Annotated in this window: 127 protein-coding genes (1 of these 127 only partly in view); 89 read left to right on the top strand and 38 right to left on the bottom strand. The window is 51.1% G+C overall.

All coding sequences use genetic code 11. The annotated features are described in order from the left end of the window. Together glpG and K0335_RS06970 are read left to right on the top strand one after the other, a co-directional pair. A protein-coding gene (glpG, locus tag K0335_RS06975; RefSeq protein WP_000928723.1) for a rhomboid family intramembrane serine protease GlpG crosses the window boundary here: on the top strand, nt 1–575 show its 3' portion. The gene continues 256 nt to the left of window position 1, outside the view; the window shows 575 of its 831 coding nt (coding positions 257–831); its start codon lies beyond the left edge, outside the window; the stop codon is at nt 573–575. A gap of 16 nt (nt 576–591) precedes the next feature. Next, complete coding sequence (locus tag K0335_RS06970) at nt 592–1,350, top strand: DeoR/GlpR family transcriptional regulator (protein WP_000815099.1); 759 nt, start codon at nt 592–594, stop codon at nt 1,348–1,350. On the opposite strand, the gene rtcR is transcribed toward K0335_RS06970, so the two are convergent. Then, entirely contained in the window at nt 1,332–2,930 is a 1,599-nt protein-coding gene (gene rtcR / locus K0335_RS06965) for a DNA-binding transcriptional regulator RtcR (protein WP_104920154.1), read from the bottom strand. The genes K0335_RS06970 and rtcR overlap by 19 nt on opposite strands. Before the next feature lie 188 nt (nt 2,931–3,118). Between rtcR and rtcB the strand changes: the two genes are divergently transcribed. Both rtcB and rtcA read left to right on the top strand, forming a co-directional pair. Next, nucleotides 3,119–4,345, top strand: a complete 1,227-nt coding sequence (gene rtcB, locus K0335_RS06960) for an RNA-splicing ligase RtcB (protein WP_104920153.1) — start codon at nt 3,119–3,121, stop codon at nt 4,343–4,345. A 3-nt stretch (nt 4,346–4,348) separates the two neighbouring features. Beyond that, the gene (gene rtcA / locus K0335_RS06955) at nt 4,349–5,365 is read left to right on the top strand and encodes an RNA 3'-terminal phosphate cyclase (RefSeq protein WP_104920152.1); all 1,017 of its coding nucleotides are present in this window, start codon (nt 4,349–4,351) and stop codon (nt 5,363–5,365) included. Nucleotides 5,366–5,407: 42 nt separating this feature from the next. Here the strand turns inward: rtcA and malT are convergent, their stop codons facing one another. Then, nucleotides 5,408–8,113, bottom strand: a complete 2,706-nt coding sequence (gene malT, locus K0335_RS06950; protein ID WP_000907019.1) for an HTH-type transcriptional regulator MalT — start codon at nt 8,111–8,113, stop codon at nt 5,408–5,410. A 610-nt stretch (nt 8,114–8,723) separates the two neighbouring features. Here malT and malP point away from each other — a divergent pair. Together malP and malQ are read left to right on the top strand one after the other, a co-directional pair. Next, nucleotides 8,724–11,117, top strand: coding sequence for a maltodextrin phosphorylase (malP, locus tag K0335_RS06945; protein WP_000082271.1), 2,394 nt, complete (start codon nt 8,724–8,726; stop codon nt 11,115–11,117). Between the two features lie 9 nt (nt 11,118–11,126). Continuing rightward, nucleotides 11,127–13,211, top strand: coding sequence for a 4-alpha-glucanotransferase (gene malQ, locus K0335_RS06940; protein ID WP_104920150.1), 2,085 nt, complete (start codon nt 11,127–11,129; stop codon nt 13,209–13,211). 44 nt (nt 13,212–13,255) lie between these two features. On the opposite strand, the gene gntT is transcribed toward malQ, so the two are convergent. The 3 genes from gntT to gntX all read right to left on the bottom strand — a co-directional run bounded on the left by gntT (nt 13,256) and on the right by gntX (nt 16,208). Then, entirely contained in the window at nt 13,256–14,572 is a 1,317-nt protein-coding gene (gene gntT / locus K0335_RS06935) for a gluconate transporter (protein WP_001131758.1), read from the bottom strand. 317 nt (nt 14,573–14,889) lie between these two features. Further along, the gene (gene nfuA, locus K0335_RS06930) at nt 14,890–15,465 is read right to left on the bottom strand and encodes a Fe-S biogenesis protein NfuA (RefSeq protein WP_000619389.1); all 576 of its coding nucleotides are present in this window, start codon (nt 15,463–15,465) and stop codon (nt 14,890–14,892) included. Nucleotides 15,466–15,524: 59 nt separating this feature from the next. Next, nucleotides 15,525–16,208: a DNA utilization protein GntX gene (gene gntX / locus K0335_RS06925; protein WP_000958727.1), complete on the bottom strand. Its 684-nt coding sequence runs from the start codon at nt 16,206–16,208 to the stop codon at nt 15,525–15,527. Between the two features lie 37 nt (nt 16,209–16,245). Between gntX and bioH the strand changes: the two genes are divergently transcribed. Then, nucleotides 16,246–17,016, top strand: a complete 771-nt coding sequence (bioH, locus tag K0335_RS06920; protein WP_001060105.1) for a pimeloyl-ACP methyl ester esterase BioH — start codon at nt 16,246–16,248, stop codon at nt 17,014–17,016. Nucleotides 17,017–17,234: 218 nt separating this feature from the next. Here bioH and rpnA read toward each other — a convergent pair whose 3' ends face one another. From rpnA to greB, 6 genes are all read right to left on the bottom strand, one after another. Beyond that, nucleotides 17,235–18,128, bottom strand: a complete 894-nt coding sequence (gene rpnA / locus K0335_RS06915) for a recombination-promoting nuclease RpnA (protein ID WP_000039065.1) — start codon at nt 18,126–18,128, stop codon at nt 17,235–17,237. A gap of 201 nt (nt 18,129–18,329) precedes the next feature. After that, nucleotides 18,330–18,566: a [Fe-S]-dependent transcriptional repressor FeoC gene (feoC, locus tag K0335_RS06910; protein WP_000157586.1), complete on the bottom strand. Its 237-nt coding sequence runs from the start codon at nt 18,564–18,566 to the stop codon at nt 18,330–18,332. Beyond that, nucleotides 18,566–20,887, bottom strand: coding sequence for a Fe(2+) transporter permease subunit FeoB (feoB, locus tag K0335_RS06905; protein ID WP_104920401.1), 2,322 nt, complete (start codon nt 20,885–20,887; stop codon nt 18,566–18,568). Before feoB ends, feoC begins: the two co-directional genes overlap by 1 nt. A 16-nt stretch (nt 20,888–20,903) precedes the next feature. Beyond that, nucleotides 20,904–21,131: a ferrous iron transporter A gene (feoA, locus tag K0335_RS06900; protein ID WP_001200457.1), complete on the bottom strand. Its 228-nt coding sequence runs from the start codon at nt 21,129–21,131 to the stop codon at nt 20,904–20,906. A gap of 436 nt (nt 21,132–21,567) precedes the next feature. Next, the gene (locus K0335_RS06895) at nt 21,568–23,889 is read right to left on the bottom strand and encodes a Tex family protein (RefSeq protein ID WP_104920400.1); all 2,322 of its coding nucleotides are present in this window, start codon (nt 23,887–23,889) and stop codon (nt 21,568–21,570) included. 96 nt (nt 23,890–23,985) lie between these two features. Next, nucleotides 23,986–24,462 (bottom strand): transcription elongation factor GreB, encoded by a 477-nt coding sequence (greB, locus tag K0335_RS06890; RefSeq protein WP_000856744.1) that lies wholly within the window; start codon nt 24,460–24,462, stop codon nt 23,986–23,988. Nucleotides 24,463–24,689: 227 nt separating this feature from the next. Here greB and ompR point away from each other — a divergent pair, with 227 nt between their 5' ends. Together ompR and envZ are read left to right on the top strand one after the other, a co-directional pair. Beyond that, on the top strand, nt 24,690–25,409 hold the full coding sequence (ompR, locus tag K0335_RS06885; RefSeq protein WP_001157751.1) for a two-component system response regulator OmpR: 720 nt from the start codon (nt 24,690–24,692) through the stop codon (nt 25,407–25,409). Further along, a complete protein-coding gene (envZ, locus tag K0335_RS06880) occupies nt 25,406–26,758 on the top strand; it encodes a two-component system sensor histidine kinase EnvZ (protein WP_001253706.1) in 1,353 nt (450 codons plus the stop codon). The genes ompR and envZ overlap by 4 nt, the downstream gene beginning before the upstream one ends. A gap of 31 nt (nt 26,759–26,789) precedes the next feature. Here envZ and nadS read toward each other — a convergent pair whose 3' ends face one another. From nadS to pckA, 3 genes are all read right to left on the bottom strand, one after another. Continuing rightward, entirely contained in the window at nt 26,790–27,086 is a 297-nt protein-coding gene (gene nadS, locus K0335_RS06875) for a NadS family protein (RefSeq protein ID WP_000650976.1), read from the bottom strand. 57 nt (nt 27,087–27,143) lie between these two features. Beyond that, a complete protein-coding gene (locus K0335_RS06870) occupies nt 27,144–27,461 on the bottom strand; it encodes a type II toxin-antitoxin system RelE/ParE family toxin (protein WP_000493754.1) in 318 nt (105 codons plus the stop codon). 115 nt (nt 27,462–27,576) lie between these two features. After that, nucleotides 27,577–29,199 carry a phosphoenolpyruvate carboxykinase (ATP) gene (gene pckA / locus K0335_RS06865; protein ID WP_001265634.1) on the bottom strand — a complete coding sequence of 541 codons (1,623 nt, stop codon included), beginning with the start codon at nt 29,197–29,199 and terminating at the stop codon, nt 27,577–27,579. 376 nt (nt 29,200–29,575) lie between these two features. Between pckA and K0335_RS06860 the strand changes: the two genes are divergently transcribed. Continuing rightward, on the top strand, nt 29,576–31,297 hold the full coding sequence (locus tag K0335_RS06860; RefSeq protein ID WP_176912995.1) for a DUF4153 domain-containing protein: 1,722 nt from the start codon (nt 29,576–29,578) through the stop codon (nt 31,295–31,297). A 39-nt stretch (nt 31,298–31,336) separates the two neighbouring features. Here K0335_RS06860 and hslO read toward each other — a convergent pair whose 3' ends face one another. From hslO to igaA, 4 genes are all read right to left on the bottom strand, one after another. Then, nucleotides 31,337–32,215: an Hsp33 family molecular chaperone HslO gene (gene hslO / locus K0335_RS06855; RefSeq protein WP_015953784.1), complete on the bottom strand. Its 879-nt coding sequence runs from the start codon at nt 32,213–32,215 to the stop codon at nt 31,337–31,339. Between the two features lie 24 nt (nt 32,216–32,239). Next, on the bottom strand, nt 32,240–32,641 hold the full coding sequence (hslR, locus tag K0335_RS06850) for a ribosome-associated heat shock protein Hsp15 (protein WP_000660487.1): 402 nt from the start codon (nt 32,639–32,641) through the stop codon (nt 32,240–32,242). Between the two features lie 10 nt (nt 32,642–32,651). Further along, nucleotides 32,652–33,320, bottom strand: coding sequence for a GMP/IMP nucleotidase (gene yrfG, locus K0335_RS06845; RefSeq protein WP_002431764.1), 669 nt, complete (start codon nt 33,318–33,320; stop codon nt 32,652–32,654). Nucleotides 33,321–33,384: 64 nt separating this feature from the next. Then, nucleotides 33,385–35,520: an intracellular growth attenuator protein IgaA gene (gene igaA, locus K0335_RS06840; protein WP_000104107.1), complete on the bottom strand. Its 2,136-nt coding sequence runs from the start codon at nt 35,518–35,520 to the stop codon at nt 33,385–33,387. A gap of 322 nt (nt 35,521–35,842) precedes the next feature. Between igaA and nudE the strand changes: the two genes are divergently transcribed. Next, nucleotides 35,843–36,403 (top strand): ADP compounds hydrolase NudE, encoded by a 561-nt coding sequence (gene nudE / locus K0335_RS06835; protein WP_000045733.1) that lies wholly within the window; start codon nt 35,843–35,845, stop codon nt 36,401–36,403. A gap of 132 nt (nt 36,404–36,535) precedes the next feature. On the opposite strand, the gene mrcA is transcribed toward nudE, so the two are convergent. Next, the gene (mrcA, locus tag K0335_RS06830; RefSeq protein ID WP_104920397.1) at nt 36,536–39,088 is read right to left on the bottom strand and encodes a peptidoglycan glycosyltransferase/peptidoglycan DD-transpeptidase MrcA; all 2,553 of its coding nucleotides are present in this window, start codon (nt 39,086–39,088) and stop codon (nt 36,536–36,538) included. Between the two features lie 120 nt (nt 39,089–39,208). Here mrcA and K0335_RS06825 point away from each other — a divergent pair, with 120 nt between their 5' ends. From K0335_RS06825 to K0335_RS06730, 20 genes are all read left to right on the top strand, one after another. Continuing rightward, nucleotides 39,209–39,988, top strand: a complete 780-nt coding sequence (locus K0335_RS06825) for a DNA utilization protein HofM (RefSeq protein ID WP_104920396.1) — start codon at nt 39,209–39,211, stop codon at nt 39,986–39,988. Beyond that, a complete protein-coding gene (locus tag K0335_RS06820; RefSeq protein ID WP_104920395.1) occupies nt 39,988–40,527 on the top strand; it encodes a PilN domain-containing protein in 540 nt (179 codons plus the stop codon). The genes K0335_RS06825 and K0335_RS06820 overlap by 1 nt, the downstream gene beginning before the upstream one ends. After that, nucleotides 40,511–40,969 (top strand): hypothetical protein, encoded by a 459-nt coding sequence (locus K0335_RS06815; RefSeq protein WP_104920394.1) that lies wholly within the window; start codon nt 40,511–40,513, stop codon nt 40,967–40,969. The genes K0335_RS06820 and K0335_RS06815 overlap by 17 nt, the downstream gene beginning before the upstream one ends. Beyond that, the gene (locus tag K0335_RS06810) at nt 40,959–41,363 is read left to right on the top strand and encodes a HofP DNA utilization family protein (RefSeq protein ID WP_000989490.1); all 405 of its coding nucleotides are present in this window, start codon (nt 40,959–40,961) and stop codon (nt 41,361–41,363) included. The genes K0335_RS06815 and K0335_RS06810 overlap by 11 nt, the downstream gene beginning before the upstream one ends. After that, complete coding sequence (gene hofQ / locus K0335_RS06805; RefSeq protein ID WP_104920393.1) at nt 41,275–42,513, top strand: DNA uptake porin HofQ; 1,239 nt, start codon at nt 41,275–41,277, stop codon at nt 42,511–42,513. The genes K0335_RS06810 and hofQ overlap by 89 nt, the downstream gene beginning before the upstream one ends. A gap of 467 nt (nt 42,514–42,980) precedes the next feature. After that, a complete protein-coding gene (gene aroK, locus K0335_RS06800) occupies nt 42,981–43,502 on the top strand; it encodes a shikimate kinase AroK (protein WP_000818617.1) in 522 nt (173 codons plus the stop codon). Nucleotides 43,503–43,559: 57 nt separating this feature from the next. Beyond that, on the top strand, nt 43,560–44,648 hold the full coding sequence (aroB, locus tag K0335_RS06795; RefSeq protein ID WP_000439830.1) for a 3-dehydroquinate synthase: 1,089 nt from the start codon (nt 43,560–43,562) through the stop codon (nt 44,646–44,648). 91 nt (nt 44,649–44,739) lie between these two features. Then, a complete protein-coding gene (gene damX / locus K0335_RS06790) occupies nt 44,740–46,020 on the top strand; it encodes a cell division protein DamX (protein ID WP_000343162.1) in 1,281 nt (426 codons plus the stop codon). Nucleotides 46,021–46,136: 116 nt separating this feature from the next. After that, nucleotides 46,137–46,973 carry an adenine-specific DNA-methyltransferase gene (gene dam / locus K0335_RS06785; RefSeq protein WP_000742161.1) on the top strand — a complete coding sequence of 279 codons (837 nt, stop codon included), beginning with the start codon at nt 46,137–46,139 and terminating at the stop codon, nt 46,971–46,973. 17 nt (nt 46,974–46,990) lie between these two features. After that, nucleotides 46,991–47,668, top strand: a complete 678-nt coding sequence (gene rpe / locus K0335_RS06780; protein ID WP_000816279.1) for a ribulose-phosphate 3-epimerase — start codon at nt 46,991–46,993, stop codon at nt 47,666–47,668. Further along, nucleotides 47,661–48,419, top strand: coding sequence for a phosphoglycolate phosphatase (gph, locus tag K0335_RS06775; protein ID WP_001031720.1), 759 nt, complete (start codon nt 47,661–47,663; stop codon nt 48,417–48,419). Before rpe ends, gph begins: the two co-directional genes overlap by 8 nt. Beyond that, nucleotides 48,412–49,416 (top strand): tryptophan--tRNA ligase, encoded by a 1,005-nt coding sequence (trpS, locus tag K0335_RS06770; RefSeq protein ID WP_000165543.1) that lies wholly within the window; start codon nt 48,412–48,414, stop codon nt 49,414–49,416. Before gph ends, trpS begins: the two co-directional genes overlap by 8 nt. A gap of 160 nt (nt 49,417–49,576) precedes the next feature. After that, on the top strand, nt 49,577–50,482 hold the full coding sequence (gene yhfZ, locus K0335_RS06765) for a GntR family transcriptional regulator YhfZ (protein WP_104920392.1): 906 nt from the start codon (nt 49,577–49,579) through the stop codon (nt 50,480–50,482). 16 nt (nt 50,483–50,498) lie between these two features. Beyond that, complete coding sequence (locus K0335_RS06760; protein ID WP_002431760.1) at nt 50,499–50,861, top strand: hypothetical protein; 363 nt, start codon at nt 50,499–50,501, stop codon at nt 50,859–50,861. A gap of 83 nt (nt 50,862–50,944) precedes the next feature. Continuing rightward, complete coding sequence (locus K0335_RS06755; RefSeq protein WP_160193736.1) at nt 50,945–52,108, top strand: YhfX family PLP-dependent enzyme; 1,164 nt, start codon at nt 50,945–50,947, stop codon at nt 52,106–52,108. After that, nucleotides 52,108–53,334 carry a phosphopentomutase gene (locus tag K0335_RS06750; RefSeq protein WP_000090640.1) on the top strand — a complete coding sequence of 409 codons (1,227 nt, stop codon included), beginning with the start codon at nt 52,108–52,110 and terminating at the stop codon, nt 53,332–53,334. Before K0335_RS06755 ends, K0335_RS06750 begins: the two co-directional genes overlap by 1 nt. Further along, on the top strand, nt 53,331–54,209 hold the full coding sequence (locus tag K0335_RS06745; protein ID WP_000006976.1) for a phosphotriesterase-related protein: 879 nt from the start codon (nt 53,331–53,333) through the stop codon (nt 54,207–54,209). Before K0335_RS06750 ends, K0335_RS06745 begins: the two co-directional genes overlap by 4 nt. Before the next feature lie 10 nt (nt 54,210–54,219). Beyond that, a complete protein-coding gene (locus K0335_RS06740; protein ID WP_097765074.1) occupies nt 54,220–54,573 on the top strand; it encodes a DUF2620 domain-containing protein in 354 nt (117 codons plus the stop codon). 11 nt (nt 54,574–54,584) lie between these two features. After that, the gene (locus K0335_RS06735; protein ID WP_000366879.1) at nt 54,585–55,889 is read left to right on the top strand and encodes a YhfT family protein; all 1,305 of its coding nucleotides are present in this window, start codon (nt 54,585–54,587) and stop codon (nt 55,887–55,889) included. Between the two features lie 11 nt (nt 55,890–55,900). After that, nucleotides 55,901–56,986 carry an aminotransferase class I/II-fold pyridoxal phosphate-dependent enzyme gene (locus K0335_RS06730; protein ID WP_000847203.1) on the top strand — a complete coding sequence of 362 codons (1,086 nt, stop codon included), beginning with the start codon at nt 55,901–55,903 and terminating at the stop codon, nt 56,984–56,986. A gap of 106 nt (nt 56,987–57,092) precedes the next feature. On the opposite strand, the gene K0335_RS06725 is transcribed toward K0335_RS06730, so the two are convergent. The 5 genes from K0335_RS06725 to nirB form a co-directional block, all read right to left on the bottom strand. Then, nucleotides 57,093–57,260: a YhfL family protein gene (locus K0335_RS06725; RefSeq protein ID WP_001058671.1), complete on the bottom strand. Its 168-nt coding sequence runs from the start codon at nt 57,258–57,260 to the stop codon at nt 57,093–57,095. A 249-nt stretch (nt 57,261–57,509) separates the two neighbouring features. Then, a complete protein-coding gene (cysG, locus tag K0335_RS06720) occupies nt 57,510–58,883 on the bottom strand; it encodes a siroheme synthase CysG (protein ID WP_000349871.1) in 1,374 nt (457 codons plus the stop codon). 18 nt (nt 58,884–58,901) lie between these two features. After that, nucleotides 58,902–59,708: a nitrite transporter NirC gene (gene nirC / locus K0335_RS06715; protein WP_104920388.1), complete on the bottom strand. Its 807-nt coding sequence runs from the start codon at nt 59,706–59,708 to the stop codon at nt 58,902–58,904. Between the two features lie 126 nt (nt 59,709–59,834). Next, complete coding sequence (gene nirD, locus K0335_RS06710; RefSeq protein WP_000084764.1) at nt 59,835–60,161, bottom strand: nitrite reductase small subunit NirD; 327 nt, start codon at nt 60,159–60,161, stop codon at nt 59,835–59,837. Next, nucleotides 60,158–62,701 carry an NADPH-nitrite reductase large subunit gene (nirB, locus tag K0335_RS06705; RefSeq protein WP_104920387.1) on the bottom strand — a complete coding sequence of 848 codons (2,544 nt, stop codon included), beginning with the start codon at nt 62,699–62,701 and terminating at the stop codon, nt 60,158–60,160. Before nirB ends, nirD begins: the two co-directional genes overlap by 4 nt. Before the next feature lie 388 nt (nt 62,702–63,089). On the opposite strand from nirB, the gene ppiA reads away from it, so the two are divergent. The 5 genes from ppiA (at nt 63,090) to argD (ending at nt 66,427) form a co-directional block, all read left to right on the top strand. Continuing rightward, a complete protein-coding gene (gene ppiA, locus K0335_RS06700; RefSeq protein ID WP_000920477.1) occupies nt 63,090–63,662 on the top strand; it encodes a peptidylprolyl isomerase A in 573 nt (190 codons plus the stop codon). Between the two features lie 104 nt (nt 63,663–63,766). Further along, nucleotides 63,767–63,934, top strand: coding sequence for a YhfG family protein (locus K0335_RS06695; protein ID WP_000736860.1), 168 nt, complete (start codon nt 63,767–63,769; stop codon nt 63,932–63,934). Beyond that, the gene (locus K0335_RS06690) at nt 63,924–64,526 is read left to right on the top strand and encodes a putative adenosine monophosphate-protein transferase Fic (RefSeq protein WP_001280648.1); all 603 of its coding nucleotides are present in this window, start codon (nt 63,924–63,926) and stop codon (nt 64,524–64,526) included. Before K0335_RS06695 ends, K0335_RS06690 begins: the two co-directional genes overlap by 11 nt. Before the next feature lie 31 nt (nt 64,527–64,557). Then, on the top strand, nt 64,558–65,121 hold the full coding sequence (gene pabA, locus K0335_RS06685) for an aminodeoxychorismate synthase component 2 (protein WP_000601834.1): 564 nt from the start codon (nt 64,558–64,560) through the stop codon (nt 65,119–65,121). 85 nt (nt 65,122–65,206) lie between these two features. Beyond that, nucleotides 65,207–66,427 (top strand): bifunctional acetylornithine/succinyldiaminopimelate transaminase, encoded by a 1,221-nt coding sequence (gene argD, locus K0335_RS06680; RefSeq protein WP_104920386.1) that lies wholly within the window; start codon nt 65,207–65,209, stop codon nt 66,425–66,427. Nucleotides 66,428–66,504: 77 nt separating this feature from the next. Here argD and K0335_RS06675 read toward each other — a convergent pair whose 3' ends face one another. Further along, entirely contained in the window at nt 66,505–68,595 is a 2,091-nt protein-coding gene (locus K0335_RS06675) for a YccS/YhfK family putative transporter (RefSeq protein WP_002431759.1), read from the bottom strand. Between the two features lie 50 nt (nt 68,596–68,645). Beyond that, nucleotides 68,646–69,278: a cAMP-activated global transcriptional regulator CRP gene (crp, locus tag K0335_RS06670; RefSeq protein ID WP_000242755.1), complete on the bottom strand. Its 633-nt coding sequence runs from the start codon at nt 69,276–69,278 to the stop codon at nt 68,646–68,648. A gap of 304 nt (nt 69,279–69,582) precedes the next feature. On the opposite strand from crp, the gene K0335_RS06665 reads away from it, so the two are divergent. Further along, nucleotides 69,583–69,987, top strand: a complete 405-nt coding sequence (locus K0335_RS06665; RefSeq protein WP_001148908.1) for an OsmC family protein — start codon at nt 69,583–69,585, stop codon at nt 69,985–69,987. A gap of 54 nt (nt 69,988–70,041) precedes the next feature. On the opposite strand, the gene K0335_RS06660 is transcribed toward K0335_RS06665, so the two are convergent. Genes K0335_RS06660 through K0335_RS06645 form a run of 4 tightly spaced genes read right to left on the bottom strand, consistent with a single transcriptional unit; the run spans nt 70,042 to nt 74,112 of the window. Continuing rightward, a complete protein-coding gene (locus tag K0335_RS06660) occupies nt 70,042–70,911 on the bottom strand; it encodes a phosphoribulokinase (RefSeq protein WP_001274672.1) in 870 nt (289 codons plus the stop codon). Nucleotides 70,912–70,964: 53 nt separating this feature from the next. Beyond that, nucleotides 70,965–71,183, bottom strand: a complete 219-nt coding sequence (locus tag K0335_RS06655; protein ID WP_000907081.1) for a YheU family protein — start codon at nt 71,181–71,183, stop codon at nt 70,965–70,967. Continuing rightward, nucleotides 71,177–72,199 (bottom strand): hydrolase, encoded by a 1,023-nt coding sequence (locus K0335_RS06650; RefSeq protein WP_046077034.1) that lies wholly within the window; start codon nt 72,197–72,199, stop codon nt 71,177–71,179. Before K0335_RS06650 ends, K0335_RS06655 begins: the two co-directional genes overlap by 7 nt. Further along, nucleotides 72,199–74,112: an ABC transporter ATP-binding protein gene (locus tag K0335_RS06645; protein ID WP_000634793.1), complete on the bottom strand. Its 1,914-nt coding sequence runs from the start codon at nt 74,110–74,112 to the stop codon at nt 72,199–72,201. Before K0335_RS06645 ends, K0335_RS06650 begins: the two co-directional genes overlap by 1 nt. 130 nt (nt 74,113–74,242) lie before the next feature. Between K0335_RS06645 and kefG the strand changes: the two genes are divergently transcribed. The 4 genes from kefG (at nt 74,243) to slyD (ending at nt 77,494) form a co-directional block, all read left to right on the top strand. Further along, nucleotides 74,243–74,794 carry a glutathione-regulated potassium-efflux system ancillary protein KefG gene (gene kefG / locus K0335_RS06640; RefSeq protein WP_001297514.1) on the top strand — a complete coding sequence of 184 codons (552 nt, stop codon included), beginning with the start codon at nt 74,243–74,245 and terminating at the stop codon, nt 74,792–74,794. Continuing rightward, nucleotides 74,794–76,599: a glutathione-regulated potassium-efflux system protein KefB gene (kefB, locus tag K0335_RS06635; protein ID WP_000399122.1), complete on the top strand. Its 1,806-nt coding sequence runs from the start codon at nt 74,794–74,796 to the stop codon at nt 76,597–76,599. The genes kefG and kefB overlap by 1 nt, the downstream gene beginning before the upstream one ends. Before the next feature lie 9 nt (nt 76,600–76,608). Next, a complete protein-coding gene (locus K0335_RS06630) occupies nt 76,609–76,809 on the top strand; it encodes a YheV family putative zinc ribbon protein (RefSeq protein ID WP_001007734.1) in 201 nt (66 codons plus the stop codon). Between the two features lie 94 nt (nt 76,810–76,903). Next, nucleotides 76,904–77,494: a peptidylprolyl isomerase gene (gene slyD, locus K0335_RS06625; RefSeq protein ID WP_000861348.1), complete on the top strand. Its 591-nt coding sequence runs from the start codon at nt 76,904–76,906 to the stop codon at nt 77,492–77,494. Between the two features lie 48 nt (nt 77,495–77,542). Here the strand turns inward: slyD and K0335_RS06620 are convergent, their stop codons facing one another. After that, entirely contained in the window at nt 77,543–77,761 is a 219-nt protein-coding gene (locus K0335_RS06620; protein WP_001153620.1) for a protein SlyX, read from the bottom strand. A 219-nt stretch (nt 77,762–77,980) separates the two neighbouring features. On the opposite strand from K0335_RS06620, the gene fkpA reads away from it, so the two are divergent. The 11 genes from fkpA to bfr all read left to right on the top strand — a co-directional run bounded on the left by fkpA (nt 77,981) and on the right by bfr (nt 86,180). Continuing rightward, nucleotides 77,981–78,793, top strand: coding sequence for an FKBP-type peptidyl-prolyl cis-trans isomerase (fkpA, locus tag K0335_RS06615; protein WP_000838249.1), 813 nt, complete (start codon nt 77,981–77,983; stop codon nt 78,791–78,793). Nucleotides 78,794–78,959: 166 nt separating this feature from the next. Further along, on the top strand, nt 78,960–79,682 hold the full coding sequence (locus tag K0335_RS06610) for a transcriptional regulator (RefSeq protein WP_000091461.1): 723 nt from the start codon (nt 78,960–78,962) through the stop codon (nt 79,680–79,682). After that, entirely contained in the window at nt 79,682–80,068 is a 387-nt protein-coding gene (gene tusD / locus K0335_RS06605) for a sulfurtransferase complex subunit TusD (RefSeq protein WP_001209698.1), read from the top strand. Before K0335_RS06610 ends, tusD begins: the two co-directional genes overlap by 1 nt. Beyond that, nucleotides 80,068–80,427, top strand: a complete 360-nt coding sequence (gene tusC, locus K0335_RS06600) for a sulfurtransferase complex subunit TusC (RefSeq protein WP_000820733.1) — start codon at nt 80,068–80,070, stop codon at nt 80,425–80,427. The genes tusD and tusC overlap by 1 nt, the downstream gene beginning before the upstream one ends. Nucleotides 80,428–80,434: 7 nt before the next feature. Next, a complete protein-coding gene (gene tusB, locus K0335_RS06595; RefSeq protein WP_000903378.1) occupies nt 80,435–80,722 on the top strand; it encodes a sulfurtransferase complex subunit TusB in 288 nt (95 codons plus the stop codon). A 125-nt stretch (nt 80,723–80,847) separates the two neighbouring features. Beyond that, nucleotides 80,848–81,222, top strand: coding sequence for a 30S ribosomal protein S12 (gene rpsL, locus K0335_RS06590; RefSeq protein WP_000246815.1), 375 nt, complete (start codon nt 80,848–80,850; stop codon nt 81,220–81,222). Between the two features lie 96 nt (nt 81,223–81,318). After that, a complete protein-coding gene (gene rpsG, locus K0335_RS06585; protein WP_001138043.1) occupies nt 81,319–81,789 on the top strand; it encodes a 30S ribosomal protein S7 in 471 nt (156 codons plus the stop codon). 96 nt (nt 81,790–81,885) lie between these two features. Beyond that, nucleotides 81,886–84,000 (top strand): elongation factor G, encoded by a 2,115-nt coding sequence (fusA, locus tag K0335_RS06580; protein WP_000124700.1) that lies wholly within the window; start codon nt 81,886–81,888, stop codon nt 83,998–84,000. A gap of 70 nt (nt 84,001–84,070) precedes the next feature. Next, nucleotides 84,071–85,255, top strand: a complete 1,185-nt coding sequence (gene tuf / locus K0335_RS06575; protein ID WP_000031783.1) for an elongation factor Tu — start codon at nt 84,071–84,073, stop codon at nt 85,253–85,255. A 181-nt stretch (nt 85,256–85,436) separates the two neighbouring features. Continuing rightward, nucleotides 85,437–85,631: a bacterioferritin-associated ferredoxin gene (bfd, locus tag K0335_RS06570; RefSeq protein ID WP_000289090.1), complete on the top strand. Its 195-nt coding sequence runs from the start codon at nt 85,437–85,439 to the stop codon at nt 85,629–85,631. A gap of 72 nt (nt 85,632–85,703) precedes the next feature. Continuing rightward, nucleotides 85,704–86,180, top strand: a complete 477-nt coding sequence (bfr, locus tag K0335_RS06565; RefSeq protein WP_000675512.1) for a bacterioferritin — start codon at nt 85,704–85,706, stop codon at nt 86,178–86,180. Here bfr and K0335_RS06560 read toward each other — a convergent pair. Beyond that, nucleotides 86,170–86,643 carry an A24 family peptidase gene (locus K0335_RS06560; RefSeq protein ID WP_000340172.1) on the bottom strand — a complete coding sequence of 158 codons (474 nt, stop codon included), beginning with the start codon at nt 86,641–86,643 and terminating at the stop codon, nt 86,170–86,172. The genes bfr and K0335_RS06560 overlap by 11 nt on opposite strands. A gap of 378 nt (nt 86,644–87,021) precedes the next feature. On the opposite strand from K0335_RS06560, the gene rpsJ reads away from it, so the two are divergent. From rpsJ to arfA, 31 genes are all read left to right on the top strand, one after another. Further along, the gene (rpsJ, locus tag K0335_RS06555; protein WP_001181005.1) at nt 87,022–87,333 is read left to right on the top strand and encodes a 30S ribosomal protein S10; all 312 of its coding nucleotides are present in this window, start codon (nt 87,022–87,024) and stop codon (nt 87,331–87,333) included. Nucleotides 87,334–87,365: 32 nt separating this feature from the next. Then, nucleotides 87,366–87,995: a 50S ribosomal protein L3 gene (gene rplC, locus K0335_RS06550; RefSeq protein ID WP_000579833.1), complete on the top strand. Its 630-nt coding sequence runs from the start codon at nt 87,366–87,368 to the stop codon at nt 87,993–87,995. 10 nt (nt 87,996–88,005) lie between these two features. After that, nucleotides 88,006–88,611 (top strand): 50S ribosomal protein L4, encoded by a 606-nt coding sequence (gene rplD, locus K0335_RS06545; RefSeq protein ID WP_000424395.1) that lies wholly within the window; start codon nt 88,006–88,008, stop codon nt 88,609–88,611. After that, complete coding sequence (gene rplW / locus K0335_RS06540) at nt 88,608–88,910, top strand: 50S ribosomal protein L23 (protein WP_000617544.1); 303 nt, start codon at nt 88,608–88,610, stop codon at nt 88,908–88,910. The genes rplD and rplW overlap by 4 nt, the downstream gene beginning before the upstream one ends. A gap of 17 nt (nt 88,911–88,927) precedes the next feature. Beyond that, complete coding sequence (gene rplB, locus K0335_RS06535) at nt 88,928–89,749, top strand: 50S ribosomal protein L2 (RefSeq protein ID WP_000301864.1); 822 nt, start codon at nt 88,928–88,930, stop codon at nt 89,747–89,749. Nucleotides 89,750–89,765: 16 nt separating this feature from the next. Beyond that, nucleotides 89,766–90,044: a 30S ribosomal protein S19 gene (gene rpsS / locus K0335_RS06530; protein WP_001138117.1), complete on the top strand. Its 279-nt coding sequence runs from the start codon at nt 89,766–89,768 to the stop codon at nt 90,042–90,044. 14 nt (nt 90,045–90,058) lie between these two features. Further along, complete coding sequence (gene rplV / locus K0335_RS06525; RefSeq protein ID WP_000447529.1) at nt 90,059–90,391, top strand: 50S ribosomal protein L22; 333 nt, start codon at nt 90,059–90,061, stop codon at nt 90,389–90,391. 17 nt (nt 90,392–90,408) lie between these two features. After that, nucleotides 90,409–91,110: a 30S ribosomal protein S3 gene (gene rpsC, locus K0335_RS06520; protein ID WP_000529945.1), complete on the top strand. Its 702-nt coding sequence runs from the start codon at nt 90,409–90,411 to the stop codon at nt 91,108–91,110. Nucleotides 91,111–91,122: 12 nt separating this feature from the next. Further along, complete coding sequence (gene rplP / locus K0335_RS06515) at nt 91,123–91,533, top strand: 50S ribosomal protein L16 (protein ID WP_000941212.1); 411 nt, start codon at nt 91,123–91,125, stop codon at nt 91,531–91,533. Then, complete coding sequence (rpmC, locus tag K0335_RS06510) at nt 91,533–91,724, top strand: 50S ribosomal protein L29 (RefSeq protein WP_000644741.1); 192 nt, start codon at nt 91,533–91,535, stop codon at nt 91,722–91,724. Before rplP ends, rpmC begins: the two co-directional genes overlap by 1 nt. Then, entirely contained in the window at nt 91,724–91,978 is a 255-nt protein-coding gene (gene rpsQ, locus K0335_RS06505; RefSeq protein WP_000130100.1) for a 30S ribosomal protein S17, read from the top strand. Before rpmC ends, rpsQ begins: the two co-directional genes overlap by 1 nt. A gap of 164 nt (nt 91,979–92,142) precedes the next feature. Further along, a complete protein-coding gene (gene rplN / locus K0335_RS06500; RefSeq protein WP_000613955.1) occupies nt 92,143–92,514 on the top strand; it encodes a 50S ribosomal protein L14 in 372 nt (123 codons plus the stop codon). Nucleotides 92,515–92,524: 10 nt separating this feature from the next. Next, nucleotides 92,525–92,839: a 50S ribosomal protein L24 gene (gene rplX, locus K0335_RS06495; RefSeq protein WP_000729185.1), complete on the top strand. Its 315-nt coding sequence runs from the start codon at nt 92,525–92,527 to the stop codon at nt 92,837–92,839. A 14-nt stretch (nt 92,840–92,853) separates the two neighbouring features. Then, on the top strand, nt 92,854–93,393 hold the full coding sequence (rplE, locus tag K0335_RS06490; protein WP_001096200.1) for a 50S ribosomal protein L5: 540 nt from the start codon (nt 92,854–92,856) through the stop codon (nt 93,391–93,393). A 14-nt stretch (nt 93,394–93,407) separates the two neighbouring features. Further along, nucleotides 93,408–93,713 carry a 30S ribosomal protein S14 gene (gene rpsN / locus K0335_RS06485; protein WP_001118930.1) on the top strand — a complete coding sequence of 102 codons (306 nt, stop codon included), beginning with the start codon at nt 93,408–93,410 and terminating at the stop codon, nt 93,711–93,713. 33 nt (nt 93,714–93,746) lie between these two features. After that, nucleotides 93,747–94,139: a 30S ribosomal protein S8 gene (rpsH, locus tag K0335_RS06480; RefSeq protein ID WP_000062611.1), complete on the top strand. Its 393-nt coding sequence runs from the start codon at nt 93,747–93,749 to the stop codon at nt 94,137–94,139. Between the two features lie 12 nt (nt 94,140–94,151). Then, a complete protein-coding gene (gene rplF / locus K0335_RS06475) occupies nt 94,152–94,685 on the top strand; it encodes a 50S ribosomal protein L6 (protein WP_000091947.1) in 534 nt (177 codons plus the stop codon). 9 nt (nt 94,686–94,694) lie between these two features. After that, a complete protein-coding gene (gene rplR, locus K0335_RS06470; protein ID WP_000358960.1) occupies nt 94,695–95,048 on the top strand; it encodes a 50S ribosomal protein L18 in 354 nt (117 codons plus the stop codon). Nucleotides 95,049–95,062: 14 nt separating this feature from the next. Next, nucleotides 95,063–95,566, top strand: coding sequence for a 30S ribosomal protein S5 (gene rpsE, locus K0335_RS06465; RefSeq protein WP_000940121.1), 504 nt, complete (start codon nt 95,063–95,065; stop codon nt 95,564–95,566). A 3-nt stretch (nt 95,567–95,569) separates the two neighbouring features. Then, complete coding sequence (gene rpmD, locus K0335_RS06460; protein ID WP_001140433.1) at nt 95,570–95,749, top strand: 50S ribosomal protein L30; 180 nt, start codon at nt 95,570–95,572, stop codon at nt 95,747–95,749. Between the two features lie 3 nt (nt 95,750–95,752). Further along, the gene (gene rplO / locus K0335_RS06455) at nt 95,753–96,187 is read left to right on the top strand and encodes a 50S ribosomal protein L15 (RefSeq protein WP_001238917.1); all 435 of its coding nucleotides are present in this window, start codon (nt 95,753–95,755) and stop codon (nt 96,185–96,187) included. Between the two features lie 7 nt (nt 96,188–96,194). Then, nucleotides 96,195–97,526 (top strand): preprotein translocase subunit SecY, encoded by a 1,332-nt coding sequence (secY, locus tag K0335_RS06450; RefSeq protein WP_001118861.1) that lies wholly within the window; start codon nt 96,195–96,197, stop codon nt 97,524–97,526. Between the two features lie 31 nt (nt 97,527–97,557). After that, nucleotides 97,558–97,674: a 50S ribosomal protein L36 gene (gene rpmJ, locus K0335_RS06445; protein ID WP_000868187.1), complete on the top strand. Its 117-nt coding sequence runs from the start codon at nt 97,558–97,560 to the stop codon at nt 97,672–97,674. Between the two features lie 146 nt (nt 97,675–97,820). Next, nucleotides 97,821–98,177: a 30S ribosomal protein S13 gene (gene rpsM / locus K0335_RS06440; protein WP_000090775.1), complete on the top strand. Its 357-nt coding sequence runs from the start codon at nt 97,821–97,823 to the stop codon at nt 98,175–98,177. Nucleotides 98,178–98,193: 16 nt separating this feature from the next. Next, nucleotides 98,194–98,583, top strand: coding sequence for a 30S ribosomal protein S11 (gene rpsK / locus K0335_RS06435; RefSeq protein WP_001029684.1), 390 nt, complete (start codon nt 98,194–98,196; stop codon nt 98,581–98,583). Between the two features lie 33 nt (nt 98,584–98,616). Then, nucleotides 98,617–99,237, top strand: a complete 621-nt coding sequence (gene rpsD, locus K0335_RS06430) for a 30S ribosomal protein S4 (protein WP_000135224.1) — start codon at nt 98,617–98,619, stop codon at nt 99,235–99,237. Between the two features lie 25 nt (nt 99,238–99,262). After that, nucleotides 99,263–100,252, top strand: a complete 990-nt coding sequence (locus K0335_RS06425; protein ID WP_001162094.1) for a DNA-directed RNA polymerase subunit alpha — start codon at nt 99,263–99,265, stop codon at nt 100,250–100,252. Between the two features lie 40 nt (nt 100,253–100,292). Beyond that, complete coding sequence (rplQ, locus tag K0335_RS06420) at nt 100,293–100,676, top strand: 50S ribosomal protein L17 (protein ID WP_001216368.1); 384 nt, start codon at nt 100,293–100,295, stop codon at nt 100,674–100,676. 106 nt (nt 100,677–100,782) lie between these two features. Continuing rightward, nucleotides 100,783–101,151 carry a DUF1992 domain-containing protein gene (locus K0335_RS06415; protein ID WP_000266527.1) on the top strand — a complete coding sequence of 123 codons (369 nt, stop codon included), beginning with the start codon at nt 100,783–100,785 and terminating at the stop codon, nt 101,149–101,151. A 10-nt stretch (nt 101,152–101,161) separates the two neighbouring features. Then, nucleotides 101,162–101,587 (top strand): Zn(2+)-responsive transcriptional regulator, encoded by a 426-nt coding sequence (zntR, locus tag K0335_RS06410; RefSeq protein ID WP_000285607.1) that lies wholly within the window; start codon nt 101,162–101,164, stop codon nt 101,585–101,587. A gap of 55 nt (nt 101,588–101,642) precedes the next feature. After that, nucleotides 101,643–101,861, top strand: coding sequence for an alternative ribosome-rescue factor ArfA (arfA, locus tag K0335_RS06405; protein WP_000092708.1), 219 nt, complete (start codon nt 101,643–101,645; stop codon nt 101,859–101,861). Here arfA and mscL read toward each other — a convergent pair. From mscL to def, 5 genes are all read right to left on the bottom strand, one after another. Next, nucleotides 101,858–102,268, bottom strand: coding sequence for a large-conductance mechanosensitive channel protein MscL (mscL, locus tag K0335_RS06400; RefSeq protein WP_000022442.1), 411 nt, complete (start codon nt 102,266–102,268; stop codon nt 101,858–101,860). The two genes, arfA and mscL, sit on opposite strands and share 4 nt — an antisense overlap. Before the next feature lie 129 nt (nt 102,269–102,397). Further along, a complete protein-coding gene (trkA, locus tag K0335_RS06395) occupies nt 102,398–103,774 on the bottom strand; it encodes a Trk system potassium transporter TrkA (RefSeq protein ID WP_000691382.1) in 1,377 nt (458 codons plus the stop codon). 21 nt (nt 103,775–103,795) lie between these two features. Further along, entirely contained in the window at nt 103,796–105,085 is a 1,290-nt protein-coding gene (gene rsmB, locus K0335_RS06390; RefSeq protein ID WP_104920385.1) for a 16S rRNA (cytosine(967)-C(5))-methyltransferase RsmB, read from the bottom strand. Nucleotides 105,086–105,130: 45 nt separating this feature from the next. Then, nucleotides 105,131–106,078, bottom strand: coding sequence for a methionyl-tRNA formyltransferase (gene fmt, locus K0335_RS06385; protein WP_000004455.1), 948 nt, complete (start codon nt 106,076–106,078; stop codon nt 105,131–105,133). 14 nt (nt 106,079–106,092) lie between these two features. Next, complete coding sequence (gene def, locus K0335_RS06380) at nt 106,093–106,602, bottom strand: peptide deformylase (protein WP_000114984.1); 510 nt, start codon at nt 106,600–106,602, stop codon at nt 106,093–106,095. A gap of 129 nt (nt 106,603–106,731) precedes the next feature. On the opposite strand from def, the gene dprA reads away from it, so the two are divergent. The 6 genes from dprA to K0335_RS06350 are packed head-to-tail and all read left to right on the top strand — an operon-like array spanning nt 106,732 to nt 110,526. After that, nucleotides 106,732–107,856 (top strand): DNA-protecting protein DprA, encoded by a 1,125-nt coding sequence (gene dprA, locus K0335_RS06375; protein ID WP_000228564.1) that lies wholly within the window; start codon nt 106,732–106,734, stop codon nt 107,854–107,856. Next, nucleotides 107,828–108,301, top strand: a complete 474-nt coding sequence (gene smg, locus K0335_RS06370) for a DUF494 family protein Smg (RefSeq protein ID WP_000460668.1) — start codon at nt 107,828–107,830, stop codon at nt 108,299–108,301. The genes dprA and smg overlap by 29 nt, the downstream gene beginning before the upstream one ends. A 28-nt stretch (nt 108,302–108,329) precedes the next feature. Next, nucleotides 108,330–108,872 (top strand): type I DNA topoisomerase, encoded by a 543-nt coding sequence (locus tag K0335_RS06365; protein ID WP_001129717.1) that lies wholly within the window; start codon nt 108,330–108,332, stop codon nt 108,870–108,872. Nucleotides 108,873–108,876: 4 nt separating this feature from the next. Beyond that, nucleotides 108,877–109,449, top strand: coding sequence for an L-threonylcarbamoyladenylate synthase type 1 TsaC (tsaC, locus tag K0335_RS06360; RefSeq protein ID WP_001353637.1), 573 nt, complete (start codon nt 108,877–108,879; stop codon nt 109,447–109,449). A 4-nt stretch (nt 109,450–109,453) separates the two neighbouring features. Next, nucleotides 109,454–110,272, top strand: a complete 819-nt coding sequence (gene aroE, locus K0335_RS06355) for a shikimate dehydrogenase (protein ID WP_000432883.1) — start codon at nt 109,454–109,456, stop codon at nt 110,270–110,272. Beyond that, complete coding sequence (locus K0335_RS06350) at nt 110,269–110,526, top strand: DUF1488 domain-containing protein (RefSeq protein ID WP_001070582.1); 258 nt, start codon at nt 110,269–110,271, stop codon at nt 110,524–110,526. The genes aroE and K0335_RS06350 overlap by 4 nt, the downstream gene beginning before the upstream one ends. On the opposite strand, the gene K0335_RS06345 is transcribed toward K0335_RS06350, so the two are convergent. Further along, entirely contained in the window at nt 110,502–111,056 is a 555-nt protein-coding gene (locus tag K0335_RS06345; protein WP_001286209.1) for a gamma carbonic anhydrase family protein, read from the bottom strand. The two genes, K0335_RS06350 and K0335_RS06345, sit on opposite strands and share 25 nt — an antisense overlap. Between the last annotated feature and the right edge of the window lie 403 nt (nt 111,057–111,459).

The following is a 111,459-nucleotide window of genomic DNA, read 5'->3' as shown; positions in this document are numbered from 1 at the left end:
TTGCTGCCTTGCGTGAACGCGCAGGTCCGGTGACCTGGGTGATGATGATCGCCTGCGTGGTGGTGTTTATCGCCATGCAAATTCTCGGTGATCAGGAAGTGATGTTATGGCTGGCCTGGCCATTCGATCCGACACTGAAATTTGAGTTCTGGCGTTACTTCACTCATGCATTAATGCACTTCTCGCTGATGCATATCCTTTTTAACCTGCTCTGGTGGTGGTATCTCGGCGGCGCGGTGGAAAAACGTCTCGGTAGCGGTAAGCTAATTGTTATTACGCTGATTAGCGCCCTGTTAAGCGGCTATGTGCAGCAAAAATTCAGCGGGCCATGGTTTGGCGGGCTTTCTGGCGTGGTGTATGCACTGATGGGGTACGTCTGGCTACGCGGCGAACGCGATCCGCAAAGTGGCATTTACCTGCAACGTGGGTTAATCATCTTTGCACTGATCTGGATTGTCGCCGGATGGTTTGATTTGTTTGGGATGTCGATGGCGAACGGAGCACACATCGCCGGGTTAGCCGTGGGTTTAGCGATGGCTTTTGTTGATTCGCTTAATGCGCGAAAACGAAAATAATTCCAGGGACTTATAAATGAAACAAACACAACGTCACAACGGTATTATTGAACTGGTTAAACAGCAGGGTTATGTCAGCACCGAAGAACTGGTGGAACACTTCTCCGTCAGTCCGCAGACTATTCGTCGTGACCTCAACGAGCTGGCGGAGCAAAACCTGATCCTGCGTCACCATGGCGGCGCGGCGCTGCCTTCCAGTTCGGTTAACACGCCGTGGCACGATCGTAAAGCCACCCAGACCGAAGAAAAAGAGCGTATTGCCCGCAAAGTGGCGGAGCAAATTCCTAACGGCTCGACGCTGTTTATCGATATCGGCACCACGCCGGAAGCGGTGGCGCACGCGCTGCTCAATCACAGCAATTTGCGCATTGTGACTAACAATCTCAACGTTGCTAACACGCTGATGGTAAAAGAAGATTTTCGCATCATTCTCGCCGGTGGCGAATTACGCAGCCGCGATGGCGGGATCATTGGCGAAGCGACGCTCGATTTTATCTCCCAGTTCCGCCTTGATTTCGGGATTCTGGGGATCAGCGGCATCGATAGCGACGGCTCGCTGCTGGAGTTCGATTACCACGAAGTTCGCACCAAACGCGCCATTATTGAGAACTCGCGCCACGTTATGCTGGTTGTCGATCACTCAAAATTTGGCCGTAACGCGATGGTCAATATGGGTAGCATCAGCATGGTCGATGCCGTCTACACCGACGCCCCGCCGCCAGTAAGCGTGATGCAGGTGCTGACGGACCACCATATTCAACTGGAGCTGTGCTGATCCTGCACGGCTTCCCACGTCAGACCAAAACGCGCCAGGTATTTGCGTAGCCGATCCGCGTCGTTGACGCTGGCTTTGCCCTGGCGCGAAACATCAAAGAGTTCACGCCCGGCAGCGGAAAGCGACTTTGCCTGACGGCAAACGACGATAACGTTTTCCAGTTGCATGCGGTCAAAGAGGTCGATATTTTCCGCTTCAGCGCCCAGTAGCTGTGTAAGCACGGAAGGGCGGCTATCCTGCCAGTTGTAGCGTAGACGGTTTATCTCATCTTCTACGGTTTCAAGGGTGATACGCCCACTATCGGCAAACGTCGCCATGCGTGTGACGCTGGCAGAAAGCTCGCGAAAGTTACCGCGCCATGTTGCCTGGGGAGATGTTGCAAAGGCCAGCCAGGCGCGTCTCGCTTCGGTGTTAAAACGCACGCTGTCGCCGGTAAGTGAGGCGTGGCGCTCCACTTCATAATCCAGGTTCGGTTCAATATCTTCCTGGCGCTGGCGTAGCCCCGGCAGGGTGAAGGTCCAGAGATTGATCCGCGCGTACAGGTCTTCGCGAAATTTGCCTTCGGCAACCAGCTGGCGCAAATCGCGCACCGTTCCGGCGATCAGCTGAAAATCACTGCTCACCTGGCGATCGCTACCAAACGGGTAAAAGGTTTTCTCTTCAATGGCTTTTAGCAACATTGCCTGTTCGTCTGCGCCCAGTTCGCCAATCTCATCAAGAAACAACATGCCGCCGTTGGCGCTGCGTAATAACCCTTCACGAGATTCCCGCGCCCCGGTGAACGCGCCTTTCACATGACCAAACAGCGTCGACATGGCAGTATCGCCGCGCAGAGTGGCGCAGTTCACTTCCACAAACGTGCCGCTAAACTGATGCCGCGCCTGTTTTAACTCGAAGATGCGTCGTGCCAGAAACGACTTTCCCGCACCGGTTGGGCCGTTGAGCAGGATCGGCGCACGGGATCTAATCGCCACTTTTTCGATCTGCTCAATCATGCGGTTGAAATGGGAGTTACGCGTGGCAATGCCGGATTTGAGGAAATCGAGGGTTTGCTGGCGTTCCTCGGCAAAGCGGCTGGCAATAGCGTTATAACGGCTTAAATCGAGATCGATAATCGTCACCGCACCAGGGCTATTGGGCTGTTCTTTTTTACGCGGTGGCGAAGATTGTATTAACCTGGCGGGCAGGTAACGTGCTTCCGCCAGCAGAAACCAGCAAATCTGCGCGACGTGGGTACCGGTGGTGATGTGAATTAAATAGTCTTCTTTATCAGGTTCGAACGCGTAACCACGGGCGAAATCATGCAGGCAGGCGTAAACCTCCTCGAAATCCCACGGGTTATGCAGTTCAATCTCAACGCTCACCACTTCTGTTTCTGGCGAAACATTGGCGATATCGCGTTTAAGCGTTTCAAACAGCGAGCGCGAGCGGGCGTCGTGCAACAATTCCAGTCGATTGATGACTAACGATTCTTGCTGGCATAGACAGAGTGACGGACGCCATTTCGACCATCGCTGACTGCCGCGCCCGGCATAATCCAGTACGGTGCCGACAAAGCCAAAAGCCACTGTTTTACGCATCTTAGATATCCTTATAAAAGACGATATTTCATTATCGGCGAATTGGCTTTGCGGGAAATCTCCGTTTACGGACGTAAAGATTTTATCTATTTAAAAACAATGAATTAAAAAATTAATCTGCTTATTTAATTTTCTGGCACGACGGTTGCAATTATCTGGACAGTAAACAACGAAAAGAGAAAAACAAAATGAATTACGAATTACTGACCACTGAAAATGTCCCGGTAAAAATGTGGACCAAAGGCGTACCGGTAGAAGACGATGCGCGTCAGCAACTTATTAATACGGCGAAGATGCCGTTTATTTTCAAACATATTGCAGTAATGCCTGATGTACATCTGGGTAAAGGTTCCACCATTGGTAGCGTGATCCCGACCAAAGGGGCGATTATTCCGGCGGCAGTGGGCGTGGATATTGGCTGTGGAATGAACGCGCTGCGTACCGCGTTAACGGCGGCTGACCTGCCTGAAAACCTGGCGGAGCTGCGTCAGGCGATTGAAACTGCCGTGCCGCATGGGCGTACCACAGGCCGTTGTAAACGTGATAAAGGCGCATGGGAAAACCCGCCTGTTAACGTCGATGCGAAATGGGCTGAGCTTGAAGCCGGTTATCAGTGGTTAACGCAAAAATATCCGCGTTTCCTTAATACCAATAACTATAAACACCTGGGAACGCTGGGAACGGGTAACCACTTTATTGAAATTTTCCTTGATGAGTCGGATCAGGTGTGGATTATGCTGCACTCCGGTTCACGCGGAATTGGTAATGCCATCGGGACTTACTTTATCGATCTGGCGCAAAAAGAGTTGCAGGAAACGCTTGAAACGTTGCCATCGCGTGACCTGGCGTACTTTCTGGAAGGTACGGAATATTTTGACGATTACCTGAAAGCGGTGGCCTGGGCGCAGCTTTTTGCCAGCCTTAACCGCGATGCGATGATGGAAAACGTGGTAACGGCGTTGCAGAGCGTTACGCAGAAAACGGTAAGACAGCCACAAACGCTGGCGATGGAAGAGATCAACTGTCACCACAACTATGTGCAAAAAGAACAGCACTTTGGCGAAGAGATCTATGTGACGCGTAAAGGCGCGGTGTCTGCGCGTGCTGGTCAATATGGAATTATTCCCGGTTCGATGGGGGCGAAAAGCTTTATTGTCCGTGGGCTGGGAAATGAAGAGTCGTTCTGTTCGTGCAGCCACGGTGCCGGGCGGGTAATGAGCCGTACTAAAGCGAAAAAACTGTTCAGCGTGGAAGATCAAATTCGTGCCACCGCGCATGTGGAATGCCGTAAAGATGCCGAAGTGATCGACGAAATCCCGATGGCGTATAAAGATATCGACGCGGTGATGGCGGCACAAAGCGATCTGGTGGAAGTTATCTACACCCTGCGTCAGGTGGTGTGTGTAAAAGGATAAATGATGAAAAGGATGATTGCGCTGGATGGCGCACAGGGCGAAGGCGGCGGGCAGATCCTGCGCTCGGCGCTGAGTCTGTCGATGATAACCGGCCAGCCATTTACCATCACCGGCATTCGCGCCGGGCGGGCGAAACCGGGGCTGTTGCGCCAGCATCTGACGGCTGTAAAGGCAGCGACGGAAATTTGCGGAGCAACGGTGGAGGGCGCGGAGCTGGGGTCGCAGCGTCTGGTCTTCCGGCCCGGTACCGTGCGCGGTGGCGACTACCGCTTTGCTATTGGTAGCGCCGGAAGTTGCACGCTGGTACTACAAACGGTACTGCCCGCGCTGTGGTTTGCCGATGGTCCTTCTCGTGTTGAAGTGAGCGGAGGTACCGATAACCCGTCGGCCCCGCCTGCAGATTTTATCCGCCGGGTGCTGGAGCCGCTGCTGGCAAAAATAGGAATTCATCAGCAAACCACGCTGTTACGTCACGGTTTTTATCCTGCCGGAGGCGGCGTGGTGGCGACGGAAGTCTCGCCCGTGGCATCGTTTAACACCTTGCAACTTGGCGAGCGCGGGAACATTGTGCAGATGCGTGGAGAGGTGCTACTGGCTGGTGTGCCACGCCATGTCGCTGAGCGTGAAATCGCTACGCTGGCGGGTAGTTTTTCCCTGCATGAGCAGAATATTCATAACCTGCCGCGCGACCAGGGGCCGGGTAATACCGTCTCGCTTGAAGTCGAAAGTGAAAATATCACTGAACGCTTTTTTGTCGTCGGTGAAAAGCGCGTCAGTGCCGAGGTGGTGGCTGCGCAGTTAGTGCAAGAAGTTAAACGCTACCTTGCAAGCCCGGCGGCGGTGGGGGAATATCTCGCCGACCAGCTGGTACTGCCAATGGCGCTGGCGGGGGCGGGAGAATTTACGGTCGCCTATCCCTCATGTCATCTACTGACCAATATCGCGGTGGTGGAGCGTTTTTTGCCTGTGCGGTTTAGTCTGACTGAAGCAGACGGCGTAACGCGGGTGAGCATTGAATGATGCAGAGATGTAAGCCGGATCTGGCGCGTTATCCGGCTAAACTTACACTCCGTACCCCATCATCTTCAGCAATTGCTGGGCGTGTTGTACCGCATCCTGGCGATGGGCCACGCCGAGTTTCTGATACAGATTGCGGATATGCGTCTTGATGGTGGTCGCTGCCACCTCCAGTTCGCCTGCGATTTGCTCGTTGCTGTAACCGGAGTAAATCAGCCCCAGGACCTGCCATTCACGTTGCGTCAGCGGGCTGGTGCGGATCAGTTCTGGCACTTCTGGATGATTTAGCAGACGTTCAACGAAATTCTCATCGAAATGGGCGAATTTATGCCGATGATGTTGATTGATTTCTCGCAGAATACGCTGGGCGCGGTGCTGTTCCAGTTCCGGCAGCGTATTAAGCTGAATCAGCTGGCGCAGTTGTTGTGCCATCGCTTCGCCTTCGATGACAAAATGGCTGATAAATCCGGTGCGGTTTGCCAGTTGTAGTGCTTCCATAAGTACACGCTGGGCATCATTTTTGCGACCAGCCTGCCAATACAACTGGTTGAGTAACAATAAATTACGGTTGAGATCGCTCATCAGACGTAGCTGACGTGCATTTTCATTCAACTCTTCCAGCACAATTTCCGCGGGTTCAAACTCCCCTAACAGAATTTGCGCTCTGGCAATATTGCGCCACTGACCTTGCAGGAAGTGGTTATTGGCAAACTCCGGTTTTGGCGTTTGGCTCAGCCAGTTTGCAGCGGCTTTTTTATCGCCCGTCATCTGCCAGTAAATCACGCGGACCTTATCAGCATTGGAGATCCAGTCGCTATGATATTGTCCATTGCCAAGCAGGTTTTCCAGACGATTCAATAAGGTACGTGCATTGTCGAGATCACCTCGCGCCAGCGAACATTGCACCAACAGTGCCAGACATTGCAATTGTTGTTGTGGCTGAAAAGATGAAAGCACTTCTATACCGCTGCGCGCAGATGCTTCAGCTTCGTCCAGCCGCGACCATGCCCAAAGCAGTTGCGCACGAATACGTACCAGAAACTCATGCATCGGTAGCTGCTCAAGATGTTGTTCTTTGATCAACTGAAAGGCTTTATCCTGAGTTTCCCATGCTGCCTGTAAAAAGCCCTGAGCAAAATAGATCTCGCTCTGCTGAATCAGACTCCAGAGAGCGTAATGCCAGACGTCATGGTGTCGCGCCATCTGTTCAGTTTGCTGCATCAGTGCCAGCGAACGGGAGAGATCACCTTTACAATGCAGCACTTCGCCATGAACAGAAGTGGCAACAATTCGACTGTAGAACCAGGCGATAGGCAGCTCATCCAGTGCCAGCCTGGCCAGGCGTTCTGCTTCTTCGGGATTGCCCGCGTTAATCGCTACCTGAGCACGCAGGGCATTGAACTCTGCATGCAGTGTGCCGGTCATCTCGCCTTTGATCTCTTGCTCGGCACGAGCCAACAGCGTATTGACTTCACTGTAGCGATGCTGACTTTGCATCAGCCAGGCTTGCAGCAGCACCAGGCGGGGATTTTCCAGTAGACTTTCCCATGGAAGTGCTTTCAGGGATTCTTCCAGAAGCGCCAGTTCGCTGTGATTAAATAATCCCCAGGCATGATTCAATAAAATATCGCGTAGCATGCTGGCATCGCCCGCCGCTAATGCATGGTGAATAGCTTCGCTGGGAAAACCTTGCGCCATCCAGCTTTCAGCAGCAGCGAGGTGGATTTCAGGGAGTTCTGCCGCCAGCTCCCACTGACAGCGTTGGCGCAGAAAGTTACCGAACAGCGGGTGATAACTGAACCATTCGCCAGAGTCGTCCATTCGTTGCAGGAATAATCCCTGACGTTCGATCTCTTCAAGGCGCATTTGACCATTTTCTTCCCCGGTTACGCGGGTAATGAGAGCGTCATTCATTGAACGAAGAATGGCGCTTTTCAACAGAAAATGACGAGTGGCGAGATCGACATTGTTTAACACCTCATCCACCAGATAATCCGAAAGATGGCTGGCATTAATACCTGAGAGGCGCCTTGCTGACTGATGCGCCGAATGGCTATTTTGTCGGGCAGAAAGGGCGATAAGTTGCAGTGCCGTGGCCCAGCCAGAGACGTCGTCACACATACGGCTGCTTTCCGCAGCTTCGATAGGTGATGTCAGACGACGGTCGAAAAACTGCTTGGCTTCCTGGTGATTAAAAGCCAGTTGTTGGCTACCAATTTCCAGCAACTGATCGCGGACACGAAGATTGGCGATACCTAATTGCGGTAAATTACGCGACATCACTACCAGGGTCAGATTCTCGGGTTGATGGCGTAAAAAGAAGCGCATGGATTCGTGAATCACCGGATTCGTGATCAGATGATAATCGTCAATAACCAGGTAGAGCGGCTGATGCCACTCTGCCAGTTCGATAAACAATTGGGCAAAGAGTGAGGAGAGACTGGCGTATTGCCGCTTTTGCGCCATCACTTCACTGGCAGTGCAGTGCCCGTTGGTGGCCTGTTGGATTGCGGCAATCAGGTAGCTGGCAAACCGCTCTTGTTGGTTGTCGCCTTCATCGAGAGAGAACCAACCGAGTTCGCTTTTACCCGCCGCCCACTGTGAAACGAGCGTCGTTTTCCCATAGCCAGCCGGGCTGGTAATGAGTGCCAGTCTGAAATTGTTCGCGCCGGAAAGTTTAGCCAGCAGGCGCTCACGAACCACGGTATGGTCGAGTCGAACCGGACGACTGAGTTTAGACGGAATCAACATAGTTAAACACTTCACTGTGGGAATTTTAGAGAATTTTTATTTTTTTTGCGCTTCGTAATAATAGATATAAGGTCGGTCAGAAAGTGACTCATTGCAAGCTAAGCGACTTTTTTATGTGTCTGAATTTGCGCTCTGTCACATTTCCCAATGACTGTTACAAGAAATCGTAAAATTTCACTGAAGGTGCGTGAAATCTGGATTCTTGGGTAATTTGCCTTAAAAATTCCAGGCTCTATTAAGCTATCACTGGAACTGCTATTAAGGCTTATCTTAATAATTCTTCGCGTAGTAAATATTGACATACTCTGCGCAATTGATTTTCCCATCAGGTAACTATTTCACTGTTTACATATTTTGCATGAACTACTGAGTACGATTTGATATTGTCTCTTTTTTCTCTCCCCCAATTGTGAGCAATAAGCAAGGATGCCATGTGGCGAAGTGGGGCATTTATGGGTGATTGCGCTACCTTTAAGTGGCATTGATCACACTTTTATGCTCATCCCCGCAACTCCTCCCCGCCTAATCCCTGGCAGGAGGAGGAAGGTTAACAACGAGCCAGGCAAACTAGCGATAACGTTGTTTTATTAGCTAAGGACCCGGAATTCCTATGTCACAGCCAACCTTTAACAAAGATCAATTTCAGGCAGCCCTGACTCGTCAGTGGCAACGTTTCGGTTTGCAATCCGCCGAAGAAATGACCTCCCGTCAATGGTGGCAGGCAGTGAGCGGTGCCCTCGCGGAACTACTCAGTGCCCAGCCGGTGGCTAAACCCACTCAAAATCAGCGCCATGTGAACTACATCTCAATGGAGTTTCTGATTGGTCGTTTGACCGGGAACAACTTACTGAATCTCGGTTGGTATGACGGAGTCAGTGACGTACTGAAAGCCTATGACATTCACCTGACCGATTTGCTGGAAGAAGAGACTGACCCGGCGTTAGGTAACGGCGGTCTGGGCCGTCTGGCGGCATGTTTCCTCGACTCAATGGCGACTGTCGGACAATCCGCAACAGGCTATGGCCTGAACTATCAATATGGTTTGTTCCGTCAGTCATTTGTTGACGGCCAACAAATGGAAGCGCCAGATGACTGGCATCGTGGTAGTTATCCGTGGTTCCGCCATAACGAAGCATTAGATGTACAGGTCAGTATCGGTGGTAAAGTCACTAAAGATGGACGTTGGGAGCCAGGGTTTAAAATTATCGGCCAGGCGTGGGATTTGCCTGTGCTGGGCTACCGTAACGGCGTGGCGCAGCCGCTGCGTTTATGGCAAGCAACACATGCGCATCCGTTTAACCTCACCAAATTCAATGACGGCGATTTCCTGCGTGCTGAACAACAGGGCATCGACGCTGAGAAACTAACCAAAGTTCTCTATCCAAACGACAACCACACTGCGGGTAAAAAACTGCGTCTGATGCAACAATACTTCCAGTGTGCCTGTTCGGTGGCGGATATTCTGCGCCGTCATCATCTGGCTGGCCGTAAACTTCACGAGCTGGCAGATTACGAAGTTATTCAACTGAACGATACCCATCCGACTATTGCCATTCCAGAGCTGCTGCGCGTGCTGATTGATGAGCATCAGATGAGCTGGGATGAAGCCTGGGCGATCACCAGCAATACCTTTGCTTATACCAACCATACCCTGATGCCAGAAGCACTGGAGTGCTGGGATGAGAAACTGGTAAAAGCCCTGCTGCCACGCCATATGCAGATCATCAACGAAATCAACAACCGCTTTAAGAAGCTGGTGGAAAAAACCTGGCCGGGCGATAAAGCGGTATGGGCGAAGCTGGCGGTGGTACATGACAAACAAGTTCGCATGGCCAATATGTGCGTAGTAAGTGGTTTTGCGGTGAACGGTGTGGCAGCGCTGCACTCGGATCTGGTGGTGAAAGATTTGTTCCCGGAATATCACCAGTTATGGCCGAACAAATTTCATAACGTCACCAACGGTATTACGCCACGTCGCTGGATCAAGCAATGCAACCCGGCACTGGCGGCTCTGTTGGATAAATCACTGAAAAAAGAGTGGGCTAACGATCTCGATCAGCTGATCAATCTGGAAAAATTCGCTGATGACGCGAAATTCCGTCAGCAATATCGCGAGATCAAGCAGGCGAATAAAGTCCGTCTGGCGGAGTTTGTGAAAGTTCGTACCGGTATTGAAATCAATCCTCAGGCGATTTTCGATATTCAGATCAAACGCTTGCATGAGTACAAACGTCAGCACCTGAATCTGCTGCATATTCTGGCGTTGTACAAAGAGATTCGTGAAAACCCGCAGGCTGACCGCGTACCGCGCGTCTTCCTCTTCGGCGCGAAAGCGGCACCGGGCTACTACCTGGCGAAGAATATTATCTTTGCGATCAACAAAGTGGCAGATGTGATCAACAACGATCCGCAGGTGGGCGACAAGCTGAAGGTGGTGTTCCTGCCGGATTATTGTGTTTCGGCGGCGGAAATGCTGATCCCGGCGGCGGATATCTCCGAACAGATCTCCACCGCAGGAAAAGAGGCTTCTGGCACTGGCAATATGAAACTGGCGCTTAACGGCGCGCTCACTGTTGGTACGCTGGATGGCGCAAACGTCGAAATCGCTGAGAAAGTCGGTGAAGAGAATATCTTTATCTTTGGTCATACCGTGGAGCAGGTTAAAGCGCTGAAAGCTAAGGGCTATGATCCGGTGAAATGGCGGAAGAAAGATAAGGTGCTGGACGCAGTATTGAAAGAGCTGGAAAGCGGTAAATATAGCAATGGCGATAAACACGCGTTTGACCAGATGCTGCACAGTATCGGCAAACAGGGCGGCGATCCGTATCTGGTGATGGCGGATTTTGCGGCTTATGTCGAAGCGCAAAAACAAGTGGATGTGCTGTATCGCGATCAGGAGGCCTGGACTCGTGCGGCGATCCTCAATACCGCCCGCTGCGGTATGTTTAGCTCGGATCGCTCTATTCGCGATTATCAGGCTCGTATCTGGCAGGCAAAACGCTAAGGAAGCTCGATGGAAAGCAAACGTCTGGATAATGCCGCGCTGGCGGCGGGGATCAGCCCCAATTACATCAATGCCCACGGTAAACCGCAGTCGATTAGCGCCGAAACCAAACGGCGTTTGCTTGACGCGATGCATCAACGTACCGCCACGAAAGTGGCGGTAACGCCAGTCCCGAATGTCATGGTCTATACCAGCGGCAAAAAAATGCCGATGGCGGTGGAGGGCAGCGGCGAATATAGCTGGCTGCTGACCACCGAAGAAGGCACGCAGTTCAAAGGCCATGTAACGGGGGGCAAAGCGTTCAATTTACCGACGAAGTTGCCGGAAGGTTATCACACGTTGACACTCACCCAGGACGACCAGCGCGCGCATTGCCGGGTGATTGTCGCCCCGAAACGCTGTTACGAACCGCAGGCGTTGCTGAATAAACAAAAGCTGTGGGGCGCCTGCGTCCAGCTTTATACGCTGCGATCGGAAAAAAACTGGGGTATTGGGGATTTTGGCGATCTCAAAGCGATGCTGGTGGATGTGGCAAAACGTGGTGGGTCGTTCATCGGTCTGAACCCGATTCATGCGCTCTATCCGGCAAATCCGGAAAGTGCCAGCCCGTATAGCCCGTCTTCTCGTCGCTGGCTAAATGTGGTTTATATCGACGTTAACGCCGTCGAAGATTTCCATCTTAGCGAAGAGGCTCAGGCCTGGTGGCAGTTACCGACCACGCAACAGACGCTGCAACAGGCGCGGGATGCCGACTGGGTCGATTACTCCACCGTCACTGCGCTGAAAATGACAGCGCTGCGGATGGCGTGGAAAGGTTTTGCGCAACGTGATGATGAGCAGATGGCCGCGTTTCGCCAGTTTGTTGCAGAGCAGGGCGACAGCCTGTTCTGGCAGGCGGCGTTTGACGCGTTACATGCCCAGCAAGTGAAAGAAGACGAAATGCGCTGGGGCTGGCCAGCATGGCCGCAGGCGTATCAGAACGTGGATTCACCAGAAGTGCACCAGTTCTGCGAAGAACATCGTGATGACGTCGATTTTTATCTCTGGTTGCAGTGGCTGGCTTACAGCCAGTTTGCCGCCTGCTGGGAGATAAGCCAGGGCCATGAAATGCCGATTGGCTTGTATCGTGACCTGGCGGTTGGCGTAGCGGAAGGTGGGTCGGAAACCTGGTGCGACCGTGAACTGTATTGCCTGAAAGCGTCGGTTGGCGCACCGCCGGATATCCTCGGCCCGCTGGGGCAGAACTGGGGATTGCCGCCGATGGATCCGCATATCATCACCGCGCGTGCCTATGAACCGTTTATCGAGCTGTTGCGTGCCAATATGCAAAACTGCGGCGCGTTGCGAATTGACCATGTGATGTCGATGCTGCGTTTGTGGTGGATACCGTATGGCGAGACGGCAGATCAGGGCGCGTATGTTCACTATCCGGTAGATGATCTGCTCTCGATTCTGGCACTCGAAAGTAAGCGCCATCGCTGCATGGTGATTGGTGAAGATCTCGGCACTGTACCGGTAGAGATTGTCGGTAAACTGCGCAGCAGCGGTGTGTACTCCTACAAAGTGCTCTATTTCGAAAGCGACCACGAGAAGACATTCCGCGCGCCAAAAGCGTATCCGGAACAGTCGATGGCGGTTGCGGCAACACACGACCTGCCTACGCTTCGTGGCTACTGGGAGAGCGGGGATTTAACGCTCGGCAAAACGCTGGGGCTGTACCCGGATGAAGACGTGCTGCAAGGTTTGTATGAAGATCGCGAACTGGCGAAGCAAGGGCTGCTGGATGCGCTGCATAAATATGGCTGTCTGCCAAAACGTGCCGGGCATAAGGCATCGTTGATGTCGATGACGCCGACGCTGAATCGTGGTTTGCAACGTTATATCGCTGACAGCAACAGCGCCCTGTTAGGGCTACAGCCAGAAGACTGGCTGGATATGGCGGACCCGGTGAATATCCCCGGCACCAGTTACCAGTATAAAAACTGGCGACGTAAGCTTTCTGCAACGCTTGAGTCGATGTTTGCCGATTATGAGGTGAACAAGTTGATTAAGGATCTGGACAAGCGGCGCAGGGCGATAGGGAAGAAGAAATAGAGTGCGGTTGATGCCGGATGCGATGCATCCGGCAGTCAGTGTTATCAAATCACCATATTCAGCAGCAGACAGCCTACCAGACCGCACACCGAGATAATGGTTTCCAGCATCGACCAGGACTTGATGGTCTCGCCGATAGTCAGGTTAAAGTACTCTTTGAACAGCCAGAAGCCCGGATCGTTCACGTGAGAGAAAATCACACTACCGGAACCAACCGCAATAACCATCAGTTCCGGGCTAACACCCGTCGTTGCAATTAGTGGTGCCGCGATACCCCCCGCAGTGATTGCCGCAACAGTTGCAGAACCCAGCGCGATACGCAGTACGGCAGCAATCGACCAGGCCATCAGCAGCGGAGAAATATTGGTTTCGTGCATCATGGAAGCAATGTATTTGTCCACGCCGCTGTCTACCAGCACCTGCTTGAACGCACCGCCACCACCGATGATCAACAGCATCATCGCGATGATTTTGATGGAAGAAACCAGCGTGTCGTTAATCTGATCCATTGAACGACCACGGTTCAGACCAAAGGTGAACATCGCAATCAGCACGGCAATCAGCGTTGCCATTACCGGGTCACCGAGGAACTCCGCCACCGGCAGGAAAGCGTGACCTTTAGGCAGGATCATTTCAGCAATCGCACGCATCGCCATCAGCACAACCGGCACCAGAGAGGTCCAGACGCTGACGCCAAAGCTTGGCATCTCTTCTTCGCTAAAGGTTTTCGCGCTGTACAGACCTTCCGGAATTGGCTTATCGATACCTTTCAGCACGCGAGCATAAACCGGACCAGCAAGAATAACAGTCGGGATTGCCAGAATGGTGCCGTACAGCAGGGTCTTACCCATATCGGCATTGAAAATGGTGGCAATCGCAGTCGGACCCGGATGCGGTGGCAGGAAGCCGTGGGTCACAGAGAGTGCAGCCGCCATTGGTACACCAACATACAGCAGTGGAATATTCGCGGAAGCCGCGATGGTAAACACCAGCGGCAGCATTAGCACGAAGCCCACTTCATAGAACAGGGCAAAACCGACAGTAAAACCGGTTAACACTACCGCCCATTGGATGTGTTTTTTACCAAATTTGGCAATCAGCGTGGTGGCGATACGTTGTGCACCACCGCAGTCTGCCAGCATTTTGCCCAGCATCGCGCCAAAACCCATGATCAGGGCAAGGCTGCCGAGCGTACCACCGACACCAGCTTTGATGGAGCCAATAACTTTATCCAGTGGCATTCCCTGCATTAATCCAACAGCAAGCGCCACCAGGACGAGAGCGATGAAGCCGTTCATTTTGAAGCGGATCATCAGGAGTAATAACAAGATTACACCGATAGCAACAATGACTAATGGCATGATTTACCTGGCCTTTAATTTGTTATGGGTAACGTCAGGATTCTGACGATAAATTATGACTGCCCCAACTGGGAACAGAGATATAACGGCACCACGGCTGATGACTACTAAACCTAATTAGTGTAGTCAGATGTTATGAGTGTGTTTGGTGCCCATACGAATGATACGGGTAACATTGTGCGCTTGAGAATCACCAGAGCGGGGTAAATTTAAATTATGCGACCCAGGTCAAATTATCTCGGGGGGGGACGACAGGGATGGAGTAAGCCCGATAAGGCGCTTTAGCGTCGCATCGGGCAATCTACAAAAGGGGTGACTTAGTAGTAAGAGTGTTCGCCGCGCTGGTGTTCGGTGAGATCGCGTACACCTTTCAGTTCCGGGAACTCGTTCAGCAGCTGCTTCTCGATCCCTTCTTTCAGCGTCACATCGACCATTGAACAACCGTTACAGCCGCCGCCAAATTGCAGAATGGCGTAACCGTCTTCGGTGATTTCCATCAGCGAAACACGACCGCCGTGACCGGCAAGTTGCGGGTTGATCTGCGATTGCAGCATATACTCCACACGCTCCATCAGCGGCGCATCGTCTGCTACTTTACGCATTTTGGCGTTCGGGGCTTTCAGCGTCAGCTGAGAACCCAACTGGTCGGTAACAAAGTCGATCTCTGCATCTTCCAGGTAAGGAGCGCTTAATTCATCAACATACGCGGTCAGCAGGTCAAATTTCAGGGCAGTGTCGGTGGCTTCCACAGCGTCCGGCGGACAATAAGAAACACCACATTCAGCGTTAGGCGTGCCAGGGTTAATCACAAATACGCGGATTTGTGTCCCTTCTTCCTGATTTGCCAGCAGTTTGGCAAAGTGCGCTTGTGCAGCATCGGAAATACGGATCATAGTAAATGGCCTAATAGTTGACTATTTTAGTTGGTTATAATACGCCCATCATCGAGGCTCTACAAGGTTCGACAAAGGCACCAGACCTGGACTGTCGCCGCACCATTGCGTAAAAGCAGCTGCGCAATTTCTGCGACGGTACTTCCAGTGGTAACGACATCATCCACAATCACCATATGGCGACCTTGCACAGGCAATTCAAGGCGAAAGGCATTTTTCAGGTTGCGCTTGCGCAGCCGGGCGCTGAGAAAATGCTGGGTCGCGGTGGCCCGTGTACGCGTGACGGCTTCGCTATCCCATTGGCAGTGCAACCAGCGTGATAACGGTTGACACAGCAAATCGCTCTGATTAAATCCCCGACGCCAATGACGCCGCTGCCATAACGGAACGCTGATGATGCGATCAGGCAGTTGCAAGCCGGTGGTGCGACGGGCGTGTAAGACTTCCAATAGTAACAGACGTGACAGGGCGCTGGCGATTTCGCTGCGCCGGGAAAACTTAAGCTGGTGTATAAGCGGACTTAATGGCGGCGCATAGTCGGCAACCGTGACCAGTCTTTGCCAGGGTGGCGGTTTTTGCAGGCAGCGACCGCAGGGAAGATGGGAGTGTGTGGCAGGTAATCCACATTGTGGGCATAACGTTTTATCTGTACGGGTGGCGCGTGAGCAGACCGAACAAATCCCCCAATGACCTAACGCCAGGGGCATTCGGCATAGCCAGCATAATCCCGGTACTGTTAGCATATGTTCATCCTTGTAAGTAAAAAGAGAACAATAGCGGATGAATAACATCTGGTGGCAGACCAAAGGTCAGGGGAATGTTCATCTTGTGCTGCTGCACGGATGGGGACTGAATGCCGAAGTGTGGCGTTGCATTGATGAGGAACTTAGCTCGCATTTTACGCTGCACCTTGTTGATCTGCCCGGTTTCGGGCGCAGCCGGGGATTTGGTGCGATGTCGCTTGCTGATATGGCCGAAGTCGTGCTGCGACAGGCACCTGATAAAGCCATTTGGCTAGGCTGGAGTCTGGGCGGGCTGGTGGCAAGCCAGATTGCGTTAACCCATCCCGAGCGTGTTCAGGCGATAGTCACCGTTGCGTCATCACCGTGTTTTAGTGCTCGTGACGAGTGGCCGGGGATAAAACCGGACGTGCTGGCAGGTTTCCAGCAGCAACTCAGTGATGATTTTCAGCGTACAGTGGAGCGGTTCCTGGCGTTACAAACCATGGGTACTGAAACGGCACGCCAGGATGCGCGAGCGCTGAGGAAAACCGTTCTGGCGTTACCGATGCCGGAGGTCGACGTGCTTAATGGCGGGCTGGAAATTCTGAAAACGGTCGATCTCCGCCAGCCGCTGCAACACGTACCAATGCCATTTTTGCGATTGTATGGTTATCTCGACGGCCTGGTGCCGCGCAAAGTGGTGCCGATGCTGGATAAACTCTGGCCACACAGCGAGTCGTACATCTTCGCCAAAGCGGCCCATGCGCCGTTTATTTCGCATCCGGACGAGTTTTGTCACCTGCTGGTGGCGTTCAAGCAGAGGGTGTAGACAGCTTTTGAAATGGCGAGACAGAACTTTACTGGCTCGCCGCAGCCAACTCCTCTTCTGACACCCCGGTAAATCGCATGATGTCTGCAAGAGGGACTCCGGATTACAGCATTCTTTTGGCGATATCCAGGGCTTCCAGGCGTCGACCCAATAAATAACCAATCAGGTAACTAATAAGATATTCTCTTTCTGCATCTGTCATTAAACCATCCTTAACGTTATTGATGATTTATTTCAGCAAGGTCTTCAACCGTCAGGCTGGTAAATCGCAGAACGTCCTCAAGAGAGACTCCGGCATCCAGCATGGTTTTGGCAATATTTAGGGCGTTGGTACGTATACCTTTCTGAAACCCTTCTTGCCGCAATCTTTCCGCAATAGTCATTAAACTCTCCTTGTGTTTCGGTGAACGTTCGGCCACACCATCGATAAAATCGTTAAAACGTACTGCATCGCCAGTTTGCAGTATGTAATTAAACAGCCCTTTGATTTGTCTGTCATTAGCGTATCCACTACTTAATAAGCAGGCCATTTGCTCTACCAGCCCCATCAGGTCGCGTTGACGTATATGTTTTTGAATTAGCTCCAGCAGCGCCATGCGCCGGTGCTGCATGATTTCATCATCAGGCATGACAGTGACATCAATCAGCGGAAATGCAGAGGCATAAAGCTGTCTGGCCAGTTTGGGATCGGCGAAACAATCCAGCCAACACAGTGAATAGGGATATGGGCTTTCAATGCCGTGGTAAAACAACAATGGCACCACCATCGGCAACGTTTTGTATCCGGCATCCAGGTGATTTTGCATTGCGGCAATGGCGTAACGCATCATGCGAAATGCGATCAGTTTGTTTGAGGTGCTTTGATGTTCAATCAGACAATAGATATATCCCGGTCCTTGTTCCGTTTTCACCGACCACAGCACGTCGGAATAGCTTTCACGCAGATCGTCATCAATAAAGCTGCTCGACTCCAGCTTGAGGGTTTTCATATCACAGAGCGCGTGAATAGGTGCCGGTAAATGGAACGCAAGAAAATCGCGTGCCGTGTCCGGTTGGCGTAAAAAGAGTTTGAACAGCGCATCGTGTGGGGTGGAACTCTGCTTTTTGCTCATGGCGTTCCTTCACCTGTTGTTTGAATGCCGCGACTCTACGCGCCACTCCACACCTGTGCATTAGCGAGTTTTCATCCCTGCGAGACGCTTTCAGAGGAACTTACGTTGTACTGCAAGAGTTGCATTTTTATGGAAAGCCGCACGCAAAAAAGCCCGGTTGCAAACGCATACCGGGCTTTCAAAACAGGTAGTAAAACAAGGTTAACGTAACGCCCACCACTCACGCAGACAGGCTTTGCCTTCCGGGCAGCTTTTACAACTCCCGGAGAGGCAGCCGTCAGGTTCTTCCTGAATCCGCACGGCTTTGCCCATACTTTCCAGCTGTTGCAGCATGGCGTTAATCATGGGTTGCGGGGTGTTCAGTGTCTGGCTTATCTGGGCCGCTTCCATACGGCCCCGTAACGCCAGCAAATCACGCACCTGAATAAGTGAAGCCATTAGTGGCAATCGCCAGTGGTGCTGGCTGCACAGCAACTGCTTACCGATTTGCGTGTTGCCAGCAGTTCGATATCGACCCGGCTACGCGCGCGACGCAGCAAACCGATAACCACGATGTTAAACAGGATAACCGCCAGAATGCATACCAGGCTGTAGGTTGGATGCTGGCTGTAGCTGGCGACCTGGTAGAACAATGTTGCCAACGAGTAAGCGATATTTAGCCCCCACAGGATGGAGAAGCCCATCCAGCCACGGCTGGATTCACGCGCGATAGCGCCCATCACCGAGATACACGGTACATACAGCAGAACGAAAATCAGGTAGCTGTAAGCAGCTGCTGCGCTTCCAAATTTCTGATCCATCACGCCCATCGCTCCGGTACCCATTTCACCGTCGCCTTTGCTCGCTTCAATGGGGTTCATCAGTACGCTAAGACTGAAGGTGTCTTTCAGGCTCTGCCAGGTTTCATCTACCGCGCTGAATAGCTCTTCACCGAGGTTAAATTCCGCCGGATTGAACTCTTCGTCCTGAATATTTTCTGCGGTGTAGAGGGTGTTGAGCGTACCCACTACCACTTCTTTCGCCATTGCGCCCGTGAACAGGCCAACCGTTGCCTGCCAGTTATCTTCATGTACACCAATCGGCTTGAAAACTGGGGTGATCACCCGGCTGACAGAAGCCAGTGCCGAGTCGTTGATGTTATCGACGATTTTCCCGCTCAACGAGAAGCTGTTGAATGCGCTCAGGAAAATGCTGACGATAATAATCACTTTACCCGCACGCAGAACGAAGCCTTTCAGACGCTGCCAGGTCTGGATAAACAGACTTTTAACGTGCGGTACATGGTAGACCGGCAGCTCCATGACAAACGGCGTCGCTTCACCGCGCATGATGGTGTACTTGAGCATCAGGCCAGTCAGCACCGCCATCACAATACCGATGACATACAGCGAGAAGACCGCCAGTGCGCCATTCTGCCCGAAGAAGGCAGCCGCAAATACTGCGAAGATAGCCAGACGCGCGCCGCAGGACATAAACGGTGCCATCATAATGGTCATCAGACGCTCACGCGGTGCATCAAGCGTACGTGCGCCCATTACCGACGGTACGTTACAACCGAAACCAACGATCAGCGGTACAAAGGATTTCCCGGGCAAGCCCAGCGCCTGCATCAGACGGTCCATCACAAACGCCGCACGCGCCATATAGCCGGAGTCCTCGAGGAAGGAGAGGAACAGGTACATCATGCCGATCTGTGGCACCAGTGGCAGAACGGTGTTAATACCGCCACCCAAGCCCTGGGCGAGGAAGATAGTCAGCCAGTCCGGGAAGTGGAGCGTGTAGCCAATCCACTGAATACCATGCACAAATAGCGCCACGGAGCCGACGTCAAACAGCGGCTGTAACGCCCCGCCGATGTTGATAGCCAGCAGGAACATCAGGTACATCACAAAGAGGAAAATCGGCAGACCGAGGAAACGGTTGAGCACGATTTTATCTACCGCAGTGGTGAAACGGCTGGGTTCTGCCGTCAGGGTGTTGCTTACCACATCACAGATGGCAGCAATGCACTGGTAACGCGCATCGGCAATGTGCAGCGCCGGATCGTCCATCTCATTACGCAGACGGGCGAGGGCGGCATCAAGATGCTGCGACGCTTCACCGGCGTAGGCGCGGCTGTAGATATCGCCTTCCAGCATTTGCAGGCCCAGCCAGCGACGTTGTTTCAGCGGGATGTCGGAAGGCATCACTTTTGCCAGTGAATCTGCTTCGTTGAGCAGCGGCTGTGCGTAATGCACCAGTTCCACATTGTCGTTAGCTTTATAGCGGTCAATCGCCAGCTTGAGCGCTTCAATACCCCGACCACGGGTTGATACCAGCGGGATCACCGGGCAGCCAAGACGTGCCGACAGCGCATCAATTTCAATGCGAATATTTTGCTTCTCGGCAATGTCGAGCATATTCAGCGCCACGATGCTGGGAATGCCGAGTTCCAGCAGTTGCAGTGTCAGGTACAGGTTACGCTCAAGATTTGAAGCATCCACCACGTTAATCAGCAGATCGGCGTCACCACTCAAAATATAGTGGCAGGCGATTTGCTCATCGAGCGAGGTCTGCGATGAGATGGTGGTCAGAGAATAGGTGCCGGGCAGGTCCACCAGCGTGACCTGATGATCGGTGGTGGAGAATTGCCCTTCTTTACGTTCGACGGTAACGCCAGCCCAGTTACCTACACGCTGACGTGCACCAGTGAGCTGGTTAAATAACGTTGTCTTGCCAGAATTTGGATTACCAATTAAGCCAATGGTTAATTTTTTCATTGTTGTTCTCACTGTATTAACAGGAAACCGCTTCAACTTCTAATAAGGCCAGATCTTTTTTGCGTAATACCAGGCTTACACGACGGGTTTCGATATGAATGGGATCGCCGAGTGGAGCAACGCGCACCACATTAAAAGAAGAGCCTGGCAACATACCCAGAGAAAGCAGTTTTTGGCGATATGCCGGGCTGATTTCACGGGCAAAGCCGGTAATTTTCCACGTAGTATCTGGAGTGTATTGCATAGGTGCCTACTTGTTTCTCACAAACTGGATAACTACCTCATGGGGCGTTTGACAGCGACATGAGACCAGATGATTCGCCAACGAAGGAGAGATTAAATAATCAACATCACAATGATAATGAGAATGGTTTCTATCAGCAATACTTAAAATGTGTGCGAATGTTGGTTTAGATAATAATCTGCGTGAATGTTGATGTGGCTCAAGGTTATATCGGAGCAAAATATAATTTGGATGATGAATTATTAGGACAGGTTAATGTTTGATTAAAGTTTTAATTGTTAATGTGATGATAAATATTGCCGGAATATATTGTGAGTTTCGCTGTGGAATAAAAAGGCCGGAGATATTCTCCGGCACTTTTATGTCTCGTTAGGCGTTCGTTGCCAGATGCGGCGTGAACGCCTTATCGCGCAGGTTTAGGGGCTAATCAGGGCGTTTAACGTTTTTTGCCCATTGCCGCCGCCAGCGCATCCATCATCGCGCTGTTACCGGTAGGCTGCGCTTCACGACCGCGTGGTTTGGCTGCCGGGCGGTTGTTTTGCGGGCGTTCATTACCGCCCCCGCGACGGGCGTTGGTTTCGCCAGGTTGCTCGTCCAGACGCATAGTCAGGGCGATACGTTTACGCTGAAGATCCACTTCCAGCACTTTCACCTTCACAATGTCGCCCGCTTTCACCACGGTATGCGGATCTTCCACAAACTTGTTCGACAATGAAGAGATGTGAACCAGGCCGTCCTGATGTACGCCAATATCAACAAAAGCACCAAAATTGGTGACGTTGGTCACCGCACCTTCGAGGATCATCCCCGGTTGCAGGTCGTTCATTGTCTCGACGCCATCGGCAAACTGGGCGGTTTTAAATTCCGGACGCGGATCGCGACCCGGTTTTTCCAGCTCTTTGATGATGTCGGTTACCGTCGGCACACCGAATTTCTCATCAGTAAAGTCAGACGCTTTCAGGTTACGCAGTTCGCTGCTGTTACCCATCAGATCTTTCAGTGCCTGCTGCGTTGCTGCCAGAATGCGTTCCACCACCGGATAGGCTTCCGGGTGAACAGTAGAGGCATCCAGCGGGTTGTCACCGTGGTTAATGCGCAAGAAGCCTGCGCACTGCTCGAAGGCTTTTGGTCCCAGGCGGCTGACTTTTAACAGTTGCTGACGGTTCTGGAACTGGCCGTTCTCATCGCGCCAGGCCACAATGTTTTGCGCCATCATACGCGTCAGACCCGCCACGCGGGTTAACAGCGGAACGGAAGCGGTGTTGAGATCGACGCCAACGGCGTTTACGCAGTCTTCTACTACTGCGTCAAGCTTGCGGGCCAGCTGCGTCTGGCTGACGTCATGCTGATACTGACCTACGCCGATAGATTTCGGATCGATTTTCACCAACTCCGCCAGCGGATCCTGCAAACGACGGGCGATAGACACTGCGCCACGCAGCGAAACATCGAGATCCGGGAACTCCTGCGCCGCCAGTTCGGAAGCCGAGTAAACCGACGCGCCTGCTTCGCTGACGATCACTTTCTGTGCGGTCACTTTCGGAAACTGCTTCTGAACGTCGAGATAGAAACGCTCAGTTTCGCGGGAAGCCGTACCGTTACCGATTGCCACCAGTTCAACGTTATGTTTTTCACACAAGGCAGCAACGGTCATCGCTGCTTTTGCGGCTTGTCCGGTGTGCGGGTAAATGGTGTCGGTCGCCACCAGTTTACCCGTCGCATCGACTACCGCCACTTTTACCCCAGTACGCAGACCCGGATCGAGGCCCATCGTTGCACGCAGTCCGGCAGGGGCCGCCATCAGAAGATCGTGCAGGTTACGGGCAAAGACGTTGATTGCTTCATCTTCCGCGCGTTCACGCACTGTGCCCATCAGTTCGGTTTCCAGATGCATCAGCACCTTGATGCGCCAGGTCCAGCTCACCACGCCTTTGCGCCAGCTATCCGCCGGGGCATTGTTCAGGCGCAGACCGAGGTGATCCATGATGATTTGCTCGCAATAGCTCTCTTTTGGCGGCTCATCGAACTGCGGATCGGCATTCAGCGAAAGCTGGAGTACGCCTTCGTTACGCCCACGGAACATCGCCAGCGCGCGGTGAGAAGGCACCGTTGACAGCGGTTCGTGATGATCGAAATAGTCGCGGAATTTCGCCCCTTCTTCTTCTTTACCGTTCACCACCGTAGAAACCAAATGCGCGTTCTTCCATAAATAATCACGCACTTTCGCCAGCAGCGCGGCATCTTCGGCAAACCGTTCCATCAGGATATAGCGTGCGCCGTCCAGCGCGGCTTTGGTATCTGCTACGCCTTTATCGGCATCAACATATTGTGCAGCGGCGACTTCTGGCGTGTGCGACGGATCGTTCCACAGCAGGTCGGCCAACGGCTCAAGCCCTGCTTCAATAGCAATTTGCCCGCGGGTGCGGCGTTTAGGTTTGTAGGGCAGGTAGAGGTCTTCGAGTTCGGTTTTACTTAAGGTGGCGTTGATAGCATTCGCCAGCTCGTCGGTCAGTTTGCCTTGCTCGGAAATGGACTTGAGGATTGCCTGACGTCTCTCTTCCAGCTCGCGTAGATAGCTCAGACGCGTTTCCAGATTACGCAACTGCGTGTCATCCAGACCGCCGGTGATTTCCTTACGATAACGTGCGATAAACGGCACGGTATTCCCTTCGTCAAGCAGGCGAACGGCAGCGTCAACCTGTTCCGGGCGCGCCTGAATTTCACCCGCAATAATGCGGCAGAACGAATCATTCATCATGGTTTGAGTTCATCTTTTCGGATCAAAAATCAGGGGATAGTTATACGGACTGGCTGGCAAAAATGCCAGCCATCGGCAGGAGGTTAAGACTCTTCCTTACGGTTTCACGTACTCGATAGCATTAACATACCAGCTCGCTTCCCCGGCAGGGGTATTGACCACTGCCAGATCGCCCACTTCTTTTTTCAGCAATGCGCGGGCCATTGGGGAATCGATAGAGATGTAATCTTTACGGCCAAAAATTTCATCGTAGCCGACAATACGGAAACGGTGAGTCACGCCATCGTCGTTTTCAATCTCCACCCATGCGCCAAAAAAGACTTTGCCTTCCTGTTGCGGGGAGTAATCGACGATTTTGAGATTTTCCATGCATTTAGTGAGATAGCGCACGCGACGGTCGATTTCACGCAGACGCTTTTTATTATACTGATAGTCAGCATTTTCGCTGCGGTCGCCCAGACTTGCAGCCCAGGTCACTTTTTTTGTGACCTCCGGGCGCTCTTCACGCCAGAGATAATTTAGCTCTTGTTTGAGTTTTTCATACCCTTCCCGGGTAACCAGGGGCGTTTTCATCTCGTTGATTCCCTTTGTCTGTTTGATAATGCGCACATTGGGTATAACGTGATCATATCAACAGAATCAATAATGTTTCGCCGAATAAATTGTATACTTAAGCTGCTGTTTAATATGCTTTGTAACAATTTAGGCTGAAATTCATACCAGATTTAGCTGGTGACGAACGTAAGCTTTTTTAAGAATACACGCTTACAAATTGTTGCGAACCTTTGGGAGTACAAAGAATGCAAGAGAACTACAAGATTCTGGTGGTCGATGACGACATGCGCCTGCGTGCGCTGTTGGAACGTTATCTCACCGAACAAGGCTTCCAGGTTCGAAGCGTCGCTAATGCAGAACAGATGGATCGCCTGCTGACTCGTGAATCTTTCCATCTTATGGTACTGGATTTGATGTTACCTGGTGAAGATGGCTTGTCGATTTGCCGACGTCTTCGTAGCCAGAGCAACCCGATGCCGATCATTATGGTGACGGCGAAAGGGGAAGAAGTGGATCGTATCGTTGGCCTGGAGATTGGCGCTGACGACTACATTCCAAAACCGTTTAACCCGCGTGAACTGCTGGCCCGCATTCGTGCGGTGCTGCGTCGTCAGGCGAACGAACTGCCGGGTGCGCCGTCACAGGAAGAGGCGGTAATTGCTTTCGGTAAGTTCAAACTCAACCTCGGGACGCGTGAAATGTTCCGCGAAGATGAACCGATGCCGCTTACCAGCGGTGAATTTGCGGTACTGAAGGCGCTGGTCAGCCATCCACGTGAGCCGCTCTCCCGCGATAAGCTGATGAACCTTGCCCGTGGCCGTGAATATTCCGCAATGGAACGTTCCATCGACGTGCAGATCTCGCGTCTGCGCCGCATGGTGGAAGAAGATCCGGCGCATCCGCGTTACATTCAGACCGTTTGGGGTCTGGGCTACGTTTTCGTGCCGGACGGTTCTAAAGCATGAGGCGATTGCGCTTCTCGCCACGAAGTTCATTTGCCCGTACGTTATTGCTCATCGTCACCTTGCTGTTCGTCAGCCTGGTGACGACTTATCTGGTGGTGCTGAACTTCGCGATTTTGCCGAGCCTCCAGCAGTTTAATAAAGTCCTCGCGTACGAAGTGCGTATGTTGATGACCGACAAACTGCAACTGGAGGACGGCACGCAGTTGGTTGTGCCTCCCGCTTTCCGTCGGGAGATCTACCGTGAGCTGGGGATCTCTCTCTATTCCAACGAAGCTGCCGAAGAGGCCGGGCTGCGTTGGGCACAACACTATGAATTCTTAAGCCATCAGATGGCGCAGCAACTGGGCGGCCCGACGGAAGTGCGCGTTGAGGTTAACAAAAGCTCGCCTGTCGTCTGGCTGAAAACCTGGCTGTCGCCCAATATTTGGGTTCGCGTGCCGCTGACCGAAATTCATCAGGGCGATTTTTCTCCGCTGTTCCGGTATACGCTGGCGATTATGCTATTGGCGATAGGCGGGGCGTGGCTGTTTATCCGTATCCAGAACCGACCGTTGGTCGATCTCGAACACGCAGCCTTGCAGGTGGGTAAGGGGATTATTCCGCCGCCGCTGCGTGAGTATGGCGCTTCGGAGGTGCGTTCCGTTACCCGCGCCTTTAACCATATGGCGGCTGGTGTTAAGCAACTGGCGGATGATCGCACGCTGCTGATGGCAGGGGTAAGCCACGACTTGCGCACGCCGCTGACACGTATTCGTCTGGCGACCGAGATGATGAGCGAGCAGGATGGCTACCTGGCAGAATCGATCAATAAAGATATCGAAGAGTGCAATGCCATCATTGAACAGTTTATCGACTACCTGCGCACCGGGCAGGAGATGCCGATGGAAATGGCGGATCTCAACGCAGTGCTCGGTGAGGTGATTGCTGCCGAAAGTGGCTATGAGCGGGAAATTGAAACCGCGCTTTACCCCGGTAGCATTGAAGTGAAAATGCACCCGCTGTCGATCAAACGCGCGGTGGCGAATATGGTGGTGAACGCTGCTCGTTACGGCAATGGCTGGATCAAAGTCAGCAGCGGCACGGAGCCGAATCGCGCCTGGTTCCAGGTGGAAGACGACGGTCCGGGAATTGCGCCGGAACAGCGTAAGCACCTGTTCCAGCCGTTTGTCCGCGGCGACAGTGCGCGCACCATTAGCGGCACTGGGCTAGGCTTGGCGATTGTGCAGCGTATCGTGGATAACCATAACGGCATGCTGGAGCTTGGCACCAGCGAGCGGGGCGGGCTTTCCATTCGCGCCTGGCTGCCAGTGCTGGTAACGCGGGCGCAGGGCACGACAAAAGAAGGGTAAATAAAACGGGAGGCGAAGGTGCCTCCTGTTTTTAGATTGTTTTCAATTGATTGATAATGAAAGGGTTCGCTTGCAAAAGCAGGAGCAATTTTCGGGGTGCTCCGGTAGGTTGACGGCGTTTGGTTTCCCAGCTTTTGACCAGGTCATAACTTACCCCTACAGCGACAGCAAAATCTTGCTGACGTAAGCCCGTTGCTTCACGGATCGCTTTTACATCGATTTCGCTAAAAGTATGGACGTGCTCTGGTTCAGGCGTTTCTTCACCCTTTTCGATGCGTACCATTTCTTCTGCGCTGGCAAGAAGATCAGCAAATAATTCATCTTTCATCTGTTTTCAATGCCTCCGTTGGCATTTCACCATGGTGGAATTTGTGGAGCTTCAACATTAAAGCAGCTTCTCGGACAATAGTTTCAATGCCTTTTTTTGTTCTTCTGTTAAATCATCCTGTTCATTTTTAGGATAAATCAACGCCAGATAAATTCGGCCATTGCGTGTTACGTTGTAATAAATTATCCGAATGCCACCCCGTTTCCCCATTCCAGAACGGTTCCAGCGAATTTTTCTAAAACTGCCTGTGCCTGCGATAATGTCACCGGCAGTGGGATCTTGAATGAGTAGTTCCTGAAAAGCCCGGAACTCATCATCAGGCAACAATAACTGGCGGCGTTTGCTAAATCCTTGTAGTTCAATAAACGTGAACATTATGCATCCTGCGGTCTATTGGTAATTATAAGTGTACCTTGTACATATTGGTAGCTCATTAGATATAAAAAACCCCTTATCCGTTTGGATAAGGGGCCAGTTAGATATCAGCCGATTACAGTTTTGGACCAGCCGCTACCAGCGCGGCACCCGCAGGGGTGTCGGTGTATTTATCGAAATTGTCGATAAACAGTTTCGCCAGAGTTTCGGCTTTTTCCTGCCACTGTTCAGGAGAAGCGTAGGTGTTACGCGGATCGAGGATCTTCGTGTCTACGCCTGGCAGTTCGGTTGGGATTGCCAGGTTAAACATCGGCAAAGTGAAGGTTTCTGCGTTATCCAGCGAACCGTTGAGGATGGCGTCGATAATGGCGCGGGTATCTTTAATGGAGATACGTTTGCCAGTGCCGTTCCAGCCAGTGTTAACCAGATATGCCTGCGCACCCGCCGCTTGCATACGTTTCACCAGCACTTCTGCGTACTGAGTTGGGTGCAGCGACAGGAACGCCGCGCCGAAGCAAGCGGAGAAGGTTGGCGTCGGTTCGGTGATGCCGCGCTCTGTACCGGCCAGTTTGGCGGTGAAGCCAGAGAGGAAGTGGTACTGGGTTTGATCGGCAGTCAGACGAGAAACCGGTGGCAGTACGCCAAAGGCGTCTGCGGTCAGGAAGATAACTTTAGTTGCGTGGCCCGCTTTGGAAACCGGTTTAACGATGTTATCGATGTGATAGATCGGATAAGAAACGCGGGTGTTCTCGGTTTTTGAACCATCGTCAAAATCGATAGTACCATCTTCACGTACGGTGACGTTTTCCAGCAGCGCATCGCGGCGGATAGCGTTGTAGATTTCAGGTTCTGCTTCCTTCGACAATTTAATGGTTTTCGCGTAGCAGCCACCTTCGAAGTTAAACACGCCGTCGTCATCCCAGCCGTGCTCGTCATCGCCAATCAGGCGACGTTTCGGGTCGGTGGAAAGGGTGGTTTTACCGGTGCCGGAAAGGCCAAAGAACACCGCAACATCGCCTTTCTCGCCAACGTTGGCGGAGCAGTGCATAGAAGCGATGCCTTTCAGCGGCAGCAGGTAGTTCATCATTGAGAACATCCCTTTCTTCATTTCGCCGCCGTACCAGGTGCCGCCAATCAGCTGCATACGTTCAGTTAAGTTAAACGCCACGAAGTTTTCAGAGTTTAGACCCTGTTCTTTCCACTGTGGGTTAGTGCATTTTGCGCCGTTCATAACGATAAAGTCTGGCTCAAAATCTACCAGTTCTTCATCCGTTGGGCGGATAAACATGTTTTTGACGAAATGCGCCTGCCAGGCCACTTCGGTAATGAAACGTACGGAAAGACGGGTGTCAGCGTTTGCGCCGCAGAAGGCGTCAACGACGAAAAGACGTTTGCCAGAAAGTTGGTTGGTTACAAGGCCTTTCAGATGCTGCCAGGTTTCTGGAGAAAGTGGTTTGTTGTCGTTCTTGCCTTTACCTTTATCAGCCCACCAGAAAGTATCACGCGTGGTGTCATCGCGGACAATATACTTGTCTTTCGGTGAACGACCAGTAAAGACGCCAGTGTCGACAGCCACGGCACCCAAATTGGTCAACACACCGCGCTCGTATCCTTTCAGGTTCGGGTCCAGCTCTTCCTGAAATAAAAGGTCGTAGCTCGGGTTGTAAACGATATCCTGAACGTCGTTGATACCATAAGCCATGAGATCCTGCGGGGTTAAACTTTTGTTCACGCGCATTTCACTGCTCCTTAGCCAATATGTATTACCTGAAATATTAAGGGTATTTGAGGGGTGTTAACCGCGACAAGGCTCATAGATTTAAGTATCTCGACAAAATCACGTTCCATAAAACGCTGTGACTCCTGTCACGAAACGGCGCTTATTATGTCAGAAAACCTTTTTATGTTGAGGAAAATGTTCTTAAAAGGTTAAAAAATGGTGTTTTTGTCGGGAATAATGTGAGTGTAATCGCATTCACCAGAGTAATGTTGCAAACGATACATTTAAAGTATCGATTCACCTCGACAGGCGTTTTTCTGAAAAAAAATCTTTGAAATCTCTTAATTGCGCTTGAATGCGATAATTAATTTTTCTCCTGGTCATGGAACAGAACATGGATAGTACAGAGCTTTCACTTAAAACACTCTGGGGTATGGCGTTAACCGGTTTGATTCAGGGAGGCATATGCTACCTGTTGATGACTTATCTGGTGCCCATTCATGACAGTTGGTTGTTCTTTGGTTTGCCCGCAACGCTGGCTATTTCGCTAACGCTACTGCTTACAGTGGTTTCTTTTAAACAACGTGCATTGTGGGGTTGGCTGGCAGTAATCGCCTTTGTTGTTCTGGCGCTGTCATGGTGGCAGAAATACAACGCTGAAGGCATGGACAGGTGGCAACAGTATGAGATGCTGTTTTTATTTGGTTGCCGTTTATTATTTATGGCGTTGCTGGCACTTCCCTGGTTGCAGTACCGTCTGCATGAGGGTAAAGGCATACCTTCCTATTCTTATTTTTATAACCAGCTTTGGCATAACGCTCTGACTGTTTTTGTCTTTATTGTCCTGCAAGGTCTTGTGTGGCTGGTCTTACTGCTGTGGAGTTCATTGTTCAGGCTGGTTGGTATCTATTTTTTCAAAACACTTTTTTTTGATAGTGAGTGGTTTCTGTACATTACTACTGGTCTGATTACCGCGCTGGCGGTGATTCTTGCACGTACTCAACCACGTTTAATTACTGCCATTCAAAAGCTGCTGACACTTATCGCCACTGGGTTATTGCCGCTGGTTTCTGTTCTGGCATTGTTATTTATTGTTACCTTGCCCTTTACTGGGCTGGAGATGATCTCAGAACGTATTTCTGCGACTGCTTTACTCTCCATTCTGGCGCTAATCTTACTGTTACTAATGGCGATTGTGCGGGAACCGCAAAAAAGTTCGCTACCTTACCCCATTGCTTTGCGTTGTGTTATCAAAGCTTCTCTGCTAATCGCCCCCGTGTTTGTTCTTCTTGCAGGGTGGGCATTGTGGCTTCGTATTCATCCCTATAGCTGGACGCCAGAGCGGCTGTACGGTGCGCTGACGGTACTGGTATTACTCATCTGGTCGGTAGGATATGTAGCGAGCATTGTGCGTCGTGGGTGCAATCCACTTCTGCTGCAAGGCAAAGTGATCCTTGCACTTTCCTTGTTCATTTTTACCATTTTATTGCTACTCAGTTCTCCGGTGCTTGATGTTCAACGCATCAGTGTAAATAGTCATATGGCGCGTTATCAAAGTGGCAAAATCACCGCAGATCAGGTCAGCTTGTATATGCTGCAACGTAACGGCAGAGCAGGGCGTGAAGCGCTGGAAAAGCTGGCGAAAGATGACACGTTTACCAGTGACAATAAGCGAGCAGGACAACTCGCACGGATACTGAAAAACAGTGACGATGATACCTTTGTTGTCACAGCTGAATTATTAGCCAAAATGGTGACTATTGCTCCAGGTAGTCAGACGCCAGATAAAGAATTCTGGGAAGGCGTTATGGAGTACCGATATCGTGTCATATCTTGCAATAAACCAGATAGATGCGTCATTGTTAGTCAGGATCTCAATACTGATGGTAAGCCAGAGCAGGTGTTGTTTACATTCGGTGATCGTGAGCTGAGTAGTGATGTGCTGGTCTTCGGTTATGAAGAGCACAAGTGGAAGCTGATTGAAACGTTGATGGCGCCATCAGGTTTGACACGTGATCGACTATTAAAAGCAGTGGCTGAGAATAAAATTGGTGCCATACCGCAGGTCCGGCAGGATCTCACTGTGGATGGTAAACGACTGAAAAGGTCATATTAAGATTAGGTCCGGCAGAGTTATCTCTGCCGGATTTCATGATTAATGTACTTGCGGGTCTGCCGGAGACGCATTGTTGCGGATCTCGGCAATATCCATTGCATTGAACAGATAGTGGTTACCGCAGTAATCGCAATGCATGTCAATTTCGCCTTCTTCCGCCAGAATGCTATCCACTTCTTCATCCGGCAATGTTTTTAGCGCGTCGGCGCAACGTTCACGCGAGCAGGTGCATTTGAATTCAACATCCTGCGGATCGTAAACCGTCACCTCTTCTTCGTGATACAAACGCCACAACACTTCGTTTGCCGGTAAGGTCAGCAGTTCTTCGGTTTTGATGGTTTCGGTTAGCGTCGCCAGATGGTCGAAGTCGTCCTGCTGGGCATTTTGTGCAGGCATTATCTGCAACAACATACCGCCCGCAGCCGGTTTGCCGTCTACGTCGCCGGTGCGAATAAACAGGCGCGTCGGCAGCTGTTCAGAACGCATAAAGTAATCTTCCAGGCAGGCCGCCAGGGTATCACCTTCCAGACCAACCACGCCCTGATAGCGTTCGCCTTCGCTCGGGGTGATGGTGATCACCACGTAACCATTGCCGACCAGCGTTTTCAGGTCGGCATTTTCCGGAATTTCGCCCTGTACGCGCGCGACGCCACGCATCTGCTGTTTGTTGTTTCCGTTGATGACCGCCAGACTCATCGGGCCGTCGCCTTGCAGCTGTACGGTGATATCACCATCAAATTTTAGCGTAGCGGTTAACAGGCTGGTCGCAACCAGCAATTCTGCCAGCACGTTTTTAACGGGCTGCGGATAATCGTGATTCTCAAGGATCTGTTGCAGGGTTTCCGAAACGGTTACCAGTTCGCCGCGAACGGCAAAGTTTTCAAACAGATAGCGATGTAATTGGTCATGTTGCGGCATAATCATCTCTCTTGCAGGTGACAGTTATTCACTGTCGCCGTGTTTAAATCGTAACAGGTCGCGGCGCTCTTTTTTGTCCGGGCGTCGGTCCGGGTGCGGCATGGTTAAGGCATTAAGTTTACGTGCCAGCGCCATTTTTTCGCGTTTCTCTACACTTTCTGCAGTCTCTTCATACAGCAAGACTGCCTCGCTGGCGGGGCGACGCTGTTCAGTAATCGCCTTTACAATCACCGTGCGTTCGTCATTTCCCTGGCGCAGAGTGAGCGTGGCATTCAGCTCGACGATTTTGCTTGGCTTGCTGCGCTGCCCGTTGTAGTGCACCTTACCGCCTTCGATCATTTCGCGGGCCAGCGCGCGGGTTTTATAAAAACGGGCGGCCCATAGCCATTTATCCAGTCGAACCTCAACAGCAGGTTTTTCTTTCATGGCGTCTCCTTCACATTAGCGAGGGGATCAGGCGGCGGTAGTCATTCAGTGACGGATGGCGCTGATACTGTTTCTCGGCAATCCCGGAATCGGGGTTTGTGACACCGAGGCAGTAACGAATACCAAATTGTGCGGCAGCATCGAGAATCGCTTCGCTGTCATCAATAAACAGCGTTCTTTCAGCTTTCAGACCCGTAGCTTCGGCCACCGCATGCCATAACCGCTGATCCTCTTTCGGATAACCAAATGTGTGGGTGGAAAGTAATAAATCAAGGTGTGCGTCCAGACCGGTATGCTCAAGTTTTACCGCCAGGTTATGCGGATGAGCATTGGTGAGCAAAATTCGTTGCTTACCACTGGCTTTCAGTGCCTCAAGAAACGGAATGGTATCTTCACGCAGTACGGCACGCGGTCCCATCTCGGTGGTCATCGCACAGATATCCAGACCCAGTTGCTCACTCCAGTAATCAAGACAGTACCAGTTTAGCGTATGCTGCACGTCGTGATATTGCTGGCGCATATAGTCCATCGCTTCCTGTGGCGTGACCCCGTTTTTCGCCCCCCATGTTTCAGGCACCAGCTTTTGCCAGAAATAGTTATCGAAGGCGAGGTCGAGCAACGTGCCGTCCATATCCAGCAGAACGGTATCTACGTCCTGCCAGGCAATGTTGATATGCATGAGGGAAATCTCCAGAGTGAAGCAATTTGCGCGACAGGGTAGCATAACCTGCCGCGCAAACGTGTTATTCAATAAGGCTTTCTGAAGAGGTAATCAGTTGCGGATTCAGGCAGCTTTCATAATAGGCCTGAATCTCCATCATCCTGGTGCGATGACGTTGATAACGACGCCACGCCTGCACGCCATTATAGATGGCGCTACCCAGCATCGTCAGTAACAGCAATGTAGTACCGAGATAACGCCACAGGCCGGAACGGTCAGGAATTGGATGCAGACTAATATGTTTGGTGCCATTGGCGTCAGTAAAGATATTCGTGACAATGCCTTCTGCGTTAAACGGGGTGTGCATGAGCATTTGCGCCAGTTTCTGGAAAGCATTCCACTGTTCTTGCGGCGGATAGTCGTAAAGTGAAGCCGAAGGCCAGGGTTGATCGACAAAATCACTGCCCTCATCACTGACAATCAAAAAGCCTCCAGGGGCCGGGCTATTGAGTGATTGAGCTGCGCGCGCAGTTTCGCGGGTAATAAACGGTGCCGTTGACGTCGTCACCAGATTGTCCAGTGATTCGGCGCTTACCGGACGCAACAGTACGTTCACACCGTCGAGTTTTCCGGCGTTAGCGCGTTTCACCAATGCTTCCCAGTCTTTACTATTACCCAGGTTGACCAGGGCATTTTTTAATCGTACGCAATCATCCTTGGCTGCGCACAGATCTGCCGTCTTCAGTACAAGATCGCCAAAATCATCAAGCAGTACCATGCCGGATTTTTGAATTGCTGAGCGTAAAGTTGCGCTGACGCGAGATTCATCTTCCGATTTCGGATGCAGCTGTCGGTTAACAGCTTCGGTCAGCGCCATGGCCTTGTTAACTAACTCAGATTCTGGCAGTGGTAAAGAACGGGCGTCATTCCAGATAATTTGTGAGCAGTCAAACGGTATAAACGGTGAGTTAGCCTGTGCTGTCCAGGTTCCTGCCGTGCGTATGTTACACATACCTGTTCCGCGCAAATGGAGTGTATCTCCCACACGCACGCCTGAATCTGCAAGTTGCCTGACGCTGGTAGCCTCAATGGTCTGTGCACCTTTCATCCATGAAAGCGTAAATTTAAGAGGCATATCCAGTGGGATCCAGAACAACAGCATGACCAGCACAAGTAATGAACCGGCTGCAATAACTGTGCTACGCAGCCAGTGTTGAAGCGGGAAGTTTTTCACTTCGTCATGCAACGAAAGGAAACGCCCCTGCCGCACCACATGACGGTCGAGGTAGATGTCGATATCCGTCTGCTGCCCCAGATCCGGGGTAATATAAGGCTGCCAGTGAGTGGGGTAGATCAGGTCGATGATACCGAGTGAAATATTGTTGATCTGCTCCTGATCGTTTTCACCAAACAGGCCCCAACGACGCGGAGTGCCGCGCAGACAGTGGATCTCTCGCAGTGAAGATTTCGCTGGTGGTGCAAAAAGCCCCCATAACCCCGCACCCAACAGCAATATTGCGCCACCAGCCAGCCAGGGCACAAACACATCCGGGGTAATCAGACAGAAAAAAAACAGCAAGAACGACGCAACAACCAACAATGCCTCCCGCAGTCCACGTGGGCGGCTGAGCGCATACTCTTCATGTGTTTCTTTACGGATGTTAAGCAACTCGATCTGCTCACTCTCTTCCCCACGAATAGATGCCTGGGTAGAAGAAACCGGTTGTAACGCATAGCCGCGAGTTTCTTGCATATACTCTTGTAGCGTATGGCCGTTGAGGGAAATTACCAGTGGTAGCGAATCGGTATGAATCAATTCAACGTTATTTTCGTCGTTGATGTACTGCTCCCAGAAGGGCGGCAGATGCACTTCCACGGAATCGAGGTAGTAGCGCCATTTGTTGGGATCGTCGGTCGAGATACCGTAACGTGTGATGGAGTGCGTAAGAATAACCACGTTGTTGCTTTCGTCAGTCAGAGAAAGCGATACAGGCGCGGCACTGGCCCCCGTCGGGCCTGGCACCCGCTGAGTTTCACTCAGATTTTCGAGATAATTTTCGACCGCACTGCGTTCTTCAGTGCTAAGTTTACGTGTGTCCGCTTGTGGAAAGGCGTTTGCCCAGCTGACTGGCCCCCGTCGGGCTCGTAATCGCAGTAGCCACCCTGCAAGTAGTGAGCAGGCCAGCAAAGCAACGACAAAAATCAAAATGGTGCTCATGCGTTCCCCATCTTACTTAGTCTTTCAGGTGTGATTGGTCGCACCCAGCACATTATGCGTGATTCTGTGGTTGGCTATCGGCAAGCGTGGAGTTGAACTTGAGCATTTTTAAGCGCATCCCATTGAGTGCAAAGCATAGCAAAACCACCAAAGGCGGAATATCAGCAAATTCCTGGAGTTATTTCAACCTATTGACTTTTAATTTGATTTGAGAATTAACTTTTATCAGGTTACATAAATGTAAATAATCAGCGATTCACATTGCCGGAACCGTGCTCTGTATCGCACAATGACAACAGATTTCACTGAAAAGATTCCCACAATGAGCAAATCATTACAAAAACCCACCATCCTGAATGTTGAAACTGTGGCGCGATCCCGACTGTTTAATGTCGAGAGTGTGGATCTGGAGTTCAGCAATGGCGTGCGCCGTGTCTATGAACGGATGCGTCCTTCCAATCGGGAAGCGGTAATGATTGTACCTATTATTGACGATCATCTTATTCTGATCCGGGAATATGCGGTGGGAACGGAATCCTATGAACTGGGCTTTTCGAAAGGGCTGATTGATCCCGGCGAAAGCGTTTATGAAGCTGCTAACCGGGAGCTTAAAGAAGAAGTGGGATTTGGTGCCAATGATCTGACTTTTTTGAAGAAACTCAGCATGGCCCCGTCTTACTTTTCCAGCAAAATGAATATCGTGGTAGCGCAGGATCTCTACCCGGAATCGCTGGAAGGCGATGAGCCAGAACCTCTGCCGCAAGTTCGCTGGCCGCTGGCTCATATGATGGATTTGCTTGAAGATCCTGACTTCAATGAAGCGCGCAATGTCAGTGCGCTTTTCCTCGTGCGCGAGTGGTTGAAGGGGCAGGGGCGGTTGTAAATACGAGGAACTTACTTGATGCGCCAGGCTATTCATGTAATGCACTGAATTTAAATATTTTATAGACATGCGAAGGCGTTCGTGTTGTATCCGACTTTAGCATTAAAAAAGGCGCCGAGGCGCCTTTTTTAATTAGAACAATTCCTGAGCCTCGCCATTATCGATAATGGTCGTTCCCACCTCTTGCACCGCATGTTGTGTAGGCTGCGTGCCTTCGATGAAATACTCTTCTCGGCTATTGCCACCATTTGCCAGTTGCCCGGTGCTGCGATCAATATTCACTGTCACAATACCCGGTGGTGGTGTCAGCGGTTGTTCTGGCACACCTTCAAGCACGGCTTTCATGTAAGCGTCCCATGCTGGCTGGGCACTCTTCGCACCGCCTTCGTAACCAGAGATCTGATCTTTAATCGCACCGGAAGCCGTTGTATGACCAAGATTACGGCGGTGATCATCAAAGCCAATCCAAACCGAGGTCACGACGCCCGGACCGTAACCTGAGAACCATGCATCTTTCGAACTGTTAGTGGTACCTGTTTTTCCGCCGATATCACGCCGTTTAAGATCTCGTGCGGCACGCCAGCCAGTACCCTGCCAGCCAGGTTCACCAAAGATATTGGTGTTCAGGGCACTCTTGATCAGAAAGGCCAGCGGAGTATTGATCACATGTGGCGCGTATTCCTGTGCGCCTGTCGCGGCCACTAATGCCTGATTTGCCTGTTCCAGTTGCGGCATTGGCACTGTTGAATTTTGCTGCTCCCGGGAGATAGCAACATCCTCGACATTGCTGTTCTCCAGTACGTCCGACTTTGGCGTATCGCCATAAATCACCGGAATATCGCATTCAGGACAAGCAATTTTGGGTTTTGCTTCGAAAATGACACCAGCCTGATCGGTCTCAATTTTACTGATAAACCAGGGATCGACCAGGAAGCCGCCATTTGCCATTACTGCGTAACCACGAGCTACCTGCAGCGGCGTAAAGGAAGCGGAACCCAGTGCCAGTGATTCAGTATGAACAATGTTTTGCGCCGGGAAACCGAAGCGTTGTAAATACTCCGCCGCGTAATCCACGCCCATTGCCCGCATTGCCCGCACCATCACCACGTTTTTCGACTGCCCCAGCCCCTGACGTAAGCGGATTGGACCGGCATACTGCGGTGGAGAGTTTTTCGGTTGCCAGTCAGATCCGGCACCTGCATCCCAGCGTGAGATTGGGACGTCGTTCAACATACTTGCCAGCGTCAGGCCTTTATCCATTGCGGCGGTATAGAGGAACGGTTTGATATTAGAGCCGACCTGGCGAAGTGCCTGCGTTGCGCGGTTAAACTTGCTCTGGTTGAAGTCAAAACCACCCACCAGTGCCATCACTGCGCCATTCTGAGGATTAATGGAAACCAGTGCCGAGTTAACTTCCGGTACTTGTGCCAGCCACCAGGCATCGCCCATCTGACGGACCCAGATTTGCTGGCCCGCCTGCACTACGTCAGTCACTTTACGTGGTGTGGAGCCTTGTTGTGTATCGGAACGGTAAGGACGCGCCCAACGTACACCTTCCATTCCCAGCGTAACCGATGAGCCATCGGCCAGCATCACAGACGCTTCCTGGGCACTGGCACTGGTTACTACAGCGGGTAACAGCGGACCATAAGTCGGCAGTGCTTTTAGTGTATCGGTGATTTTTTGGCTATCCCATGCCGTTTCCCCCACTTTCCACAGCTCGTTTGCCGGGCCGCGATAACCATGACGCATATCGTAGTCCAGCACATTATTACGCACTGCCTGTTGTGCTGCTTGCTGCACTTTGCGGGTAATCGTGGTGTAAATGCGGTAACCGTCTTCATAAGCGCTTTCGCCATAACGGTTATACATCTCCTGACGTACCATCTCGGTCAGATAGGGTGCAGAGAACGCAATTTCTGGTGCGTGGTAGTTTGCATTAATCGTCTCTACCCGCGCCTGATCATATTGCTGCTGAGTGATATACCCTTCGCTTAACATACGCGACAGCACAACATTGCGACGTGCAAGCGCCCGATCCATAGAATAGAGAGGGTTAAAGGTTGAAGGCGCTTTCGGTAACCCGGCGATCATCGCCATTTCGCTTAACGTCAGCTGATCAACTGTCTTGCCGAAATAGACCTGCGCAGCAGCACCAACTCCGTATGCACGGTAGCCGAGATAAATCTTGTTGAGATAAAGCTCAAGGATTTCGTCTTTACTCAGCAGTTGCTCGATGCGAATGGCAAGAAAAACTTCTTTGATTTTGCGCATCAGCGTGCGTTCAGGACTGAGGAAGAAGTTTCTCGCCAGCTGCTGAGTAATGGTACTTGCCCCTTGGGAAGCGTGACCAGAAAACAGCGCAACGCTGGCGGCACGGAAGATCCCTACGGGGTCAACACCGTGATGCTCATAAAATCGGCTGTCTTCGGTCGCAATAAAGGCTTTGACCATTTCTGGTGGCATCTGATCCAGCGTCACCGGAATACGACGTTTCTCGCCATATTGCGCGATAAGCTCGCCATCAGCGCTGTAAACCTGCATTGGGATTTGCAGACGCACATCTTTCAGCGTCGCGACATCCGGCAGTTGTGGCTCGATATAGCGATATAGGCCATAAATCGAGCCTGCTCCCAGCAGAATGCAACAAACTGCAAGGATCAAAAAATACTTTACGAACTTCACTGGAGATTTCCCATTTAGTTTCATTTGGGCAGTTTATAAACAAAAGCGCCGTAGTATAAAGGCAAGCCTGACGCATTGATATACCCGTCAGTGCGACGGGTGATAAGGAGATCATCAACTATGGCTTTCAGATCCTGGCAAATTGGGCTTCATATTCAACAACGCGAGGTACTGGCTGTTGCCGTAATTCGCGGCGCTTCTGGTTGGTTTCTGCAACGCTGGTGGCGGATGCCACTGGCAGAAAACATTATCAAAGATGGGCATATCCGCCACCCCGAAATGCTCGCCCAGGCGCTCCAGGCATGGAGCCGTGAACTACCACATCGGCATCGTATCTGCCTTGCCTTTCCCGCCAGTAGAACACTACAAAAGGTATTTCCTCGCCCGGCGATGTCATTACGTGAACGTGAGCAGAGCGCATGGCTGGCAGGTTCAATGGCACGTGAGTTGGATATGGATCCGGACTCACTGCGCTTTGATTATAGCGAAGACACCTTAAATCCGGCTTTTAACGTGACTGCTGCGCAAAGTAAAGAAGTGGCAACACTCCTGACACTGGCACAAACGCTACGCATCCAGTTGGCAGCGATAACCCCGGATGCCTGCGCCTTACAACGATTCCTTCCCCGGTTAGCACCGCAGCAACAATGCCTGGCGTGGCGCGACGATGAACAATGGTTATGGGCAACGCGGTACGCCTGGGGGCGCAAATCGACAACAGAAGTCGCTTCTCTGGAACATCTGACTGCGTTATTGGCACTTCCTGTAGGCAGCATAGCGATTTGTGGCGAAGGGGGGATAAATCCCTGGGATAGTGTTGCTCTGCGTCAACCTTCAGCTCCTCCGGCAGGTGGTGATTTTGCCATCGCCCTTGGATTGGCTTTGGGAGAGATGCACTAATGGATATGCCCGTTAATTTTCTTCCCTGGAGACAAACGCGCAGAAAGGCCACTCTCCGCTTGTGGAGCATGATGTTCGGCGGAGCACTGATGCTGATCTCTGGCGTGACACTTAGCCGTTATGCCATTGGCAATATAGAAACGCGTGCTGAAGGCGTGTTACTGCTGGCAGAACAACAACTCGCCAGTGCTTTACAGGCGAGCAAACCACGGCTTTTACAACGACAACAGATTCATCAACAGGCAAAACGGCGGCAGCAGGAGCTTGCTGCAACCGACAACTGGCAGCCTGCGCTTTACGCTTTAGCGGAGCAACTACCCGAAAAAGCGTGGTTTACGAAAATGGCCTGGCAAAAAGATCGTCTTATGCTCAGTGGGCTGGCGGCAAATATTGCTTCGCTCACTGCACTGGAACAGATGCTGCGCAGTAACGCTTCATTTTTGCTTATCCATACCGGGGCAACACAACAGGATGCTAAGGGGCGATGGCAATTTGAGTACCAGTTACAGCGGAGAGACGACAATGAACACGTTCTTTGATTTCTGGTGTGCAACTTCGCCACGTCTGCGCCTGATTTGCTGGGGACTTTGGGTGATCGCTTTGTGTGGACTGTCACGTATAGCCCTATCTCCTCCTGTTGAAAATGGACGCGATGCACAAAGTCGTCTGCATCAGGCAAACCTGCTGCAATGGCGAACGCTTCATAAAATTGCCGGTTCTGCTGATGAGCAACGTTTGGTGAGTGACGACAACGCTTTACCTTTTTCACCTTTCGATTTTCAACAAGCGGAGATGCAACTCGTGTTGTGGCAGCCTTCTGCTGAGGGCGGTGAACTTGCGCTTAAGGGCCCCTGGTCAGCAATACCTCCTGTTTTCAGACAACTTGCGGAACGGCAGATGCGCATTACGCAGTTTACGCTCGACCCGGATGAGAATGGATTACGTATAACCCTGCTTCTGGAGCGACTGAATGATGGTTAAGCGCGGGATCATTATTGGGATGTCGCTACTGTTGCTGACTGGTATGCGGGATCCGTTCAGGCCACCGGAAGATCGCTGCCAAATAGCAGAACTTACCCAATGGCATTATCGCGGCATGGTAGGCCAGGGTGAGCGAGTCATCGCCATTATCAGCGACAGTCAGCATAAGTGGCAGCGCGTGGAACAGCGAGATGTGCTGGAAAACGGCTGGACGATTTTACAGATAACCCCTGAGTTTCTGACCCTTAATACCGGCAAAACATGTGAGCCGGACCAATGGCAGTGGCAAAGGCAAGGAGAAGAAAATGAAGCAATGGATAGCCGCAATACTGATGATGGCTCTTCCCGTCGCGCAGGCCGCGAAACCCGCAAAAGTGACGTTAGTGGTGGATGATGCACCTGTCGCACAGGTGTTACAGGCACTGGCAGAACAAGAGCGTCAGAATATCGTGGTTTCGCCGGATGTTAGTGGTCTCGTCTCTTTGCATTTGATCGATGTTCCCTGGAAGCAGGCGTTGCAGACAGTGGTAAAAAGTGCCGGGCTGGTTTTGCGCCAGGAAGGTAATATTTTGCATATACACTCTGCTGCCTGGCAAAACGAAAATGCAGCACGACAAGAAGCTGAACAGGCCCGGCGCCTGGCCAGTTTACCTGTAGAGCATCGCGCAATTGCTCTGCAATATGCGGATGCTGCTGAGCTGGCAAAAGCGGGCGGGAAACTATTGAGCGCCAAAGGCAGTATGACGGTTGATACTCGCACCAATCGCCTTTTATTGCGTGACAATAAAACCGCTTTAGCCGCTCTGGAACACTGGATCTCAGAAATGGATGTGCCCGTAGGGCAGGTTGAACTGGCTGCGCATATTGTGACTATCAATGAAAAAAGCCTGCGTGAGTTGGGCGTGAAATGGACGGCTGGCGAGGCACAACAAGCCGGTAAGGTGGGGCAGGTGACTACCCTGAGCAGCGATCTGGCAGTCGCAACCGCTACAACCCAGGTGGGCTTTAACATTGGACGCATAAATGGGCGTTTACTGGATCTTGAACTCTCTGCTCTGGAGCAGAAACAGCAACTGGATATTATTGCCAGTCCACGCTTACTTGCATCGCACTTACAACCAGCCAGTATTAAGCAGGGCAGCGAAATACCTTATCAGGTTTCCAGTGGTGAGAGTGGCGCGACATCAGTAGAGTTTAAAGAGGCGGTGTTAGGTATGGAAGTCACACCAACGGTATTACAACAAGGACGAATTCGTTTAAAGCTGCATATCAGCCAGAATGTGCCAGGGCAGGTGCTACAACAATCTGATGGCGAAGTGTTGACCATCGATAAACAAGAGATCGAAACGCAGGTAGAGGTCAAAAGCGGGGAGACCCTGGCTCTGGGCGGCATATTTTCGCGCAAAAATAAAACGGGTAAGGATAGCATTCCACTCTTAGGTGATATTCCGTGGCTTGGGCAATTATTCAGTCATGATGGAAAAGAAAATGAACGTCGTGAACTGGTCGTGTTTATCACGCCCAGACTGGTCTCCAGCGAGTAACTCGTGCATAAACACGAGATGTTTTTTGCGCTGAACACGTTTCAGGGATTTGACGCGCGAAGGTATTTAGCATACAAGGAGTACCGATTTGAGAGTCGGTCTCTTTCGTTGCTTACACATTTGTGAATATGCATTGCTTTGCAAAAGGTATGCATAAGGCTAATGATAAACGGCGAAAAGGCAGATGGCATAAACATATCAAGCAGCAGGCTGATGCAATTTTTTGAAATTATTTATGTTTTTTAGCCTGATTTGCAGTTTGCGCTATTATCTGTCCACGCTGACCGTGAGGTTTGGTCGCAATCTGGTTTGGTGATTTATTCAGTTGCCAAACCTGCTTGAGTATTGAGATAATTTTCAGTCTGACTCTCACTATATCCTTATGAGGTTTCAGTTCATGTCCTGCTGCGCTATGTGCATGCGAAGCGGGTTTATCATTAACGAATAGTCTTAGTAGTACCGAAAAAATGGCAGAGAAACGCAATATCTTTCTGGTTGGGCCTATGGGTGCCGGAAAAAGCACTATTGGGCGCCAGTTAGCTCAACAACTCAATATGGAATTTTACGATTCCGATCAAGAGATTGAGAAACGAACCGGAGCTGATGTGGGCTGGGTTTTCGATTTAGAAGGTGAAGACGGCTTCCGTGATCGCGAAGAAAAAGTCATCAACGAGTTGACGGAAAAACAGGGTATTGTGCTGGCAACTGGCGGCGGCTCTGTGAAATCTCGTGAAACGCGTAACCGTCTTTCCGCACGTGGCGTTGTGGTGTATCTGGAAACCACCATCGAAAAACAACTTGCCCGTACGCAACGCGATAAAAAACGCCCGCTACTGCAGGTTGAAGCTCCGCCTCGTGAAGTGCTGGAAGCGTTGGCCAATGAGCGCAATCCTCTGTATGAAGAGATTGCCGATGTGACCATTCGTACTGATGATCAGAGCGCTAAAGTCGTCGCAAACCAGATTATCCACATGCTGGAAAGCAACTAATTCTGGTTTCATAAACACTCGTCTGTGAGTACTTGTAACTAAGGTGGATGTCGCGTCGTGGAGAGGATTACCGTCACTCTGGGGGAACGTAGTTACCCTATTACCATCGCGGCTGGTTTGTTTAACGAACCGGCTTCATTCTTACCGTTGAAGTCAGGTGAGCAGGTTATGTTGGTAACCAACGAAACCCTCGCTCCCCTGTATCTCGATAAAGTTCGCGGCGTACTTGAACAGGCGGGTGTTATCGTTGACAGCGTTATCCTTCCTGATGGCGAGAAATACAAAAGCCTGACAGTGCTGGATACGGTCTTTACGGCACTGCTGCAAAAACCTCATGGTCGTGACACCACGCTGGTCGCTCTGGGCGGTGGCGTTATTGGTGATCTCACGGGCTTTGCGGCAGCCAGCTACCAACGAGGCGTTCGTTTTATTCAGGTTCCGACCACGCTACTCTCGCAGGTGGACTCCTCCGTTGGCGGAAAAACCGCTGTAAACCATCCCCTCGGCAAAAATATGATTGGTGCATTTTATCAGCCTGCATCTGTCGTGGTGGATCTCGACTGTCTGCAAACTCTTCCGGCACGCGAGCTGGCTTCAGGGCTGGCAGAAGTTATTAAATACGGCATTATTCTGGATGGTGAGTTCTTTACCTGGCTGGAGGAAAATCTGGACGCCTTATTACGTCTGGATGGCCCGGCGATGGCGTACTGTATTCGCCGTTGTTGTGAACTGAAAGCCGAAGTTGTTGCTGCAGACGAGCGCGAAACAGGGTTACGTGCTTTACTGAATCTGGGGCACACCTTTGGTCATGCCATTGAAGCTGAAATGGGTTATGGCAATTGGTTACACGGTGAAGCTGTTGCTGCGGGTATGGTGATGGCGGCGCGAACCTCAGAACGTTTAGAGCAGTTCAGTTCTGCAGATACGCAGCGTATTATTGCGTTGCTCGAGCGGGCGGGGTTGCCGGTAAACGGGCCGCGCGAAATGTCTGCGGAAGCTTATTTGCCGCATATGTTGCGAGATAAAAAAGTGTTAGCGGGTGAAATGCGCTTAGTTCTCCCGCTGGCATTAGGGAAGAGCGAAGTTCGCGGCGGAGTGCCGCACGATGTCGTTCTTAGCGCTATTGCTGATTGTCAGCAGGCGTAAAAACAAGAAAGGTCAGACCGCCGTATCCGGGGGTCTTTTTGCTTCGGGATTAATGCACGTAGTGAGCATTAACCTTTTAGTGGGGTGTTAAATGGATGAATTCAAACCAGAAGACGAGCTGAAACCCGATCCCAGCGATCGTCGTACTGGTCGTTCTCGTCAATCTTCCGAACGTTCTGAACGTGGTGAGCCACAGATCAATTTTGATGATATTGATTTGGATGCTGAAGACACCCGCCCAACTCGTGCGCAAAAAGAGCGTAACGAGGCGCCGGAAGTCGAAGAAGATTACGAATCTGAAGATGAAGCCGTGGATGAAGAACGCGTAGAGCGTCGTCCGCGTAAGCGTAAGAAGCCTGCAGCTAAACCTGCATCCCGTCAATATATGATGATGGGTGTTGGTGTGCTGGTGTTGCTGCTGCTCATCATCGGTATTGGTTCGGCACTAAAAGCACCTTCAACTTCATCAACCAGTGAGCAAACAGCTTCAGGCGAGAAGAGTATTAATCTTTCTGGTGATGCAGCCGATCAGGCAAATGGGGCGCAACCTGCTCCGGGAACGACTTCTGCTGAACAAACCGCAGGTAATGCACCTCAGGATGTTACTCTGCCACCTATCTCATCTACGCCTACTCAGGGGCAAACTTCAGTAGCAACTGAAGGACAGCAGCGCGTTGAAGTTCAGGGCGATTTGAACAATGCTCTTACTCAACCGCAGAATCAGCAGCAGATGAATGATGTGGCAGTAAATTCAACACTGCCAACTGAACCAGCAACGGTTGCTCCGGTGCGTAATGGTGCCGCACCAGCACAAACAGCGACTACGCAAACTACCACGCGCCCAGAACGTAAACAGGCCGTGATTGAGCCGAAAAAACCGCAAGCAACGGTGAAAACAGAGCCGAAACCAGTAACGCAACCGAAACGTCCTGAACCGACAGCACCGGTAGCGACTACCAAGGCACCTGCAACGACATCTACGCCAGCACCTGCCCCAGCGCCGAAAGCGACAGCCAGTGCCGAACCTGTGCAAACGGCATCGCCAGCGCAATCAACTGCAAAGGCATCTACTGGTGGTAAGAGCACGGGTAACGTAGGTTCGCTGAAATCGGCACCTTCCAGCCACTATACGTTACAGCTCAGCAGTTCTTCGAACTACGACAACCTGAACGGTTGGGCGAAGAAAGAGAACCTGAAAAATTATGTTGTCTATGAGACAACACGTAACGGTCAACCGTGGTATGTACTGGTTTCTGGCGTTTACTCTTCGAAAGAAGAAGCGAAAAAAGCCGTGTCTACGTTGCCAGCCGATGTGCAGGCGAAAAATCCGTGGGCAAAACCACTGCATCAGGTGCAGGCCGATCTGAAGTGATCCAGGCTATGCCCTGCAATTTTTTGATGTTTCGCCCGATTGCGGGGCAAGACTACAGCGCAGGATGCTGTCGGAGCTTTCTCCACAGCCGGAGAAGGTGTAATTAGTAAGTCAGCATGAAAAAAAATCGCGCTTTTTTGAAGTGGGCAGGGGGGAAATACCCCCTGCTTGAAGATATAAAACGGCATTTGCCACAAGGTGAATGCCTGATTGAACCCTTTGTGGGTGCCGGGTCGGTGTTTCTTAACACCGACTTTTCTCGTTATATCCTTGCCGATATCAACAGTGATCTCATCAGCCTTTACAACATTGTAAAAACACGTACCGATGAGTATGTGCGGGCTTCTCGTGAGCTTTTCGCGCCAGAGACCAATCTGGCTGAGGTTTACTACCAGTTTCGTAAAGAGTTCAACGAAAGCCGGGATCCGTTTCGGCGTGCGGTGTTGTTCTTGTACCTGAACCGGTATGGATACAACGGTTTGTGTCGTTACAATCTGCGCGGAGAATTTAACGTACCGTTTGGTCGTTACAAGAAACCCTATTTCCCGGAAGCAGAGTTGTATCACTTTGCTGAAAAAGCGCAGAATGCTTTTTTCTTTTGTGAATCTTATGCCGCCAGTATGGCTCGAGCGGATCAATCCTCGGTGGTGTATTGCGATCCACCTTACGCACCGCTTTCTGCAACCGCTAACTTTACGGCATACCATACGGACAGTTTTAGCCTGGAACAGCAGGCTCATCTGGCGGAGATCGCCGAAGATCTGGTTAACAGGCAGATTCCGGTGTTGATCTCTAACCATGATACGGCGTTAACGCGCGAGTGGTATCAGCGCGCAAAATTGCATGTCGTCAAAGTTCGACGCAGTATAAGCAGCAACGGCGGCACACGTAAAAAGGTGGACGAACTGCTGGCTCTGTACAAACCAGGAGTCGTTTCACCCGCGAAAAAATAGTTCTCAAGGAGAAGCGGATGAAACAGTATTTGATTGCCCCCTCAATTCTGTCGGCGGATTTTGCCCGCCTGGGTGAAGATACCGCAAAAGCCCTGGCGGCGGGTGCAGATGTCGTGCATTTTGACGTCATGGATAACCACTATGTTCCCAATCTGACGATTGGACCGATGGTGCTGAAATCTCTGCGTAATTATGGCATTACTGCCCCTATTGATGTGCATCTGATGGTGAAACCGGTCGATCGCATTGTGCCAGATTTCGCTGCCGCTGGTGCCAGCATCATTACCTTTCATCCAGAAGCCTCCGAGCATGTTGACCGCACGCTACAACTGATTAAAGAAAATGGCTGTAAAGCGGGGCTGGTATTTAACCCGGCGACACCGCTGAGCTATCTGGATTACGTGATGGATAAGCTGGATGTGATCCTGCTGATGTCCGTCAACCCTGGTTTCGGCGGTCAGTCTTTCATTCCTCAAACACTGGATAAACTGCGCGAAGTACGTCGTCGTATCGACGAGTCTGGCTTCGACATTCGACTGGAAGTGGACGGCGGCGTGAAGGTGAACAACATTGGCGAAATCGCTGCGGCAGGTGCCGATATGTTCGTCGCTGGTTCGGCCATTTTCGATCAGCCAGACTACAAAAAGGTCATTGATGATATGCGCAGTGAACTGGCAAAGGTAAGTCATGAATAAGTTTGAAGATATTCGCGGCGTCGCTTTTGATCTCGATGGTACGCTGGTCGACAGTGCTCCTGGTCTGGCTGCTGCGGTAGATATGGCGCTGTATGCGCTGGAGTTGCCCGTCGCAGGTGAAGAGCGTGTTATTACCTGGATTGGTAATGGCGCAGATGTTCTGATGGAGCGTGCATTGACCTGGGCGCGTCAGGAACGTGCGACTCTGCGTAAAACAATGGGTAAACCGCCCGTTGATGACGATATTCCGGCAGAAGAACAGGTACGTATTCTGCGTAAACTGTTCGATCGCTACTATGGCGAGGTTGCCGAAGAGGGGACGTTTTTGTTCCCGCACGTTGCCGATACGCTGGGCGCATTGCAGGCTAAAGGCCTGCCGCTAGGTCTGGTTACCAACAAACCGACGCCGTTTGTTGCGCCGCTGCTCGAAGCCTTAGATATCGCCAAATATTTCAGCGTGGTGATCGGTGGCGATGATGTGCAAAACAAAAAGCCGCACCCGGACCCGCTATTACTGGTGGCTGAACGAATGGGCATTGCCCCACAACAGATGCTGTTTGTTGGCGACTCACGCAATGATATTCAGGCAGCAAAAGCAGCTGGTTGCCCTTCTGTTGGTTTAACCTATGGATATAACTACGGCGAGGCTATCGATCTTAGCCAGCCTGATGTAATTTATCAGTCTATCAATGACCTTCTGCCCGCATTAGGGCTTCCGCATAGCGAAAATCAGGAATCGAAAAATGACTAAGCCCATCGTTTTTAGTGGCGCACAGCCCTCAGGTGAATTGACCATTGGTAACTACATGGGTGCGCTGCGTCAGTGGGTAAACATGCAGGATGACTACCATTGCATTTACTGTATCGTTGACCAACACGCGATCACCGTGCGCCAGGATGCACAGAAGCTGCGTAAAGCGACGCTGGATACGCTGGCCTTGTATCTGGCTTGTGGTATCGATCCTGAGAAAAGCACCATTTTTGTTCAGTCCCACGTGCCGGAACATGCGCAGTTAGGCTGGGCACTGAACTGCTATACCTACTTCGGCGAACTGAGCCGCATGACGCAGTTTAAAGATAAATCTGCGCGTTATGCCGAGAACATCAACGCGGGTCTGTTTGACTATCCGGTGCTGATGGCGGCGGATATCCTACTGTATCAAACCAACCTGGTGCCGGTGGGTGAAGACCAGAAACAGCACCTGGAACTGAGCCGCGATATCGCCCAGCGTTTCAACGCGCTGTATGGCGATATTTTTAAAGTACCGGAGCCGTTTATTCCGAAATCTGGCGCGCGCGTAATGTCGCTGCTGGAGCCGACCAAGAAGATGTCCAAGTCTGACGATAACCGCAATAACGTTATCGGCCTGCTGGAAGATCCGAAATCGGTAGTGAAGAAAATCAAACGCGCGGTCACTGACTCCGACGAGCCGCCGGTAGTTCGCTACGATGTGCAGAATAAAGCGGGCGTTTCCAACCTGCTGGATATTCTTTCTGCGGTAACTGGCCAGAGTATCCCGGAACTGGAAAAACAGTTCGAAGGCAAGATGTATGGTCATCTGAAAGGCGAAGTGGCTGATGCCGTTTCCGGTATGCTGACTGAATTGCAGGAACGCTATCACCGTTTCCGCAATGACGAAGCCTTCCTGCAACAGGTGATGAAAGATGGCGCAGAAAAAGCCAGCGCACACGCTTCCCGTACGCTAAAAGCGGTGTACGAAGCGATTGGATTCGTGGCGAAGCCGTAATTTAACATTAATGCCAAAAACCGGGGAAACCCGGTTTTTTTATCCTCTTTTTGCAATAATCCGCAAAAATGTGAAGCGCCTCGCCGTTTCCATATCTCATAGTTGCCACTTATCTTCAATTTAATGAAGATATAAATATTCACTTTATTGAAAATTTACTATGCGTCGAACGTTTATCAAAAAAGAAGGCGTCGTCATCACGACTCTGGCTCGTTATCTGTTAGGTGAAAAGTGCGGTAATCGACTGAAAACCATAGATGAACTGGCAACTGAATGCCATTCATCGGTTGGTCTGACACAGGCCGCGTTGAAAACGCTGGAATCAAGCGGAGCGATACGGATAGAACGCCGTGGGCGTAATGGCAGTTATCTGGTGGAAATGGATAACAAAGCGCTGCTGAGTCATGTGGATATCAACAATGTGGTGTGCGCGATGCCCTTGCCCTATACCCGTTTGTACGAAGGCCTGGCGAGCGGATTGAAAGCCCAGTTTGATAGTATTCCTTTTTACTATGCGCATATGCGTGGCGCGGATATTCGCGTGGAGTGTCTGCTTAATGGCGTGTATGACATGGCGGTGGTTTCCCGACTGGCGGCGGAAAGTTATCTCACACAAAAAGGGCTATGCCTCGCGCTGGAGTTGGGGCCGCATACCTACGTTGGCGAGCACCAGTTGATTTGCCGTAAAGGCGAGTCCGCAAACGTGAAGCGCGTGGGGCTGGATAACCGTTCGGCGGATCAGAAAATTATGACCGATGTCTTTTTTGGCGATAGTGATGTGGAACGAGTCGATCTCTCTTATCACGAGAGTTTACAACGCATTGTTAAAGGCGATGTTGATGCTGTTATCTGGAACGTGGTGGCAGAAAACGAACTGACCATGCTGGGATTAGAAGCGACGCCGCTCACAGACGATCCGCGATTTTTACAGGCCACCGAAGCCGTGGTTTTGACGCGAGTCGATGATTACCCGATGCAACAACTGCTGCGTGCAGTTGTTGATAAACATGCCCTGCTTGCTCATCAACAGCGAGTAGTCAGTGGGGAACAGGAACCCAGTTATTAAACGAAAGGCATCTGAAATGGAAACCAGACTCAACCTGCTTTGTGAGGCAGGCGTTATTGATAAGGACATCTGCAAAGGCATGTTGCAGGTCGTCAACGTACTGGAAACAGAGTGCCATCTACCGGTGCGCAGCGAGCAAGGAATGATGGCGATGACACATATGGCGAGCGCACTGATGCGCAGTCGCCGTGGTGAAGAAATAGAGCCGCTGGATAACGAATTGCTGGCAGAGCTGGCGCAATCCAGCCACTGGTCAGCCATTTTACAATTGCATCAGGTGTTGTTGAAGGAATTCGCACTGGAAGTTAACCCGTGTGAAGAAGGCTATTTGCTGGCCAACCTTTATGGATTATGGATGGCCGCTAACGAAGAGGTCTGAATCTCCCGGCAAATCCACGTCGCGTATCTTAAATATTCAAAAAAATGAATATTTAATTCAAGGAACAGAAACGAGGCAACAAGATGTTTGTAGAAGCATTGAAACGCCAGAACCCGGCACTGATTTCCGCCGCACTCAGTTTGTGGCAACAGGGCAAGATCGCCCCGGACAGTTGGGTAATCGACGTCGATCAGGTACTGGAAAACGGTAAGCGGCTGATTGAGACGGCAGGGCTTTACGGTATTGAACTGTATCTGATGACCAAACAGTTCGGTCGTAATCCGTGGCTGGCAGAAAAACTGCTGGCGCTGGGCTACAGCGGCATTGTGGCGGTGGATTACAAAGAGGCACGAATCATGCGCCGCACAGGTTTACCGGTGGCGCATCAGGGGCATCTGGTACAAATCCCTTGTCATCAGGTTGCTGACGCCGTTGAACAGGGCACCGACGTCATCACCGTGTTTACACTCGACAAAGCGCGGGAAGTTTCTGCGGCAGCGGTGACGGCCGGGCGGGTCCAGCCTGTGCTGCTCAAAGTTTATAGCGACGATGATTTTCTTTATCCGGGGCAGGAGAGCGGTTTTGCACAGCATTCGCTGCATGAGGTGGTTGCTGAAATCCAGAAACTACCGGGGTTACATTTAGCCGGATTAACCCATTTCCCTTGCCTGCTATGGGATGAGGCTGCCGGGAAAGTTTTGCCAACACCGAACCTCCAGACGCTGGTCAATGCTCGTAACCAACTTCTGAAGTCTGGAGTTGTACTTGAGCAATTAAACGCGCCTTCAGCGACCAGCTGCACTTCGCTGCCATTACTGGCGGAATACGGTGTGACTCATGCCGAACCCGGCCATGCACTGACGGGGACGATTCCGGCAAACCAGCAGGGCGACCAACCTGAACGTATCGCCATGCTTTGGCTAAGTGAAATCTCCCACCATTTCCGTGGCGACAGCTACTGCTACGGCGGCGGTTATTACCGTCGTGGTCACGCGCAACATGCGCTGGTGTTTACGCCAGAAAATCAAAAGATTACTGAAACCAATATCAAAACTGTGGATGACAGCAGTATCGACTACACCCTGCCGCTGGCAGGCGAGTATCCGGTGAGCAGTGCAGTGGTGCTCTGTTTTCGCACGCAGATTTTTGTCACCCGTAGCGATGTGGTGCTGGTGTCCGGTATTCACCGTGGCGAACCGGAAATCGTTGGTCGTTATGACAGTCTTGGAAACTCTCTGGGGGCGTAATGGCGCGATTTGTGGTGTTAGTGATTGATAGCTTTGGCGTAGGGGCAATGAAAGATGTCACGTTGGTGCGTCCGCAGGATGCCGGGGCGAATACCTGTGGTCACATCCTGAGCCAGTTGCCGCATTTGCAGCTACCAACGCTGGAGAAAATGGGGCTAATCAACGCATTAGGTTATGCGCCTGGCGATATGCAGCCGTCAGACTCCGCAACCTGGGGTGTGGCAGAGCTGCAACATGAAGGTGGCGATACCTTTATGGGGCATCAGGAAATTTTAGGCACGCGCCCGTTACCGCCGCTGCGGATGCCCTTTCGCGATGTGATTGACCGTGTTGAGCAGGCATTAGTCACCGCTGGCTGGCGGGTTGAGCGCCGTGGCGAAGAGTTGCAATTTCTGTGGGTCAATCAGGCGGTTGCGATTGGCGATAATCTCGAGGCGGATTTAGGCCAGGTCTATAACATTACCGCCAATCTCTCTGTGATCTCTTTTGACGACGCAATCAAAATTGGTCGTATCGTGCGTGAGCAGGTCCAGGTCGGTCGGGTCATTACATTTGGCGGCCTGTTAACCGACAGCCAGCGCATTCTCGATGCGGCTGAAAGTAAAGAAGGGCGCTTTATTGGCATCAATGCGCCGCGTTCTGGCGCTTATGACAATGGCTTTCAGGTCGTACATATGGGCTATGGCGTCGATGAAAAAGTGCAGGTGCCGCACCAACTGCATCAAGTGGGCGTGCCCACGGTGCTGGTGGGTAAGGTGGCAGATATCGTCAGCAATCCTTATGGCGTGAGCTGGCAAAACTTGGTGGATAGCCAGCGGATTATGGATGTCACCCTCGACGAATTTAACACGCATCCGACGGCGTTTATTTGCACCAATATCCAGGAAACCGACCTCGCTGGTCACGCAGAAGACGTCGCACGTTATGCCGAACGTTTGCAGGTCGTTGACCGTAACCTTGCCCGGCTTGTTGAGGCGATGCAGCCAGATGATTACCTGGTCGTGATGGCGGATCACGGTAACGATCCGACAATCGGTCACAGCCACCATACCCGCGAAGTGGTGCCGGTGCTGGTTTATCAGCAAGGGCTGGTCGCCACGCAGCTCGGTGTGCGCCCCACGCTTTCTGATGTGGGGGCTACCGTGTGTGAATTTTTCCGTGCGCCACCGCCACAAAATGGTCGCTCTTTTCTTTCCTTCCTCCGGTTTGCAGGAGACACCCTATGAGTTTTGATCCAACGGGCTACACCCTGGCCCATGAGCATCTGCATATTGATCTCTCCGGCTTTAAAAACAACGTGGACTGCCGCCTTGATCAGTATGCGTTCATTTGCCAGGAGATGAACGACCTGATGGCCCAGGGCGTTCGTAATGTGATTGAGATGACCAACCGCTACATGGGGCGCAATGCGCAATTTATGCTCGATGTAATGCGCGAAACCGGGATCAACGTGGTGGCCTGTACCGGTTATTACCAGGACGCGTTTTTCCCCGAACATGTGGCGACCCGCAGCGTGCAGGAACTGGCGCAAGAGATGGTCGATGAAATTGAGCAGGGTATCGATGGCACGGCATTGAAAGCCGGGATTATCGCGGAGATCGGCTCCAGCGAAGGAAAGATTACGCCGCTGGAAGAAAAGGTGTTTATTGCCGCCGCGCTGGCACATAACCAGACCGGATGCCCCATCTCCACACATACCTCTTTTAGCACTATGGGGCTGGAACAACTGGCGCTACTGCAAGCCCACGGAGTTGATCTTTCGCGTGTCACCGTCGGGCACTGCGATCTGAAAGACAACCTCAACAACATTTTGAAGATGATCGATCTGGGCGCGTATGTGCAGTTCGACACCATCGGCAAGAACAGTTACTACCCTGACGAAAAGCGCATTGCGATGCTCCGCACGCTACGTGACCGTGGATTGCTGAACCGCGTCATGCTGTCGATGGATATTACGCGCCGCTCCCATTTAAAAGCCAACGGTGGTTATGGCTATGACTTTTTATTAACCACCTTTATTCCGCAATTGCGCCAGTCAGGATTCAGTCAGGCCGATGTGGATGTGATGTTACGTGAAAATCCCTCTCAATTTTTCCAATAAGGACAGACTAATGAAAAAGATTGGCGTTGCAGGCTTACAGCGTGAGCAGATTAAAAAAACCATTGAAGCGACGGCTCCTGGCTGTTTTGAAGTTTTCATTCATAACGACATGGAAGCGGCAATGAAAGTGAAATCCGGGCAACTGGATTATTACATCGGTGCGTGTAATACCGGTGCGGGCGCGGCATTGTCGATTGCCATCGCGGTGATTGACTATAACAAAAGTTGCACCATTGCCAAGCCGGGCATTAAAGCGAAAGACGAGCATATCGCCAAAATGATCGCCGAAGGGAAAGTGGCGTTTGGGCTTTCCGTTGAGCACGTCGAACACGCGATTCCGATGCTGATTAACCATCTGAAATAAAAGGCACGACTATGGATCTGTATATTCAGATTATCGTGGTGGCGTGCCTGACGGGTATGACATCGCTTCTGGCGCATCGCTCGGCGGCTGTTTTTCATGACGGCATCCGCCCGATCCTGCCGCAACTGATTGAAGGCTATATGAACCGTCGCGAGGCGGGGAGTATCGCTTTTGGTCTGAGCATTGGTTTTGTGGCCTCGGTGGGGATCTCTTTTACCCTGAAAACCGGGTTGCTCAACGCATGGTTACTCTTTCTTCCTACCGATATCCTCGGTGTCCTGGCGATAAACAGCCTGATGGCGTTTGGCCTTGGTGCACTCTGGGGCGTACTGATCCTCACCTGCCTGCTGCCGGTAAACCAGCTGCTGACCGCGCTGCCGGTGGATGTATTAGGTAGCCTGGGAGAATTAAGCTCGCCGGTGGTTTCAGCTTTTGCACTGTTCCCTCTGGTGGCGATTTTCTACCAGTTTGGCTGGAAGCAAAGTCTGATCGCCGCCGTGGTAGTGTTGATGACCCGTGTGGTGGTGGTACGCTTTTTCCCGCATCTTAACCCGGAATCCATCGAAATCTTTATTGGCATGGTGATGCTGCTGGGGATCGCGATTACTCACGACCTGCGTCATCGTGATGAAAATGATATCGATGCCAGCGGTATGTCGGTGTTTGAAGAACGCACGTCCAGGATTATTAAAAACTTACCGTATATCGCCATCGTAGGGGCGCTGATTGCCGCCGTTGCCAGCATGAAGATTTTTGCTGGTAGTGAAGTGTCGATCTTCACCCTGGAAAAAGCGTACTCCGCAGGTGTAACGCCGGAACAATCACAAACGCTGATCAACCAGGCGGCGCTGGCGGAATTTATGCGCGGGCTGGGTTTTGTGCCGTTGATTGCCACCACCGCGTTAGCAACAGGTGTGTATGCAGTTGCGGGCTTTACCTTTGTTTATGCGGTGGGCTATCTCTCGCCGAATCCGATGATTGCAGCGGTATTAGGTGCAGTGGTTATTTCGGCGGAAGTCCTGTTACTTCGTTCGATCGGCAAATGGCTGGGACGCTACCCATCGGTGCGTAATGCGTCGGATAACATCCGTAACGCCATGAATATGCTGATGGAAGTGGCGTTGCTGGTCGGTTCGATTTTCGCAGCAATTAAAATGGCGGGTTATACCGGATTCTCTATCGCGGTTGCCATTTATTTCCTCAACGAATCTCTGGGCCGTCCGGTACAGAAAATGGCGGCACCGGTCGTAGCAGTAATGATCACTGGCATCCTGCTGAATGTTCTTTACTGGCTTGGTCTGTTCGTTCCGGCTTAAAGAAGGCACCTATGAAGACGTTTCCTTTGCAAAGCCTGACGCTTATTGAAGCGCAGCAAAAGCAGTTTGCGTTGGTGGATACGATTTGCCGTCATTTTCCCGGCAGCGAGTTTCTTACCAGCGGTGATTTGGGGTTAACCCCAGGGCTGAATCAACCGCGTATTACCCAACGGGTGGAGCAGGTGCTGGCTGATGCGTTTCATGCGCAAGCGGCTGCGCTGGTGCAGGGGGCGGGTACTGGCGCGATCCGTGCGGCGCTGGCAGCTTTGCTCAAACCGGGGCAGCGTCTTCTGGTGCATGACGCGCCTGTTTACCCGACGACTCAGGTCATTATTGAGCAGATGGGGCTGACGCTTATTACTGCTGATTTCAACAACCTGTCGGCGCTTAAACAGGCCATTGAAGAGCAACAACCAGATGCCGCGCTGGTGCAGCATACGCGCCAGCAGCCGCAGGACAGCTATGTACTGGCAGATGTGCTGGCAACGCTGCGCGCTGCAGGTGTTCCAGCCTTAACCGATGACAACTATGCGGTGATGAAGGTGGCGCGAATTGGCTGCGAATGCGGGGCAAATGTCTCGACATTTTCCTGCTTCAAGCTGTTTGGGCCAGAGGGTGTTGGCGCGGTGGTAGGCGATGCCGATGTTATCAACCGTATTCGCGCTACGCTTTACTCTGGCGGCAGCCAGATTCAGGGCGCGCAGGCGTTGGAAGTATTGCGAGGTCTGGTGTTTGCGCCAGTGATGCACGCGGTGCAGGCGGGGGTGTCTGAACGGTTGCTGGCTTTACTTAACGGTGGAGCGGTGGCGGAAGTTAAAAGCGCCGTTATTGCTAATGCGCAGTCGAAGGTGTTGATTGTGGAGTTTCATCAGCCGATTGCCGCCAGAGTGCTTGAAGAGGCGCAAAAGCGCGGCGCGTTGCCTTACCCGGTCGGCGCAGAGTCGAAATATGAAATCCCGCCACTTTTTTATCGACTTTCCGGGACGTTTCGGCAGGCGAATCCACAACTCGAACATTGCGCGATTCGCATTAATCCGAATCGCAGCGGTGAAGAGACGGTATTGCGGATTTTGCGTGAGAGTATTGCCAGTATTTAATCTTGAGAACGATGTTTTCGAAAAGAACTCAGAAACAAATACGCCCTCGGGTAATCCCGAGGGCGTCAGGCAATTAAATCGACATTAACCTATTTCTGTCAATGAATTACTGTGCAGTAGGACCGCAACCGCCAATGATTTTAGAAATAGAAATTGCCGGATGTAGCAGGTAGTCGTAAGAGCAGTTCTTATCACGGTTTTCAATATGACCAGTACATGCAGTTAACGTAGCCAGTACTGCACCTACCAGTGTAACTTTAATAAAATTGTTCATTAACATTCCCTATGTATTATATAGATTAATATTCATTGATTATATGAATATAACAGACTGCTCATTAAGAACGATACAGGATTATTTAATTGGCGCCAGTTACTGAATGACTTAATTTTGTAAGTCGCTGTAACGATAAATATAGCGGGTCAAAAACAAATGATATTTGTTAATTAGTTGTTTTTTATTTGCTGAATGTATAAAGAAAGTTGTAAACGAAAAGGCCAGAATTCTCTGGCCCTGGTTAAATTAATGGTTAGAGAACCAGTTCAATTTATCGCGCAGGCCAACGACCCGACCAATAATAATTAATGAGGGGCTGTTCATTTGCTGCGCCAGCTCGCCCAGTTGCGTGAGCGTACCGTCAATCACGCGTTGCGTTACTGCCGTACCGTTTTCGACAATCGCCACCGGCATTTCGCCAGGCATACCGTGTTCAATCAGCTTTTGCTGAATAGTCGAGGCCTGATTCAACCCCATATAGAACACCAATGTCTGCTTTTCTGCCGCCAGATTTTCCCAGTCCAGCTCGCCACCGGTTTTTAAGTGTCCGGTAATTAAGCGCACGCTCTGGGCATAATCGCGATGCGTGAGGGGAATGCCCGAATAGGCAGAGCAACCAGACGCTGCGGTAATACCCGGAACCACTGAGAACGGAATACCCGCATTGCACAGTATTTCCAGCTCTTCGCCACCACGGCCAAAAATAAACGGATCGCCGCCTTTCAGACGCACCACGCGTTTACCTTTTTGCGCTTCCCGCAGCAGGATCTGGTTAATCTCTTCCTGCGGTACGCAGTGATATCCCGCGCGTTTACCGACGAAGACACGATCCGCATCGCGGCGTACCAGATTCATAATATCGTCAGAAACCAGACGGTCGTAGACCACCACATCAGCCTGCTGAATTTGTTGCAGACCTTTCAGCGTCAGCAGACCGGCATCGCCAGGACCTGCGCCAACCAGCACCACTTCACCGCGATGATCGAGCGGTTCATTGATTAACTGTTCGGTCGTTTCGGTAATGGCTTTCTGATCGTTGTTCGCCAGCGACTGCGCCAGGCGATCATTAACGAACAGTTTTTCCCAGAAACGGCGACGTTCACCCATCGTGGCGAATTGTTGTTTGACCCGACCGCGTAACTGCCCCGCATATTTTGCCACCTGGCCGAGATGCAGCGGCAGCAGTGATTCAAGTTTTTCGCGTAACAGTCGCGCCAGGACCGGAGAGGTACCGCCAGAGGAGACCGCTACCATGAGCGGTGAGCGGTCGATAATCGACGGCATAATGAAGCTGGCGGCTTTCGGCGCATCGACCACGTTACAGAAGATACGACGAGATTCGGCGGCTTCGCTGACGCGCTGATTAAGCGCGTCATCATCCGTCGCCGCAATTGCCAGCCAGCAGGTGTCGAGAAGGCTTTCATCAAATGGCCCTTCGACGAGGGTTAACATGCCTGCATCTGCCCATGCGGTGAACTGTGGAATAAACGCTAATGCATTCACCGTTAAGCGAGCACCTGCGTCTAACAGCAACCTTGCTTTGCGTTCCGCGACATCACCACCGCCGACAATCAAACAGTCGCGGTCGCGTAATTGGCAAAATATAGGCAAATGATCCACGTAAAAACCCCTTAATAATTAACCGGCAGCCGTTTCAGTTTGATTAAATTTGTCCGCAACCGGACGATTAGCTTTCGGCGTAGCATACCAATAACCCAATCCCATGAATACGGCACCCGATAAAGTATTACCCAGCGTCACCCACAGCAGGTTATGACCAATACCCGCCAGCGTGTAGGCTTCGCTGTGGTTGCCGAACCATGAGAGCGCGAACAGCGTCATGTTAGCGATGGAGTGCTCGTAACCGGACGCAATAAACGCCAGCAGACACCACCAGATTGCGATAAATTTCGCCGCGCCTTCAGTACGCAGTGCCATCCAGATTGCCAGACAAACCAGCCAGTTACACAATGCGCCTTTGAAGAACAGTACCATTGCCGGTGCGGTGGTTTTAGCCAGCGCGACGGAGTGAACAATACTGGTATCTACTGGCAAAAGGCTACCACCGCCCCAGCAATAAAGCATGGCAACAAAGACGGAACCGACCAGGTTACCCAGCCAGGTTTGCGGCAGGATTGCCCACATTTGCCCGTGGCTAATGGTGCCCGCTTTCACCCCAAAGGTGAGGAACATGGTGTGTCCGGTGAACAGTTCAGAACCGGCGATAATGACCAGTGTTAAGGCGATACCAAAGGTCGCGCCCATCACCAGAGGACGTACGGACGGATCGAGCAAATTACCGAGCGTGAAAATCAGGATGATCCCCAGCCCCACATACGCGCCCGCCATCGCGGAGCTTACCCAGAAGCCGAGCGGGTTATTTGCCGACAGGCGTGCAATGCGCGCAGCGTTAGCCGCACACTTATTAATAGTGTCTGTAAACATTTGATTATCCTTTAAAAAATAAAAACAAAAAATAAAACAAAAAGTTTAAAAAATGTCCTGCAATATACTTAAGGTCATTACAGGACAATGCAAAAAGGGGAGGCATTGCGCCTCCCGTTAAAACAATTAACCGCGTAGCTGTACCACGCCGTCTTTCACTCGTGCCTCGTAATGCTTGACGGAAAACTGTTCATCTTCCATGCATAAACCGTCGCTTAAGCGAAAACGCTGTTTTTTCAGCGGACTGGCGACCCACAGCTCGCCCTGGTGTTCCGCAATCAGCCCGCGTGACAGCACGCTGGATTCGAAGAACGGATCGATGTTGCTGATCGCAAACACCTGGTCGCTGTGATACGGGCGGAAAATCGCTACCTGCTCGTCACCTAACAGCGCGCAGACGCCGGTTTCAGGCAGGATGTCATCAATTTTGCAGATGTCTTTCCACTGGCTCATGCGTTGTCCTCCACCAGAGTTACCGGGATACGTTCATACGGCGTTGCCGGACGGTGCTGTTCGCGCTCTGGCACCATCTGCACGTTCGGGTCACGCTTATCGCTGTTGATGAAGTGTTTGAAGCGAGTCTGCGCAGACGGCGTATTGACCGTTTCAGTCCACTCACACACTACCGCTTCACGCAGGCGCGCCATCTCTTCTTCCAGATGTGCGTTCAGCCCCAGTTTGTCGTCAATGATCACCGCTTTCAGGTAATCAATGCCGCCTTCGAGGTTTTCTAACCACGGTGCGGTACGCGTCAGCTTTTCGGCAGTACGGATGTAGAACATCATGAAGCGGTCAAGATATTTGATCAGTGTTTCGCGATCGATATCCGCTGCCAGCAGATCCGCATGACGCGGTTTCATGCCGCCGTTACCGCAAACGTACAGGTTCCAGCCTTTTTCAGTGGCGATAATACCCACATCTTTACCTTGCGCTTCTGAACATTCACGGGTACAGCCGGAGACACCGAACTTCATTTTGTGCGGCGTACGGATGCCTTTGTAGCGGTTTTCCAGTTCCACGCCGAGGCCGACGCTGTCGCCAACGCCGTAGCGGCACCAGGTGCTACCCACGCAGGTTTTCGCCATACGCAGTGCTTTCGCATAGGCATGACCGGTTTCGAAACCTGCTTCAATCAGCTGACGCCAGATCTCCGGCAGATCGTCTTTCTGTGCGCCAAACATCGCCAGACGCTGGGAGCCGGTGATTTTGGTGTAGAGATTAAATTCACGCGCGATACGACCCACTGCCATCAGCCCTTCTGGTGTGATTTCACCACCCGGAGAACGCGGGATCACCGAGTAGGTGCCGTCTTTCTGGATGTTCGCGAGGAAGTTGTCGTTAGAATCCTGTAGCGGAGTATGTTCCGGCTTCAGAATGTATTCGTTCCAGCAGGAGGCCAGCAGTGAACCGACGGTTGGTTTACAAACCTCACAACCGTAGCCTTTACCGTGTTTCGCCAGCAGTTCTTCGAAGGTTTTAATGCCTTCAACGCGGATCAAATGGAACAGTTCCTGACGCGAATAAGCAAAGTGTTCGCACAGGTTATTGTTAACCTCGATACCCTGTTTTGCCAGTTCCGCGTTCAATACCTGAGTGACCAGCGGGATACAGCCACCGCAGCCAGTACCCGCTTTAGTTTCGGCTTTCAGCGCCGCAACGGTGTGGCAGCCTTTGTTGATGGCAGCAATCAGATCGCCTTTGGTGACGTCGAAGCAGGAGCAGATTTGCGCGCTGTCCGGCAGTTTATCAACACCGATAGACGGCTTGCCGCTACCTGAGTGCGCCGGCAGGATCAGGGAATCCGGGTTTTCCGGCAGTTCGATTGCGTTCAGCACCAGTTGCAGCAGGTTACCGTAGTCGCTGGTATCACCCACCAGTACTGCACCGAGCAGGGTTTTGTTGTCTTCGCTGACAATCAGGCGTTTGTAGATCTCTTTACTTTCGTCGAGGTAAACGTAGCTACGTGCGCCAGGCGTGCGACCGTGAGCATCGCCAATACCGCCTACGTCTACGCCCAGCAGTTTCAGCTTGGCGCTAAGGTCAGCACCTTCAAAGGCGTTTTCGCTACCGAGAATATGGTCAACGGCGACCTGCGCCATTTTGTAGCCAGGTGCTACCAGACCAAATACACGGTTGTTCCAGCTTGCGCATTCACCGATGGCGTAGATATCTGGATCGGAAGTCTGGCAGGAATCATTAATGACGATACCCCCACGAGGAGCAACGTCCAGACCACACTGGGTTGCCAGCTTATCGCGAGGACGGATACCGGTAGAGAAGACGATAAAGTCGACTTCCAGTTCGCTGCCGTCGGCAAAACGCATGGTTTTACGCGCTTCAACACCTTCCTGCACAATCTCAAGGGTGTTTTTGCTGGTGTGAACGCGCACGCCCATACTTTCGATTTTGCGACGCAGCTGCTCGCCGCCCATCTGATCAAGCTGTTCCGCCATCAGCATAGGGGCAAATTCGATAACGTGGGTTTCAATGCCTAAGTTTTTCAGCGCGCCAGCGGCTTCAAGACCTAACAGGCCGCCGCCAACAACGGCACCGCGCTTACTGCGACGGGCGCAGGATTCAATGGCGTTGAGGTCTTCAATGGTGCGATAGACAAAGCAGTCCTGAGTATCAGAACCTTTGATTGGCGGGATCCACGGGTAGGAACCGGTCGCCATGATTAGCTTGTCATAAAAAACGGTACGCCCGGCGCTGGAGTGAATCACCTTCTCCTGACGGTTGATGGTGATAGCGCGTTCGCCGACCAGAACTTTGATGCCGTGTTTCTCGTAGAAGCCTTCGCGCACCAGCGACAGCTCTTCGGCGGTGTGGTGAGAGAAGTAAGACGAGAGGTGTACGCGGTCATAAGCGATGCGCGGTTCTTCACAGAAAACGGTAATATCAAAGTTGGCCGCATCAGATTTATCAAGAAGATCTTCGATAAAGCGATGGCCGACCATACCGTTACCGATAATTGCGAGTCTGACTTTGCTCATTTTTGCCTCGATTTCTTTTTTATTACTGCCTACCTTAACGATTCAGCAACCCCACTTATTGATGTAAATCAAATTCACCTTTATATACTCCTTAAGGGGTATATTGCTGATTTGTATAAATTTTCTTAAGTCGTGGAATTGTCTGACATTTCGCCTGTGTATAAAAAACAGGCAGAACAGAGAGTTTCCTGTTTTGCTATCAAAACTTCGTAGAATGGGGATTTCTTCATCATTGAACAGCATAAAGTGATGCAGATCACATAAAGCACGCCTGCCAGCGTTACATTTGTTTCAGATACGTAAAATTAGGTAAAGGGATGGCCTTGTACTTGAAGGCTATTTAGAATCACTTCACTTGCTTTATTTCTGCTCTAGTTAAGGAAATCTCATGCTTAAATCGACCCTGGCGGCTGTTGCAGCTGTTTTCGCTCTTTCTGCTCTCTCACCCGCAGCATTGGCAGCGAAAGGAGATCCGCACGTTTTATTAACGACCTCCGCCGGTGACATTGAACTGGAGCTTAATAGCCAGAAAGCGCCAGTGTCAGTGCAAAACTTTGTCGATTATGTGAACAGTGGTTTTTATAACAACACCACCTTTCACCGCGTCATTCCTGGCTTTATGATTCAGGGCGGCGGTTTCACCGAGCAGATGCAGCAGAAAAAACCAAACCCGCCAATCAAAAATGAAGCCGATAACGGCCTGCGCAACACGCGTGGCACCATCGCGATGGCGCGTACCGCTGACAAAGACAGCGCCACCAGCCAGTTCTTTATCAACGTTGCCGATAACGCCTTCCTTGACCATGGTCAGCGTGATTTCGGTTACGCGGTATTTGGTAAAGTGGTGAAAGGCATGGACGTTGCCGATAAGATTTCCCAGGTGCCGACTCATGATGTTGGTCCGTACCAGAATGTGCCGTCAAAACCGGTAGTTATCCTTTCCGCTAAAGTCCTGCCGTAATGATTTCTCGCGCGGGCAATCTTGCCCGCGCTTCTGCTCTCCCGGCGTAACCCGGATTTGCCGCTTATACTTGTGGCAAATGGACACGTTCAGGGAGGCATCAAGTGAAGAAACTCACCGATAAGCAAAAGTCCCGTCTCTGGGAGCTTCAGCGTAATCGTAATTTCCAGGCCAGTCGCCGTCTTGAAGGCGTCGAGATGCCTTTAGTTACTCTTACTGCCGCAGAGGCTTTAGCGCGCCTTGAAGAGCTGAGGAGGCACTATGAGCGATAAATTCGGCGAAGGGCGCGATCCGTATCTTTATCCTGGCCTTGATATCATGCGTAACCGGCTGAATATCCGCCAGCAGCAGCGGCTGGAACAGGCCGCTTACGAAATGACGGCGTTGCGTGCTGCGACCATTGAGCTTGGTCCGCTGGTGCGCGGTTTACCGCATTTGCGCACTATCCATCGCCAGCTGTATCAGGATATTTTCGACTGGGCGGGGCAATTGCGTGAAGTTGATATTTATCAGGGTGATACGCCGTTCTGCCACTTTGCTTATATCGAAAAAGAGGGCAATGCCCTGATGCAGGATCTGGAGGAAGAAGGGTATCTGGTTGGCCTGGAGAAAACGAAGTTCGTCGAGCGGCTGGCACACTACTATTGTGAAATCAACGTCCTGCATCCCTTCCGGGCGGGAAGTGGTCTGGCACAGCGGATCTTCTTCGAGCAACTGGCGATTCATGCTGGTTATCAACTGAGCTGGCAGGGTATTGAAAAAGAGGCCTGGAATCAGGCAAATCAGAGTGGGGCAATGGGGGATCTCACCGCGCTGCAGATGATATTTAGCAAAGTGGTAAGCGAAGCCGGGGAATCTGAGTAAAATAGCGCGGTTCTTTCGTACCGGAGCCGCCATGATCCTGCTTATTGATAACTACGATTCTTTTACCTGGAACCTTTACCAGTACTTTTGTGAACTGGGGGCGGATGTGTTGGTTAAGCGCAACGATGCGTTGACGTTGGCGGATATCGACGCCCTTAAACCACAAAAAATTGTCATCTCACCCGGCCCCTGTACGCCAGATGAAGCCGGGATCTCCCTTGACGTTATTTGTCACTATGCCGGGCGCTTGCCGATTCTTGGCGTCTGCCTCGGTCATCAGGCAATGGCGCAGGCATTTGGCGGCAAAGTTGTGCGCGCCGCAAAGGTGATGCACGGCAAAACCTCGCCGATCACACATAACGGTGAGGGCGTATTTAAGGGGCTGGCAGATCCACTCACCGTGACACGCTACCATTCGCTGGTGGTGGAGCCTGACTCATTACCGGAGTGCTTTGAAGTGACGGCCTGGAGCGAAACCCGCGAGATTATGGGGATTCGCCATCGCCAGTGGGATCTGGAAGGTGTGCAGTTCCATCCAGAAAGTATTCTCAGCGAACAAGGACATCAACTGCTGGCTAATTTCCTGGAACGCTGATTTCTGATTGCCATTCAGTGATTTTTTATGCATATTTTGTGATTATAATTTCACATTGAGTTATGCGTAACAGGGTGATCATGAGATGGCAATTGAACAAACAGCAATTACACGCGCGACTTTCGATGAAGTGATCCTGCCGATTTATGCTCCGGCAGAGTTTATTCCGGTAAAAGGTCTGGGCAGCAGAATCTGGGATCAGCAAGGCAAGGAGTATGTCGATTTCGCGGGTGGCATTGCAGTTACGGCGTTGGGCCATTGCCATCCTGCGCTGGTGAACGCGTTAAAAACCCAGGGCGAAATTCTGTGGCATATCAGTAACGTTTTTACCAATGAACCGGCGCTGCGTCTTGGTCGTAAACTGATTGAGGCAACGTTTGCCGAACGCGTGGTGTTTATGAACTCCGGCACGGAAGCTAACGAAACTGCCTTTAAACTGGCACGCCATTACGCCTGTGTGCGTCATAGCCCGTTCAAAACCAAAATTATTGCCTTCCATAACGCTTTTCATGGTCGTTCGCTGTTTACCGTCTCGGTGGGCGGGCAGCCAAAATATTCCGACGGCTTTGGGCCAAAACCGGCAGACATCATCCACGTTCCCTTTAATGATCTCCACGCAGTGAAAGCGGTGATGGATGATCATACCTGTGCGGTGGTGGTTGAGCCGATTCAGGGCGAGGGCGGCGTGACGGCTGCGACGCCAGAGTTTTTGCAGGGCTTGCGCGAACTCTGTGATGAGCATCAGGCATTATTGGTGTTTGATGAAGTGCAGTGCGGGATGGGGCGGACCGGCGATCTGTTTGCTTACATGCATTACGGCGTGACGCCGGATATTCTGACCTCCGCCAAAGCGTTAGGTGGCGGCTTCCCGATTAGCGCCATGCTGACTACGGCGGAGATTGCTTCTGCGTTTCATCCTGGTTCTCACGGTTCCACCTACGGCGGTAATCCACTGGCCTGTGCAGTAGCGGGTGCGGCGTTTGATATCATCAATACCCCTGAAGTGCTGGAAGGCATTCACGCGAAACGCCAGCGTTTTGTGGACCATTTGCAGAAGATCGATCAGCAGTACGATGTGTTTAGCGATATTCGCGGTATGGGGCTGTTGATTGGCGCAGAGCTGAAACCACAGTACAAAGGTCGGGCGCGTGATTTCCTGTATGCGGGTGCCGAGGCAGGCGTAATGGTGCTGAATGCCGGGCCTGATGTGATGCGTTTTGCGCCGTCGCTGGTGGTGGAAGATGCGGATATCGATGAAGGGATGCATCGTTTCGCCCACGCGGTGGCGAAGGTGATTGGGGCGTAAATAAGACGCGTCAGCGTCGCATCAGGCAAAAGATGTCGGATGCGGCGTGAACGCCTTATCCGATGGTTTAGCCTGTATTACGCCTTCGAATCCCGCAACTTGCGACTCAGCCAAATCCCATGATGCGGTCGCTGACGCCATGCCATCGACGAAATGGTGTGCATGGTGTTCAGATGACCAATAACCCGCTGTAAATGCTGCTCCAGCGTGCCTGCTGCACCTTCGTGCGGCTGCATCTCCGGCGCATCCATGATATTGGCATCGCCAGAACTACCTGGTTCGTCATACTCCAGTCGCTGCTGACAGCGCTGAATGGCGATTTCACAAGACTGCAAATATTCTTGCGCCAGTTCAGGTGGCAATGCCCGGTGTTCCCGTGCCAGCGTGGTCATAGCATTAATATGTTCAACAATAAACTGGCTGTGCGTCACCCACAGTTTCATATCTGCCAGATAATGGCTGTTGAATGCCGGTTCCTGCATCGCCTGATTCAATGAGTTATACAGAGTGTTATGCGCCTGATTCACCCGCATTCGCTGCCAGGCCAGTGGCGTAGGTTGCGGATCCTCGCTCAGAATCAAACGAATCGCTTCCTGATAGGCTTCTAAAGCGTCATGGGCGTTCTTACGCAATAACCCGCTCTGCCACTGCGGCCACAGCCAGACGGTACCGCCGAAAGCAATTAAACAACCAATAATGGTATCGATAAGACGCGGAAGGATGTACTGCTCACCGTTCAACCACAATAGTTGCAGGGTATACACTGCGGTAATGGTAAAGCCGACCGTCGCCCAGCCGTAGTTTTTGCGCAATATCAGGTAGCTGGCGAGGGTGGTAATCAGCATCAACGTCAGGGTATAACCTTCGGGAATTTTAAAGTGCAGGGCAACGCCCGCAATGATTAACCCGACCACGGTTCCCACGGAGCGATTCACAATCCTCAGACGGGTTGCGCCATAGCCATTTTGTGTCACCAGCAATACCGTCATCAGGATCCAGTACGACTTCGGCAGATGCAGCGCGGTGCCCATCAGGCTGGCAACGCTTAACATCACACTGAGTCGTCCAGCATTGCGTAGCGCCGGAGATTTCAGTGACAGATAACTTTTTAGCGCCGGCAGTAACGGCATTCGCCGCTGTTTATCGGCCAGTAAATCACGGGCATAGAGCGGTTTTTGGGTGCGTAGTACACGAGCGATGCGGCTGAAGTGCCAATAGCAGAATTGCCCAACCGGATTATCCGGATGCTGGCGGGCGATTTTTTCCAGCGCGCCAATTTGTTTTTCCATTGTAAAGCGCGTCGGCAGGCGATGGTAAAGAATGTCATCAGCCAGCACGCGCAGGCGAGTGGCGACAGTTTGCGCATTCCAGCGGATAACTTCTTCCGCATGGCTACGCTCGACCAGCTTTTGCACCTCTTCCGGCTGATGCAAGCTGACCGAAATATGTTCCTGTAAATCCAGCGCCTCCTGGAAAATACGCAGCATCCGCTTGTAGTCAGTATTATTTTGCGCGGAAAGCATATGCATTTGCTGATAGCACTGAGTAATTAAATCGACCGCTTTTTGCTGGCGCACCAGCAGTGGTGGCAATGCTTTTTCAGGATCGGTGTGCTGGGTGAGCAGGCTGTATTTGGCTTCGCAGTAATCCGCCAGTTCACGGTACAGCAAGCTTAGTGACTCGCGTAGCGGTTGTTCGCGCCAGAGCCAGAACCAAAACCAGTTAAACAGTCCGTACCACAACGTGCCCAGCGCATAGATGAGCAACGGTTCCCAGACAGGCATGTATCCCGCCAGACTGAGGGTAAAAATGGCGGCGAGTAGTGATGCGGGAAGCAATTTTGCGTGCAATGGCCCCAGCTCAGCAGTGACGCCAAGTACCAGTGTTAATCCGGTCAGCAAAAAGGGCAGGGGAACATCTTTTGCCAGTAACAGCTGTGTCAGCAAGCTACAGGTGGCAAACAGCGACGCACCAATGATTAAGCGTTTGAAAAAACGTTTATGAGGCGTATCAAGACCCGCAATGTTGCAACAGGCAGGAACGAGGGAGAAGAGCAGACCGAATCGTAATTCGCCAAGCATTAACCCAACGGCCACGGGCAAACATAGCACCAGCGTTTGTCGAAGTGCATAGTTGATATCGGGGTGATAAATCAGTCTGCGCCACATCGGGGGAAACAAAATGGCGCGCTACCAGGTAACGCGCCACTCCGACGGGATTAACGAGTGCCGTAAACGACGATGGTTTTACCGTGTGCGGAGATCAGGTTCTGATCTTCCAGCATCTTCAGAATGCGCCCCACGGTTTCACGAGAACAGCCGACAATCTGACCGATTTCCTGACGGGTAATTTTTATTTGCATACCGTCAGGGTGAGTCATGGCATCCGGTTGTTTTGCCAGGTTCAACAGAGTCTGTGCAATGCGGCCCGTTACATCGAGGAACGCGAGGTTACCCACTTTCTCTGAAGTGACTTGAAGACGACGCGCCATTTGTGCAGACAGACGCATCAGAATGTCCGGGTTTACCTGAATCAATTGGCGAAATTTTTTGTATGAAATTTCAGCCACTTCACAGGCGGTTTTCGCACGTACCCATGCGCTACGTTCCTGGCCTTCTTCAAACAGGCCCAGTTCGCCAATAAAATCACCCTGATTCAGATAGGAGAGGATCATTTCTTTACCCTCTTCATCTTTGATCAGCACTGCCACAGAGCCTTTAACGATGTAGTACAGCGTTTCCGCTTTTTCACCCTGGTGAATAAGCGTGCTCTTGGATGGGTACTTATGAATGTGGCAATGAGACAAGAACCATTCGAGAGTCGGGTCTGTTTGCGGTTTGCCAAGCACCATGCGCGGTTATCCTCTGTTATAAGCTTTCTCCAGAGCCAGAAAACGCCGCTGTCTCTGGATTGCCGAAATGTGCTTCCCGCTATCTGGGAAGAGGCTGTCAAATACGTACTGCATCTGTTATGTGAAGTCCGTTACACACATGCAGTACATCAATGTATTACTGTAGCATCTTGACTGTTTTAGCATAGCTTTCGCCGTGTGTCTCCTGGTGTCTCGCTTCAGCTTGACTCAGGTCGCCTTCTGTTGCGCGATTTGGTCAGTACGCGTACGCTGTGAATAAATTTGATGCAGTGGAGTGGCAAAAATGCAAGCGCGAGTGAAGTGGGTCGAAGGGTTAACTTTTTTGGGCGAATCCGCATCTGGTCACCAGATTTTAATGGACGGCAACTCTGGCGATAAAGCGCCAAGTCCGATGGAAATGGTGTTGATGGCGGCGGGTGGCTGTAGCGCCATTGATGTGGTTTCTATCCTGCAAAAGGGGCGTCAGGATGTTGTCGATTGTGAAGTAAAATTGACCTCTGAACGCCGCGAAGAGGCACCACGCCTGTTTACGCACATTAATCTGCATTTTATTGTCACCGGTCGCGACCTGAAAGACGCAGCAGTTGCGCGTGCGGTTGATCTCTCTGCCGAGAAATATTGTTCAGTGGCGCTGATGCTGGAAAAAGCGGTAAATATTACTCACTCGTATGAAGTGGTTGCCGCGTGATTTAATGTCAGGAGTGCGATGCCGGATAATTGTTTATCCGGCATATTAGCAGAGTTACTCGATTTTCTTCCCTTCCATCAATCGCTGTACCAGCGGCAGCATAATTAACTCCATTGCCAGACCCATTTTGCCGCCCGGCACCACTAATGTATTGATGTGGGAAATGAATGAGCCCTGCAACATCGCCAGCAGCCAGGGGAAATCGATCCCTTCCAGATTACGAAAATGGATCACCACGAAGCTTTCATCTAGTGATGGAATGCCCTTTGCCGCGAACGGGTTTGAGGTGTCGACAGTGGGAACGCGCTGGAAGTTAAGATGGGTGCGGGAAAACTGCGGCGTGATGTAGTTGATATAGTCTTCCATTGAACGCACTACTGAGTCCATCACTGCTTCTCGTGAGTGCCCGCGCTCGCTGGTGTCGCGGATCAGTTTTTGAATCCACTCAAGGTTAACGATAGGCACCACGCCAACCAGTAAATCCACATGTTGCGCAACGTTATGATGTGGTGTGACCACGCCGCCGTGTAGCCCTTCATAAAACAGTACATCAGTGGGTTCCGGTAAAGGTTGCCATGGGGTGAATGTTCCCGGCACCTGATTCCACGGTACGGCTTCGTCGTACGTATGCAGATATTTGCGTGATTTTCCTTTGCCGCTCTGACCGTATTCAATGAAGGTTTGTTCCAGCAGGCCGAAGTCGTTAGCTTCGGGGCCGAAGTAGCTGATATGCCGCCCGGCGTCGCGCGCTTTGCGGATCGCCATGTCCATTTCCGGGCGCGTGTAACGGTGAAAACTGTCGCCTTCCACCTCAGCTGCATGCAGATTTAACTGCGCGAATATTTTACGAAACGCGAGGCTGGTAGTGGTGGTCCCCGCGCCGCTGGATCCTGTTACCGCAATGACCGGATGTTTGGCAGACATAGTAACTCCATGACTTAGCTATCATTATTATCTCGTCCGCCGACGGTTGCAGGTTATTCGCGAAACTGACTGCGCGGCATGATATTGACCGTTTCGTGCAGCTCCGACCATACCAGCACCGCTTCTCCGTACTGTAGCTGGCGTTTGACGTCGGCGACTTTCTGTTCAAGTGTACGCTCATGTTCACCATAATCGGTGCCTTCGCGTAACACAAAGCTTTCAATTAAATTTTCCAGCGTTTCGGGGGAGATGTCTTGCCAGGGGATCAACATGATTTCGCCTCCAGATACGTTGTTAACCAGTCAGGAATGCGTGACTCCAGCCACATTTGCGGATGAAGTAATGTACCGCCAATAAAGCCAACATGACCGCCATGTTCAGTCAGTTGATACTCAACTTGCGGAGGAAGATTTTCCGGTTTTGGGATCACCTGATGATCCATAAACGGATCGTCTTTGGCGTGAATAATCAGCGTCGGTTTAGCGATCCGGTTCAGTATCGGCATGGCGCTACACTGACGATAATAGTCGATAGCATCGGCGTAGCCGTGAATTTTGGCTGTGATCAGATCGTCAAATTCGCGGATGCGGCGTACTGATTTCAACTGTGCGAGATTAATCGGCAGAGTACCAGGGTAGGCCGCTAGTTTACGCGCGGCATTGGCTTTTAACAGGTTCAGCAAATAACGCTGATAAACGCGGGAAAAGCCCTTTTCCATATGGTAACTACAGGCTTCCAGCATAAATGGCGCGGAGACAATCACTGCCGCATCAATCGGGACATCATTACCTTCTTTGGCCAGCAGGCAAGCCAGCATATTACCGCCGAGCGAATAGCCGACGGCAGCCGTTGGCGCATGACCAAACTCACGTTGCAGCCAGCGTAAAAACCAACTGGCGTCTTCGGTTTCGCCCGAATGGTAAATGCGGTGCATGCGGTTAGGTTCACCGCTGCATCCGCGAAAATGCATCACCACACCCAGCCAGCCGCGCTTTTTCGCCGCATCAACCAGACCGTGGGCGTACGGGCTATTGAGGCTGCCCTCCAGCCCGTGAAACACCACTAAACGCGGTTTATGTTTCGCTTGTGCAGGGTCTTCACTCCATGCGAGATCGACAAAATCGCCGTCGGGCAACTCCAGCCGCTGCCAGTACGGGGTGAATTTCACCTGACGACGAAACAGACGTGGCAGCATGGTTTGCAGATGGCAATTGCTAAAGCCGCGCATGGGGATGAATTCAGCACTGCTGCTGAATTCATCGACATCGGTCGTCGTTATCTGCGTCATCAGTTGCTTTGGCCTTCAAGCAGCATCTGTTCCAGCTGCTCCTGGGCTTCCAGCCACGCCATTTCGCACTCTTCCAGCCCGGATTTGGCGCTGGCTTGCTGTTGCAGGCAGGCGGTGAGTTCCGCTTTACGGCTCTGATCGTACAGTTCGCTGTCGCCGAGTTTCTCTTCCGCCTGCGCCAGTTGCGCGTTCAGCTTCTCCATCTCTTTTTCCAGACGGGCAATCTCTTTACGCAGTGGCTGGGTTTGCGCACGCAGCTCCGCTTCCCGACGCTTCTGATCTTTACGAGCCTGAGCGCTGTTAGCGTTCTCCTTTGGCGCGTCGTCGGTTTGGTTTTCTTGCTTTTGTACGTCGCTCAACCACTGTTGATAATCTTCCAGATCGCCGTCGAACGGTTCGACTTTACGATCGTGAACCAGATAGAGATCGTCAGTGGTGGAACGCAACAAATGGCGATCGTGCGAAACAACAACCAATGCGCCTTCAAACTCGATTAACGCTTCAGTCAGTGCCTGGCGCATGTCGAGGTCAAGGTGGTTAGTCGGTTCGTCGAGCAGCAGTAGATTCGGACGCTGCCAGACGATTAATGCCAGCACCAGGCGGGCTTTTTCCCCACCGGAGAAACGGCGCGTTTCTTCCGTCACTTTATCGCCCTGGAAACCAAAGCCGCCGAGGTAATCACGCAGTTTTTGTTCTAGTTCCTGCGGCGCTAAACGTGCCAGATGTTGAATAGGCGATTCGTCGGCGCGCAGGTATTCAAGTTGATGCTGGGCGAAGTAGCCGAGCTTGATCCCTTTCGCCAGACCAATTTCACCGCTGACAGGCGCTAGTTCACCGGCTAACAGTTTGATTAATGTCGATTTACCCGCGCCGTTGCGGCCTAACAGACCAATGCGCGAACCCGGCACCAGATTCAGTTTAATCGAGTCGAGAATAATGCGATCGCCATAGCCTGCGCTGACCTTTTCCATTTTCAACAACGGATTAGGCAGGCTTTCCGGCGCGCGGAAGCTAAAGCGGAACGGGTTGTCGACGTGCGCGGGGGCAATCAGCTCCATACGCTCGAGCATCTTAATACGGCTCTGGGCCTGCTTCGCTTTGGTGGCTTTGGCACGGAAACGGTCGATATAACTTTGCAGATGTGCCACGCGCTCTTGCTGGCTTTCATACATCGCCTGTTGCTGCGCCAGACGGGTGGCGCGCTGTACTTCAAACGAACTGTAGTTGCCGGTGTACTCGAACATGCTTTGTTGTTCGATATGAATAATTTTATCAACGATCGGATCGAGGAAGTCGCGGTCGTGGGAGATCAGGATCAGCGTGCCCTGATAGCTCTTCAGCCATTTTTCCAGCCAGATAACAGCATCGAGATCGAGGTGGTTAGTTGGTTCGTCGAGCAGCAGCAAGTCTGAACGGCAAATCAGCGCCTGGGCGAGGTTGAGACGCATACGCCAGCCACCGGAGAAATCACTTACCGGGCGCTCCAGTTGTTCATTGCTGAAACCGAGGCCGTGCAGCAGGCTGGCGGCGCGGGAGCGAATGCTCCATGCGTCAATAGCATCCAGCTTGCCATGAATGGTCGCAATGGCGTGCCCGTCGTTACGTTCGTTGGCGTCGTGTAGCTGCGCTTCCAGTTGACGATATTCACGGTCGCCGTCAATGACATATTCCAGCGCCGCTTGGGGTAGCGCTGGTGTTTCCTGATTCACCCACGCCAGTTGCCAGCTTCCTGGAAAGGTGTAGCTGCCGCCGTCGGCACTGATTTCATTTTTCAGCAATGCCAGCAGGGTAGATTTACCACAGCCGTTTTTACCCACCAGGCCGACTTTCTGCCCGGGGTTGATGGTGGCGGTGGCATTATCCAGCAGGACGCGCACGCCGCGACGAATTTGTAACGAGGAGAAAACAATCATAAGGCGCCGTATGTTCAGACTATGTTAACTTATCATTATGATAATGTAATGTATGGGCGAGCTGCCGCACCGGGCGCAATGGTAGCCCAAAACAGCGACTATACACAAAAACCATACCGGGAGGGGGATGATGTCTCAGCCAGCGAAAGTTTTGCTGCTGTATGCCCATCCGGAATCTCAGGACTCGGTGGCAAACCGGGTACTGCTTAAACCGGCCACGCAGCTCAGCAATGTTACCGTGCACGACCTTTACGCGCACTATCCCGATTTTTTTATTGATATCCCCCGTGAGCAGGCATTACTGCGCGAGCACGAGGTGATTGTCTTTCAGCATCCTCTTTATACCTATAGCTGCCCGGCACTACTGAAAGAGTGGCTGGACCGGGTATTAAGCCGTGGTTTTGCCAGCGGGCCGGGGGGAAACCAACTGGCGGGAAAGTACTGGCGTAGCGTGATTACCACCGGCGAGCCGGAAAGTGCTTACCGTTATGACGCGTTGAATCGCTACCCGATGAGTGATGTTCTGCGCCCCTTTGAACTGGCGGCGGGGATGTGCCGGATGCATTGGTTAAGCCCCATCATTATTTACTGGGCGAGACGGCAAAGCGCACAGGAGCTGGCAAGTCACGCCAGAGCCTACGGTGACTGGCTGGCAAATCCGCTGTCTCCGGGAGGCCGCTGATGGAAGGTTCTGATTTTTTACTCGCAGGAGTGCTGTTTCTCTTCGCGGCGGTGGCTGCGGTGCCATTGGCATCGCGGTTGGGTATTGGCGCGGTGTTGGGATATTTGCTGGCAGGGATTGCAATTGGGCCGTGGGGGCTGGGGTTTATTAGCGACGTCGATGAGATCCTCCACTTTTCGGAACTCGGCGTGGTGTTCCTGATGTTTATCATCGGCCTTGAGTTGAATCCCTCCAAGCTTTGGCAATTGCGACGCTCGATTTTTGGCGTAGGCGCGGCGCAGGTGCTGTTAAGCGCGGCGTTGCTGGCGGGATTATTGATGCTGACGGATTTCGCCTGGCAGGCGGCGGTGGTCGGTGGCATTGGCCTTGCGATGTCTTCCACTGCAATGGCGTTGCAACTGATGCGTGAGAAAGGGATGAATCGCAGCGAATCTGGACAGCTAGGTTTTTCGGTTTTGCTTTTTCAGGATCTGGCGGTGATCCCCGCGCTGGCGTTAGTACCGCTGCTGGCGGGTTCGGCAGACGAACATTTCGACTGGATGAAGATCGGCATGAAGGTGCTGGCGTTTGTCGGCATGCTGATTGGGGGGCGCTATTTACTGCGTCCGGTATTCCGTTTTATTGCTGCTTCTGGTGTGCGGGAAGTGTTCACCGCCGCGACGCTGCTGCTGGTGTTGGGTTCCGCATTGTTTATGGATGCGCTGGGGTTGTCGATGGCGCTCGGTACGTTTATTGCGGGCGTGCTGCTGGCGGAAAGTGAATATCGCCATGAGCTGGAAACGGCTATCGATCCGTTCAAAGGCTTGCTGCTCGGACTGTTTTTTATCTCTGTCGGCATGTCGCTCAACCTCGGAGTGCTTTATACCCATCTGTTGTGGGTAGTGATAAGCGTGGTTGTGCTGGTGGCGGTGAAAATTCTCGTGCTGTATTTGCTGGCGCGGCTGTATGGCGTGCGTAGCTCAGAGCGGATGCAGTTTGCTGGCGTGTTGAGTCAGGGCGGCGAGTTTGCCTTTGTCCTCTTTTCTACCGCTTCTTCGCAACGCTTATTCCAGGGCGACCAGATGGCGCTGTTGCTGGTGACGGTCACGCTTTCCATGATGACCACGCCGCTGCTGATGAAGTTGGTGGATAAATGGCTGTCCCGTCAGTTTAACGGACCGGAAGAAGAAGACGAAAAACCGTGGGTCAACGATGATAAACCGCAGGTGATTGTCGTGGGCTTCGGACGTTTTGGTCAGGTGATTGGTCGTTTGCTGATGGCAAATAAAATGCGCATTACCGTGCTGGAGCGGGATATCAGCGCTGTTAACCTGATGCGCAAATATGGCTACAAAGTGTATTACGGTGATGCCACGCAAGTTGACCTGTTGCGCTCCGCAGGCGCCGAGGCCGCAGAGTCTATCGTCATCACCTGTAACGAGCCGGAAGACACCATGAAGCTGGTGGAAATATGCCAGCAGCACTTCCCGCATTTGCATATTCTTGCGCGAGCGCGCGGACGTGTGGAAGCGCATGAGTTATTACAGGCCGGGGTGACGCAGTTTTCCCGTGAAACATTCTCCAGTGCGTTAGAGCTGGGGCGCAAGACGTTGGTTACGCTTGGGATGCATCCGCATCAGGCACAGCGGGCACAACTGCATTTTCGCCGCCTGGATATGCGGATGCTACGAGAGCTAATACCGATGCATGCCGATACCGTACAAATTTCTCGCGCCAGGGAAGCCCGACGCGAACTGGAAGAGATCTTCCAGCGTGAAATGCAACAAGAACGACGCCAGCTGGATGGCTGGGATGAATTTGAGTAGAGGATAACGATGGCAATCCGAAAACGTTTTATTGCGGGAGCAAAATGCCCGGCCTGTCAGGCGCAGGATTCAATGGCGATGTGGCGCGAAAATAATATTGATATTGTTGAATGCGTTAAGTGCGGACACCAGATGCGAGAAGTCGACAAAGAAGCCCGCGATCATGTTCGCAAAGATGAGCAAGTGATCGGGATTTTTCATCCGGACTAGCGATATGCGCCGAGATTTTTTAAGCTAGTGAGTACACGGCTGCAGAATTCCGCTACAATCTGCGCCACTATTCTTCCCATGCTCAGGAGATATCATGAAAGTAGCAAAAGACCTGGTGGTCAGCCTGGCCTATCAGGTACGTACAGAAGACGGTGTATTGGTTGATGAGTCTCCGGTGAGTGCGCCGCTGGACTACCTGCATGGTCACGGTTCTCTGATCTCTGGCCTGGAAACAGCGCTGGAAGGTCATGAAGTTGGCGACAAATTTGACGTAGCTGTTAGCGCGGATAACGCTTACGGGCAGTACGACGAAAACCTGGTGCAGCGCGTTCCTAAAGATGTATTCATGGGCGTTGATGAACTGCAGGTAGGTATGCGCTTCCTGGCTGAAACCGACCAGGGTCCGGTACCGGTTGAAATCACTGCGGTTGAAGACGATCACGTCGTGGTTGATGGTAACCACATGCTGGCCGGTCAGAACCTGAAATTCAACGTTGAAGTTGTGGCGATTCGCGAAGCGACCGAAGAAGAACTGGCTCATGGCCACGTTCACGGTGCGCACGATCATCACCACGATCACGACCACGACGGTTGCTGCGGTGGTCATGGCCACGATCACGGTCATGAGCACGGTGGCGAAGGCTGCTGTGGCGGTAAAGGTAACGGCGGTTGCGGTTGCCACTAATACCGAAAAAGTGACAAAAAAGCGGGGAATCCCCGCTTTTTTTATGCCTCAATAATGTGGCGGTGGCGTTTCTTCAGCCTGCGACGCGATGTTCGACGGCTGGCTGGCTTTTAACTTCTCGGTCAGCAGACGCAGATGATCGCGCAGTTTCGCCATCTCCATTTCATGAGCGGTCACCGTGACGTTCAGTTCTTCAATGGTGATTTCCTGAAAAGCCAGTCGGCTCTCCAGCTCTGCCAGGCGTGCTTCCATTGATAAATCCTGCATGATTCACCTCTTTTGTCGAATGGTCGCCGCGGATTCTACTTAACTTTGCACTAATAGACAGCACTCTGTTAGCGACCACGAAACTAATTTAAACAAAAAGAGTCAGAAAAGAAGCGATTATAGGGCATGTCCTTATGTTGATTTGTTCAACAACCCTTTATAGTACTCTACTGATGTCAGTTAACCCTGGGGTGAGATGCCCCGGCCCTGGAGATATGGATGAAATCACTGTTTAAAGTAACGCTGCTGGCGACCACTATGGCCGTTGCTCTGCATGCGCCAATCACTTTTGCTGCTGAAGCGGCGAAACCTGCTGCAACGACTGATAGCAAAGCAGCGTTCGCAAATGACGACCAGAAATCAGCTTACGCACTGGGTGCTTCGCTGGGCCGTTACATGGAAAACTCTCTGCAAGAGCAAGAAAAGCTGGGGATCAAACTGGATAAAGATCAGTTGATCGCCGGTGTTCAGGATGCCTTTGCACAGAAGAGCAAACTGTCTGATCAAGAAATCGAACAGACTCTGCAGGCATTTGAAGCTCGCGTGAAGACAGCTGCGCAGGCGAAGATGGAAAAGGACGCGGCTGATAACGATGCAAAAGGCAAAGAGTACCGCGAAAAATTTGCTAAAGAGAAAGATGTTAAAACATCATCAACTGGCCTGGTTTATAAAGTTGAGAAAGCCGGTACTGGCGAAGCCCCGAAAGACAGCGATACTGTTGTAGTGAATTACAAAGGTACGCTCATTGACGGTAAAGAGTTTGATAACTCCTATACCCGTGGTGAGCCTCTTTCTTTCCAACTTGATGGTGTGATCCCTGGCTGGACCGAAGGCCTGAAATACATCAAGAAAGGTGGCAAAATCAAACTGGTTATCCCACCGACTTTGGCTTACGGTAAAAATGGTGTTCCAGGAATTCCGCCAAACTCTACACTGGTATTCGACGTAGAACTGCTGGATGTGAAACCAGCTGCGAAAGCTGATGCTCAACCACAAGCTGATGCAAAAGCCACCGAAGCTACTAAAAAATAAGCATTAAGAAATGCCGCCTGACCAGGCGGCATTTTTTTTATTGCAGGCCGGATATAATTAATGCTGGAAAGCGGAACCTCCGCTGTATTAATTTAGTTACCCGCATCATTAATGAGCCTGCCCTGAAAACATAACGACAGGTTCCTGAAAAGGAGTGTTTTTTTTCATGTCCAGGTCGCTTTTAACCAACGAAACCAGTGAGTTGGATTTACTGGATCAACGTCCTTTCGACCAGAGCGATTTTGATATTCTGAAATCCTACGAAGCGGTGGTGGACGGGTTAGCGATGCTCATTGGCTCCCATTGTGAAATCGTTTTGCACTCTTTGCAGGATTTAAAATGTTCAGCCATTCGTATTGCTAACGGTGAACATACAGGCCGGAAGATTGGTTCGCCAATTACTGACCTGGCGTTACGTATGCTGCACGATATGACTGGCGCGGATAGCAGCGTTTCTAAATGCTACTTTACTCGCGCCAAAAGCGGCGTATTAATGAAGTCGCTGACTATCGCCATTCGTAACCGCGAACAGCGTGTAATTGGCCTGCTGTGCATTAATATGAACCTCGATGTTCCTTTCTCGCAGATTATGAGCACCTTCGTGCCACCAGAGACGCCGGACGTCGGCTCAAATGTCAACTTTGCTTCCTCTGTAGAAGATCTGGTTACCCAAACGCTGGAGTTCACCATCGAAGAAGTGAATGCCGATCGCAATGTTTCCAATAACGCTAAAAATCGCCAGATCGTGCTGAATCTTTACGAGAAAGGGATCTTCGATATTAAAGACGCGATTAATCAGGTTGCTGATCGTCTGAATATTTCCAAACATACTGTTTATCTCTATATTCGCCAGTTCAAAAGTGGCGACTTCCTGGGGCAAGATAAGTAATGCGTTTTGCCATCGTGGTGACCGGGCCAGCATACGGTACGCAACAGGCGAGTAGTGCTTTTCAGTTTGCGCAGGCACTGATAGCCGAAGGCCATGAGTTAAGCAGCGTCTTTTTCTATCGGGAAGGGGTCTATAACGCTAACCAATTGACCTCACCGGCAAGCGATGAATTTGACCTTGTGCGCGGCTGGCAACAGTTGAATACGCAACATGGTGTGGCGCTGAATATCTGCGTAGCGGCAGCATTACGCCGTGGCGTTGTTGATGAAACGGAAGCCGGAAGACTGGGGCTGGCTTCGTCAAACCTTCAGACGGGATTTACCTTAAGCGGACTTGGCGCGCTGGCGGAAGCTTCGCTGACCTGTGACAGGGTGGTACAGTTCTGATGAAACGAATTGCGTTTGTTTTTTCTACTACGCCTCATGGTACAGCTGCTGGTCGGGAAGGTTTAGATGCTTTACTGGCAACTTCCGCATTAACTGACGAGCTGGCCGTCTTCTTTATTGCTGATGGCGTTTTTCAGCTGCTGCCAGGACAAAAGCCCGATACAGTGCTGGCGCGTGATTACATTGCCACTTTTAAATTGTTGGGCCTGTACGACATTGAACAGTGCTGGGTTTGTGCGGCTTCACTGCGCGAACGCGGGTTAGATCCGCAGACATCCTTTGTTGTCGAAGCCACGCCGCTCGAAGCAGATGCCTTACGCCGCGAACTCGCCAACTACGATGTTATTTTGAGGTTTTGAGGCGTTTATGCTGCACACATTACATCGCTCACCATGGCTGACGGATTTTGCTGCGCTGCTGCGTCTGCTCAGTGAGGGCGACGAACTGCTGTTATTGCAAGATGGTGTAACTGCCGCAGTTGACGGTAACCGCTACCTTGAAAGTCTGCGTAATGCCCCCATTAAGGTCTATGCCCTGAACGAAGACCTTATTGCCCGCGGTTTGACTGGTCAAATTTCGAACGACATCATTCCCATTGACTATACTGATTTCGTCAGACTTACGGTTAAGCATACCAGCCAGTTGGCCTGGTGATGGCGGGATCGTTGTATATTTCTTGACACCTTTTCGGCATCGCCCTAAAATTCGGCGTCCTCATATTGTGTGAGGACGTTTTATTACGTGTTTACGAAGCAAAAGCTAAAACCAGGAGCTATTTAATGGCAACAGTTAACCAGCTGGTACGCAAACCACGTGCTCGCAAAGTTGCGAAAAGCAACGTGCCTGCGCTGGAAGCATGCCCGCAAAAACGTGGCGTATGTACTCGTGTATATACTACCACTCCTAAAAAACCGAACTCCGCGCTGCGTAAAGTATGCCGTGTTCGTCTGACTAACGGTTTCGAAGTGACTTCCTACATCGGTGGTGAAGGTCACAACCTGCAGGAGCACTCCGTGATCCTGATCCGTGGCGGTCGTGTTAAAGACCTCCCGGGTGTTCGTTACCACACCGTACGTGGTGCGCTTGACTGCTCCGGCGTTAAAGACCGTAAGCAGGCTCGTTCCAAGTATGGCGTGAAGCGTCCTAAGGCTTAATGGTTCTCCGTTAAGTAAGGCCAAACGTTTTAACTTAAATGTCAAACTAAACTCGTAGAGTTTTGGACAATCCTGAATTAACAACGGAGTATTTCCATGCCACGTCGTCGCGTCATTGGTCAGCGTAAAATTCTGCCGGATCCGAAGTTCGGATCAGAACTGCTGGCTAAATTTGTAAATATCCTGATGGTAGATGGTAAAAAATCTACTGCCGAATCTATCGTATACAGCGCGCTGGAGACCCTGGCTCAGCGCTCTGGTAAATCTGAACTGGAAGCATTCGAAGTAGCTCTCGAAAACGTGCGCCCGACTGTAGAAGTTAAGTCTCGCCGCGTTGGTGGTTCTACTTATCAGGTACCAGTTGAAGTCCGTCCGGTTCGTCGTAATGCTCTGGCAATGCGTTGGATCGTTGAAGCTGCTCGTAAACGCGGTGATAAATCCATGGCTCTGCGCCTGGCGAACGAACTTTCTGATGCTGCAGAAAACAAAGGTACTGCAGTTAAGAAACGTGAAGACGTTCACCGTATGGCCGAAGCCAACAAGGCGTTCGCACACTACCGTTGGTAATCCCTTCGGAGTTTTAGTCACCAGGCGGGCGCTTCCAGTAAGCAGCCCGCTTTGGGCTACTTAAATTGAACGCCTAAAAGATAAACGAGGAAACAAATGGCTCGTACAACACCCATCGCACGCTACCGTAACATCGGTATCAGTGCGCACATCGACGCCGGTAAAACCACTACTACCGAACGTATTCTGTTCTACACCGGTGTAAACCATAAAATCGGTGAAGTTCATGACGGCGCTGCAACCATGGACTGGATGGAGCAGGAGCAGGAACGTGGTATTACCATCACTTCCGCTGCGACTACTGCATTCTGGTCTGGTATGGCTAAGCAGTATGAGCCGCATCGCATCAACATCATCGACACCCCGGGGCACGTTGACTTCACAATCGAAGTAGAACGTTCCATGCGTGTTCTCGATGGTGCGGTAATGGTTTACTGCGCAGTTGGTGGTGTTCAGCCGCAGTCTGAAACCGTATGGCGTCAGGCAAACAAATATAAAGTTCCGCGCATTGCGTTCGTTAACAAAATGGACCGCATGGGTGCGAACTTCCTGAAAGTTGTTAACCAGATCAAAACCCGTCTGGGCGCGAACCCGGTTCCGCTGCAGCTGGCGATTGGTGCTGAAGAACATTTCACCGGTGTTGTTGACCTGGTGAAAATGAAAGCTATCAACTGGAACGACGCTGACCAGGGCGTAACCTTCGAATACGAAGATATCCCGGCAGACATGGTTGAACTGGCTAACGAATGGCACCAGAACCTGATCGAATCCGCAGCTGAAGCTTCTGAAGAGCTGATGGAAAAATACCTGGGTGGTGAAGAACTGACTGAAGCAGAAATCAAAGGTGCTCTGCGTCAGCGCGTTCTGAACAACGAAATCATCCTGGTAACCTGTGGTTCTGCGTTCAAGAACAAAGGTGTTCAGGCGATGCTGGATGCGGTAATTGATTACCTGCCATCCCCGGTTGACGTACCTGCGATCAACGGTATCCTGGACGACGGTAAAGATACTCCGGCTGAACGTCACGCAAGTGATGACGAGCCGTTCTCTGCACTGGCGTTCAAAATCGCTACCGACCCGTTTGTTGGTAACCTGACCTTCTTCCGTGTGTACTCCGGTGTGGTTAACTCTGGTGATACCGTACTGAACTCCGTGAAAGCTGCACGTGAGCGTTTCGGTCGTATCGTTCAGATGCACGCTAACAAACGTGAAGAGATCAAAGAAGTTCGCGCGGGCGACATCGCTGCTGCTATCGGTCTGAAAGACGTAACCACTGGTGACACCCTGTGTGACCCGGATGCGCCGATCATTCTGGAACGTATGGAATTCCCTGAGCCGGTAATCTCCATCGCAGTTGAACCGAAAACCAAAGCTGACCAGGAAAAAATGGGTCTGGCTCTGGGCCGTCTGGCTAAAGAAGACCCGTCTTTCCGTGTATGGACTGACGAAGAATCTAACCAGACCATCATCGCGGGTATGGGCGAACTGCACCTCGACATCATCGTTGACCGTATGAAGCGTGAATTCAACGTTGAAGCGAACGTAGGTAAACCGCAGGTTGCTTACCGTGAAACTATCCGCCAGAAAGTTACCGATGTTGAAGGTAAACACGCGAAACAGTCTGGTGGTCGTGGTCAGTATGGTCATGTTGTTATCGACATGTACCCGCTGGAGCCGGGTTCAAACCCGAAAGGCTACGAGTTCATCAACGACATTAAAGGGGGTGTAATCCCTGGCGAATACATCCCGGCCGTTGATAAAGGTATCCAGGAACAGCTGAAAGCAGGTCCGCTGGCAGGCTACCCGGTAGTAGACATGGGTATTCGTCTGCACTTCGGTTCTTACCATGACGTTGACTCCTCTGAACTGGCGTTTAAACTGGCTGCTTCTATCGCCTTTAAAGAAGGCTTTAAGAAAGCGAAACCAGTTCTGCTTGAGCCGATCATGAAGGTTGAAGTAGAAACTCCGGAAGAGAACACCGGTGACGTTATCGGTGACTTGAGCCGTCGTCGTGGTATGCTCAAAGGTCAGGAATCTGAAGTTACTGGCGTTAAGATCCACGCTGAAGTACCGCTGTCTGAAATGTTCGGATATGCAACTCAGCTGCGTTCTCTGACCAAAGGTCGTGCATCATACACCATGGAATTCCTGAAGTATGATGAAGCGCCGAGTAACGTTGCTCAGGCCGTAATTGAAGCCCGTGGTAAATAAGCCTAAGGGTTAATACCAAAGTCCCGTGCTCTCTCCTGAAGGGGAGAGCACTATAGTAAGGAATATAGCCGTGTCTAAAGAAAAATTTGAACGTACAAAACCGCACGTTAACGTTGGTACTATCGGCCACGTTGACCACGGTAAAACTACTCTGACCGCTGCAATCACCACCGTACTGGCTAAAACCTACGGCGGTGCTGCTCGTGCATTCGACCAGATCGATAACGCGCCGGAAGAAAAAGCTCGTGGTATCACCATCAACACTTCTCACGTTGAATATGACACCCCGACCCGTCACTACGCACACGTAGACTGCCCGGGGCACGCCGACTATGTTAAAAACATGATCACCGGTGCTGCTCAGATGGACGGCGCGATCCTGGTAGTTGCTGCGACTGACGGCCCGATGCCGCAGACTCGTGAGCACATCCTGCTGGGTCGTCAGGTAGGCGTTCCGTACATCATCGTGTTCCTGAACAAATGCGACATGGTTGATGACGAAGAGCTGCTGGAACTGGTTGAAATGGAAGTTCGTGAACTTCTGTCTCAGTACGACTTCCCGGGCGACGACACTCCGATCGTTCGTGGTTCTGCTCTGAAAGCGCTGGAAGGCGACGCAGAGTGGGAAGCGAAAATCCTGGAACTGGCTGGCTTCCTGGATTCCTACATTCCGGAACCAGAGCGTGCGATTGACAAGCCGTTCCTGCTGCCGATCGAAGACGTATTCTCCATCTCCGGTCGTGGTACCGTTGTTACCGGTCGTGTAGAACGCGGTATCATCAAAGTTGGTGAAGAAGTTGAAATCGTTGGTATCAAAGAGACTCAGAAGTCTACCTGTACTGGCGTTGAAATGTTCCGCAAACTGCTGGACGAAGGCCGTGCTGGTGAGAACGTAGGTGTTCTGCTGCGTGGTATCAAACGTGAAGAAATCGAACGTGGTCAGGTACTGGCTAAGCCGGGCACCATCAAACCGCACACCAAGTTCGAATCTGAAGTGTACATTCTGTCCAAAGATGAAGGCGGCCGTCATACTCCGTTCTTCAAAGGCTACCGTCCGCAGTTCTACTTCCGTACTACTGACGTGACTGGTACCATCGAACTGCCGGAAGGCGTAGAGATGGTAATGCCGGGCGACAACATCAAAATGGTTGTTACCCTGATCCACCCGATCGCGATGGACGACGGTCTGCGTTTCGCAATCCGTGAAGGCGGCCGTACCGTTGGTGCGGGCGTTGTTGCTAAAGTTCTGGGCTAATTACACGTTAATTAGTTTCGAATTAAAAGGGCGCTTCGGCGCCCTTTTTGCTGCCCGTAATTTGAGTTCGAAATATTTAGTCGTAATTTGGCGCGCTGAACTGTGGCGCAAATAAAACTGTGCTATTGTAATCATAACTATTCTCATTTACACTTTGCGCAGATTTTGAACGGGAGTAATCATGTACGTTTGTTTGTGTAATGGTGTAAGTGACAAAAAAATTCGCCAGGCAGTTCGTCAGTTTCATCCTCAGTCTTTCCAACAATTACGCAAGTTTATTCCTGTGGGAAATCAATGCGGTAAGTGCATTCGCGCCGCACGCGAAGTGATGCAGGACGAGTTGATGCAGATGCCAGAATTTAAAGAGATTGCCTGAAGATCACGCTTATTTTTTGACATCCCGCTAGCCCCATCTACGCTCTAATAGTGGAAGCGGAGGGACTATAAAATGAAAGGTGATGTTAAAATCATAAATTATCTCAATAAACTATTGGGAAATGAGCTTGTCGCGATCAATCAGTATTTTCTTCATGCCCGGATGTTTAAAAACTGGGGCCTGATGCGCCTTAATGACGTCGAGTACCATGAATCTATCGATGAGATGAAACACGCCGATAAATATATCGAGCGTATTTTGTTCTTAGAAGGGATTCCTAACTTACAGGATTTAGGCAAACTGGGGATTGGTGAAGATGTCGACGAGATGTTGCAATCCGACCTGCGATTAGAGCTGGAAGGTGCGAAGGATCTCCGTGAGGCTATCGCTTATGCCGACAGCGTTCATGACTATGTTAGCCGCGATATGATGATCGAGATCCTTGCTGATGAAGAAGGGCATATCGACTGGCTCGAAACAGAGTTAGATCTCATTGGCAAAATTGGCCTGCAAAATTACCTGCAATCACAAATCAAAGTTAAAGATTAAATTCAGAAAGCAGGCTGTCCCAACCTACAACGAAACCCGCAGTCGCCAGGTATGGCCCAAAAGGCAGCGGGTTTTTTAATGATTCTTTTCCTCTCATAAGCAGACCAATAACTACGGCTCCGCAAGCGAATGAAGCAGCAAGGAAAACCAGCCGTGGCAGGAATGCCCATGTATGCCAGGCGCCAAGGGCCGCGAGAAACTTCACATCGCCATAACCTAATCCTTCTTTATGACGCAGTATGCGATATCCCCAGTAAATGACTGCGAATGTGCCGTAACCAATAATCGCCCCCCATAACGCATCGGCTAAATTGTCAGGATGACAAATTTGATAGAACATAAGACCTGACCAGAGTAATGGGCACGTAAATCTGTCAGGTAACAAGCCATGCTTTGCATCCCAGAAAAAAAGTAGGGCTGTTAAACAAGCGTACAAAGTCAGAAAGGGAAGGGTAGCGTCCATAAAACATCCTCTGTAATTGGAGTAGCACCATCGAATAATTCCTGATACTCAGCAACAGAGAAATCGCGGCTTTGTTAACCTGGTTCCGGTGAAAAACGCTATCTTCACAACCTTACAAATTTCGTGGAATGCTGCTCGCAATCCCCTCATCACGATTAATTTCTACGCGATACTTGCGTGATGCTGAGATTTGCGTATAATGCGCGAGCTTGTCGTAGTTGACAGCAGGTTCAATCTGAACCTCAGATAGTCGAATTTGACTACCTAACAATGCTCCCAATCGGGGAGCTACGTAAGAACGGTTACACTCTCCCATCAATCGTAATGGGTCTGAGGAGTAATCATTTTCGTTTATAAAATAATTGGAGCTCTGGTCTCATGCAGAACCAAAGAATCCGTATCCGCCTGAAAGCGTTTGATCATCGTCTGATCGATCAATCAACTGCGGAAATCGTCGAGACTGCCAAGCGCACTGGTGCGCAGGTTCGTGGTCCGATCCCGCTGCCGACCCGCAAAGAGCGCTTTACCGTTCTGATCTCTCCGCACGTCAATAAAGATGCGCGCGATCAGTACGAAATCCGCACTCACAAGCGTCTGGTTGACATCGTTGAGCCAACCGAGAAAACCGTTGATGCTCTGATGCGTCTGGATCTGGCTGCCGGTGTAGACGTGCAGATCAGCCTGGGTTAATCAGGTCATTGAGCGATTGAGAGGTTGAAACAATGATTGGTTTAGTCGGTAAGAAAGTGGGTATGACCCGTATCTTCACAGAAGATGGTGTTTCTATCCCAGTAACCGTAATCGAAGTTGAAGCAAACCGCGTTACTCAGGTTAAAGACCTGGCTAACGATGGCTACCGTGCTATCCAGGTTACCACCGGTGCTAAAAAAGCAAACCGTGTGACCAAACCTGAAGCTGGCCACTTCGCTAAAGCTGGCGTAGAAGCTGGCCGTGGTCTGTGGGAATTCCGCCTGGCTGAAGGCGAAGAGTTCACTGTAGGTCAGAGCATTAGCGTTGAACTGTTTGCTGACGTTAAAAAAGTTGACGTAACTGGCACCTCTAAAGGTAAAGGTTTCGCAGGTACCGTTAAGCGCTGGAACTTCCGTACCCAGGACGCTACTCACGGTAACTCCTTGTCTCACCGCGTTCCGGGTTCTATCGGTCAGAACCAGACTCCGGGCAAAGTGTTCAAAGGCAAGAAAATGGCAGGTCAGATGGGTAACGAACGTGTAACCGTTCAGAGCCTTGACGTAGTACGCGTTGACGCTGAGCGCAACCTGCTGCTGGTTAAAGGTGCTGTCCCGGGTGCAACCGGTAGCGACCTGATCGTTAAACCAGCTGTGAAGGCGTAAGGAGATAGCAATGGAATTAGTATTGAAAGACGCGCAGAGCGCGCTGACTGTTTCCGAAACTACCTTCGGTCGTGATTTCAACGAAGCGCTGGTTCACCAGGTTGTTGTTGCTTATGCAGCTGGTGCTCGTCAGGGTACTCGTGCTCAGAAGACTCGTGCTGAAGTAACTGGTTCCGGTAAAAAACCGTGGCGCCAGAAAGGCACCGGCCGTGCGCGTTCTGGTTCTATCAAGAGCCCGATCTGGCGTTCTGGTGGCGTGACCTTTGCTGCTCGTCCGCAGGACCACAGTCAAAAAGTTAACAAGAAGATGTACCGCGGCGCGCTGAAAAGCATCCTGTCCGAACTGGTACGTCAGGATCGTCTGATCGTTGTCGAGAAGTTCTCTGTAGAAGCGCCGAAAACTAAGCTGCTGGCACAGAAACTGAAAGACATGGCTCTGGAAGATGTGCTGATCATCACCGGTGAGCTGGACGAAAACCTGTTCCTGGCTGCGCGCAACCTGCACAAGGTTGACGTACGCGATGCAACTGGTATCGACCCGGTTAGCCTGATCGCCTTCGACAAAGTCGTAATGACTGCTGATGCTGTTAAGCAAGTTGAGGAGATGCTGGCATGATTCGTGAAGAACGTCTGCTGAAGGTGCTGCGTGCACCGCACGTTTCTGAAAAAGCGTCTACTGCGATGGAAAAATCCAACACCATCGTACTCAAAGTTGCTAAAGACGCGACCAAAGCAGAAATCAAAGCTGCTGTGCAGAAACTGTTTGAAGTCGAAGTCGAAGTCGTTAACACCCTGGTAGTTAAAGGGAAAGTTAAACGTCACGGACAGCGTATCGGTCGTCGTAGCGACTGGAAAAAAGCTTACGTCACCCTGAAAGAAGGCCAGAATCTGGACTTCGTTGGCGGCGCTGAGTAAGTCGGAGGAGTAATACAATGGCAGTTGTTAAATGTAAACCGACATCTCCGGGTCGTCGCCACGTTGTTAAAGTGGTTAACCCTGAGCTGCACAAGGGCAAACCTTTTGCTCCGTTGCTGGAAAAAAACAGCAAATCCGGTGGTCGTAACAACAATGGCCGTATCACCACTCGTCATATCGGTGGTGGCCACAAGCAGGCTTACCGTATTGTTGACTTCAAACGCAACAAAGACGGTATCCCGGCAGTTGTTGAACGTCTTGAGTACGATCCGAACCGTTCCGCGAACATCGCGCTGGTTCTGTACAAAGACGGTGAACGCCGTTACATCCTGGCCCCTAAAGGCCTGAAAGCTGGCGACCAGATTCAGTCTGGCGTTGATGCTGCAATCAAACCAGGTAACACCCTGCCGATGCGCAACATCCCGGTTGGTTCTACTGTTCATAACGTAGAAATGAAACCAGGTAAAGGCGGTCAGCTGGCACGTTCCGCTGGTACTTACGTTCAGATCGTTGCTCGTGATGGTGCTTATGTCACCCTGCGTCTGCGTTCTGGTGAAATGCGTAAAGTAGAAGCAGACTGCCGTGCAACTCTGGGCGAAGTTGGCAATGCTGAGCATATGCTGCGCGTTCTGGGTAAAGCAGGTGCTGCACGCTGGCGTGGTGTTCGTCCGACCGTTCGCGGTACCGCGATGAACCCGGTAGACCACCCACATGGTGGTGGTGAAGGTCGTAACTTTGGTAAGCACCCGGTAACTCCGTGGGGCGTTCAGACCAAAGGTAAGAAGACCCGCAGCAACAAGCGTACTGATAAATTCATCGTACGTCGCCGTAGCAAATAATTTTAGAGGATAAGCCATGCCACGTTCTCTCAAGAAAGGTCCTTTTATTGACCTGCACTTGCTGAAGAAGGTAGAGAAAGCGGTGGAAAGCGGAGACAAGAAGCCCCTGCGCACTTGGTCCCGTCGTTCAACGATCTTTCCTAACATGATCGGTTTGACCATCGCTGTCCATAATGGTCGTCAGCACGTTCCGGTATTTGTAACCGACGAAATGGTCGGTCACAAACTGGGTGAATTCGCACCGACTCGTACTTATCGCGGCCACGCTGCTGATAAAAAAGCGAAGAAGAAATAAGGTAGGAGGAAGAGATGGAAACTATCGCTAAACATCGCCATGCTCGTTCTTCTGCTCAGAAGGTTCGCCTTGTTGCTGACCTGATTCGCGGTAAGAAAGTGTCGCAGGCTCTGGATATTTTGACCTACACCAACAAGAAAGCGGCTGTACTGGTCAAGAAAGTTCTGGAATCTGCCATTGCTAACGCTGAACACAACGATGGCGCTGACATTGACGATCTGAAAGTTACGAAAATTTTCGTAGACGAAGGCCCGAGCATGAAGCGCATTATGCCGCGTGCAAAAGGTCGTGCAGATCGCATCCTGAAGCGCACCAGCCACATCACTGTGGTTGTGTCCGATCGCTGAGACTCTGGAGACTAGCAATGGGTCAGAAAGTACATCCTAATGGTATTCGCCTGGGTATTGTAAAACCATGGAACTCTACCTGGTTTGCGAACACCAAAGAATTCGCTGACAACCTGGACAGCGATTTTAAAGTACGTCAGTACCTGACTAAGGAACTGGCTAAAGCGTCCGTATCTCGTATCGTTATCGAGCGTCCGGCTAAGAGCATCCGTGTAACCATTCACACTGCTCGCCCGGGTATCGTTATCGGTAAAAAAGGTGAAGACGTAGAAAAACTGCGTAAGGTCGTAGCGGACATCGCTGGCGTTCCTGCACAGATCAACATCGCCGAAGTTCGTAAGCCTGAACTGGACGCAAAACTGGTTGCTGACAGCATCACTTCTCAGCTGGAACGTCGCGTTATGTTCCGTCGTGCTATGAAGCGTGCTGTACAGAACGCAATGCGTCTGGGCGCTAAAGGTATTAAAGTTGAAGTTAGCGGCCGTCTGGGCGGCGCGGAAATCGCACGTACCGAATGGTACCGCGAAGGTCGCGTACCGCTGCACACTCTGCGTGCTGACATCGACTACAACACCTCTGAAGCGCACACCACTTACGGTGTAATCGGCGTTAAAGTGTGGATCTTCAAAGGCGAGATCCTGGGTGGTATGGCTGCTGTTGAACAACCGGAAAAACCGGCTGCTCAGCCTAAAAAGCAGCAGCGTAAAGGCCGTAAATAAGGAGCGTCGCTGATGTTACAACCAAAGCGTACAAAATTCCGTAAAATGCACAAAGGCCGTAACCGCGGTCTGGCGCAGGGTACGGATGTTAGCTTCGGCAGCTTCGGTCTGAAAGCTGTTGGCCGTGGTCGTCTGACTGCACGTCAGATCGAAGCAGCACGTCGTGCTATGACCCGTGCAGTTAAGCGTCAAGGTAAGATCTGGATCCGTGTGTTCCCGGACAAACCGATCACTGAAAAGCCGCTGGCAGTGCGTATGGGTAAAGGTAAAGGTAACGTGGAGTATTGGGTTGCCTTGATTCAGCCGGGTAAAGTCCTGTATGAAATGGACGGTGTTCCGGAAGAGCTGGCCCGTGAAGCATTCAAGCTGGCAGCAGCGAAACTGCCGATTAAAACCACCTTTGTAACTAAGACGGTGATGTAATGAAAGCAAAAGAGCTGCGTGAGAAGAGCGTTGAAGAGCTGAACACCGAGCTGCTGAACCTGCTGCGTGAGCAGTTCAACCTGCGTATGCAGGCTGCAAGTGGCCAGCTGCAACAGTCTCACCTGTTGAAGCAAGTGCGTCGCGATGTCGCACGCGTTAAGACTTTACTGAACGAGAAGGCGGGTGCGTAATGACCGATAAAATCCGTACTCTGCAAGGTCGCGTTGTTAGCGACAAAATGGAGAAATCCATTGTTGTTGCTATCGAACGTTTTGTGAAACACCCGATCTACGGTAAATTCATCAAGCGTACGACCAAACTGCACGTACATGACGAGAACAACGAATGCGGTATCGGTGACGTGGTTGAAATCCGCGAATGCCGTCCGCTGTCCAAGACTAAATCCTGGACGCTGGTTCGCGTTGTAGAGAAAGCGGTTCTGTAATACAGTACACTCTCTCGATACGAATAAACGGCTCAGAAATGAGCCGTTTATTTTTTCTACCCATATCCTTGAAGCGGTGTTATAATGCCGCGCCCTCGATATGGGGATTTTTAACGACCTGATTTTCGGGTCTCAGTAGTAGTTGACATTAGCGGAGCACTAAAATGATCCAAGAACAGACTATGCTGAACGTCGCCGACAACTCCGGTGCACGTCGCGTAATGTGTATCAAGGTTCTGGGTGGCTCGCACCGTCGCTACGCAGGCGTAGGCGACATCATCAAGATCACCATCAAAGAAGCAATTCCGCGTGGTAAGGTCAAAAAAGGTGATGTGCTGAAGGCGGTAGTGGTGCGCACCAAGAAGGGTGTTCGTCGCCCGGACGGTTCTGTCATTCGCTTCGATGGTAATGCTTGTGTTCTTCTGAACAACAACAGCGAGCAGCCTATCGGTACGCGTATTTTTGGGCCGGTAACTCGTGAGCTTCGTAGTGAGAAGTTCATGAAAATTATCTCTCTGGCACCAGAAGTACTCTAAGGAGCGAATCATGGCAGCGAAAATCCGTCGTGATGACGAAGTTATCGTGTTAACCGGTAAAGATAAAGGTAAACGCGGTAAAGTTAAGAATGTCCTGTCTTCCGGCAAGGTCATTGTTGAAGGTATCAACCTGGTTAAGAAACATCAGAAGCCGGTTCCGGCCCTGAACCAACCGGGTGGCATCGTTGAAAAAGAAGCCGCTATTCAGGTTTCCAACGTAGCAATCTTCAATGCGGCAACCGGCAAGGCTGACCGTGTAGGCTTTAGATTCGAAGACGGTAAAAAAGTCCGTTTCTTCAAGTCTAACAGCGAAACTATCAAGTAATTTGGAGTAGTACGATGGCGAAACTGCATGATTACTACAAAGACGAAGTAGTTAAAAAACTCATGACTGAGTTTAACTACAATTCTGTCATGCAAGTCCCTCGGGTCGAGAAGATCACCCTGAACATGGGTGTTGGTGAAGCGATCGCTGACAAAAAACTGCTGGATAACGCAGCAGCAGACCTGGCAGCAATCTCCGGTCAAAAACCGCTGATCACCAAAGCACGCAAATCTGTTGCAGGCTTCAAAATCCGTCAGGGCTATCCGATCGGCTGTAAAGTAACTCTGCGTGGCGAACGCATGTGGGAGTTCTTTGAGCGCCTGATCACTATTGCTGTACCGCGTATCCGTGACTTCCGTGGCCTGTCCGCTAAGTCTTTCGACGGTCGTGGTAACTACAGCATGGGTGTCCGTGAGCAGATCATCTTCCCAGAAATCGACTACGATAAAGTCGACCGCGTTCGTGGTTTGGATATTACCATTACCACTACTGCGAAATCTGACGAAGAAGGCCGTGCTCTGCTGGCTGCCTTTGACTTCCCGTTCCGCAAGTAAGGTAGGGTTACTAAATGGCTAAGCAATCAATGAAAGCACGCGAAGTAAAACGCGTAGCTTTAGCTGATAAATACTTCGCGAAACGCGCTGAACTGAAAGCGATCATCTCTGATGTGAACGCTTCCGACGAAGATCGTTGGAACGCTGTTCTCAAGCTGCAGACTCTGCCGCGTGATTCCAGCCCGTCTCGTCAGCGTAACCGCTGCCGTCAAACAGGTCGTCCGCATGGTTTCCTGCGGAAGTTCGGGTTGAGCCGTATTAAGGTCCGTGAAGCCGCTATGCGCGGTGAAATCCCGGGTCTGAAAAAGGCTAGCTGGTAATTGTCACCAATTGAATCACGGGAGTAAAGACAGATGAGCATGCAAGATCCGATCGCGGATATGCTGACCCGTATCCGTAACGGTCAGGCCGCGAACAAAGCTGCGGTCACCATGCCTTCCTCCAAGCTGAAAGTGGCAATCGCCAACGTGCTGAAGGAAGAAGGTTTTATTGAAGATTTTAAAGTTGAAGGCGACACCAAGCCTGAACTGGAACTTACTCTGAAGTATTTCCAGGGCAAAGCTGTTGTAGAAAGCATTCAGCGTGTCAGCCGCCCAGGTCTGCGCATCTATAAACGTAAAGATGAGCTGCCGAAAGTTATGGCGGGTCTGGGTATCGCAGTTGTTTCTACCTCTAAAGGTGTTATGACTGATCGTGCAGCGCGCCAGGCTGGTCTTGGTGGCGAAATTATCTGCTACGTAGCCTAATCGGAGGAAAAAATGTCTCGTGTTGCTAAAGCACCGGTCGTTGTTCCTGCCGGCGTTGACGTAAAAATCAACGGTCAGGTTATTACGATCAAAGGTAAAAACGGCGAGCTGACTCGTACTCTCAACGATGCTGTTGAAGTTAAACATGCAGATAATACCCTGACCTTCGGTCCGCGTGATGGTTACGCAGACGGTTGGGCACAGGCTGGTACCGCGCGTGCCCTGCTGAACTCAATGGTTATCGGTGTTACCGAAGGCTTCACTAAGAAGCTGCAGCTGGTTGGTGTAGGTTATCGTGCAGCGGTTAAAGGGAACGTAGTAAACCTGTCTTTAGGTTTCTCTCACCCAGTTGACCATCAGCTGCCAGCGGGAATCACTGCTGAATGTCCGACTCAGACTGAAATCGTGCTGAAAGGCGCTGATAAGCAGGTGATCGGCCAGGTTGCAGCGGATCTGCGCGCCTACCGTCGTCCTGAGCCTTACAAAGGCAAGGGTGTTCGTTACGCCGACGAAGTCGTGCGTACCAAAGAGGCTAAGAAGAAGTAAGGTAACACTATGGATAAGAAATCTGCTCGTATCCGTCGTGCGACCCGCGCACGCCGCAAGCTCCAGGAGCTGGGCGCAACTCGCCTGGTGGTACATCGTACCCCGCGTCACATTTACGCACAGGTAATTGCACCGAACGGTTCTGAAGTTCTGGTAGCTGCTTCTACTGTAGAAAAAGCTATCGCTGAACAACTGAAGTACACCGGTAACAAAGACGCGGCTGCAGCTGTGGGTAAAGCTGTCGCTGAACGCGCTCTGGAAAAAGGCATCAAAGATGTATCCTTTGACCGTTCCGGGTTCCAATATCATGGTCGTGTCCAGGCACTGGCAGATGCTGCCCGTGAAGCTGGCCTTCAGTTCTAAGGTAGAGGTGTAAGATGGCTCACATCGAAAAACAAGCTGGCGAACTGCAGGAAAAGCTGATCGCGGTAAACCGCGTATCTAAAACCGTTAAAGGTGGTCGTATTTTCTCCTTCACAGCTCTGACTGTAGTTGGCGATGGTAACGGTCGCGTTGGTTTTGGTTACGGTAAAGCGCGTGAAGTTCCAGCAGCGATCCAGAAAGCGATGGAAAAAGCCCGTCGCAATATGATTAACGTCGCGCTGAATAACGGCACTCTGCAACACCCTGTTAAAGGTGTTCATACGGGTTCTCGCGTATTCATGCAGCCGGCTTCCGAAGGTACCGGTATCATCGCCGGTGGTGCAATGCGCGCCGTTCTGGAAGTCGCTGGGGTTCATAACGTTCTGGCTAAAGCGTATGGTTCCACCAACCCGATTAACGTGGTTCGTGCAACTATCGATGGCCTGGAAAATATGAATTCTCCAGAAATGGTCGCTGCCAAGCGTGGTAAATCCGTTGAAGAAATTCTGGGGAAATAAACCATGGCAAAGACTATTAAAATTACTCAAACCCGCAGTGCAATCGGTCGTCTGCCGAAACACAAGGCAACGCTGCTTGGCCTGGGTCTGCGTCGTATTGGTCACACCGTAGAGCGCGAGGATACTCCTGCTATTCGCGGTATGATCAACGCGGTTTCCTTCATGGTTAAAGTTGAGGAGTAAGAGATGCGTTTAAATACTCTGTCTCCGGCCGAAGGCTCCAAAAAGGCGGGTAAACGCCTGGGTCGTGGTATCGGTTCTGGCCTCGGTAAAACCGGTGGTCGTGGTCACAAAGGTCAGAAGTCTCGTTCTGGCGGTGGCGTACGTCGCGGTTTCGAGGGTGGTCAGATGCCTCTGTACCGTCGTCTGCCGAAATTCGGCTTCACTTCTCGTAAAGCAGCGATTACAGCCGAAGTTCGTCTGTCTGACCTGGCTAAAGTAGAAGGCGGTGTTGTAGACCTGAACACGCTGAAAGCGGCTAACATTATCGGTATCCAGATCGAGTTCGCGAAAGTGATCCTGGCTGGCGAAGTAACTACTCCGGTAACTGTTCGTGGCCTGCGTGTTACTAAAGGCGCTCGTGCTGCTATCGAAGCTGCTGGCGGTAAAATCGAGGAATAAGTAGCAGATGGCTAAACAACCGGGATTAGATTTTCAAAGTGCCAAAGGTGGCTTAGGCGAGCTGAAACGCAGACTGCTGTTTGTTATCGGTGCGCTGATTGTGTTCCGTATTGGCTCTTTTATTCCGATCCCTGGTATTGATGCCGCTGTACTTGCCAAACTGCTTGAGCAACAGCGAGGCACCATCATTGAAATGTTTAACATGTTCTCTGGTGGTGCTCTCAGCCGTGCTTCTATCTTTGCTCTGGGGATCATGCCGTATATTTCGGCATCGATCATTATCCAGCTGCTGACGGTGGTTCACCCAACGTTGGCAGAAATTAAGAAAGAAGGGGAGTCTGGTCGTCGTAAGATCAGCCAGTACACCCGCTACGGTACTCTGGTGCTGGCAATATTCCAGTCGATCGGTATTGCTACCGGTCTGCCGAATATGCCTGGTATGCAAGGCCTGGTCATTAACCCGGGCTTTGCATTCTACTTCACCGCTGTTGTAAGTCTGGTCACAGGAACCATGTTCCTGATGTGGTTGGGCGAACAGATTACTGAACGAGGTATCGGCAACGGTATTTCAATCATTATCTTCGCCGGTATTGTCGCGGGACTCCCGCCAGCCATTGCCCATACTATCGAGCAAGCGCGTCAAGGCGACCTGCACTTCCTCGTGTTGCTGTTGGTTGCAGTATTAGTATTTGCAGTGACGTTCTTTGTTGTATTTGTTGAGCGTGGTCAACGCCGCATTGTGGTAAACTACGCAAAACGTCAGCAAGGTCGTCGTGTCTATGCTGCACAGAGCACACATTTACCGCTGAAAGTGAATATGGCGGGGGTAATCCCGGCAATCTTCGCTTCCAGTATTATTCTGTTCCCGGCTACCATCGCGTCATGGTTCGGGGGCGGTACTGGTTGGAACTGGCTGACAACAATTTCGCTGTATTTGCAGCCTGGGCAACCGCTTTATGTGTTACTCTATGCGTCTGCAATCATCTTCTTCTGTTTCTTCTACACGGCGTTGGTTTTCAACCCGCGTGAAACAGCAGATAACCTGAAGAAGTCCGGTGCATTTGTACCAGGAATTCGTCCGGGAGAGCAAACGGCGAAGTATATCGATAAAGTAATGACCCGCCTGACCCTGGTTGGAGCGCTGTACATTACCTTTATCTGCCTGATCCCGGAGTTCATGCGTGATGCAATGAAAGTACCGTTCTACTTCGGTGGGACCTCACTGCTTATCGTTGTTGTCGTGATTATGGACTTTATGGCTCAAGTGCAAACTCTGATGATGTCCAGTCAGTATGAGTCTGCATTGAAGAAGGCGAACCTGAAAGGCTACGGCCGATAATTGGTCGCCCGAGAAGTTACGGAGAGTAAAAATGAAAGTTCGTGCTTCCGTCAAGAAATTATGCCGTAACTGCAAAATCGTTAAGCGTGATGGTGTCATCCGTGTGATTTGCAGTGCCGAGCCGAAGCATAAACAGCGCCAAGGCTGATTTTTTCGCATATTTTTCTTGCAAAGTTGGGTTGAGCTGGCTAGATTAGCCAGCCAATCTTTTGTATGTCTGTGCGTTTCCATTTGAGTATCCTGAAAACGGGCTTTTCAGCATGGAACGTACATATTAAATAGTAGGAGTGCATAGTGGCCCGTATAGCAGGCATTAACATTCCTGATCATAAGCATGCCGTAATCGCATTAACTTCGATTTATGGCGTCGGCAAGACCCGTTCTAAAGCCATCCTGGCTGCAGCGGGTATCGCTGAAGATGTTAAGATCAGTGAGCTGTCTGAAGGACAAATCGACACGCTGCGTGACGAAGTTGCCAAATTTGTCGTTGAAGGTGATCTGCGCCGTGAAATCAGCATGAGCATCAAGCGCCTGATGGATCTTGGTTGCTATCGCGGTTTGCGTCATCGTCGTGGTCTCCCGGTTCGCGGTCAGCGTACCAAGACCAACGCACGTACCCGTAAGGGTCCGCGCAAACCGATCAAGAAATAATCGGGGTGATTGAATAATGGCAAAGGCACCAATTCGTGCACGTAAACGTGTAAGAAAACAAGTCTCTGACGGCGTGGCTCATATCCATGCTTCTTTCAACAACACCATCGTGACTATCACTGATCGTCAGGGTAACGCGTTGGGTTGGGCAACAGCCGGTGGTTCCGGTTTCCGTGGTTCTCGCAAATCCACTCCGTTTGCAGCTCAGGTTGCAGCAGAGCGTTGCGCTGACGCCGTGAAAGAATACGGCATCAAGAATCTGGAAGTTATGGTTAAAGGTCCGGGTCCAGGCCGCGAATCTACTATTCGTGCTCTGAACGCCGCAGGTTTCCGCATCACTAACATTACTGATGTGACTCCGATCCCTCATAACGGTTGTCGTCCGCCGAAAAAACGTCGCGTATAACGCCTCGTTTTCCAGGTTTGTTGGAGAAAGAAAATGGCAAGATATTTGGGTCCTAAGCTCAAGCTGAGCCGTCGTGAGGGCACCGACTTATTCCTTAAGTCTGGCGTTCGCGCGATCGATACCAAGTGTAAAATTGAACAAGCTCCTGGCCAGCACGGTGCGCGTAAACCGCGTCTGTCTGACTATGGTGTGCAGTTGCGTGAAAAGCAAAAAGTTCGCCGTATCTATGGTGTGCTGGAGCGTCAGTTCCGTAACTACTACAAAGAAGCAGCACGTCTGAAAGGCAACACCGGTGAAAACCTGTTGGCTCTGCTGGAAGGTCGTCTGGACAACGTTGTATACCGTATGGGCTTCGGTGCCACTCGTGCAGAAGCACGTCAGCTGGTTAGCCATAAAGCAATTATGGTAAACGGTCGTGTTGTTAACATCGCTTCTTATCAGGTTAGTCCGAATGACGTTGTAAGCATTCGTGAGAAAGCGAAGAAGCAGTCTCGCGTGAAAGCCGCTCTGGAGCTGGCTGAGCAGCGTGAAAAGCCAACCTGGCTGGAAGTTGATGCTGGCAAGATGGAAGGTACGTTTAAGCGTAAGCCGGAGCGTTCTGATCTGTCTGCGGACATTAACGAACACCTGATCGTCGAGCTTTACTCCAAGTAAAGCTTAGTACCAAAGAGAGGACACAATGCAGGGTTCTGTGACAGAGTTTCTAAAACCGCGCCTGGTTGATATCGAGCAAGTGAGTTCGACGCACGCCAAGGTGACCCTTGAGCCTTTAGAGCGTGGCTTTGGCCATACTCTGGGTAACGCACTGCGCCGTATTCTGCTCTCATCGATGCCGGGTTGCGCGGTGACCGAGGTTGAGATTGATGGTGTACTACATGAGTACAGCACCAAAGAAGGCGTTCAGGAAGATATCCTGGAAATCCTGCTCAACCTGAAAGGGCTGGCGGTGAGAGTTCAGGGCAAAGATGAAGTTATTCTTACCTTGAATAAATCTGGCATTGGCCCTGTGACTGCAGCCGATATCACCCACGACGGTGATGTCGAAATCGTCAAGCCGCAGCACGTGATCTGCCACCTGACCGATGAGAACGCGTCTATTAGCATGCGTATCAAAGTTCAGCGCGGTCGTGGTTATGTGCCGGCTTCTACCCGAATTCATTCGGAAGAAGATGAGCGCCCAATCGGCCGTCTGCTGGTCGACGCATGCTACAGCCCTGTGGAGCGTATTGCCTACAATGTTGAAGCAGCGCGTGTAGAACAGCGTACCGACCTGGACAAGCTGGTCATCGAAATGGAAACCAACGGCACAATCGATCCTGAAGAGGCGATTCGTCGTGCGGCAACCATTCTGGCTGAACAACTGGAAGCTTTCGTTGACTTACGTGATGTACGTCAGCCTGAAGTGAAAGAAGAGAAACCAGAGTTCGATCCGATCCTGCTGCGCCCTGTTGACGATCTGGAATTGACTGTCCGCTCTGCTAACTGCCTTAAAGCAGAAGCTATCCACTATATCGGTGATCTGGTACAGCGTACCGAGGTTGAGCTCCTTAAAACGCCTAACCTTGGTAAAAAATCTCTTACTGAGATTAAAGACGTGCTGGCTTCCCGTGGACTGTCTCTGGGCATGCGCCTGGAAAACTGGCCACCGGCAAGCATCGCTGACGAGTAACCGGATCACAGGTTAAGGTTTTACTGAGAAGGATAAGGTCATGCGCCATCGTAAGAGTGGTCGTCAACTGAACCGCAACAGCAGCCATCGCCAGGCTATGTTCCGCAATATGGCAGGTTCACTGGTTCGTCATGAAATCATCAAGACGACTCTGCCTAAAGCGAAAGAGCTGCGCCGCGTAGTTGAGCCGCTGATTACTCTTGCCAAGACTGATAGCGTTGCTAATCGTCGTCTGGCATTCGCCCGTACTCGTGATAACGAGATCGTGGCAAAACTGTTTAACGAACTGGGCCCGCGTTTCGCGAGCCGTGCCGGTGGTTACACTCGTATTCTGAAGTGTGGCTTCCGTGCAGGCGACAACGCGCCGATGGCTTACATCGAGCTGGTTGATCGTTCAGAGAAAGCAGAAGCTGCTGCAGAGTAATCTGAAGCAACGTAAAAAAACCCGCCCCGGCGGGTTTTTTTATACCCGTAGTATCCCCACTTATCTACAATAGCTGTACTCTTTTTGTTCATCCCCTGGAGTATTTATGTGGTTACTTGACCAGTGGGCAGAGCGTCATATTACTGAGGCACAATCCAAAGGTGAGTTTGATAACCTACCTGGTAGCGGCGAACCATTAATCCTGGATGATGATTCCCACGTGCCACCAGAATTACGTGCGGGGTATCGCTTGTTGAAGAATGCTGGTTGCTTACCGCCAGAACTTGAGCAACGGAGGGAAGCAATTCATCTTATGGATATCCTCGAAGGTATCCGTCACGATGATCCGCAATATCAAGAGATTAGTCGTCGATTGTCATTACTGGAGTTAAAGCTGCGACAAGCAGGATTGAGTACCGATTTTTTACGCGGCGATTATGCTGACAAGTTGTTGAATAAAATCAACGATAACTAGTGGAGTATGTATGTATCGCATTGGTGAGCTGGCAAAAATGGCGGAAGTAACACCCGACACGATTCGTTATTACGAAAAGCAGCAGATGATGGAGCATGAAGTACGCACCGAAGGTGGGTTTCGCCTGTATACCGAAAGCGATCTCCAGCGATTGAAATTTATCCGCCATGCCAGACAACTTGGTTTCAGTCTGGAGTCGATCCGCGAGTTGCTGTCGATCCGTATCGATCCTGAGCACCATACCTGTCAGGAGTCAAAAGGCATTGTGCAGGAAAGATTACAGGAAGTGGAAGCACGGATAGCCGAGTTGCAGAGTATGCAGCGTTCCTTGCAACGCCTTAACGATGCCTGCTGTGGGACCGCCCATAGCAGTGTTTATTGCTCGATTCTTGAAGCCCTTGAACAAGGGGCGAGTGGCGTTAAGAGTGGTTGTTGATTTTTTGCACTGGCGGGATTACACTCGCGCCGTTAAATAACCAACTGGAGTTTTTATGAGCCGATATCAGCATACTAAAGGACAGATAAAAGATAATTCGATAGAAGCATTGCTACATGATCCTTTATTCCGACAGCGTGTAGAGAAAAATAAGAAGGGGAAAGGTAGTTACATGCGAAAAGGAAAACATGGCAATCGGGGAAACTGGGAGGCCAGTGGCAAGAAAGTAAATCACTTTTTTACCACTGGCCTTCTGCTTTCAGGGGCTTTTTAAGAGCGATTATTCTGCTCTTTTAGCAAATCACGGATCTCGGTCAGTAAAACTTCTTCTTTGGTTGGCGCTGGCGCGGCTGCCGGTTCTTCTTTCTTACGATTCAGTTTGTTGATTAGCTTAATTGCCATAAAGATGGCAAAGGCAACAATCAGAAAATCAAATACGTTTTGAATGAAGACACCGTAATGCATGACGACAGCGGGGATATCCCCTTGCGCATCGCGTAGCGTGACAGCAAACTGTTTAAAGTCGATCCCACCAATTAATAAACCCAGCGGCGGCATGATGATATCTGCAACCAGTGAAGAGACAATCTTACCGAAGGCCGCACCGATAATGACACCCACTGCCAAATCCACCACATTTCCGCGCATTGCAAATTCGCGAAATTCTTTAATAATGCTCATGTTATTCTCCCTATAAAGCCGACAATCATAAGTCTAACAAATGTTAAGCTATTTTCCTGCCGGGAATGAATTTAATTAATCCTTGAAAAGAAAAGGGAAATAATAAGGCGCCAGAAGACGCCTTATTAATTACAAGAAGAAAGGACTTGGCTGGAAGAGACGTTCGACGTCGGTAATAAACTTTTTGTCCGTCAGGAACATAATTACATGATCGCCTTGCTCAATACGCAGATTGTCATTGGCAATCATCACATCATTGCCGCGTACTACAGCACCAATAATCGTTCCTGGTGGTAGCTTGATTTCATCAATGACTCTGCCCACAACGCGTGAGGTGCTTTCATCACCGTGAGCAACAGCTTCAATAGCTTCTGCAACACCGCGGCGCAATGAGGAAACACCAACAATATCGGCTTTTCGCACGTGACTAAGCAACGCAGAGATGGTCGCTTGTTGCGGTGAAATTGCAATATCGATCACGCTCCCCTGAACCAGATCCACATAAGCGCGACGCTGGATCAATACCATCACCTTTTTCGCACCCATACGTTTGGCAAGCATGGCGGACATGATATTGGCTTCGTCATCGTTGGTGACGGCAATAAACAGATCAACTTGATCGATATGTTCTTCGGCCAGCAGTTCTTGATCCGACGCATCACCAAAAAAGACGATCGTATTCTGCAACTTTTCCGCCAGTTCGGCAGCGCGCTGCTGATTACGTTCGATGAGTTTAACGCTGTAATCTTTTTCCAGACGACGCGCCAGCCCTGCACCGATATTACCACCACCAACCAGCATGATCCGCTTATACGGTTTTTCCAGTCGCTGTAATTCACTCATCACCGCGCGGATATGCTGTGAAGCGGCAATAAAGAACACTTCATCACCCGCTTCAACAATGGTCGAACCTTGCGGACGAATGGGGCGATCGTGGCGGAAAATTGCTGCCACACGAGTATCGATATGTGGCATATGTTCGCGCATGGTCGAAAGTGCATTACCAATCAGCGGGCCGCCATAATAGGCTTTAACCACAGCCAGGCTGACTTTACCCTCCGCGAAGTTCACCACCTGCAATGCGCCGGGATACTCAATCAGTCGGTAAATATTATCGATAACCAACTGCTCTGGTGCGATCAGATGATCAATCGGCACAGCATCTGAATGAAATAGCTTATCGGCATCGCGCACGTAGTCTGGTGAGCGGATACGAGCGATGCGATTAGGGGTGTTGAAAAGTGAGTAGGCTACCTGGCAGGCAACCATATTGGTTTCATCTGAACTGGTTACAGCAACCAGCATATCGGCGTCGTCGGCACCTGCCTCCCGCAATACGCGTGGATGAGAGCCATGCCCCTGCACGACCCGCAGGTCAAATTTATCCTGCAAGGTCCGCAGACGCTCACCGTTGGTATCGACAACAGTAATATCGTTGTTCTCGCCAACCAGGTTTTCCGCCAGTGTGCCGCCAACCTGGCCGGCACCCAGAATGATAATTTTCATCAGTCGCGACCCGTTATCTCATCACTTTTTGATTAGCTTAGCGTAAAAGAAGCCGTCGCCCTCTTCGGCACCAGGCAGATTTTGTTTACCCGGTTGCTCTGGTGTTCCTGTTTCGCAAAGTTCGGCATCAGCGGTACGTTGCAAAAAGGCTTTAATCTGCAGGCTATTCTCTTCCGGTAACACCGAACAGGTGGCATAGATCAGGATTCCACCGGATTTTAAATGCGGCCAAATGGCGTCGAGAATTTCAGACTGCAATTGCGCGAGTTCCGGGATATCGCGATCGCGACGTAACCATTTAATATCCGGATGGCGACGAATCACACCGGTTGCTGAACAAGGCGCATCTAATAAAATGCGATCAAACTGTTGCTCGCCACACCATTGGGAAGGGTAGCGGCCATCACCTTGTTTCACGGTCGCCTTCATACCAAGGCGTTTTAAATTGTCGTAAACGCGAGAGAGGCGCTGTTCGTCAATATCAACCGCAACAACCTGCGCTTCTGGCGCCACCTCAAGGATATGCGTTGTTTTACCGCCGGGGGCAGCGCAAAGATCCAGAATGTGTTCACCGTTTTGTGGCGCAAGCCAGGCCATGCAACCTTGTGCTGATGCATCCTGAACGGTAACCCATCCTTCTTCAAAACCTGGTAGCCCATGAACAGGTGCAGGTGTTTCCAGCCGTACAGCATCAGGGTAATCCGCATGCGGGAAACCTTTCATTCCTGCTTCATCCAGCAATGCAAGCCAGCTGTCGCGGGAATGATGCGTACGATTAACGCGCAGCCACATTGGCGGACGCTGGTTATTGGCTTCAATGATGGATTGCCATTGCTCTGGATACGCTTTTTGCAGACGCTTCAGCAACCAGGAAGGATGCAGATAACGTGCATCACTGGCATTAAACTCGGCTAATAACTCTTCTTGCTGACGCTGGAACTGGCGTAATACGCCGTTAATCAACCCTTTAAGTTGCGGACGCTTAATTGCGACAGCACCTTCAACCGTTTCAGCCAGCGCAGCATGAGGTGGAATGCGGGTATAAAGCAGTTGATACAAACCAACCATAATCAGGTAATGCACAGTGCGCTGTTTGCCGGTCATCGGACGGGCCATTAACTTATTAATCAGCCAGTCTAACTGTGAAAGCGTACGCAGTACGCCAAAGCACAACTCTTGAAGAAGTGCTTTGTCTTTATCGGAAACTTTTTGCTGGAGCGGTGGCAGAATGTTGCTTAATGATTGCCCTTGCTCGACGACTTGTTCAACGGCCTGTGCCGCCATGCTACGTAAATTACGTTGTTTTTTCATAAGTATAAAAATGCCCGGCAAGACCGGGCTTAGAAGAGTGGACTATCAGACCAGACGGTTGCCCGGAACAAACCATTCCCGACGAGAATTCAGGAGGTCTTGCGCGCTCATCGCTTTCTTACCCGCAGGTTGTAACGAGAGCAGGTTCAGGATGCCACCACCAGTCGCAACCTGAATGCCTTGTTTATTGGCTTCAAGGATCGTTCCTGGTGCAGCGTTGGTTGCCGTATCAATGACCGACGCTTTCCAGACTTTAACCGGCTGTCCTTCAATTTCCAGCCAGCTCATTGGCCATGGATTGAAAGCGCGAATGCAGCGTTCAAGCTGCGCTGCCGAAAGCGACCAGTCAATACGCGCTTCTTCTTTACTCAACTTTTCGGCGTAAGTGACAAGAGTTTCGTCCTGAACTTCTGGTTTCGCCGTGCCGTCTGCCAGTTGTTTCAATGTGGTGATAAGCCCTTGTGGGCCAAGCTCTGCCAGCTTGTCGTACAGCGTACCACTGGTATCTTCTGCAGTAATCGGGCAGGAGAGCTTATAGAGCATGTCACCGGTGTCTAAACCAACATCCATTTGCATAATGGTCACACCAGTTTCTGCATCACCCGCCCATAGTGAGCGTTGGATTGGTGCAGCACCGCGCCAGCGTGGCAGCAGTGAACCATGAACGTTGATACAGCCAAGACGCGGCATCTCCAGCACAGCTTTCGGCAGAATTAAACCATAGGCGACGACGACCATAACATCAGCCTGCAGGTCGGCGACCAGTTGCTGGTTTTCTTGTGGACGCAGGGAAACAGGTTGAAAAACGGGCAGACCTTTTTCCTCAGCCAGAACTTTAACCGGGCTGGGCATCAGTTTTTTACCGCGTCCTGCCGGTCGGTCTGGCTGGGTGAACACGCCAACGACGTTATGACCAGAAGACAACAGCGCGTCGAGATGACGCGCTGCAAAGTCAGGTGTACCCGCAAAAATAATACGTAGTGATTCTGACACGTTAATTCTTATCCTTAAGCCCGGGCTTTCAGACGATCCAGTTTTTCAACTTTCTGACGAATACGTTGTTGTTTCAGCGGTGACAGATAATCCATAAACAGTTTGCCGACCAGGTGATCCATCTCATGCTGAATACAGATGGCTAACAGACCGTCTGCTTCCAGTTCAAATGGTTTACCGTCGCGGTCCAGGGCGCGAATTTTAACTTTCTCTGCGCGTGGCACTAAAGCACGTTGTTCAGGGATCGACAGGCAACCTTCTTCAATGCCTGTTTCGCCGCTTTTTTCTAAAAGCTCCGGATTGATTAACACCAGCCGTTCGTCACGGTTTTCCGAAACATCAATAACAATGATACGTTGATGGATATCAACCTGGGTTGCCGCCAGGCCAATACCTTCTTCTGCGTACATCGTCTCGAACATATCATCGACGATACGCTGAATTTCTGCATTCACTTCTTCTACCGGTTTAGCAACTTTGCGAAGCCGCTCGTCCGGAATATGTAACACTTGCAAAACTGACATAAATCTCCAGAGATGTGTTCAGGAGTTAGAAAGATTATTTCTTCTATTCTAGACAAATCCCCCTCTGATTGACAGCATCACTGACCAATCGCAAAGATTGCTAAGACTGCTTATGGCAGGGAGATAAGGATGGTCGATACAGAAATTTGGCTGCGTTTAATGAGCGTCAGCAGCTTGTACGGCGATGATATGGTCCGTATAGCTCACTGGCTGGCAAAACAGTCGCATATTGATGCGGTTGTATTGCAGCAAACAGGGCTTACATTGCGGCAGGCACAACGCTTTCTTTCATTTCCGCCAAAGAGTATTGAGAGCTCACTTTGTTGGTTGAATCAACCAAACCATCATTTAATCTCAGCGGATAGTGAATTTTATCCTTCCCAACTTCTGGCGACAGCAGATTACCCCGGTGCGCTGTTTGTTGCTGGAGAACTGCGCGCATTGCATTCATTTCAGCTTGCTGTAGTGGGGAGTCGGGCGCATTCATGGTATGGCGAACGCTGGGGACGATTATTTTGCGAAACTCTGGCGACGCGTGGAGTGACAATTACGAGTGGACTGGCGCGAGGAATCGATGGTGTGGCGCATAAAGCGGCCTTGCAGGTGAATGGCGTCAGCATTGCTGTATTGGGGAATGGACTTAATACCATTCATCCCCGCCGCCATGCCCGGCTGGCTACCAGTCTGCTTGAACATGGCGGAGCTCTCGTCTCGGAATTTCCCCTCGATGTTCCACCTCTTGCTTACAATTTCCCGCGAAGAAATCGCATTATCAGTGGTCTAAGTAAAGGTGTACTTGTGGTGGAAGCTGCTTTGCGCAGTGGTTCGCTGGTGACAGCGCGTTGTGCGCTTGAACAGGGGCGAGAAGTTTTTGCCTTGCCAGGTCCAATAGGGAATCCGGGAAGCGAAGGGCCTCACTGGTTAATAAAACAAGGTGCGATTCTTGTGACGGAACCGGAAGAAATTCTGGAAAACTTGCAATTTGGATTGCACTGGTTGCCAGACGCGCCTGAAAATTCATTTTATTCACCAGATCAGGAAGACGTGGCATTGCCATTTCCTGAGCTCCTGGCTAACGTAGGAGATGAGGTAACACCTGTTGACGTCGTCGCTGAACGTGCCGGCCAACCTGTGCCAGAGGTAGTTACTCAACTACTCGAACTGGAGTTAGCAGGATGGATCGCAGCTGTACCCGGCGGCTATGTCCGATTGAGGAGGGCATGCCATGTTCGACGTACTAATGTATTTGTTTGAAACCTATATTCACACAGAAGCTGAGTTGCGTGTGGATCAAGACAAACTTGAACAGGATCTTACCGACGCAGGATTTGATCGAGAAGATATCTACAATGCCCTGCTTTGGCTGGAAAAGCTTGCGGATTATCAGGAAGGACTGGCAGAACCGATGCAACTGGCCTCTGATCCACTCTCCATGCGTATTTATACCCCTGAAGAGTGTGAAAGACTGGATGCCAGCTGTCGTGGTTTTCTGCTTTTCCTTGAGCAAATTCAAGTGATTAACCTTGAAACCCGTGAAATGGTGATAGAGCGAGTGCTCGCGCTGGATACCGCTGAGTTCGACCTGGAAGACCTGAAATGGGTAATCCTGATGGTGTTGTTCAATATTCCGGGCTGCGAAAATGCGTACCAGCAAATGGAAGAATTACTCTTTGAAGTGAATGAAGGTATGCTGCATTAATCATTTCTTTAATTCAGCATAAGTTGTTATGGCGAAATCAGCACTGTTCACGGTGCGTAATAATGAGTCCTGCCCAAAGTGCGGGGCTGAACTGGTTATTCGATCCGGGAAACACGGTCCGTTTCTTGGATGCTCACAGTATCCGGCGTGTGACTACGTCCGTCCTCTGAAATCTTCAGCGGATGGACATATCGTCAAAGTTCTGGAGGGACAGATTTGCCCTGCATGCGGCGCAAATCTGGTCTTACGCCAGGGGCGCTTTGGTATGTTTGTTGGTTGCAGTAAGTATCCTGAATGCGAACATACCGAACTTATCGATAAACCGGACGAAACAGCAATTACCTGTCCTCAATGTCGGACGGGCCATCTGGTCCAGCGCCGCTCCCGTTATGGCAAAACATTTCATTCCTGTGATCGCTACCCGGAGTGTCAATTTGCCATTAACTTCAAACCTATAGCCGGAGAATGCCCGGAGTGTCATTATCCGCTACTCATCGAAAAGAAAACCGCGCAGGGTGTAAAACACTTTTGTGCCAGTAAACAATGTGGAAAGCCGGTTTCGGCGGAATAATAACGTGAATAATAACCTGCAAGGAGACGCTATCGCAGCTGCGATAGATGTCCTCAATGAAGAACGTGTCATCGCCTATCCCACGGAAGCCGTTTTCGGTGTCGGGTGCGATCCTGATAGCGAAACAGCAGTGATGAGACTGTTGGAACTAAAACAGCGTCCGGTTGATAAGGGGCTGATTTTAATCGCGGCAAATTACGAGCAGCTTAAACCCTATATTGATGACTGCATGCTGACTGATGCGCAGCGTGAAACCATTTTTTCTCGCTGGCCAGGTCCCGTCACCTTTGTCTTTCCCGCGCCTGCGACAACACCGCGCTGGTTGACAGGCCGCTTTGATTCGCTTGCTGTACGAGTCACCGACCATCCGTTGGTGGTTGCTTTGTGCCAGGCTTATGGTAAACCGCTGGTTTCTACCAGTGCCAACTTGAGTGGATTGCCGCCTTGTCGAACAGTAGACGAAGTTCGCGCACAATTTGGCGCAGCGTTCCCGGTTGTGCCTGGTGAAACGGGAGGGCGTTTAAATCCTTCAGAAATCCGCGATGCCCTGACGGGTGAACTGTTTCGACAGGGGTAACATAATGGAAAACTATGCTGTTTTTGGTAATCCAATAGCCCACAGCAAATCGCCATTCATTCATCAGCAATTTGCTCAGCAATTGAATATTGAACATCCCTATGGGCGCGTGCTGGCACCTATCAATGATTTCATTAACACACTGAACGCTTTCTTTAGTGCTGGTGGTAAAGGAGCGAATGTGACGGTGCCTTTTAAAGAAGAGGCCTTTGCCAGAGCTGATGAACTTACTGAACGGGCAGCGTTGGCTGGTGCTGTTAATACCCTCAAGCGGTTAGAAGATGGACGCCTGCTGGGTGACAATACCGATGGCGTAGGCTTGTTAAGCGATCTGGAACGTCTGTCTTTTATCCGCCCTGGTTTACGTATTCTACTCATCGGCGCTGGTGGGGCGTCTCGTGGTGTATTACTTCCACTCCTTTCTCTGGACTGCGCGGTGACAATCACTAATCGGACGGTATCCCGCGCGGAAGAGTTGGCTAAATTGTTTGCGCACACGGGCAGTATTCAGGCGTTGGGTATGGACGAACTGGAGGGGCATGAGTTCGATCTCATTATTAATGCAACATCCAGTGGCATCAGTGGTGATATTCCCGCGATCCCGGCATCGCTCATTCATTCAGGCATGTGTTGCTATGACATGTTCTATCAGAAAGGAAAAACACCTTTTCTGGCATGGTGTGAGCTGCGAGGTTCAAAGCGTAATGCGGATGGATTGGGGATGCTGGTGGCACAGGCGGCTCATGCCTTTCTTCTCTGGCACGGTGTTCTGCCTGACATAGAACCAGTTATAAAGCAATTGCAGGAGGAGTTGTCCGCGTGAATCAGGCCATCCAGTTTCCGGATAGGGAAGAGTGGAACGAGAGTAAAAAATGCGTTTGTTTTCCCGCTCTTGTAAATGGTATGCAGCTCACTTGCGCTATTACTGGAGAGAGTCTGGCGAACCGCTTTGCAGAAGATACGCCAGAACAGTGGTTAGCGAGTTTTCGTCAGCATCGCTGGGACCTGGAAGAAGAAGCAGAAAGCTTGATTCAGGATCAAAGCGAAGATGATCAAGGTTGGGTTTGGTTACCCTGATCCAGATACTCGTCCTTCCATTTCACGTAGTTATTCGCGGAATAGCGTAACCCGGCCTTCTCTTCATCACTTAACGGGCGGATCTGTTTGACGGGGCTACCGAGATACAGATATCCGCTCTCCAGCCGTTTATTTTGTGGGACCAGGCTACCCGCACCAATCATCACATCATCTTCTACTATTGCACCATCAAGTAAAATTGATGCCATCCCAACCAACACTCGATTGCCAATGGTGCAGCCGTGGAGCATCACCTTATGACCAACAGTGACATCTTCGCCAATGGTTAATGGGTTGCCATCTGGGTTGTATGAGGACTTATGGGTGACATGCAACATACTGCCATCCTGGATATTGGTGCGTGCTCCAATCTGTACATAATGTACATCACCACGAATCACAACGAGTGGCCAGATCCCCACATCATCAGCCAAACGAACGTCACCGATCACTACACTACTATCGTCGATCATTACGCGCTGACCGATTTGTGGAAAAAGATCGCGGTATGGGCGTAAAACATCAGACATACTTACCTCAACAATAAATGATTTACTAATGACTTTGGGTGCATTATTGGCCTTGTGCAAGTCTTTTAGTATGCAAAAAAGCACCGTTTTGTGTGCGAATGCAGCAAAAAGGGTGAAAAAACAACAAACAGAAAAAAAGATCAAAAAAGTACTTGTGCAAAAAAATGGGATCCCTATAATGCGCCTCCGTTGAGACGACAATGTGAAACACTTCACAAGATGGTCGGAACAACGAAGAGAAAAAATCCTGAAATTCAGGGTTGACTCTGAAAGAGGAAAGCGTAATATACGCCACCTCGCGACAGTGAGCTGAAAGCCGCGTCGCAACTGCTCTTTAACAATTTATCAGACAATCTGTGTGGGCACTCGAAGATACGGATTCTTAACGTCGCAAGACGAAAAA

Origin of the sequence: Escherichia sp. GZ89, assembly GCF_019366485.1 — a bacterium.
GTDB classification, from domain to species: Bacteria; Pseudomonadota; Gammaproteobacteria; order Enterobacterales; family Enterobacteriaceae; genus Escherichia; species Escherichia fergusonii.
Note: the sequence above shows the minus strand (reverse complement) of the source record. Positions and strands in the feature narration are given on the sequence as shown.

Bases quoted from the DNA above. Each gene is read 5' to 3' on its own strand.
- rpsJ (WP_001181005.1), top strand. From the start codon at position 87,022: ATGCAGAACCAAAGAATCCGTATCCGCCTGAAAGCGTTTGATCATCGT.
- K0335_RS06820 (WP_104920395.1), top strand. From the start codon at position 39,988: ATGGATATGCCCGTTAATTTTCTTCCCTGGAGACAAACGCGCAGAAAG.
- def (WP_000114984.1), bottom strand. From the start codon at position 106,602: ATGTCAGTTTTGCAAGTGTTACATATTCCGGACGAGCGGCTTCGCAAA.
- bfr (WP_000675512.1), top strand. From the start codon at position 85,704: ATGAAAGGTGATGTTAAAATCATAAATTATCTCAATAAACTATTGGGA.
- rplX (WP_000729185.1), top strand. From the start codon at position 92,525: ATGGCAGCGAAAATCCGTCGTGATGACGAAGTTATCGTGTTAACCGGT.
- nirC (WP_104920388.1), bottom strand. From the start codon at position 59,708: ATGTTTACAGACACTATTAATAAGTGTGCGGCTAACGCTGCGCGCATT.
- K0335_RS06560 (WP_000340172.1), bottom strand. From the start codon at position 86,643: ATGGACGCTACCCTTCCCTTTCTGACTTTGTACGCTTGTTTAACAGCC.
- damX (WP_000343162.1), top strand. From the start codon at position 44,740: ATGGATGAATTCAAACCAGAAGACGAGCTGAAACCCGATCCCAGCGAT.
- K0335_RS06690 (WP_001280648.1), top strand. From the start codon at position 63,924: ATGAGCGATAAATTCGGCGAAGGGCGCGATCCGTATCTTTATCCTGGC.
- malQ (WP_104920150.1), top strand. From the start codon at position 11,127: ATGGAAAGCAAACGTCTGGATAATGCCGCGCTGGCGGCGGGGATCAGC.
- hofQ (WP_104920393.1), top strand. From the start codon at position 41,275: ATGAAGCAATGGATAGCCGCAATACTGATGATGGCTCTTCCCGTCGCG.
- K0335_RS06365 (WP_001129717.1), top strand. From the start codon at position 108,330: ATGGCGAAATCAGCACTGTTCACGGTGCGTAATAATGAGTCCTGCCCA.
- rtcR (WP_104920154.1), bottom strand. From the start codon at position 2,930: ATGCGTAAAACAGTGGCTTTTGGCTTTGTCGGCACCGTACTGGATTAT.
- gntT (WP_001131758.1), bottom strand. From the start codon at position 14,572: ATGCCATTAGTCATTGTTGCTATCGGTGTAATCTTGTTATTACTCCTG.
- K0335_RS06860 (WP_176912995.1), top strand. From the start codon at position 29,576: ATGGATAGTACAGAGCTTTCACTTAAAACACTCTGGGGTATGGCGTTA.
- rpsS (WP_001138117.1), top strand. From the start codon at position 89,766: ATGCCACGTTCTCTCAAGAAAGGTCCTTTTATTGACCTGCACTTGCTG.
- rplF (WP_000091947.1), top strand. From the start codon at position 94,152: ATGTCTCGTGTTGCTAAAGCACCGGTCGTTGTTCCTGCCGGCGTTGAC.
- trpS (WP_000165543.1), top strand. From the start codon at position 48,412: ATGACTAAGCCCATCGTTTTTAGTGGCGCACAGCCCTCAGGTGAATTG.
- K0335_RS06650 (WP_046077034.1), bottom strand. From the start codon at position 72,199: ATGACGCAGATAACGACGACCGATGTCGATGAATTCAGCAGCAGTGCT.
- K0335_RS06970 (WP_000815099.1), top strand. From the start codon at position 592: ATGAAACAAACACAACGTCACAACGGTATTATTGAACTGGTTAAACAG.
- crp (WP_000242755.1), bottom strand. From the start codon at position 69,278: ATGGTGCTTGGCAAACCGCAAACAGACCCGACTCTCGAATGGTTCTTG.
- rpmD (WP_001140433.1), top strand. From the start codon at position 95,570: ATGGCAAAGACTATTAAAATTACTCAAACCCGCAGTGCAATCGGTCGT.
- envZ (WP_001253706.1), top strand. From the start codon at position 25,406: ATGAGGCGATTGCGCTTCTCGCCACGAAGTTCATTTGCCCGTACGTTA.
- rtcB (WP_104920153.1), top strand. From the start codon at position 3,119: ATGAATTACGAATTACTGACCACTGAAAATGTCCCGGTAAAAATGTGG.
- ppiA (WP_000920477.1), top strand. From the start codon at position 63,090: ATGCTTAAATCGACCCTGGCGGCTGTTGCAGCTGTTTTCGCTCTTTCT.
- rplW (WP_000617544.1), top strand. From the start codon at position 88,608: ATGATTCGTGAAGAACGTCTGCTGAAGGTGCTGCGTGCACCGCACGTT.
- mscL (WP_000022442.1), bottom strand. From the start codon at position 102,268: ATGAGCATTATTAAAGAATTTCGCGAATTTGCAATGCGCGGAAATGTG.
- igaA (WP_000104107.1), bottom strand. From the start codon at position 35,520: ATGAGCACCATTTTGATTTTTGTCGTTGCTTTGCTGGCCTGCTCACTA.
- K0335_RS06730 (WP_000847203.1), top strand. From the start codon at position 55,901: ATGAAGACGTTTCCTTTGCAAAGCCTGACGCTTATTGAAGCGCAGCAA.
- pckA (WP_001265634.1), bottom strand. From the start codon at position 29,199: ATGCGCGTGAACAAAAGTTTAACCCCGCAGGATCTCATGGCTTATGGT.
- K0335_RS06660 (WP_001274672.1), bottom strand. From the start codon at position 70,911: ATGTCTGCCAAACATCCGGTCATTGCGGTAACAGGATCCAGCGGCGCG.
- arfA (WP_000092708.1), top strand. From the start codon at position 101,643: ATGAGCCGATATCAGCATACTAAAGGACAGATAAAAGATAATTCGATA.
- K0335_RS06655 (WP_000907081.1), bottom strand. From the start codon at position 71,183: ATGTTGATCCCCTGGCAAGACATCTCCCCCGAAACGCTGGAAAATTTA.
- rpsH (WP_000062611.1), top strand. From the start codon at position 93,747: ATGAGCATGCAAGATCCGATCGCGGATATGCTGACCCGTATCCGTAAC.
- argD (WP_104920386.1), top strand. From the start codon at position 65,207: ATGGCAATTGAACAAACAGCAATTACACGCGCGACTTTCGATGAAGTG.
- rplR (WP_000358960.1), top strand. From the start codon at position 94,695: ATGGATAAGAAATCTGCTCGTATCCGTCGTGCGACCCGCGCACGCCGC.
- rtcA (WP_104920152.1), top strand. From the start codon at position 4,349: ATGAAAAGGATGATTGCGCTGGATGGCGCACAGGGCGAAGGCGGCGGG.
- rpsL (WP_000246815.1), top strand. From the start codon at position 80,848: ATGGCAACAGTTAACCAGCTGGTACGCAAACCACGTGCTCGCAAAGTT.
- K0335_RS06740 (WP_097765074.1), top strand. From the start codon at position 54,220: ATGAAAAAGATTGGCGTTGCAGGCTTACAGCGTGAGCAGATTAAAAAA.
- tusB (WP_000903378.1), top strand. From the start codon at position 80,435: ATGCTGCACACATTACATCGCTCACCATGGCTGACGGATTTTGCTGCG.
- yrfG (WP_002431764.1), bottom strand. From the start codon at position 33,320: ATGCATATCAACATTGCCTGGCAGGACGTAGATACCGTTCTGCTGGAT.
- rpsN (WP_001118930.1), top strand. From the start codon at position 93,408: ATGGCTAAGCAATCAATGAAAGCACGCGAAGTAAAACGCGTAGCTTTA.
- K0335_RS06745 (WP_000006976.1), top strand. From the start codon at position 53,331: ATGAGTTTTGATCCAACGGGCTACACCCTGGCCCATGAGCATCTGCAT.
- nfuA (WP_000619389.1), bottom strand. From the start codon at position 15,465: ATGATCCGTATTTCCGATGCTGCACAAGCGCACTTTGCCAAACTGCTG.
- tusC (WP_000820733.1), top strand. From the start codon at position 80,068: ATGAAACGAATTGCGTTTGTTTTTTCTACTACGCCTCATGGTACAGCT.
- fkpA (WP_000838249.1), top strand. From the start codon at position 77,981: ATGAAATCACTGTTTAAAGTAACGCTGCTGGCGACCACTATGGCCGTT.
- nadS (WP_000650976.1), bottom strand. From the start codon at position 27,086: ATGAAAGATGAATTATTTGCTGATCTTCTTGCCAGCGCAGAAGAAATG.
- K0335_RS06645 (WP_000634793.1), bottom strand. From the start codon at position 74,112: ATGATTGTTTTCTCCTCGTTACAAATTCGTCGCGGCGTGCGCGTCCTG.
- bfd (WP_000289090.1), top strand. From the start codon at position 85,437: ATGTACGTTTGTTTGTGTAATGGTGTAAGTGACAAAAAAATTCGCCAG.
- K0335_RS06425 (WP_001162094.1), top strand. From the start codon at position 99,263: ATGCAGGGTTCTGTGACAGAGTTTCTAAAACCGCGCCTGGTTGATATC.
- K0335_RS06750 (WP_000090640.1), top strand. From the start codon at position 52,108: ATGGCGCGATTTGTGGTGTTAGTGATTGATAGCTTTGGCGTAGGGGCA.
- rplN (WP_000613955.1), top strand. From the start codon at position 92,143: ATGATCCAAGAACAGACTATGCTGAACGTCGCCGACAACTCCGGTGCA.
- feoB (WP_104920401.1), bottom strand. From the start codon at position 20,887: ATGAAAAAATTAACCATTGGCTTAATTGGTAATCCAAATTCTGGCAAG.
- aroE (WP_000432883.1), top strand. From the start codon at position 109,454: ATGGAAAACTATGCTGTTTTTGGTAATCCAATAGCCCACAGCAAATCG.
- kefG (WP_001297514.1), top strand. From the start codon at position 74,243: ATGTCTCAGCCAGCGAAAGTTTTGCTGCTGTATGCCCATCCGGAATCT.
- rpsQ (WP_000130100.1), top strand. From the start codon at position 91,724: ATGACCGATAAAATCCGTACTCTGCAAGGTCGCGTTGTTAGCGACAAA.
- rpmC (WP_000644741.1), top strand. From the start codon at position 91,533: ATGAAAGCAAAAGAGCTGCGTGAGAAGAGCGTTGAAGAGCTGAACACC.
- rpsG (WP_001138043.1), top strand. From the start codon at position 81,319: ATGCCACGTCGTCGCGTCATTGGTCAGCGTAAAATTCTGCCGGATCCG.
- trkA (WP_000691382.1), bottom strand. From the start codon at position 103,774: ATGAAAATTATCATTCTGGGTGCCGGCCAGGTTGGCGGCACACTGGCG.
- pabA (WP_000601834.1), top strand. From the start codon at position 64,558: ATGATCCTGCTTATTGATAACTACGATTCTTTTACCTGGAACCTTTAC.
- gph (WP_001031720.1), top strand. From the start codon at position 47,661: ATGAATAAGTTTGAAGATATTCGCGGCGTCGCTTTTGATCTCGATGGT.
- K0335_RS06760 (WP_002431760.1), top strand. From the start codon at position 50,499: ATGGAAACCAGACTCAACCTGCTTTGTGAGGCAGGCGTTATTGATAAG.
- rplQ (WP_001216368.1), top strand. From the start codon at position 100,293: ATGCGCCATCGTAAGAGTGGTCGTCAACTGAACCGCAACAGCAGCCAT.
- malT (WP_000907019.1), bottom strand. From the start codon at position 8,113: ATGTTGATTCCGTCTAAACTCAGTCGTCCGGTTCGACTCGACCATACC.
- nirD (WP_000084764.1), bottom strand. From the start codon at position 60,161: ATGAGCCAGTGGAAAGACATCTGCAAAATTGATGACATCCTGCCTGAA.
- K0335_RS06610 (WP_000091461.1), top strand. From the start codon at position 78,960: ATGTCCAGGTCGCTTTTAACCAACGAAACCAGTGAGTTGGATTTACTG.
- rpsC (WP_000529945.1), top strand. From the start codon at position 90,409: ATGGGTCAGAAAGTACATCCTAATGGTATTCGCCTGGGTATTGTAAAA.
- feoC (WP_000157586.1), bottom strand. From the start codon at position 18,566: ATGGCTTCACTTATTCAGGTGCGTGATTTGCTGGCGTTACGGGGCCGT.
- kefB (WP_000399122.1), top strand. From the start codon at position 74,794: ATGGAAGGTTCTGATTTTTTACTCGCAGGAGTGCTGTTTCTCTTCGCG.
- K0335_RS06755 (WP_160193736.1), top strand. From the start codon at position 50,945: ATGTTTGTAGAAGCATTGAAACGCCAGAACCCGGCACTGATTTCCGCC.
- rplO (WP_001238917.1), top strand. From the start codon at position 95,753: ATGCGTTTAAATACTCTGTCTCCGGCCGAAGGCTCCAAAAAGGCGGGT.
- K0335_RS06415 (WP_000266527.1), top strand. From the start codon at position 100,783: ATGTGGTTACTTGACCAGTGGGCAGAGCGTCATATTACTGAGGCACAA.
- hslR (WP_000660487.1), bottom strand. From the start codon at position 32,641: ATGAAAGAAAAACCTGCTGTTGAGGTTCGACTGGATAAATGGCTATGG.
- K0335_RS06675 (WP_002431759.1), bottom strand. From the start codon at position 68,595: ATGTGGCGCAGACTGATTTATCACCCCGATATCAACTATGCACTTCGA.
- rpsE (WP_000940121.1), top strand. From the start codon at position 95,063: ATGGCTCACATCGAAAAACAAGCTGGCGAACTGCAGGAAAAGCTGATC.
- rsmB (WP_104920385.1), bottom strand. From the start codon at position 105,085: ATGAAAAAACAACGTAATTTACGTAGCATGGCGGCACAGGCCGTTGAA.
- dam (WP_000742161.1), top strand. From the start codon at position 46,137: ATGAAAAAAAATCGCGCTTTTTTGAAGTGGGCAGGGGGGAAATACCCC.
- tusD (WP_001209698.1), top strand. From the start codon at position 79,682: ATGCGTTTTGCCATCGTGGTGACCGGGCCAGCATACGGTACGCAACAG.
- K0335_RS06620 (WP_001153620.1), bottom strand. From the start codon at position 77,761: ATGCAGGATTTATCAATGGAAGCACGCCTGGCAGAGCTGGAGAGCCGA.
- rplC (WP_000579833.1), top strand. From the start codon at position 87,366: ATGATTGGTTTAGTCGGTAAGAAAGTGGGTATGACCCGTATCTTCACA.
- rplE (WP_001096200.1), top strand. From the start codon at position 92,854: ATGGCGAAACTGCATGATTACTACAAAGACGAAGTAGTTAAAAAACTC.
- rplB (WP_000301864.1), top strand. From the start codon at position 88,928: ATGGCAGTTGTTAAATGTAAACCGACATCTCCGGGTCGTCGCCACGTT.
- feoA (WP_001200457.1), bottom strand. From the start codon at position 21,131: ATGCAATACACTCCAGATACTACGTGGAAAATTACCGGCTTTGCCCGT.
- K0335_RS06825 (WP_104920396.1), top strand. From the start codon at position 39,209: ATGGCTTTCAGATCCTGGCAAATTGGGCTTCATATTCAACAACGCGAG.
- K0335_RS06665 (WP_001148908.1), top strand. From the start codon at position 69,583: ATGCAAGCGCGAGTGAAGTGGGTCGAAGGGTTAACTTTTTTGGGCGAA.
- dprA (WP_000228564.1), top strand. From the start codon at position 106,732: ATGGTCGATACAGAAATTTGGCTGCGTTTAATGAGCGTCAGCAGCTTG.
- rpnA (WP_000039065.1), bottom strand. From the start codon at position 18,128: ATGAGCAAAAAGCAGAGTTCCACCCCACACGATGCGCTGTTCAAACTC.
- aroK (WP_000818617.1), top strand. From the start codon at position 42,981: ATGGCAGAGAAACGCAATATCTTTCTGGTTGGGCCTATGGGTGCCGGA.
- greB (WP_000856744.1), bottom strand. From the start codon at position 24,462: ATGAAAACGCCCCTGGTTACCCGGGAAGGGTATGAAAAACTCAAACAA.
- zntR (WP_000285607.1), top strand. From the start codon at position 101,162: ATGTATCGCATTGGTGAGCTGGCAAAAATGGCGGAAGTAACACCCGAC.
- rplP (WP_000941212.1), top strand. From the start codon at position 91,123: ATGTTACAACCAAAGCGTACAAAATTCCGTAAAATGCACAAAGGCCGT.
- fusA (WP_000124700.1), top strand. From the start codon at position 81,886: ATGGCTCGTACAACACCCATCGCACGCTACCGTAACATCGGTATCAGT.
- K0335_RS06725 (WP_001058671.1), bottom strand. From the start codon at position 57,260: ATGAACAATTTTATTAAAGTTACACTGGTAGGTGCAGTACTGGCTACG.
- ompR (WP_001157751.1), top strand. From the start codon at position 24,690: ATGCAAGAGAACTACAAGATTCTGGTGGTCGATGACGACATGCGCCTG.
- malP (WP_000082271.1), top strand. From the start codon at position 8,724: ATGTCACAGCCAACCTTTAACAAAGATCAATTTCAGGCAGCCCTGACT.
- K0335_RS06735 (WP_000366879.1), top strand. From the start codon at position 54,585: ATGGATCTGTATATTCAGATTATCGTGGTGGCGTGCCTGACGGGTATG.
- K0335_RS06870 (WP_000493754.1), bottom strand. From the start codon at position 27,461: ATGTTCACGTTTATTGAACTACAAGGATTTAGCAAACGCCGCCAGTTA.
- K0335_RS06895 (WP_104920400.1), bottom strand. From the start codon at position 23,889: ATGATGAATGATTCGTTCTGCCGCATTATTGCGGGTGAAATTCAGGCG.
- nudE (WP_000045733.1), top strand. From the start codon at position 35,843: ATGAGCAAATCATTACAAAAACCCACCATCCTGAATGTTGAAACTGTG.
- secY (WP_001118861.1), top strand. From the start codon at position 96,195: ATGGCTAAACAACCGGGATTAGATTTTCAAAGTGCCAAAGGTGGCTTA.
- rpsD (WP_000135224.1), top strand. From the start codon at position 98,617: ATGGCAAGATATTTGGGTCCTAAGCTCAAGCTGAGCCGTCGTGAGGGC.
- K0335_RS06815 (WP_104920394.1), top strand. From the start codon at position 40,511: ATGAACACGTTCTTTGATTTCTGGTGTGCAACTTCGCCACGTCTGCGC.
- bioH (WP_001060105.1), top strand. From the start codon at position 16,246: ATGAATAACATCTGGTGGCAGACCAAAGGTCAGGGGAATGTTCATCTT.
- rpe (WP_000816279.1), top strand. From the start codon at position 46,991: ATGAAACAGTATTTGATTGCCCCCTCAATTCTGTCGGCGGATTTTGCC.
- rplV (WP_000447529.1), top strand. From the start codon at position 90,059: ATGGAAACTATCGCTAAACATCGCCATGCTCGTTCTTCTGCTCAGAAG.
- rpmJ (WP_000868187.1), top strand. From the start codon at position 97,558: ATGAAAGTTCGTGCTTCCGTCAAGAAATTATGCCGTAACTGCAAAATC.
- nirB (WP_104920387.1), bottom strand. From the start codon at position 62,701: ATGAGCAAAGTCAGACTCGCAATTATCGGTAACGGTATGGTCGGCCAT.
- K0335_RS06630 (WP_001007734.1), top strand. From the start codon at position 76,609: ATGGCAATCCGAAAACGTTTTATTGCGGGAGCAAAATGCCCGGCCTGT.
- K0335_RS06810 (WP_000989490.1), top strand. From the start codon at position 40,959: ATGATGGTTAAGCGCGGGATCATTATTGGGATGTCGCTACTGTTGCTG.
- smg (WP_000460668.1), top strand. From the start codon at position 107,828: ATGTTCGACGTACTAATGTATTTGTTTGAAACCTATATTCACACAGAA.
- K0335_RS06345 (WP_001286209.1), bottom strand. From the start codon at position 111,056: ATGTCTGATGTTTTACGCCCATACCGCGATCTTTTTCCACAAATCGGT.
- gntX (WP_000958727.1), bottom strand. From the start codon at position 16,208: ATGCTAACAGTACCGGGATTATGCTGGCTATGCCGAATGCCCCTGGCG.
- rpsK (WP_001029684.1), top strand. From the start codon at position 98,194: ATGGCAAAGGCACCAATTCGTGCACGTAAACGTGTAAGAAAACAAGTC.
- slyD (WP_000861348.1), top strand. From the start codon at position 76,904: ATGAAAGTAGCAAAAGACCTGGTGGTCAGCCTGGCCTATCAGGTACGT.
- yhfZ (WP_104920392.1), top strand. From the start codon at position 49,577: ATGCGTCGAACGTTTATCAAAAAAGAAGGCGTCGTCATCACGACTCTG.
- hslO (WP_015953784.1), bottom strand. From the start codon at position 32,215: ATGCCGCAACATGACCAATTACATCGCTATCTGTTTGAAAACTTTGCC.
- rplD (WP_000424395.1), top strand. From the start codon at position 88,006: ATGGAATTAGTATTGAAAGACGCGCAGAGCGCGCTGACTGTTTCCGAA.